At 65.0% G+C, this 100092-nt stretch carries 87 protein-coding genes, 1 tRNA gene, 1 other RNA gene and 1 riboswitch; of the genes, 38 read left to right on the top strand and 51 right to left on the bottom strand.

The features are described 5' to 3' along the window. Positions 1 to 131: 131 nt before the first annotated feature. Positions 132 to 1124 (bottom strand): DUF4062 domain-containing protein, encoded by a 993-nt coding sequence (locus EV674_RS08395; protein WP_119013094.1) that lies wholly within the window; start codon positions 1122 to 1124, stop codon positions 132 to 134. Positions 1125 to 1663: 539 nt separating this feature from the next. Beyond that, positions 1664 to 2758 carry a redox-regulated ATPase YchF gene (ychF, locus tag EV674_RS08390; protein WP_119013093.1) on the bottom strand — a complete coding sequence of 365 codons (1095 nt, stop codon included), beginning with the start codon at positions 2756 to 2758 and terminating at the stop codon, positions 1664 to 1666. Positions 2759 to 2822: 64 nt separating this feature from the next. Between ychF and EV674_RS08385 the strand changes: the two genes are divergently transcribed. The 7 genes from EV674_RS08385 to miaB all read left to right on the top strand — a co-directional run bounded on the left by EV674_RS08385 (position 2823) and on the right by miaB (position 9693). Next, positions 2823 to 3950 carry an FAD-dependent monooxygenase gene (locus EV674_RS08385; RefSeq protein WP_119013092.1) on the top strand — a complete coding sequence of 376 codons (1128 nt, stop codon included), beginning with the start codon at positions 2823 to 2825 and terminating at the stop codon, positions 3948 to 3950. 38 nt (positions 3951 to 3988) lie between these two features. Continuing rightward, positions 3989 to 4714 carry a DsbC family protein gene (locus EV674_RS08380; protein WP_119013091.1) on the top strand — a complete coding sequence of 242 codons (726 nt, stop codon included), beginning with the start codon at positions 3989 to 3991 and terminating at the stop codon, positions 4712 to 4714. Between the two features lie 158 nt (positions 4715 to 4872). Then, positions 4873 to 6699 (top strand): M61 family metallopeptidase, encoded by a 1827-nt coding sequence (locus tag EV674_RS08375; protein ID WP_119013090.1) that lies wholly within the window; start codon positions 4873 to 4875, stop codon positions 6697 to 6699. Positions 6700 to 6784: 85 nt separating this feature from the next. Further along, positions 6785 to 7564, top strand: a complete 780-nt coding sequence (locus tag EV674_RS08370; RefSeq protein WP_119013105.1) for an enoyl-CoA hydratase — start codon at positions 6785 to 6787, stop codon at positions 7562 to 7564. 26 nt (positions 7565 to 7590) lie between these two features. Beyond that, positions 7591 to 7667 (top strand) — tRNA-Met (locus EV674_RS08365). Between the two features lie 70 nt (positions 7668 to 7737). Next, positions 7738 to 8202 carry a hypothetical protein gene (locus tag EV674_RS08360; RefSeq protein WP_165887080.1) on the top strand — a complete coding sequence of 155 codons (465 nt, stop codon included), beginning with the start codon at positions 7738 to 7740 and terminating at the stop codon, positions 8200 to 8202. A 156-nt stretch (positions 8203 to 8358) separates the two neighbouring features. Next, the gene (gene miaB, locus EV674_RS08355; RefSeq protein ID WP_119013089.1) at positions 8359 to 9693 is read left to right on the top strand and encodes a tRNA (N6-isopentenyl adenosine(37)-C2)-methylthiotransferase MiaB; all 1335 of its coding nucleotides are present in this window, start codon (positions 8359 to 8361) and stop codon (positions 9691 to 9693) included. Between the two features lie 141 nt (positions 9694 to 9834). Here miaB and EV674_RS08350 read toward each other — a convergent pair whose 3' ends face one another. Next, positions 9835 to 10197: a PepSY domain-containing protein gene (locus tag EV674_RS08350; RefSeq protein WP_119013088.1), complete on the bottom strand. Its 363-nt coding sequence runs from the start codon at positions 10195 to 10197 to the stop codon at positions 9835 to 9837. 200 nt (positions 10198 to 10397) lie between these two features. Beyond that, complete coding sequence (ffh, locus tag EV674_RS08345) at positions 10398 to 11774, bottom strand: signal recognition particle protein (RefSeq protein ID WP_119013103.1); 1377 nt, start codon at positions 11772 to 11774, stop codon at positions 10398 to 10400. 91 nt (positions 11775 to 11865) lie between these two features. Here ffh and EV674_RS08340 point away from each other — a divergent pair, with 91 nt between their 5' ends. The 8 genes from EV674_RS08340 (at position 11866) to EV674_RS08305 (ending at position 22089) form a co-directional block, all read left to right on the top strand. Then, positions 11866 to 12663, top strand: a complete 798-nt coding sequence (locus EV674_RS08340; protein WP_119013087.1) for a cytochrome C assembly family protein — start codon at positions 11866 to 11868, stop codon at positions 12661 to 12663. Next, positions 12660 to 12902, top strand: coding sequence for a PP0621 family protein (locus tag EV674_RS08335; protein WP_119013086.1), 243 nt, complete (start codon positions 12660 to 12662; stop codon positions 12900 to 12902). The genes EV674_RS08340 and EV674_RS08335 overlap by 4 nt, the downstream gene beginning before the upstream one ends. Continuing rightward, the gene (locus EV674_RS08330; protein ID WP_119013085.1) at positions 12892 to 14610 is read left to right on the top strand and encodes a sensor histidine kinase; all 1719 of its coding nucleotides are present in this window, start codon (positions 12892 to 12894) and stop codon (positions 14608 to 14610) included. Before EV674_RS08335 ends, EV674_RS08330 begins: the two co-directional genes overlap by 11 nt. 14 nt (positions 14611 to 14624) lie before the next feature. Further along, positions 14625 to 16121, top strand: coding sequence for a sigma-54-dependent transcriptional regulator (locus EV674_RS08325; protein WP_119013084.1), 1497 nt, complete (start codon positions 14625 to 14627; stop codon positions 16119 to 16121). Then, the gene (ampD, locus tag EV674_RS08320) at positions 16081 to 16713 is read left to right on the top strand and encodes a 1,6-anhydro-N-acetylmuramyl-L-alanine amidase AmpD (RefSeq protein ID WP_119013083.1); all 633 of its coding nucleotides are present in this window, start codon (positions 16081 to 16083) and stop codon (positions 16711 to 16713) included. Before EV674_RS08325 ends, ampD begins: the two co-directional genes overlap by 41 nt. Before the next feature lie 240 nt (positions 16714 to 16953). Next, entirely contained in the window at positions 16954 to 19890 is a 2937-nt protein-coding gene (locus EV674_RS08315) for a ribonucleoside-diphosphate reductase subunit alpha (protein WP_119013082.1), read from the top strand. 127 nt (positions 19891 to 20017) lie between these two features. Next, a complete protein-coding gene (locus EV674_RS08310) occupies positions 20018 to 21217 on the top strand; it encodes a ribonucleotide-diphosphate reductase subunit beta (RefSeq protein WP_119013081.1) in 1200 nt (399 codons plus the stop codon). Positions 21218 to 21402: 185 nt separating this feature from the next. Then, positions 21403 to 22089 carry a histone gene (locus EV674_RS08305; protein WP_119013102.1) on the top strand — a complete coding sequence of 229 codons (687 nt, stop codon included), beginning with the start codon at positions 21403 to 21405 and terminating at the stop codon, positions 22087 to 22089. A gap of 73 nt (positions 22090 to 22162) precedes the next feature. On the opposite strand, the gene EV674_RS08300 is transcribed toward EV674_RS08305, so the two are convergent. The 7 genes from EV674_RS08300 to EV674_RS08270 form a co-directional block, all read right to left on the bottom strand. Then, positions 22163 to 23065 (bottom strand): carbohydrate kinase family protein, encoded by a 903-nt coding sequence (locus tag EV674_RS08300; RefSeq protein WP_119013080.1) that lies wholly within the window; start codon positions 23063 to 23065, stop codon positions 22163 to 22165. 30 nt (positions 23066 to 23095) lie between these two features. Further along, complete coding sequence (locus EV674_RS08295) at positions 23096 to 24694, bottom strand: DUF3426 domain-containing protein (protein WP_119013079.1); 1599 nt, start codon at positions 24692 to 24694, stop codon at positions 23096 to 23098. 58 nt (positions 24695 to 24752) lie between these two features. Further along, a complete protein-coding gene (gene prmA, locus EV674_RS08290; protein ID WP_119013078.1) occupies positions 24753 to 25655 on the bottom strand; it encodes a 50S ribosomal protein L11 methyltransferase in 903 nt (300 codons plus the stop codon). Between the two features lie 90 nt (positions 25656 to 25745). Further along, positions 25746 to 27101, bottom strand: a complete 1356-nt coding sequence (accC, locus tag EV674_RS08285; protein ID WP_119013077.1) for an acetyl-CoA carboxylase biotin carboxylase subunit — start codon at positions 27099 to 27101, stop codon at positions 25746 to 25748. Positions 27102 to 27178: 77 nt separating this feature from the next. Beyond that, entirely contained in the window at positions 27179 to 27631 is a 453-nt protein-coding gene (gene accB / locus EV674_RS08280; RefSeq protein ID WP_119013076.1) for an acetyl-CoA carboxylase biotin carboxyl carrier protein, read from the bottom strand. A 148-nt stretch (positions 27632 to 27779) separates the two neighbouring features. Beyond that, the gene (locus EV674_RS08275; RefSeq protein WP_119013075.1) at positions 27780 to 28397 is read right to left on the bottom strand and encodes a TlpA family protein disulfide reductase; all 618 of its coding nucleotides are present in this window, start codon (positions 28395 to 28397) and stop codon (positions 27780 to 27782) included. Further along, positions 28394 to 28981, bottom strand: coding sequence for a hypothetical protein (locus EV674_RS08270; protein ID WP_119013074.1), 588 nt, complete (start codon positions 28979 to 28981; stop codon positions 28394 to 28396). The genes EV674_RS08275 and EV674_RS08270 overlap by 4 nt, the downstream gene beginning before the upstream one ends. 179 nt (positions 28982 to 29160) lie before the next feature. On the opposite strand from EV674_RS08270, the gene mpl reads away from it, so the two are divergent. Next, on the top strand, positions 29161 to 30594 hold the full coding sequence (gene mpl, locus EV674_RS08265; protein ID WP_119013073.1) for a UDP-N-acetylmuramate:L-alanyl-gamma-D-glutamyl-meso-diaminopimelate ligase: 1434 nt from the start codon (positions 29161 to 29163) through the stop codon (positions 30592 to 30594). A 112-nt stretch (positions 30595 to 30706) separates the two neighbouring features. On the opposite strand, the gene EV674_RS08260 is transcribed toward mpl, so the two are convergent. The 5 genes from EV674_RS08260 to rodA form a co-directional block, all read right to left on the bottom strand. Next, a complete protein-coding gene (locus EV674_RS08260; protein ID WP_119013072.1) occupies positions 30707 to 31018 on the bottom strand; it encodes a hypothetical protein in 312 nt (103 codons plus the stop codon). A 95-nt stretch (positions 31019 to 31113) separates the two neighbouring features. Next, entirely contained in the window at positions 31114 to 32235 is a 1122-nt protein-coding gene (locus EV674_RS08255; protein WP_119013071.1) for a 3-deoxy-7-phosphoheptulonate synthase, read from the bottom strand. Between the two features lie 228 nt (positions 32236 to 32463). Further along, the gene (locus EV674_RS08250) at positions 32464 to 32997 is read right to left on the bottom strand and encodes a hypothetical protein (protein WP_119013070.1); all 534 of its coding nucleotides are present in this window, start codon (positions 32995 to 32997) and stop codon (positions 32464 to 32466) included. 55 nt (positions 32998 to 33052) lie between these two features. Next, complete coding sequence (gene tldD, locus EV674_RS08245) at positions 33053 to 34537, bottom strand: metalloprotease TldD (RefSeq protein ID WP_119013069.1); 1485 nt, start codon at positions 34535 to 34537, stop codon at positions 33053 to 33055. A 22-nt stretch (positions 34538 to 34559) separates the two neighbouring features. Beyond that, entirely contained in the window at positions 34560 to 35741 is a 1182-nt protein-coding gene (gene rodA, locus EV674_RS08240; protein ID WP_119013101.1) for a rod shape-determining protein RodA, read from the bottom strand. Between the two features lie 163 nt (positions 35742 to 35904). On the opposite strand from rodA, the gene EV674_RS08235 reads away from it, so the two are divergent. From EV674_RS08235 to EV674_RS08200, 8 genes are all read left to right on the top strand, one after another. Further along, positions 35905 to 36489 carry a YqiA/YcfP family alpha/beta fold hydrolase gene (locus tag EV674_RS08235; RefSeq protein WP_119013100.1) on the top strand — a complete coding sequence of 195 codons (585 nt, stop codon included), beginning with the start codon at positions 35905 to 35907 and terminating at the stop codon, positions 36487 to 36489. A gap of 54 nt (positions 36490 to 36543) precedes the next feature. Next, positions 36544 to 38721, top strand: coding sequence for a ribonuclease catalytic domain-containing protein (locus EV674_RS08230; RefSeq protein WP_119013068.1), 2178 nt, complete (start codon positions 36544 to 36546; stop codon positions 38719 to 38721). After that, positions 38718 to 39578: an energy transducer TonB gene (locus EV674_RS08225; RefSeq protein WP_119013067.1), complete on the top strand. Its 861-nt coding sequence runs from the start codon at positions 38718 to 38720 to the stop codon at positions 39576 to 39578. The genes EV674_RS08230 and EV674_RS08225 overlap by 4 nt, the downstream gene beginning before the upstream one ends. Beyond that, entirely contained in the window at positions 39575 to 40471 is an 897-nt protein-coding gene (gene aroE, locus EV674_RS08220; RefSeq protein ID WP_119013066.1) for a shikimate dehydrogenase, read from the top strand. The genes EV674_RS08225 and aroE overlap by 4 nt, the downstream gene beginning before the upstream one ends. A 17-nt stretch (positions 40472 to 40488) precedes the next feature. Continuing rightward, positions 40489 to 41256 carry a transglycosylase domain-containing protein gene (locus EV674_RS08215; RefSeq protein ID WP_119013065.1) on the top strand — a complete coding sequence of 256 codons (768 nt, stop codon included), beginning with the start codon at positions 40489 to 40491 and terminating at the stop codon, positions 41254 to 41256. A 51-nt stretch (positions 41257 to 41307) separates the two neighbouring features. Continuing rightward, positions 41308 to 41856: a crossover junction endodeoxyribonuclease RuvC gene (gene ruvC, locus EV674_RS08210; RefSeq protein WP_119013064.1), complete on the top strand. Its 549-nt coding sequence runs from the start codon at positions 41308 to 41310 to the stop codon at positions 41854 to 41856. 119 nt (positions 41857 to 41975) lie between these two features. Continuing rightward, positions 41976 to 43673: a methyl-accepting chemotaxis protein gene (locus EV674_RS08205; protein ID WP_119013063.1), complete on the top strand. Its 1698-nt coding sequence runs from the start codon at positions 41976 to 41978 to the stop codon at positions 43671 to 43673. 212 nt (positions 43674 to 43885) lie between these two features. Continuing rightward, entirely contained in the window at positions 43886 to 45133 is a 1248-nt protein-coding gene (locus tag EV674_RS08200) for an MFS transporter (protein WP_241524922.1), read from the top strand. Positions 45134 to 45275: 142 nt separating this feature from the next. Here the strand turns inward: EV674_RS08200 and thiC are convergent, their stop codons facing one another. From thiC to EV674_RS08095, 22 genes are all read right to left on the bottom strand, one after another. Beyond that, positions 45276 to 47168 (bottom strand): phosphomethylpyrimidine synthase ThiC, encoded by a 1893-nt coding sequence (gene thiC, locus EV674_RS08195; protein WP_119013062.1) that lies wholly within the window; start codon positions 47166 to 47168, stop codon positions 45276 to 45278. A gap of 118 nt (positions 47169 to 47286) precedes the next feature. Further along, a riboswitch (TPP riboswitch) is annotated at positions 47287 to 47410 on the bottom strand. Between the two features lie 40 nt (positions 47411 to 47450). Continuing rightward, positions 47451 to 47627 (bottom strand): hypothetical protein, encoded by a 177-nt coding sequence (locus tag EV674_RS17365; RefSeq protein ID WP_165887079.1) that lies wholly within the window; start codon positions 47625 to 47627, stop codon positions 47451 to 47453. Between the two features lie 17 nt (positions 47628 to 47644). Next, positions 47645 to 48568, bottom strand: coding sequence for a UDP-3-O-acyl-N-acetylglucosamine deacetylase (lpxC, locus tag EV674_RS08190; RefSeq protein WP_119013061.1), 924 nt, complete (start codon positions 48566 to 48568; stop codon positions 47645 to 47647). A 153-nt stretch (positions 48569 to 48721) separates the two neighbouring features. Continuing rightward, complete coding sequence (gene ftsZ / locus EV674_RS08185; protein WP_119013060.1) at positions 48722 to 49963, bottom strand: cell division protein FtsZ; 1242 nt, start codon at positions 49961 to 49963, stop codon at positions 48722 to 48724. A gap of 154 nt (positions 49964 to 50117) precedes the next feature. After that, entirely contained in the window at positions 50118 to 51347 is a 1230-nt protein-coding gene (ftsA, locus tag EV674_RS08180) for a cell division protein FtsA (protein WP_119013059.1), read from the bottom strand. 31 nt (positions 51348 to 51378) lie between these two features. Continuing rightward, positions 51379 to 52170, bottom strand: a complete 792-nt coding sequence (locus EV674_RS08175; protein WP_119013098.1) for a cell division protein FtsQ/DivIB — start codon at positions 52168 to 52170, stop codon at positions 51379 to 51381. Next, positions 52167 to 53165 carry a D-alanine--D-alanine ligase gene (locus tag EV674_RS08170; protein ID WP_119013058.1) on the bottom strand — a complete coding sequence of 333 codons (999 nt, stop codon included), beginning with the start codon at positions 53163 to 53165 and terminating at the stop codon, positions 52167 to 52169. The genes EV674_RS08175 and EV674_RS08170 overlap by 4 nt, the downstream gene beginning before the upstream one ends. After that, a complete protein-coding gene (gene murC / locus EV674_RS08165) occupies positions 53162 to 54595 on the bottom strand; it encodes a UDP-N-acetylmuramate--L-alanine ligase (protein ID WP_119013057.1) in 1434 nt (477 codons plus the stop codon). Before murC ends, EV674_RS08170 begins: the two co-directional genes overlap by 4 nt. Further along, a complete protein-coding gene (gene murG / locus EV674_RS08160) occupies positions 54592 to 55656 on the bottom strand; it encodes an undecaprenyldiphospho-muramoylpentapeptide beta-N-acetylglucosaminyltransferase (protein WP_119013056.1) in 1065 nt (354 codons plus the stop codon). The genes murC and murG overlap by 4 nt, the downstream gene beginning before the upstream one ends. Positions 55657 to 55735: 79 nt before the next feature. Further along, positions 55736 to 56983 carry a putative lipid II flippase FtsW gene (gene ftsW, locus EV674_RS08155; RefSeq protein ID WP_241524923.1) on the bottom strand — a complete coding sequence of 416 codons (1248 nt, stop codon included), beginning with the start codon at positions 56981 to 56983 and terminating at the stop codon, positions 55736 to 55738. Positions 56984 to 56997: 14 nt separating this feature from the next. Continuing rightward, a complete protein-coding gene (murD, locus tag EV674_RS08150) occupies positions 56998 to 58557 on the bottom strand; it encodes a UDP-N-acetylmuramoyl-L-alanine--D-glutamate ligase (protein ID WP_119013055.1) in 1560 nt (519 codons plus the stop codon). Beyond that, positions 58554 to 59732, bottom strand: coding sequence for a phospho-N-acetylmuramoyl-pentapeptide-transferase (gene mraY, locus EV674_RS08145; protein WP_119013054.1), 1179 nt, complete (start codon positions 59730 to 59732; stop codon positions 58554 to 58556). The genes murD and mraY overlap by 4 nt, the downstream gene beginning before the upstream one ends. Continuing rightward, positions 59726 to 61168: a UDP-N-acetylmuramoyl-tripeptide--D-alanyl-D-alanine ligase gene (locus EV674_RS08140; RefSeq protein WP_241524921.1), complete on the bottom strand. Its 1443-nt coding sequence runs from the start codon at positions 61166 to 61168 to the stop codon at positions 59726 to 59728. The genes mraY and EV674_RS08140 overlap by 7 nt, the downstream gene beginning before the upstream one ends. After that, the gene (locus tag EV674_RS08135; protein ID WP_119013053.1) at positions 61165 to 62718 is read right to left on the bottom strand and encodes a UDP-N-acetylmuramoyl-L-alanyl-D-glutamate--2,6-diaminopimelate ligase; all 1554 of its coding nucleotides are present in this window, start codon (positions 62716 to 62718) and stop codon (positions 61165 to 61167) included. The genes EV674_RS08140 and EV674_RS08135 overlap by 4 nt, the downstream gene beginning before the upstream one ends. Further along, positions 62709 to 64454: a peptidoglycan D,D-transpeptidase FtsI family protein gene (locus EV674_RS08130; RefSeq protein ID WP_119013052.1), complete on the bottom strand. Its 1746-nt coding sequence runs from the start codon at positions 64452 to 64454 to the stop codon at positions 62709 to 62711. Before EV674_RS08130 ends, EV674_RS08135 begins: the two co-directional genes overlap by 10 nt. Beyond that, a complete protein-coding gene (gene ftsL / locus EV674_RS08125; RefSeq protein ID WP_119013051.1) occupies positions 64451 to 64771 on the bottom strand; it encodes a cell division protein FtsL in 321 nt (106 codons plus the stop codon). The genes EV674_RS08130 and ftsL overlap by 4 nt, the downstream gene beginning before the upstream one ends. Before the next feature lie 79 nt (positions 64772 to 64850). Next, positions 64851 to 65783 carry a 16S rRNA (cytosine(1402)-N(4))-methyltransferase RsmH gene (rsmH, locus tag EV674_RS08120; RefSeq protein WP_119013050.1) on the bottom strand — a complete coding sequence of 311 codons (933 nt, stop codon included), beginning with the start codon at positions 65781 to 65783 and terminating at the stop codon, positions 64851 to 64853. A 153-nt stretch (positions 65784 to 65936) separates the two neighbouring features. Next, positions 65937 to 67259 carry an ATP-dependent protease ATPase subunit HslU gene (gene hslU / locus EV674_RS08115; RefSeq protein WP_119013049.1) on the bottom strand — a complete coding sequence of 441 codons (1323 nt, stop codon included), beginning with the start codon at positions 67257 to 67259 and terminating at the stop codon, positions 65937 to 65939. 137 nt (positions 67260 to 67396) lie between these two features. After that, positions 67397 to 67960, bottom strand: coding sequence for an ATP-dependent protease subunit HslV (hslV, locus tag EV674_RS08110; RefSeq protein WP_119013048.1), 564 nt, complete (start codon positions 67958 to 67960; stop codon positions 67397 to 67399). Positions 67961 to 68020: 60 nt separating this feature from the next. Further along, positions 68021 to 69739, bottom strand: a complete 1719-nt coding sequence (locus tag EV674_RS08105; RefSeq protein ID WP_119013047.1) for an STAS domain-containing protein — start codon at positions 69737 to 69739, stop codon at positions 68021 to 68023. Positions 69740 to 69777: 38 nt separating this feature from the next. Then, positions 69778 to 70275, bottom strand: coding sequence for an RNA polymerase-binding protein DksA (gene dksA / locus EV674_RS17740; protein WP_241524920.1), 498 nt, complete (start codon positions 70273 to 70275; stop codon positions 69778 to 69780). A 449-nt stretch (positions 70276 to 70724) separates the two neighbouring features. Next, entirely contained in the window at positions 70725 to 71819 is a 1095-nt protein-coding gene (locus EV674_RS08095) for a CobW family GTP-binding protein (protein WP_119013045.1), read from the bottom strand. 180 nt (positions 71820 to 71999) lie between these two features. Here EV674_RS08095 and EV674_RS08090 point away from each other — a divergent pair, with 180 nt between their 5' ends. Together EV674_RS08090 and EV674_RS17905 are read left to right on the top strand one after the other, a co-directional pair. Beyond that, the gene (locus EV674_RS08090; protein WP_119013044.1) at positions 72000 to 72539 is read left to right on the top strand and encodes a DUF2799 domain-containing protein; all 540 of its coding nucleotides are present in this window, start codon (positions 72000 to 72002) and stop codon (positions 72537 to 72539) included. A gap of 572 nt (positions 72540 to 73111) precedes the next feature. Further along, entirely contained in the window at positions 73112 to 74659 is a 1548-nt protein-coding gene (locus EV674_RS17905; RefSeq protein WP_119013043.1) for a methyl-accepting chemotaxis protein, read from the top strand. 44 nt (positions 74660 to 74703) lie between these two features. Here EV674_RS17905 and EV674_RS08080 read toward each other — a convergent pair whose 3' ends face one another. Together EV674_RS08080 and EV674_RS08075 are read right to left on the bottom strand one after the other, a co-directional pair. After that, a complete protein-coding gene (locus tag EV674_RS08080) occupies positions 74704 to 75438 on the bottom strand; it encodes a response regulator (protein WP_132750394.1) in 735 nt (244 codons plus the stop codon). Positions 75439 to 75449: 11 nt separating this feature from the next. After that, on the bottom strand, positions 75450 to 76136 hold the full coding sequence (locus EV674_RS08075) for a response regulator (RefSeq protein WP_241524919.1): 687 nt from the start codon (positions 76134 to 76136) through the stop codon (positions 75450 to 75452). A gap of 95 nt (positions 76137 to 76231) precedes the next feature. Between EV674_RS08075 and EV674_RS08070 the strand changes: the two genes are divergently transcribed. Genes EV674_RS08070 through EV674_RS08050 form a run of 5 tightly spaced genes read left to right on the top strand, consistent with a single transcriptional unit; the run spans position 76232 to position 82461 of the window. Beyond that, on the top strand, positions 76232 to 76618 hold the full coding sequence (locus tag EV674_RS08070; protein WP_119013040.1) for a response regulator transcription factor: 387 nt from the start codon (positions 76232 to 76234) through the stop codon (positions 76616 to 76618). Continuing rightward, complete coding sequence (locus EV674_RS08065) at positions 76615 to 77376, top strand: HD-GYP domain-containing protein (RefSeq protein ID WP_119013039.1); 762 nt, start codon at positions 76615 to 76617, stop codon at positions 77374 to 77376. Before EV674_RS08070 ends, EV674_RS08065 begins: the two co-directional genes overlap by 4 nt. Then, on the top strand, positions 77373 to 78179 hold the full coding sequence (locus tag EV674_RS08060; RefSeq protein ID WP_119013038.1) for an ABC transporter substrate-binding protein: 807 nt from the start codon (positions 77373 to 77375) through the stop codon (positions 78177 to 78179). Before EV674_RS08065 ends, EV674_RS08060 begins: the two co-directional genes overlap by 4 nt. Positions 78180 to 78193: 14 nt before the next feature. Continuing rightward, the gene (locus EV674_RS08055) at positions 78194 to 80683 is read left to right on the top strand and encodes a sensor histidine kinase (RefSeq protein WP_165887078.1); all 2490 of its coding nucleotides are present in this window, start codon (positions 78194 to 78196) and stop codon (positions 80681 to 80683) included. After that, positions 80680 to 82461 (top strand): sensor histidine kinase, encoded by a 1782-nt coding sequence (locus EV674_RS08050; protein WP_119013036.1) that lies wholly within the window; start codon positions 80680 to 80682, stop codon positions 82459 to 82461. The genes EV674_RS08055 and EV674_RS08050 overlap by 4 nt, the downstream gene beginning before the upstream one ends. 18 nt (positions 82462 to 82479) lie before the next feature. Here the strand turns inward: EV674_RS08050 and EV674_RS08045 are convergent, their stop codons facing one another. The 3 genes from EV674_RS08045 to EV674_RS08035 form a co-directional block, all read right to left on the bottom strand. Further along, entirely contained in the window at positions 82480 to 83202 is a 723-nt protein-coding gene (locus tag EV674_RS08045; protein ID WP_119013035.1) for a DUF484 family protein, read from the bottom strand. Continuing rightward, positions 83199 to 84077, bottom strand: a complete 879-nt coding sequence (gene dapF / locus EV674_RS08040; protein WP_119013034.1) for a diaminopimelate epimerase — start codon at positions 84075 to 84077, stop codon at positions 83199 to 83201. Before dapF ends, EV674_RS08045 begins: the two co-directional genes overlap by 4 nt. A gap of 159 nt (positions 84078 to 84236) precedes the next feature. Continuing rightward, a complete protein-coding gene (locus tag EV674_RS08035) occupies positions 84237 to 85331 on the bottom strand; it encodes an RNA-guided endonuclease InsQ/TnpB family protein (RefSeq protein ID WP_119013033.1) in 1095 nt (364 codons plus the stop codon). A 102-nt stretch (positions 85332 to 85433) separates the two neighbouring features. On the opposite strand from EV674_RS08035, the gene EV674_RS08030 reads away from it, so the two are divergent. Together EV674_RS08030 and EV674_RS08025 are read left to right on the top strand one after the other, a co-directional pair. Further along, positions 85434 to 87116: an MBL fold metallo-hydrolase gene (locus EV674_RS08030; RefSeq protein ID WP_119013032.1), complete on the top strand. Its 1683-nt coding sequence runs from the start codon at positions 85434 to 85436 to the stop codon at positions 87114 to 87116. 130 nt (positions 87117 to 87246) lie between these two features. Continuing rightward, on the top strand, positions 87247 to 88035 hold the full coding sequence (locus EV674_RS08025; RefSeq protein ID WP_119013031.1) for an rRNA pseudouridine synthase: 789 nt from the start codon (positions 87247 to 87249) through the stop codon (positions 88033 to 88035). Between the two features lie 62 nt (positions 88036 to 88097). On the opposite strand, the gene rnpB is transcribed toward EV674_RS08025, so the two are convergent. After that, positions 88098 to 88534: RNase P RNA component class A (rnpB, locus tag EV674_RS08020), an RNA gene on the bottom strand. A 79-nt stretch (positions 88535 to 88613) separates the two neighbouring features. Between rnpB and EV674_RS08015 the strand changes: the two genes are divergently transcribed. The 4 genes from EV674_RS08015 (at position 88614) to EV674_RS08000 (ending at position 93645) form a co-directional block, all read left to right on the top strand. Beyond that, positions 88614 to 89873 carry an HD-GYP domain-containing protein gene (locus EV674_RS08015; RefSeq protein WP_119013030.1) on the top strand — a complete coding sequence of 420 codons (1260 nt, stop codon included), beginning with the start codon at positions 88614 to 88616 and terminating at the stop codon, positions 89871 to 89873. An 18-nt stretch (positions 89874 to 89891) separates the two neighbouring features. Next, a complete protein-coding gene (locus EV674_RS08010; RefSeq protein ID WP_119013029.1) occupies positions 89892 to 90524 on the top strand; it encodes a class I SAM-dependent methyltransferase in 633 nt (210 codons plus the stop codon). Between the two features lie 180 nt (positions 90525 to 90704). Further along, positions 90705 to 91622, top strand: coding sequence for a cysteine synthase A (gene cysK / locus EV674_RS08005; RefSeq protein ID WP_119013028.1), 918 nt, complete (start codon positions 90705 to 90707; stop codon positions 91620 to 91622). Between the two features lie 244 nt (positions 91623 to 91866). Next, positions 91867 to 93645, top strand: a complete 1779-nt coding sequence (locus tag EV674_RS08000; RefSeq protein WP_119013027.1) for an NAD(P)/FAD-dependent oxidoreductase — start codon at positions 91867 to 91869, stop codon at positions 93643 to 93645. Between the two features lie 79 nt (positions 93646 to 93724). Here the strand turns inward: EV674_RS08000 and htpX are convergent, their stop codons facing one another. From htpX to EV674_RS07965, 7 genes are all read right to left on the bottom strand, one after another. Then, on the bottom strand, positions 93725 to 94594 hold the full coding sequence (gene htpX / locus EV674_RS07995; protein WP_119013095.1) for a protease HtpX: 870 nt from the start codon (positions 94592 to 94594) through the stop codon (positions 93725 to 93727). A gap of 69 nt (positions 94595 to 94663) precedes the next feature. Beyond that, positions 94664 to 95455, bottom strand: a complete 792-nt coding sequence (locus tag EV674_RS07990) for a DUF3025 domain-containing protein (protein WP_119013026.1) — start codon at positions 95453 to 95455, stop codon at positions 94664 to 94666. Further along, positions 95452 to 96921, bottom strand: a complete 1470-nt coding sequence (locus tag EV674_RS07985; RefSeq protein WP_119013025.1) for an NYN domain-containing protein — start codon at positions 96919 to 96921, stop codon at positions 95452 to 95454. Before EV674_RS07985 ends, EV674_RS07990 begins: the two co-directional genes overlap by 4 nt. A gap of 14 nt (positions 96922 to 96935) precedes the next feature. Continuing rightward, complete coding sequence (gene pyrC, locus EV674_RS07980) at positions 96936 to 97985, bottom strand: dihydroorotase (protein WP_119013024.1); 1050 nt, start codon at positions 97983 to 97985, stop codon at positions 96936 to 96938. Between the two features lie 36 nt (positions 97986 to 98021). Beyond that, positions 98022 to 98462 carry a YchJ family protein gene (locus EV674_RS07975; RefSeq protein WP_119013023.1) on the bottom strand — a complete coding sequence of 147 codons (441 nt, stop codon included), beginning with the start codon at positions 98460 to 98462 and terminating at the stop codon, positions 98022 to 98024. Next, on the bottom strand, positions 98462 to 99166 hold the full coding sequence (locus EV674_RS07970; protein ID WP_119013022.1) for a DUF4197 domain-containing protein: 705 nt from the start codon (positions 99164 to 99166) through the stop codon (positions 98462 to 98464). Before EV674_RS07970 ends, EV674_RS07975 begins: the two co-directional genes overlap by 1 nt. A gap of 51 nt (positions 99167 to 99217) precedes the next feature. Then, the gene (locus EV674_RS07965; RefSeq protein ID WP_119013021.1) at positions 99218 to 99814 is read right to left on the bottom strand and encodes a tetratricopeptide repeat protein; all 597 of its coding nucleotides are present in this window, start codon (positions 99812 to 99814) and stop codon (positions 99218 to 99220) included. On the opposite strand from EV674_RS07965, the gene EV674_RS17555 reads away from it, so the two are divergent. Further along, positions 99813 to 100092: hypothetical protein (locus EV674_RS17555; RefSeq protein ID WP_207902188.1), on the top strand; the 280-nt coding region annotated here is incomplete at its 3' end. The genes EV674_RS07965 and EV674_RS17555 overlap by 2 nt on opposite strands.

Genomic DNA, 100092 nt, shown 5'->3' with positions numbered 1-100092 from the left:
TTTGCAGAAATCGCCCAAAAAGGTGCAGCAGTTTTTTGGGAAGGATTCTGTCAAATATGCCGCTTGATTCAAGTTGTTTTATTTCTAGTCAATAAGCCACGCCGCGAAGCGGAGTAGGCTTGAATGAATTATTAGACATTTTTTGTGCTGCGTACTGCTCGCAATTCATAAGTAAATTTTTCCCCTACCTGAGTTGCAGACCAAAACAATCCCATACCTCCTTGGACGGTTTTCGAATAGCTAAGCTTGATAAGATCAAGAGCTTTCAATTGAACAGCAACTGTTTGAAATTCTTGGTCATCTAGGATCGCATTTGTCCCATAGCTGCCAGACTTAGCAAAAAGAGCATCTTTTAGGATCCCCTTAACGGTAGCGTCGTTCGGGTGTTTTATCAAGTAGGGAGCGATAAAACCAAATAACTCACTCCACGTCGCTTGCGCTTTCCACGTACGCCTGCCGCCATCACGGTAATACGCGCCATGGAGCTCGATTACCTCATCAAGCCCCGCAAGGTTAGGTATGGGCGCAGGTCTAGATTTCGGTAATTCTGCTAAAGCGCTTTGCAGTTGCGAGTTTTGCTTCCTGAGATCATTGATTTCCGAAAGTAGCTCTTCGCTTGAAGCACGATCTGCGCGCACCCATCCAATTGCTGGAAACATTTTAATTGTCTTGGAAAGACTTAACGCAACGATTCCAGGCAATTGGTCTGCGGACCTCCAAAATCTGACTAGGCGATCTGTAGCTACCCGATCACGAAATGCCTGTAAAAGGTTGCGAAGCTCCGGATGCTGTTCGGACTTTCCGAATGGAATCTCATCAGGCTTCTCGTGAATTAAGGCCACAACCTTGAGCCCTCGGTTCAAGGCATATTCATATTCCTGTTCTGTGTAACTTATTCCTTGTGCCGTTAATGAACCGTATCGTCCGCCAACGATAAGCAAATAGTAGTCGCAATCATCAATCACACGCTTAATGAACTCAAACTGCTCTTCATCGGCGGCTGGGAATAGCTCCATACCTGCAGGTATGCAATCCAATTCCATCAAAGCTTGAATTACCTTCTGTCGTTCTTCCTTGAGGTCGGCGTAAGTTGAACTGACGAAAACTTGATATCTCTTCTCCACTACGCAATCCTTTGAAAAAAGTCAACTAGGTTTAGGTTAAATATAACGGGCATGCCCAGTTCGCCTAACAATGTACGAACTTGTGGTTCGATGGGAAAAATAGTTTTTGCAGTGTTTAGATAAGCCAAAGAATTTTTATCTCAGTTTTGTTGAGTGCAGCAGACTAATGATCAAGAGACTGCTTCTGGCTAATCTACGAATGTCGCTGTTCAAACCAACGGAGAAATTTTTCAGCACCTTCTAAAGCAATCGATTTTCATACTTCCAACGCTGCAGCATCAGCACGCGAGATGCGACGACTTTGTCGATTTTGTTATGCCTGTGCGTTCATTGAATACTCTTGGTTACCCACCAACCAAAGCAGCCATCAAGAACCATACCCACATCCATACCCGATTTTTTTCGTGAAAAGAAATGAAAAACGGCGCACCGTGCTGCAACACGAAGCGCCGCCCAATAACACCTAAACCGTTGATTTCAAATGATTTATCGAACCATCATGAAACAACGTGAACAGATGCGAAACATCACAAGATCGGTCAGACGTTGAACAGGAAGTTCAGCACGTCGCCGTCTTTCACGACGTATTCCTTGCCTTCGGCGCGCATCTTGCCCGCGTCCTTGGCTCCCTGCTCGCCCTTGTACTGGATGAAGTCGTCGAAGGCGATGGTCTGCGCGCGGATGAAGCCGCGCTCGAAGTCGCCGTGGATCACGCCAGCGGCCTGCGGGGCGGTGTCGCCCACGCGGATCGTCCAGGCGCGCACTTCCTTGACGCCCGCCGTGAAGTAGGTTTGCAGGCCCAGCAGCTTGAAGCCCGCGCGGATCAGGCGGTTCAGGCCGGGCTCGGTCTGGCCCATTTCGGCCAGGAACATGTCGCGGTCTTCGTCGCTCATCTCGGCCATTTCGGCTTCCATCTTGGCGCAGATGGCCACCACAGGGGCGTTCTGGCTGGCGGCGTACTCTTGCAGGCGATCGAGGTAAGGGTTGTTCTCGAACCCGTCTTCGCTGACGTTGCCGACAAACATGGCGGGCTTGGCCGTGATCAGGCACAGCGACTTGAGCAGGGGCTGCTCTTCCTTGCTGACCTCGACCGAGCGCGCGGGCTTGCCCTGATCGAGGGCCGCCTGGATGCGTGTCAGCAGCGCCACCAGCTTGGCCGCATCCTTGTCGTTGCCCGACTTGGCGGCCTTGCTGTAGCGGTTCAGGGCTTTCTCCACGGTGCCCAGGTCGGCCAGGCACAGCTCGGTCTGGATGACTTCGATGTCGGCAATCGGATCGACGCGGTTGGCCACGTGGATCACGTTGTCGTCGTCAAAGCAGCGCACCACGTTGACGATGGCGTCGGTTTCACGGATGTGTGCCAGAAACTGGTTGCCCAGGCCTTCGCCCTGGCTGGCACCGGCCACCAGGCCAGCAATATCGACAAACTCGACGATGGCCGGAACGATGCGCTCGGGGTGGATGATTTCGGCCAGCTTGTGCAGGCGCGGGTCGGGCACCTCGACCACGCCAGTATTTGGCTCGATGGTGCAGAAGGGGTAGTTTTCGGCGGCGATGCCGGCCTTGGTCAGGGCGTTGAAGAGGGTGGACTTGCCCACGTTGGGCAGGCCCACGATGCCGCATTGGAGGCTCATGGCAGGGCTTTCTGGTAATCAGGGGGACAAACGGGCCATTTTAGGGGCCTCCTACAATCGCCCCATGCCGCAAACCTTTGATGTCTGTATCCGTGGGGCTGGCGTTGTCGGCCATACCCTGGCGCTTTTGCTGGCGCGCGAGAAGCTGCGCGTGGCGCTGGTGACCAGCCCGCCGCCGCGCCATGCGGACGTGCGCGCCTATGCCCTGAGTGGCGCCTCGCGCCAGCTGCTGCAAGCCCTGCGCTGCTGGCCCGACCCCATCCACGCCACCGCCGTGACCCGCATGCACGTGTGCGGCGACCAGGACGGCGAAGTGCTGTTCGACGCCGCCAGCCAGGGCGTCGATGCGCTGGCCTGGATTGTCGATGTGCCCGCCCTCGAAAATCGCCTGGCCGAGGCCGTGCGCTACCAGCCGCAGGTCGAGCGCGTGGACGCGCCGGTGCCCGCAGCCCTCACCGCCATCTGCGAGGGCCGTGCCAGCAGCACGCGCGCGCAGCTGGGCGCGGGGTTCGACGTCACACCGTATGCCCAGCACGCCATTGCCACGCGCCTGGAGTGCGAACTGCCGCACGGCCAGACGGCGCGGCAGTGGTTCTCGCAGGGCAGCATCCTGGCCTTTTTGCCGCTGGAGGGCGAGCAGGGGAACTCTGTCGCCGTGGTGTGGTCAGTCCCTGCGCAGCAAGTGCCGGCGCTGTTGGCGCTGGACGATGAAGACTTTGCCCAGCACCTGCACGCAGCCAGCGGCGGCGCCCTGGGGGCGCTGCGCCTGACCAGTGAGCGTGCCGCTTGGCCGCTGCAACTGGCACAGGCCCAGCGCTGGTGCGGCGCCATGGCGCACGACGGCCAAGACGGCCAGGGCAGTTGGGTGCTGGCCGGGGATGCCGCACACAACGTCCACCCCCTGGCCGGCCAAGGGCTGAACCTGGGGCTGGGCGATGTGCAGGCGCTGGCCCGCGTGCTCGGTGAGCGCGCTGACTGGCGCGGCCTGGACGATCTGCGCTTGCTGCGCCGCTACGAGCGCCAGCGCAAGGCCGACATCTTGCCGCTGGGGCTGGTGATGGATGGATTGCAGCAACTGTTCTCGCGCCCTGAGGCGCCTTTGCAGGCGCTGCGCAACTGGGGCATGAACAATTTTGAGCGCAGCGGCCCCCTGAAAGACTGGATCACCCAGCGCGCCATGGGCACGCACTGACGGCAACCACCAACCTGACACCACGGAACGCAATTTTGATGAAACTGATCCCCTCCCTGCTGGCTGCGGCCAGCCTGGGCCTGGCCCTCACTGCCACGGCACAAGAACCCGCCATTCGCAAAACCCTGGCCGAGCGCATTCCGCAGCTGGAAAAAATCGACGAAGTGCGCGCCACCCCCATGGGCGGCCTGTACGAGGTGCGCGTAGGCACCGACCTGTTCTACACCGACGCCAAGGGCAACTTCCTGATCCAGGGCGAGCTCATCGACACCAAAGCGCGGCGCAACCTGACCGAAGACCGCATCAACAAGCTCACCGCCGTAGACTTCAACGCCCTGCCGCTGCAAGACGCTTTTGCCACCGTGCGCGGCAACGGCAAGCGCAAGCTGGTGGTGTTTGCCGACCCCAACTGCGGCTACTGCAAGCGCTTTGAACGCGACCTGCAAAACGTCGATAACGTCACCATCTACACCTTTCTCTACCCCATCCTGAGCCCCGATTCGGCAGAGAAGTCGCGCAACATCTGGTGCGCCAAAGACCGCAACAACGCCTGGAACGACTGGATGCTGCGCGAGAAAACGCCCGCCGCTGCCAGCTGCGACACCGCCGCCCTGCAACGCAACCTGGCTTTTGGCAAAAAGCACAAGATCACCGGCACGCCCACGCTGCTGTTTGCCAACGGCGCGCGCGTACCCGGTGCCATCGGCGCCGCCGACATCGAAAAACGCCTGGCCGAAGCCAGCGAGACGGCCAGCGCCAACTGATGGCGGCACGGGGCCATCGCGCCCCGCTGCCCCTCGCGCCCGGCGCTGCCACCGGGCCTTCTTGCACGGCCAGGCAGCGCCCCTTCGGTGCCGGGGCACTTCTCTGTACCCACCTTGCCCTGCCGCACTCCCCTGCTGCCACTTTCTGCCGCACCGCCATGCCTGACACCCACGACACCGTCTCTGCCCTGCACTACCGCGTAGAAATCGCCGACCTGCACGCCCACCTGTTTCGCGTCACGCTGACCATTGCGCAGCCCCAGGCGCTGCAAACTGTGACGCTGCCGGTGTGGATTCCGGGCAGCTACCTGGTGCGCGAATTTGCCAAAAACCTGCAACACCTGCGCGCCCGGCAAGGCCGCCGCACACTGGCCGTGGTGCAGCAAGACAAGCAGCGCTGGCAAATCGCCTGCAAAACCGGCCAGCCGCTGGTGCTGGACTACGAGGTCTATGCCAACGACCCCTCCGTGCGCACCGCCTGCCTGGACGCGGCGCGGGGCTTTTTCAACGGCACCAGCCTGTGCCTGCGCGTCGAAGGCCAGGCCGAGCAGCCCTGCACGCTGGAAGTCGTGGCCCCCGAAGCGCCGGAGAACACTCCTGATTTGATAGCTGCTAGCGCCCACTGGCAGTGCGCCACAGGCCTTTTTCCCTTAAAAATTGATGCCAACGGCTTTGGCACCTACCAGGCAGCCGACTACGACGAACTGGTGGACTGCCCGGTGGAGATGGGCCCCTTCTGGAGCGCCACCTTCACCGCCGCCGGTGTGCCGCACCGCCTGGTGGTGGCGGGCGCGGCGCCCTCGTTCGATGCCCAGCGCCTGCTGGCTGACACGCAAAAAATCTGCGAAACCGCCATGCGCTTCTGGCACGGCAAGGGCAAGCCGCCGTTCAAGAACTACCTGTTCCTGCTGCACGCCACGCACGACGGCTACGGCGGCCTGGAGCACCGCAACAGCACCGCGCTGATCTGCACCCGCGCCGACCTGCCCCGCCTGGGCAGCGCCCGCGCCAGCGAGGGCTACACCACCTTGCTGGGCCTGATCAGCCACGAATACTTCCACACCTGGAACGTCAAACGCCTGCGCCCGGCAGAATTTGCCCGCTACGACTACGCCCAGGAAAACTACACCCAGCTGCTGTGGTTTTTTGAAGGCTTCACCAGCTACTACGACGACCTGCTGCTGCGCCGCGCCGGCCTGATCGACGACACCACCTACCTGCAACTGCTGACCAAAACGCTGCACCAGGTGCTGCAAGCACCGGGGCGCCAGGTGCAAACCGTGGCCCAGGCCAGCTTTGATGCCTGGGTCAAGTTCTACCGCCAGGACGAAAACACCCCCAACGCCACCATCAGCTACTACACCAAAGGCGCGCTGGTGGCCCTGTGCCTCGATTTGGCCCTGCGCCGCGAAGGCCAGACCACGCTGGACGACGTGATGCGCGCCCTGTGGCAGCACTGCGCCGGTGGCCCCATGCAAGAGGCCGACCTGCGCGCCGTGCTGCAAGCCTGCGCGGGCCGCGCGTTCGACGCCGAGCTGCAAGCCTGGGTTCACAGCACCGCCGAACTGCCCGTGGCCGAATTGCTGGCCGCGCACGGCATCACGCTGCAAGCCGACACACCGCAGCCCGCCCAGCGCCTGGGCCTGCGCGTGACCGAAAACGGCGCCATCCGCATCAAAACCGTGCTGCGCGGCGGCCTGGCCGAGCGCGCCGGCATGGCCGCAGGCGATGAATGGCTGGGCATCGATGTGCAAGGCCAGGGCTGGCGCCTGGGCAAGCTGGCCGACCTGGCCCTGTACGCGGGCAACGCCAGCCACGTCACGGCCCTCATCGCCCGGGGCGACCGGCTGCTGCGCCTGCCGCTGGCGCTGACGCCGCCCGCCACCAAACCGCGCAAAAGTGCCGCGCCAGCGGCGCACAGCGACACGGTTTCCCTGCGCATCACCGACGCGGCGCGGGCCGGGCGCTGGCTGTACAGCACCTGAAGGCACGCAGCGCCAGCCAGCACCACCTGCGCCACAGAGCTTGGTTATAGTGGTCGGCTTGACACAACAACCACTGGAGATCACCTTGGCCTACGAAGTTATTGAAGTGCGCACCGAAGCCGACAAAGTTGGCGTCATCACACTCAACCGCCCCAAGCAACTCAACGCCCTGAACAGCCAGCTCATGGACGAACTGGGCGATGCGCTCAAGGCCTTTGATGCCGACGAAAAAATCGGCTGCATCATCATCACCGGCAGCGAAAAGGCCTTTGCCGCAGGCGCCGACATCACCGCCATGGCGAAGTTCAGCTTTGCCGATGCCTACAAGGGCGACTTCATCACCCGCAACTGGGAAACCATCCGCACCATCCGCAAACCCGTGATCGCCGCCGTGAGCGGCTTTGCGCTGGGCGGCGGCTGCGAGCTGGCCATGATGTGCGACTTCATCATCGCCGCCGACAACGCCAAGTTCGGCCAGCCTGAAATCAAGCTGGGCGTGATCCCCGGCGCCGGTGGCACGCAGCGCCTGCCCCGCGCCGTGGGCAAGGCCAAGGCCATGGACCTGGCCCTGACGGGCCGCATGATGGACGCCCAGGAAGCCGAGCGCTCGGGCCTGGTCAGCCGCGTGGTGCCGCTGGACAAGCTCATGGAAGAAACCCTGGGCGCAGCCCTGCAAATCAGCGACTTCTCGCAAATCGCCGTGATGGCGGCCAAGGAATCGGTCAACCGCGCCTTTGAAGGCACGCTGGCCGACGGCGTGATGTTCGAGCGCCGCCTGTTCCATTCGCTGTTTGCCACCAGCGACCAAAAAGAAGGCATGGACGCTTTCGTCAACAAACGCAAAGCAGTTTTCACACACCAGTAAAAATTGCACTATAATCTCGTGCTATCGGTGATATAGCTCAGTTGGTTAGAGCGCAGCATTCATAATGCTGATGTCGGTGGTTCAAATCCACCTATCACCACCAAACTCAAAAACCCGCACCGTGCAAACGCTGCGGGTTTTTTCATCACAGGCCCAGCCACTGGATACACACCATGCAACGCTGTACCTCTTCCCACGCACCCCTGCCACGCCACCGCACCACCCACACGCTGCACCTGCTGGCCCTGCTGCTGGCCACCACCGTGGGCGCGCTGGCCAGCGGCCCTGTGCTCGCCCAGGCCCAGGCGCCTGCATTGCCCGCCCCCGGTGCCATGCGCAACTTCCCTGAAGCGGCCCTGCGTGGCACGCTGCACATCGACGCCTCGGGCCAGGCGCATATCAACGACAAAGCCATCCAGATGGCACCGGGCCTGCGCATCTTCAATCCGCAAAACGCCCTGGTGATGCGCCACAACGTGCTGGGACAAACGTTCACGGTGAATTACCTGATCGAAAAAAGCACCGGCTGGCTGATTACCGCCTGGATCTTGAGCAAGGCCGAAGTGGCCCAGCCGCGCCCCGGCAGCACCGACGTGCAGCGCAACTACCAGTTCGAATCAGACGCCACCGCGCGCTGACACCGCACCCACCCCCGCGCTGGCGCACTGCGGCGCACCACCCCCTTGGCCCCGCGTGCGCCAGCGCCGCAGTGGCGGGTGCTGCCAGCCACGCCACCCGCCGCGCACCCTGCGCCACACCGGCGCCCCCTCTTCCGTTGTTTTTGCCCTTACGCCATGTCCAAAAAAGTCTTTATCAAAACCTTCGGCTGCCAGATGAACGAGTACGACTCGGACAAGATGGCCGACGTGCTGGGCGCCGCCCAGGGCTACGAGCCCACGCAGAACGTGGATGAAGCCGACCTGATCCTGTTCAACACCTGCTCGGTGCGCGAAAAAGCGCAAGAAAAAGTCTTCTCTGACCTGGGCCGCATCAAGCACCTGAAAGAAAAAGGCGTGCTCATCGGCGTGGGCGGCTGCGTGGCCAGCCAGGAGGGCGAGGAAATCATCAAGCGCGCGCCCTACGTGGATGTGGTGTTTGGCCCGCAAACGCTGCACCGCCTGCCCGAGCTGCTCAACGCACGCGCGGCCAAGGCCCGCCCGCAGGTGGACATCAGCTTTCCCGAGATTGAAAAGTTTGACCACCTGCCGCCCGCGCGCGTCGAGGGGGCCAGCGCCTTTGTCTCGATCATGGAAGGCTGCTCCAAATATTGCAGCTACTGCGTGGTGCCCTACACGCGCGGCGAAGAGGTCAGCCGCCCGTTTGACGACGTGCTGGTCGAAGTGGCCGGCCTGGCCGACCAGGGCGTGAAAGAAGTCACGCTGCTGGGCCAGAACGTCAACGCCTACCGGGGCAAGATGGGCGACACGGCAGAGATTGCCGACTTTGCCCTGCTGCTGGAATACGTGTCCGAGATTCCGGGCATTGAGCGCATCCGCTACACCACCAGCCACCCCAATGAATTCACGCCGCGCCTGATTGAAGCCTACGCCCAGTTGCCCAAACTGGTCAGCCACCTGCACCTGCCGGTGCAGCACGGCTCCGACCGCATCCTGATGGCCATGAAGCGCGGCTACACCGCCATGGAATACAAAAGCACGGTGAAAAAGCTGCGCGCCATCCGCCCCGACCTGGCCATGAGCTCAGACTTCATCGTGGGCTTTCCGGGCGAGACCGAAGAAGACTTTGCCAAGATGATGAAGCTGATCGACGACATCCACTTTGACAACAGCTTCAGCTTCATCTTCAGCGCCCGCCCTGGCACGCCCGCCGCCAACCTGCCCGACGACACGCCCTACGACGTGAAGCTGCGCCGCCTGCAAACGCTGCAAGCGGTCATCAACGGCAACATCAAGCAGATCAGCGAAAGCCGCGTGGGCACAGTGCAGCGCATTCTGGTGGAAGGCGCCTCCAAGCGCGACGCCACCGAGCTGATGGGCCGCACCGAGTGCAACCGCGTGGTCAACTTTGTCGGCCAGCCGCGCCTGGTAGGCCAGCTGGTGGACGTGACCATCACCGAAGCCAAGGCCTACACCCTGCGCGGCGAGGTGCTGACGCGCGCTGCGGACTGACGCGCGCCATAGACTGAGACAGCTGCATCAAAAAAGTGAGCTGCTTGCGCGCACGGGGCAAAGGTTTCGACGTGTTTTATACCGCAAAGCCTTGCACAGTGCGCGCGAGCAGCTCCTGAAAAAAGAGCACCTGCAACAGCCTCAGTGCTTCGCAGGCGCCGATGGCAGGGGCGGCATCCGGGTGCTGCGCACCGTCTCGCCGGTGATCGGGTGCAAGTAGCTCTCGACCACGGTGCCCTGGGCATCGACCGCATAAAACTCGTGGCAGTTGCCGCTGGAGACTTTGTACTTGACCAGCACGTAGTCTTGGGCGCGAAAGCGCTCGCGCGCCTGCGCCTCCGAGATCCACTGCGCGCGCGGCGCATCGGTGCAGACCACTTTCTCGGTAGCGGAACTGGCCTGGGCCGGCGCCGCAGCCAGGAGGGCGCCGCAGCACAGCAGCGCCGCGCCCGCCAGGCCGCGCAGGCCGGAGAAGGACAAAGGGGTGAAAAAAAGATGCGTCATGGCGCGCCACTGTAGGCTGGGCGTCTGAACGCAGGCTTAAAAAACAGCCACTGCCACCGTGCCAACCCCCCCGCCTGGGCGGCTGATTCTGACCACCAAGCGCCAATGAAAAAACCGGCTGTTCGCCGGTTTTTGCTTTTGTTTTGATAGCTGCTAGCGCCCACTACATAAGGGCTAGAGGCACAAAATGCCTCAAACCATCAGAACGGCATCTTGGGCATGCCCGCACCCATGCCTTTCATGCCGCCGAGCTTTTTCATCATCTTCATCAGGCCGCCGCCCTTCATCTTTTTCATCATGGCCTGCATCTGCTCGAACTCTTTGAGCAGGCGGTTGACCTCCTGCACCTGCACGCCCGCGCCGCTGGCAATGCGCTTTTTGCGCGTGGCCTTGATGAGTTCGGGCTTGCGCCGCTCCAGCGCCGTCATGCTGCAAATGATGCCTTCCTTGCGCTTGATTTCGCGCTCGGCCTTGTCCATGTCCATGGCACCGGCCTGGGCCGTGAGCTGCGTGGGCAACTTGTCCATCAGGCTGGAAAGCCCGCCCATTTGCTTCATCTGCTGCAACTGGCCCAAAAAGTCGTTCAGGTCGAAACCATCGCCGCTTTTGACCTTGGCGGCCAGCTTTTGCGCCGCCTCCATATCGACGCCCGCAGCCACCTGCTCGACCAGCGCCACGATGTCGCCCATGCCCAGCACGCGCCCGGCGTGGCGCTCGGCGTCAAACACTTCCAGGCCGTCGATTTTTTCGGACACACCCGCAAACTTGATAGGCGCGCCGGTGATTTGCCGCACCGACAGCGCCGCACCGCCGCGCGAGTCACCGTCGAGCTTGGTCAGCACGATGCCCGTGAGCGGCAGCGCCTCTTTGAATGCTTTGGCGGTGTTGATGGCGTCCTGGCCCTGCATGGCATCGACCACGAACAGGGTTTCGACCGGGTTCAGCGCGGCGTGCAGCTGCTGGATTTCCAGCATCAACGCCTCGTCAATGGCCAGGCGCCCGGCGGTATCGACCAGCAGCACATCGAAATGGTGCTTTTTGGCGTAATCGAGCGCGGCGTGGGCAATGTCCAGGGGCTTTTGATCGGGTGTGCTGGGGAACCACTCGGCACCGGCCTGTTTGGTGACGGTTTTGAGCTGCTCGATGGCAGCGGGGCGGTACACGTCCCCCGACACCGTGAGCACCTTTTTCTTGCGCTTTTCGATCAGGTGCTTGGCCAATTTGGCCGTGGTGGTGGTTTTGCCGGCGCCTTGCAGACCGGCCATCAGGATGACGGCGGGTGGCTGGGCGGCCAGGTTGATGTCACTCACCCCCTCGCCCATGGTGGCGGCCAGCTCGCGGTTGACGATGCCCACCAGCGCCTGTCCGGGCTTGAGGCTGCCCAGCACCTCCTGGCCCAGGGCTTTTTCCTTCACGCGGGCGATGAAGTCGCGCACCACGGGCAGGGCCACGTCGGCTTCGAGCAGGGCCATGCGCACTTCGCGCAGCATGTCCTGCACGTTGGATTCGGTGATGCGGGCCTGGCCACGCATCTCCTTGACGAGGCGCGAGAGTTTGTCGGTAAGGGCGGAGGCCATAGAGCGGTGTTCCGGGTAGCCCCGCGGCCAGAGGCGGCGGCGGGTGGTGGGCCAGGGCTGCGTGCAGCGGGCGAAAGGTAAACTGTGCAGCATGATTTTACCCAGTGCATCCCTGCTCAGTTGGCTGCTTGGACTGGCCGCCGCAGCGGCCTATGCCGTGCCAGCGCTGGCCGCATCGCGGCTACAGGCAGCGGGCGCGCGCAACGCGCTGTGGGCAGCCTGGGTGCTGCATGCGGGGGTGTTGGCGTGGGGCATGCTCGGCGCTACGCCGCGCTTTGGTTTTGCCCCGGCGCTGTCGATCACGGCCTGGCTGGTGCTCACGGTGTACGCCGTAGAGCGCCAGTGGTTTCCGCAATTGCAGGCGCGCTGGGCATTGGCCGCGCTGGGCGCGGCAGCGGTGCTGCTGGCGCTGGTGTTTCCGGGCAAGCCGCTGCATGTGTCGGCTTCGGCCTGGCTGCCCTTGCACCTGGCGCTGGGCGTGGCCAGTTACGGCCTGCTGGCGGCCGCCGTGGTGCATGCCCTGCTGATGGCGCGGGCCGAGCGGCGCATTCGCCTGGCCGTCGATACGCACAGCGGTATGCCGCTGCTGACGCTGGAGCGGCTGACATTTCGCTTCATCACCGCCGGGTTTGTGCTGCTCACGGCCACGCTGCTGGCGGGCATGCTGTTCACCGAAGTGCTGTATGGCCGCGCTTGGCGCTGGGACCACAAGGCGGTGTTCTCGGTGCTGTCGTGGCTGACGCTGGCGGCGCTGCTGCTGGGGCGCTCGCGGTTTGGCTGGCGGGGCCGCAGCGCCGGGCGGTTGCTGTATGCGGGCGCGGCGCTGCTGCTGCTGGCCTATGTGGGATCGCGCTTTGTGCTGGAAGTGGTGCTGGGGCGCAGCGCATGAAATACCTCGTATTGCTGGTGGTTCTGGTGCTGGCCTATGGCTGGTGGCGCAGCCAGCGCCGCGCGCAAATGCGCAGCCACACGGATGCGGCCCGCCAAGGGGCCACGCGCCCCCTGGCGGCACCGCAGGATATGGTGGCCTGCGCGCACTGCGGCCTGCATGTGCCCCGCACTGAAGCACTGGCACACGGCGCCAACCACTATTGCTGCACCGAGCACCGGCCCCCCCATGCCGGCTAACACCGCCCCAGACACCCGCCCCCCGTTCTCGCCCAACCTGGAGGAGACACCGTTTCTGCGGCTGTGGCATGGTTTTTTGACGGGGCGCGTGATGGTGGCACTGGCCCTGCTGCTGCTGCAAGCGCTGGGGCAACTGATCAACCAGAACGCCGATCCCTGGCCGCTGGCGGTGTCAGCGGCCTATCTGGCGGCCACGCTGGCCGTGCGCATTCTGGGGCGCCATGCACCGCCTGAACCGCAGGCAGGGCCGCAGTGGCTGCCCTCGATCGGTGTGGACCTGGCTGCGGTGTGCGTGCTGCAATGGCTACACACCGGGGGCATGAATTTCACGGCCTTGCTCGGCCTGCCCATTCTGATGGCCGCCGTGCTCGGCACCCTCACCCTGGCCCTGGGCACCACCGCCTGCGCCACGCTGCTGCTGCTGGCCTGGGCCTGGTGGCTGGGCGAAACCACAGGCGGCGATGCCTCGCAGCGCTACCTGCAAGCAGCGCTCACCGGAACGGGCTATTTCATCGTGGCCTTTTTGGTGCACCAGCTCTCGATCCGGCTGGTGCGCGAACGGCAAGTAGCCCTGCACAACCGCCGTGCAGCGCTGGTGCAGCGCCAGGTCAGTGCGCTGGTCATACAGAACCTGACCGATGGCGTGCTGGTGGTGGACGAGGACAACACCGTGCGCATGGCCAACCCGGCCGCGCGGGAGTTGCTGGGCGACACTGCGGCTTTGCTGCCGCCGTTTTCGTTGGAGCAAACTGCGGCCTGGCACCCCCTGCGTGCCTTGGCGCACCGCACCTTCCAGCAAGATGCCGCACAGGTGGCTGATGTCACCCTGCTCTCGCCCGGTCAAAGCCCGGTGGGACTGCATGTGCGTGCCTGGCTCACGCCCACGCGCCAGGCGGGGACAGATGTGTCCAGCGAACGCCTGTGCGTGATGTTCCTGCACGATCTGCGCGCCCTGGAGGCGCGGCTGCGCACCGAAAAACTCGCCGCCATGGGCCGCATGTCCGCCGCCGTGGCCCATGAAATCCGCAACCCACTGGCCGCCATCACCCAGGCCAATGCGCTGCTGGACGAAGACCTGCACGACCCCGCACAAAAGCGCCTGGCACAGATGGTGCGGCAAAACGCCGAGCGCCTGGCCCGCATTGCCGAAGACATTCTGGACATTGCCCGTGTGCAGCACCAGATCAGCCATGCCCCTGCCAGCACACTGGCACTGGACGAAACGGTGGCACACATCTGGCACGACTGGCAAAGCCACGACCCGGCACGGCGCCAGGCGCTGGTGGCGCTGCAAGCCGACAACGCGCCCGTGGAGTTCGATGCCGAACACCTGCGCCGCGTGCTGGTCAACCTGCTGGACAATGCCCTGCGCTACAAGAGCGACGCTCCCGATGCGCTGCAACTGCACACCCAGGTCAGCGCCTCGGGCCAGGTCAGCTTGCAAGTCTGGAGCGATGGCACGCCCATGGACCAATCGGTGCAAAAGCACCTGTTCGAGCCTTTCTTTTCGTCCGAAAGCCGCTCCAGCGGGCTGGGCCTGTACATCTGCCGCGAGTTGTGCGAGCGCCATGGCGCCTCCATCAGCTACCAGCGCCTGGACCGCACCACCGGACGCGGCCCCACCGGCGGCAATGCCTTTACCGTGGGCTTTCGCAAAGCGGGGCGCCTGAAGGGCTCCGCCTCCCTGTTCGACACCATCGTCGTTTAACGAGCCACCTTGCCATGAATGCCCCTGCCGCCTCCATCCTGGTTGTTGACGATGAGCCCGACCTGCGCACCCTCTACGAGCTGACCTTGCTGCGCGAGGGCTACCGCGTGGAAACCGCGGCCACCTTGCAAGAGGCCCGCCAGCAACTGCAAACCCTGCGCTTTGACGTGGTGATCAGCGACATGCGCCTGCCCGACGGCTTTGGCATGGAACTGCTGCAAGACCTGCGCGACCAGCAGCGGCGCGAACGCTGCGTGGTCATGACGGCCTACGGCTCCGCCGAAAACGCTGTCGAGGCGCTGCGCTGCGGCGCCTTCGATTACCTGACCAAGCCGGTCGATCTGAAGCAGTTCCGGTTGGTGGTGGCGTCCGCCGTGCAGGGCAGCGGTGGCGTGCCGCCACCGCGCAGCAGCCCACGCGCACCAGACATGCGCAGCGCCAGTGCCGCGCCAGCTCCCCTGGCAGAGACCGGCACCGCCAACACCGCCCTGGAACGCCTGGTGGGCGATTCCGAGGCCATGCGCAACGTCAAACAACGGGTACTCAAAGTGGCCCGGGGCATGGCGCCGGTGCTGGTGCATGGCGAATCGGGCACGGGCAAAGAGCTGGTGGCCCAGGCCCTGCATGCCAGCAGCCAGCGCGCCAGCGGCCCGCTGGTGGCCGTGAACTGCGGCGCCATCCCTGAAAACCTGCTGGAGGCCGAGTTCTTTGGCGCCCGCAAAGGCTCTTACACCGGCGCCACGCAAGACCGGCTGGGCTACTTTCAGGCGGCCCAGGGCGGCACGTTGTTCCTGGACGAAATCGGTGATCTGCCACTGGCCATGCAGTCCAAGCTGTTGCGCGCCATCCAGGAGCGCAGCGTACGTCCCCTGGGCTCCACACAGGAAGAAACGGTGGATGTGCGCATCGTCAGCGCCACCCACCGCGACCTGGCAGCCGATGTGCAAGCAGGGCGCTTTCGGCAAGACCTGTACTACCGCCTGAACGTCATCGAAATCGTCATCCCACCCCTGCGCGAGCGCCGCGAAGACCTGCCAGCGCTGTGCCAGGCCCTGCTGGCACGCATAGCCAGCGAATCTGGCATCACCCCGCCCGCCTTGACGCCTGCGGCGCTCAGCGCCATCGCCAGCCACCCGCTGACGGGCAACGTGCGCGAGCTGGAGAACCTGCTGCACCGCGCCGTGGCCCTCAGCGATGGCGACAAGCTGCACCTTGATGGCATTCCCGGCACGCCTGGCACAGCGCCACCACCGCACACGCCCCCCCCCGTACCGGCACCATCCCCCACGCTGCCCGCCGATGCCGATCTGCCCGACGACCTGCAAGCCTGGCTGGATCAGCAAGAGCGCGACATCCTGGTGCGCGCACTGCACGCCATGGGGTTCAACCGCACGGCCACGGCAGCGCGCCTGGGCATCAGCCTGCGCCAAATCCGCTACCGCATTGCCCGCCTGAACATCGTCGCTCCCCATGACCCCGAACCCTGCGCAGACCAAGACGATGCCCCCTGACACCCCTGCGGTGTGGCACGCAGGCTGGCATGCGGCTGCCACACACCAGCCATCGCCCAACTACGGCCCGCGGCCCGCGCACGCCCAGGTCGATCTGATCGTGGTGCATTCCATCAGCCTGCCGCCGGGCCAATACGGTGGGCCCGGTGTGCCTGCCCTGTTCACGAACACGCTGGACTGGGATGCACACCCCTACTACCAAGGCATTCGCGGCCTGGAGGTGTCGGCCCATTTTTTCATCCGCCGGGATGGCGCGCTCTGGCAATTCGTCGATTGCGACCAGCGCGCCTGGCATGCCGGTGCCTCCAGCTACCGGGGCCGCCAGCAGTGCAACGACGACTCCATCGGCATAGAGCTGGAAGGGCTGGAGGGCGAGTGCTTTGAGCCCGCGCAGTACGCCGCCCTGGCGCGGCTGTGCAACGATCTGGCAGCGCGCTACCCAATTGCCCACATCGCCGGTCATGAGCACATCGCACCCGGCCGCAAACACGACCCCGGCGCGGGGTTTGACTGGCAGCACCTGCAACGCCTGCTGCCCTGGGATGCAGCCTGCTTTCCTACAGCCACGCACACCCCCACCCAACACCCCTGAGTGCCCGGGCATACGCCCACGCCCGCCTCCCCTGTAGCACCGCAGCCGTCCCACGCCGGGTGGCTGGGCTGCGCCATGGACAGGCACATCGGCGCAGTGCAATACCCGTTCGAGACGCAGAGGCCAGCAGTTGCGACTACACTACCGGTAGTGTTTAAAAAAAATTCAAACACTATAGGTAGTGAAATTTGTCATTTACTGCCTTATAGCCAATCCCTGCCTTCTACCCCCCCAAAAACCATGCAAGCTGTCTTGAACACCCCTTCTACGCCTGCCGCTGGCAGCCCTGCCATCGCCAGTGCACCACAGGCGCCACAAGCTACGGATGCCAGTCTGGCCCACTACCAGATCATCCGGCGCAACGGCGCCGTCGTGCCGTTTGAGCCGCAGAAGATTGCCGTGGCCATGATGAAAGCGTTTCTGGCTGTGCGGGGCACGCAAGGCGCGGCATCGGCCAGCGTGCGCGAAGTGGTGGACGTCCTGACACACAACGTCGTGCGGGCCTTGGTGCGTTCACGCCCCGGCGGCGGCACCTTCCACATTGAAGACGTGCAAGACCAGGTCGAACTGGGCCTGATGCGCAGCGACCACCACGAAATCGCCCGTGCCTACGTGCTCTACCGCGAACGCCGGGCCCAAGAGCGCGCGCGCCAGGCAGAGCAACAGGCGCCGCAAACCCACACGCTGCACGTGCTCTATGGCAACGATCGTGTGCCGCTGGACATGGCGCAACTGCGCGGTCTGATCGAGTCTGCCTGTGCGGGCCTGGGTGCCGACGTCCATGCCGAACCCATCGTGCAAGAGACGCTGCGCAACCTCTACGACGGCGTGCCGATCGACGAGGTACACAAAGCCTCCATCCTGGCCGCGCGCACCCTGATCGAAAAAGACCCCGACTACACCTACGCCACCGCACGGCTGCTGCTGCACACCATCGCCCGCGAAGTGCTGGGGCGCGAAGTGGCCCCCTCGGAGATGGCGCAAAGCTATGTGGATTACTTTCCGGGCTTCATCAAGAAAGGCGTAGACCACCAGCTACTGGACGAGCGGCTGCTGCAATTTGACCTGCCCCGCCTGGCCAGTGCCCTGAAAGCCGAGCGCGATCTGCAATTTGACTACCTCGGCCTGCAAACGCTCTATGACCGCTACTTCATGCACGTGCGCAAAAGCCGCATTGAGCTGCCGCAAGCGTTTTTCATGCGCGTAGCCATGGGTTTGTCGCTCAATGAAATCGACCGCGAAGCACGCGCCATCGAGTTTTACGAAGTGCTGTCGAGCTTCGACTTCATGAGCAGCACACCCACCCTGTTCAACAGCGGCACGTTGCGCTCGCAGTTGTCGAGCTGCTACCTGACCACCGTGCCTGACGAGCTGGACGGCATCTACGAATCCATCAAAGAAAACGCCCTGCTGAGCAAGTTTGCCGGTGGCCTGGGCAACGACTGGACACGCGTGCGCGCCCTGGGCAGCCACATCAAAGGCACCAACGGTGAATCGCAAGGCGTGGTGCCGTTCCTGAAGGTGGTCAACGATACAGCGGTAGCGGTGAACCAGGGTGGAAAACGCAAGGGCGCCGTCTGCACTTACCTGGAAACGTGGCACCTCGATATTGAAGAATTTCTGGAGCTGCGCAAAAACACCGGCGACGACCGCCGCCGCACCCACGACATGAACACGGCCAACTGGATTCCCGACCTGTTCATGCGCCGCGTGCTGGAAAAAGGCCACTGGACGCTGTTCTCACCCTCGGATGTGCCCGACCTGCATGACCTGTTCGGCAGCGCTTTCGAGGCTGCTTACGTGGCGTACGAAGCCAAGGTGGCGCGCGGCGAAATCACCCACACGCGCACGGTGCAGGCCACCGACCTGTGGCGCAAGATGCTGACCATGCTGTTCGAGACCGGCCACCCTTGGGTCACGTTCAAGGACGCCTGCAACGTGCGCTCGCCGCAGCAGCATGCGGGCGTGGTGCATTCGTCCAACCTCTGCACCGAAATCACCCTGAACACCAGCGACACCGAAACGGCGGTGTGCAACCTCGGCTCCATCAACTTGCCGCGCCACCTCACCACCGGCGCCGATGGCCAACCCACGCTGGATCTGGTCAAGCTACGCAAGACCATCACCACGGCCATGCGCATGCTCGATAACGTCATCGACATCAACTACTACGCCGTCAAAAAGGCGCGCGACTCCAACCTGCGCCATCGGCCCGTGGGCCTGGGGCTGATGGGGTTTCAGGATGCGCTGTACGAGCTGCGCATTCCCTACGCATCGCCCGAAGCGGTGGAGTTTGCCGACCGCAGCATGGAAGCCATTTGCTACCACGCCTACTGGGCCAGCACCGAGCTGGCCGCCGAGCGCGGGCGCTACTCCAGCTACCAAGGCTCGCTGTGGAGCCAAGGGGTGTTGCCCCTGGACACCCTGGACATGCTGGCACAGGCGCGCGGCGGCCACGTCGAAGTAGACCGCTCCAGCACCCTGGACTGGGATGCCCTGCGCCAAAAAATCGCCCGGGACGGCATGCGCAACTCCAACTGCGTGGCGATTGCCCCCACAGCCACCATCTCCAACATCGTCGGGGTGGATGCGTCCATTGAACCGTGCTTTGGCAACCTGTCGGTCAAGTCCAACCTGTCGGGCGAGTTCACCGTGATCAACCAGCGTCTGGTGCGCGACCTCAAGCGCCTGGGCCTGTGGGATGACGTGATGGTGATGGATCTGAAGCACTTCAAGGGCTCGCTGCACCCGATCGACCGCGTGCCGCCAGACATCAAGGCGCTGTATTCGACGGCTTTTGAAGTAGCGCCGCAGTGGCTGGTCGAGGCCGCCTCGCGCCGCCAGAAGTGGATCGACCAGGCGCAAAGCCTGAACATCTACATGGCCGGTGCATCGGGCAAAAAACTCGACGACACCTACAAACTGGCCTGGCTGCGCGGCCTCAAAACCACCTACTACCTGCGCACGCAAAGCGCCACCCACGTCGAAATGAGCACCGTACACACGCGCCAGCTCAATGCCGTGTCGTCGGGCGGCAATGCAGGCACCAGCCCCGCGCGTGCGCCCGAAAGTGCTACAGAAAAAGCCGCCATGGACGCACCGGCCAGCGCCGCGCTGCCAGCCACCGACATCCAGTTCTGCGCCATCGACGACCCGACCTGCGAAGCCTGCCAGTAACCACGCTCGTGTGCGCCGCCATCCCCCGGCGGCGCACCGCCCACACCACAAAAAATCATGGCAGCGCGGCGCTTGGGCGCTTTTCATTTGCATGCGCTGCTCTCATAATCTGAGCACTGGAATATTTATGCTGACCTGGGACGAAGAAGTCACTCCCCCATCGCCAAATTCACTGGACAGCGGTCTGCACCACACCCGCCTGCAGGCACAGGCGAGCCCGCTTTACACCGCATCCGATTTATCGTCAAACAGGGCTCCAGCGCCCAACCAGAGCGCGCAACCAGCTATCAATTCAGGAGCGAATCAGCACCACCGGGTGAATGCAGCCGACAAGCGCATCATCAACGGCCAGACCGATGTGAACCAGCTGGTGCCCTTCAAATACAAATGGGCCTGGGAAAAGTACCTGGCCACCTGCGCCAACCACTGGATGCCGCAGGAAGTGAACATGACGCGCGACATCGCGCTCTGGAAAGACCCCAACGGCCTGACCGACGATGAGCGGCGCATCATCAAACGCAATCTGGGCTTCTTTGTCACAGCCGATTCGCTGGCGGCCAACAACATCGTGCTGGGCACCTACCGCCACATCACGGCCCCCGAGTGCCGCCAGTTTTTGTTGCGCCAGGCGTTTGAAGAGGCCATCCACACCCACGCCTACCAGTACATCGTCGAATCATTGGGGCTGGACGAGAGCGAGATTTTCAACGCCTACAACGAGGTGCAGTCCATCCGTGACAAGGACGAGTTCCTGATCCCCTTCATCGAGGCGATCATGGATCCGGCCTTCAAAACCGGCACGCCCGAGGCCGATCAAACGCTGCTCAAAAGCCTGATCGTGTTTGCCTGCCTGATGGAAGGGCTTTTCTTCTACGTGGGCTTTACGCAAATTCTGGCGCTGGGCCGCCAGAACAAAATGACCGGCGCCGCCGAGCAGTACCAGTACATCCTGCGCGACGAGTCCATGCACTGCAACTTCGGCATCGACCTGATCAACCAGCTCAAACTGGAGAATCCGCACCTCTGGACGCCCGCGTTCAAAGAAGAAATCCAGGCGCTGTTCATGAAAGCGGTGGAGCTGGAATACAAATACGCCGAAGACACCATGCCGCGCGGCGTGCTGGGCATGAACGCCTCCATGTTCAAAGGCTACCTGCGCTACATCGCCAACCGCCGCGCCACGCAAATCGGTCTGGAAACGCTGTTCCCGAACGAGGAAAACCCATTTCCCTGGATGAGCGAAATGATCGACCTCAAAAAGGAGCGCAACTTCTTTGAAACCCGCGTCATCGAATACCAGTCGGGCGGTGCCCTGTCCTGGGATTGACGCGCGCACATTGGCACCCCGACCATGGCTTTTTACCCCCCGCTTCGCAACCGCTGCACGCTTTGTGGCAGCGCTGCGAGGCGTTTCCTCGTTCATGGAGATGGATTGTTTTCCAACCCCATGAAACTCTCCGGGCCCACAGAAGGCCAGGAGTGCTCTGTGCTCATCGACCCAAGGAGAACATGATGGCAACTGCAAAAAAACCGGCCGCCCCCAAGGCCGAGCCCCTGAAAAAACCCGCTGCGGCAAAAAAAGCCGCGCCGACAAAGACAGAGGCTGCGGCCAAGGTAGTGAGTGCCGCCAAAGCCCCCGCCCCAGCCAAGGCTGCGGCGCCTGAGAAAGCTGCGGCGCCTGCCAAAAAGGCAGCGCCTGTGAAAGCCACGGTTGCCAAAAAAGCGGCACCTGCCAAGAAGGCAGCAGCCCCCAAGGTGGCCACTGTCGCTGCGGACATCACGCCTGCGGCTCCCGCTGTAGCGGCCAAAAAAGCAGCCCCCGCCACCAAGGCAGTCACCGCTAAAAAGGCTGCGCCCGCCAAAAAGGCCGTGGCTGCAGCCCCCAAGGCAGCGCCCGCCCCCAAAGCAGCTCCTGCCAAGACAGCGCCTGCCAAAGAAGCAGCCGTAGTGGCCAAGAAAGCCGCTGCAGCCCCGAAAAAGGCCACGGCCAAGGTTGCCACTGCGGTAGAAAAAAAGGCCGCGCCTGCGAAGGCTGAACCCAAAGCCAGTGCCCCCAAGGCCAGCCCAGCGGCTGCCCCCAAAAGCGCCCCAGCCAAAGCCCCGGCAGCCAAGAAAGCCGTGAAAGCCACGGCCCCCGTCGCGCAAACCACGCTGAACCCCAAAGCGGCCTGGCCCTTCCCTACAGGCACCAAGCCCTGAACGGGCACTGCGCCATCAAAAAAGCCCGGCCAATGTGCCGGGCTTTTTTATGGTGCTGCGGGTGCTGGCCGCGTCAATCCACGTCTGGCACAAAGTCCAGCACGTAGTTTTGCGGCCCACGCTGCGCGATCTTGAGTGCGCCCATGCGGTTGCCCAATTGCGCGCAGCGCACCAGCGGCCAGCCGCGCTCCAGCCCCAACAACAAAGCGCCGCGCCAGGCATCACCGCAGCCGGTGGGATCCACCACCTGGGCCGGGGTGCAAGGGGCCACCCGCGTGACCACACCGGCCTCCCAGACGTCGCAGCCTTCAGCGCCCAGCGTGACCACCAGGCCGCGCACTTTGCGCGAAATGTCTGCCAGGCTCCAGCCAGTGCGCTCGCACAGCATCTTGCCCTCGTAGTCGTTGACGGTGACCCAGCTGGCCTGCTCGACAAACGCGGCAAGTTCCTCGCCCGAGAACATGGGCAGGCCCTGGCCTGGATCAAAAACGAAGGGGATACCGGCGGCCTTGAACTCGGCGGCATGCTGCAACATGGCATCGCGACCATCGGGGGCAATGATGCCCAGCGCCACGCCCGGCGCAGCCTCGACGTGGTTGACATGGGCCTGCACCATGGCGCCGGGGTGGAAGGCCGTGATCTGGTTGTTGTCACGGTCGGTCATGATCATGGCCTGCGCCGTGTAGGTGTCAGGCACCTGGGTGATGTGGCGCGTGCTGATGCCTTGGGACTGCAGGCGCTGCACATACTCGGCGCCATCGTTGCCCACCGTGGCCATGGGCAAGGGCGTGCCACCGAGCAGTTGCAGCGCGTAGGCGATGTTGCCCGCACAGCCGCCAAAGTCCCGGCGCAGGGAAGGCACCAGAAAAGACACGTTCAGGATGTGGAGCTGGTCGGGCAGTATCTGCTCGGCAAAGCGGCCCTCGAAATTCATGATGGTGTCAAACGCCAAGGAACCGCAAATCAGGACTGCCATGTCAAAAGTTTATTCTGGCCAAAGGCCGTTTCAGGGGTAAAAAGCCAGCACCCGGTAGCCCGCCACGGTGGTGTTTCCCAGGGCAAGCCGGGCCAGCAACGAGGCGCTCCATTCACCCTGGGCGGGCAATTGGTCGGGGGCGCGAAAGTCCTGCGGCAAGAACACGCGGCGCAAGACAGGCTGATCGCTCACATCGGTCAGGGTCAGCTCTACCGCCGGCGCCTCCAGGGGCACATCGGCGCGGCTCTTGAGCGTGACAGCGAACTGGTACACATCGCCCTGCACCCGGTTGAACGAGGAGCTCTCGACCACCACGGCAGCCATGTCGCGGTGCGGCCCCACCACGCACTCCAGCGGTGCGCACAGCGCCTGCAACAACGGGCGCCACTGGGGCTGCGCTGCGGCAATGTAGTGGCGCTGGTGCACCACCATTTGCAAAGCCCAGGTGCAGCACAGCAGGACACCCACCAATGCCAAAGCACCCCGCACGGCGGGTTTGCGCCAAAAGGCTTTGCGGCGGGCGGCACGAACGAAAGAAGGTTCATCCTCGCCCTGCGCGGCCTGCGGTGCAGGGGCACCAGAGGCAGTTGCAGCCGAGGCCGTATCGGCGGCTGGCACGCTCTCGCGCGCGGCTTTGGGCCGGGCGATGCGATGCGCTGCCAACGCTTGCCCTGGCAACAAGGGGGTCAGGGCCGCAGCGTCAGGCAGGTCGGTGTCGGTGGTCTCGCGCACTGCACCCGGGTGTGGCCCTGGTTCTAGATCGGGTTCCGAGCGGGGCGCAGGCTCAGGCTCCAGGTCGAGTTTCAGACCCAGTTCCAGGTCTGGTGCGGGGTCAGGCTCAGGTTCTGGCGCCTGCTCAGGCTCGGGAAATTCCAGCCACTCCAGACTCAACTCTGGCGGGGCTGCACTGGGCAATTCGTAACCTGGCAGCTCGGCAGGTGCTTGCTCGGGTGTCTCTGCCTGCACGGACACGGGCGCAGGAGGGAAATCTATGGCCTCGACCACACCGATCGCCGGGGTATCGGCAACCACAGGAACCTCGGGGGCAACAGGCACCTCCAGGGCGGCGATGGCCACATCGACACCTGGCACATCCGGCACCACCACCGGCACGGGCGGCAGCGGCGCAGGCTCCACGGATGGCTCTGGTGTGCTGTCTGGTGGCGCATCCGGCACCGGGGTCGGCACTGGCACTGCGGACAGCGGCGCAGGCACTACTGTGGCGTCACACGCCTCGTCGGATGGCAGTGGCGCCGCCCCATACAAAGCGGGGGCCACAGGCGCCGGGGATGGCGACACAGCCAAAAAGGCAGGAATAACCACCTCGGGCACCTGAAGCACCGCCGCAGGCACAGGTGCGGGCACTGGTGGCTGAGGCTGCATGGGCGCCGCAGCACCCCAGGTCTGGGGAACCTCAGGGGTGCGGGGCACCAGCGCCACGGGTGAACGCAGGCTGTCGAACGCCATGTCCGGTAGCAGCGGGGGCTGCGGCACAGGTTGCAAGTGCTCGGCAGCGTCAAAAATCTGCTCGCATTGCCCACAGCGCACCCAGCCGTCCGAAATACGGAGTTGGTCTGGGACGACCTTGAATATCGTCGTGCAAGACGGGCAGCGGGTGGTCTGGCTCATCGGTGGGGGATTGTAGGCAGGGGCTTGGCGCTACGGTGGCGGGGGGGGGGACGCGGCCTCAGCGCTGTGCAGTCATGAGAATCCAGCCATCTTCCTGATCGGCCACACGCAGTTGCAGCCAGGGCGCGTAGGCCTGCTGCAGCAGCTCCGCCTGGCGCTCCAAAATACCTGCCAGCACCAAATGGCCACCAGGCGCCACATGCGCGCACAGCAAGGGCGCCAGCACCTGCAAGGGCGAGGCCAGGATGTTGGCCAGCACCGTCTGGTACAGCCCTTGGGCGGCATCGGGCAAGGCGGCGTGCAGCGCGGCGTTGTTGGCCTGCGCATTGCGCACGGTGGACTCCACAGCCGCCGGATCAATATCCACGGCGTCAATCTCGGTGGCGTCATGTTTGGCAGCGGCAATGGCCAGAATGCCCGAGCCACAGCCGTAGTCCAGCACCCGGCCCAAGGCCGCTGCGGCGTCCGGCGACGTGGCCGCCTGGCGGGCAATCCAGCGCAGGCACATGCGGGTGGTGGGGTGGGTGCCGGTGCCAAACGCCAGCCCGGGATCAAGGCGGATCACGCGCCGGGCCTGGGCGGGCGGCTCGTGCCAGGTGGGCACGATCCAGAACTCCGGCGTGATTTCTACTGGCGCAAACTGCGACTGCGTCAGGCGCACCCAGTCTTGCTCCACCACCGGGGCGAGCGATAACAGCTTGCAGCCCTCAAAAAAATCCTGGGCTTGCAGCAAATCGGCCGCTTCTTTGGCGGCGGCTTCCGTCTCGAACAGTGCCACCACGCGGCTGCGCTGCCAGCCCTCTTGGGGCGGGGGCATGCCGGGCTCGCCAAACAGTGCCTGTTCGGCATCGGTCTGGGCGTCGGCGTCTTCCACCGACACGCTCAGCGCGTCCAGCGCGTCCAGCGCATCGCTCACGGGCTCCACCCGGTCTTGCGGGCTCATCAGGCTCAATTCGTACATGGTTGGGTGCCTTTCGCACAGCAAAAACAAAAAGCGGGCCCGCGCACCAGGTTCGGTGTGGGCCCGCAGTTGGCAGGTGTCAGACCGCGATCAACGCTGGCGCTGCGACAGCCACTCTTCCAGATAGTGGATGTTGGTGCCACCGTCCATGAACTTGGCGTCCACCATCAGCTCGCGGTGCAGCGCGATGTTGGTGTTGATGCCCTCGATCACCGTCTCGGACAAGGCCGTGCGCATGCGCGCCAGCGCCTGTTCGCGCGTGTCGCCATGGACGATGATTTTGCCAATCATCGAGTCGTAGTTCGGCGGCACGTAGTAGTTGGTGTAAACGTGCGAATCCACGCGCACGCCCGGCCCGCCCGGCGCATGCCAGGTGGTGATGCGCCCCGGCGAAGGGATGAACTTGTACGGGTCTTCGGCGTTGATGCGGCACTCGATGGCGTGGCCGCGCAGCTGCGCGTTGATCTGGCGCTGCGTGAATGGCAGTTTCTCGCCCGCCGCCACCATGATCTGCGTGCGCACGATGTCCACGCCGGTGATCCACTCGGTCACCGGGTGCTCGACCTGCACGCGCGTGTTCATCTCGATGAAGTAGAACTCGCCGTCTTCGTACAGGAACTCGAACGTACCCGCGCCGCGGTAGCCCATCTTTTTGCAGGCGGCCACGCAGCGGTCGCCAATGCGGTCGATCAGTCGGCGCGCAATGCCGGGCGCGGGCGCTTCCTCGATCACCTTCTGGTGGCGCCGTTGCATGGAGCAGTCGCGTTCACCCAGATAGACCGCGTTGCGGTGCTTGTCGGCAATGACCTGGATTTCGATATGGCGCGGGTTCTGCAAGAACTTTTCCATATAGACCGCCGGATTGCCAAACGCGGCACCGGCCTCGGCCTTGGTCATCTGCACAGCGTTGACCAGCGCGGCCTCGGTGTGTACCACGCGCATGCCGCGCCCGCCGCCGCCACCGGCCGCCTTGATGATGACCGGGTAGCCCACGGCCTTGGCAATGCGGCGAATCTGCACCGGATCGTCAGGCAGCTCGCCGTCCGAGCCGGGCACGCAGGGCACGCCAGCACGGATCATGGCCTGCTTGGCCGACACCTTGTCGCCCATCATGCGGATGTTCTCGGGCGTGGGGCCAATGAACTGGAAGCCGCTTTTCTCGACACGCTCGGCAAAATCGGCGTTCTCGGACAAAAAGCCGTAGCCGGGGTGGATGGCCTCGGCATCGGTCACTTCGGCGGCCGAAATGATGGCGGGCATGTTCAGGTAGCTCAGGGGCGAAGGCGCAGGGCCTATGCACACCGCTTCTTCGGCCAGCTTGACGTACTTGGCGTCGCGGTCGGCCTCCGAATACACCATCACCGCCTTGATGCCCAGCTCATGGCAGGCACGCTGAATGCGCAGGGCGATTTCGCCGCGATTGGCGACCAGGATCTTTTTAAACATGGGTTACCTCGCGGCTCATCGCCCGCACGCTGGCACGCGCCAGGACGATTTGCTAATGAAATGGGGCATCGGCGCGGTCACTCGATCACAAACAGCGGCTGGCCGTATTCCACGGCCTGACCGTTTTCACCCAGGATGCGGGTGACGGTGCCGGTCTTGTCGGCTTCAATTTCATTGAGGATCTTCATGGCCTCGATGATGCAGATGGTCTCGCCTTCTTTGACCTGGCTGCCCACCTCGACAAACGGTTTGGCGCCAGGGCTGGAGGCGCGGTAAAAAGTACCCACCATGGGCGACTTGACCGTGTGTCCGGCAGGCGCTGCGGCCACGGGCGCGGGCAACTCGGCCACGGGCACCACCACCGGGGCCTGCGCGGCGGCAGCCTGTACGGGCGCGGCCACAAACTGCTGCACCACGGCGCCACCGCTCTTGACGATGCGCACCTTGCCCTCGGCTTCGGTGATTTCCAGCTCCGACACATTCGACTCGGAAACAAGGTCAATCAGGGTTTTGAGTTTTCGCAAATCCATGGAAGCTCCAACGGCTAAAAGCTGAACAGGGCGCGAATTTACTCCAATTTCGGCCTACTACAGTCTTTGCCATGCATTTTTCATTAAACCGCCCCATCTACCAAACGATGGCAATGGCCAGATGGCGAACCATGGGGATGGCAACGCATCAGCGCAGGGCCATCCAGTCCTGCAAGTTCTGGGGGGTGATCTGGCCCATTTTACGGTGGCGCACCTGCCCATCGGCACCGAAGACCACGGTAAACGGCAGCCCACCGGCCAGATTCCCCAAGGAGCGCGACAGGGCAATGCCCCCTTGCGGTGCCAGCGCCACCGGAAAAGCCACCGGCACCCGATCCAGAAAGGTGCGCACCGCAGCGGCCTGATCCACCGCAATACCCAGCACTTGCCAGCCGTTGGCGGCGTTTTCACGAGAAAAGCTGCTCAACAAGGGCAACTCAGCCACACACGGCGGACACCAGGTGGCCCAGAAATTCAGCACCAGGGGCTGACCGCGCAAAGCCTGCAAATCCAGTACACCCCCTTCGGGCGTGGGAAACGACTGCTGCCACAGCCCGGCAGGCACCGCCGCCGCACTGGTCTGCCCTTGGCGCCAGGCCAGCGCAGCCCACCCGGCGCCACCGGCCGCCACCACCGCGGCGGCAGCACCGTACAGCCAGCGGCGGCGTGGCGGCACGGCGCCAGCACGTTCACCAGCGGCAGCGCCGCTGGCCGGGTGGTTCGCATGGTCCTCGGGGCCGACCGGCGCAGCAGGTGGCCGGGTCATGCGGCCGACTCCAGCAGGCGGCGCACCGCCGCTGTATCACCGCGCGGCGTACGCCCGCGCGCGTCCGGGCGCAGGGCACCGCGCAAATCGTCCAGATCGTAGATCAGCAGGTGCACGCCCACCACCGTGCCCAGCTCGGGCGCAGCCTGGCCCAGCGTCAAGGCCTCTACCGGCTGGCCGTGAAAACCCTGCACCGTACTCGGGTCGTAGCTGACCTGGCGGTCAATCAGCAATATTTCTGCCGATTTGGGGTCATCACAAAACAATTGCAGGTAAATATCCGACAGCCGCGTGGCCGTGCCATGCCACACCGCCCCAGCCAGGTGCGGGCGGAAATCGGCCATCCGCTCCATCCACGTCAGCGCCACGCGGCGCAGGGCGCGCAGTTCGGCGGGCTGGGTGTCGGCACAGAACAGGGCGATGTACTCGGCCACGGCAGCTTCAAGCTGGTCGTTGTCAGGCAAGGGGGTACGGGCAGGCAGCCCCAGTTGCTGTAGCGCATGCCGCTTGGCCGGGCCGTATTCCAGCCCGTCTTCCACCACCAGGCGGGCAGCGGTGTCGGCAATTTCAGCGGCAAGGGACATGGGACTTCTCAGCAAGGTGGCGGGTGGTGCGGCATTGTCGCCTCGGCCACTGCGCAGACACCGGCCATGCCCGCAACAACCCCACAGCGGGCCCCTGCAACACTTCACTTTTGATAGCTGCTCACGCCCACTGCCAAAGCGCTGGAGGCCGATTTGGCTTGCACCGTAGAATCGCGGCCATGCATATACACATCTTGGGCATTTGTGGCACTTTCATGGGCGGCCTGGCCGCTTTGGCACGTGAGGCCGGGCACCGCGTCACTGGCTGCGACGCGGGCGTTTACCCCCCCATGAGCGACCAGTTGCGCGCACTGGGCATCGACCTGATTGAGGGTTTTGGCGCCGACCAGCTGGCCCTGCAACCGGACATGTTCGTCATCGGCAACGTGGTCAGCCGCGCGCGCTTGCAGGACGGCAGCCCGAAGTTTCCGCTGATGGAAGCCATCCTGGACGCCGGTCTGCCCTACACCAGCGGCCCGCAGTGGCTGGCCGAGCATGTACTGCAAGGCCGCCATGTGCTGGCCGTGGCGGGCACGCATGGCAAAACCACCACCACCTCGATGCTGGCGTGGATTCTGGAGTGCGCGGGTTTGCAGCCGGGCTTTCTGGTGGGCGGGGTGCCGCTGAACTTTGGCGTCTCGGCCCGGCTGGGCGCCAGCGTGCGGCCCCGCCCTGGCACCGGCCCGGTGGCCAGCGCGCCGCTCTTTGTGATTGAGGCCGATGAGTACGACACCGCTTTTTTCGACAAACGCAGCAAGTTCGTGCATTACCGCCCGCGCACGGCCATTCTGAACAACCTGGAGTTCGATCACGCCGACATTTTTGATGATCTGGCTGCTATCGAGCGACAATTTCACCACCTGGTGCGCACCGTGCCACCCTCGGGGCAGGTGGTATTCAATGGGCTGGAAGAAAGCCTGGCGCGGGTGCTGCACAGCGGCTGCTGGAGCAGCGTGTGCAGCTTTGGCGCCGCCGTGAGCGATTTTGGCGCCGACGGTGAGCCCGGCGCATTCGATGTGCTGAACCGCGGCCAGCGCGTGGCCCGCCTGGAATGGGCGCTCAGCGGCGTCCACAACCAGCTCAACGCCCTGGCCGCGATTGCCGCCGCCGCGCATGTGGGCGTGGCGCCCGCCGATGCCGTGGCCGCACTGGCCAGTTTTCAAAACGTGCGCCGGCGCATGGAGTTGCGCGGCACGGTGCATGGCATCACGGTGTACGACGACTTTGCCCACCACCCCACGGCCATGCGCACCACGCTGGACGGGCTGCGCCGCAGCATCGGCAGCCAGCACCGCATCCTGGCCGCCTTCGAGCCGCGCAGCAACACCATGAAAATCGGCACGATGAAAGCGCAGCTGCCCTGGGCGCTGGAGGCCGCCGACCTGGCCTTTTGCCACACCGCCGGGCTGGACTGGGACGCCAGCGCCGCCCTGGCACCGCTGGGCGTGGGGCCGGGCCAGCGCGCCCAGACCGCCCCCGACATCGCGCAGCTGGTGGCGCAAATCACCCAGGCCGCGCAGCCGGGCGACCACATCGTCTGCATGAGCAACGGCGCCTTTGGCGGCATCCACAGCCTGCTGCTGCAAGCGCTGGCCGCCAAAGCGCAGCCATAACCGATCGCGCCAACGCCCAGCAAAAAGCCCCGCGCGCCAGAGGCGCCGGGGCTTTGCTATTGAATACATAGCTGCTTGCGCCCGCCAGACGGGCGCAAGAGGCCGATTTGGTTCAATAACTGATGGTCATGGACGGCACATCAATGCGCACGATGGGCTTGGCCAGCACCGCGTGCGTGGCGCGCGCAAACTGCGCCAACCAGTCGGGGTCCGACAGCAAAGGCCGCGCTGCGGCAGCTGCCACGGTCAACACCTTGTCGGCCAGAAGCACCTTGCCGCTGGCGCGCAGGGGTTCGCACTCCAGGCGGGTGAACTCGTCATCCAACCACCGGCGCGCGTCCTCGTTGGCCATGGGCTGGGCGTGTTCAAGATCAAAACGGAATTCTTCGTTCAGGGCGAGGGTGACCGTGACTTCTCTGTGCATGGATGGGCCTTTTTCGTGGAAATAAAGGGGCGGTGTCTCCGCCGCCCCGGCGCAGGAAACTGCTGGCGTGAGCTTACACCGGCGCTGCGGTTTTTTTACAACGCACGGCGGGCCTTGACCGCAGCGGCCAGCCCTTCCAGGGTGGACAGCGAGTCATCCCAGCCCAGGCAGGCGTCGGTGATGCTTTTGCCGTATTCCAGGGCAGAGGGCTGGTCTTTGCCGGGCGTGAACTTCTGCGCACCAGCACACAGATGGCTCTCGATCATCAGGCCGAACACGCTGCGCGAGCCGCCCGCAATCTGCCCGGCAATATCGCGGGCCACGTCTTTTTGCTTTTCGTGCTGCTTGCTGCTGTTGGCGTGGCTGCAATCGACCATCAGCGTGGCGGGCAGCTTGGCTGCTTCCAGGTCTTTGCAGGCGGCAGCGACGCTGGCCGCATCGTAATTGGGCGCCTTGCCACCGCGCAGGATGACGTGGCAGTCGGGGTTGCCCGCCGTATCGACAATGGCCACCTGGCCGTTTTTGTGTACCGACAGGAAGTGGTGGCCCCGGCTGGCCGACTGGATGGCATCGGTGGCGATGCGGATGTTGCCATCGGTGCCATTCTTGAAGCCAATGGGCGCCGACAGGCCCGAGGCCAGTTCGCGGTGAACCTGGCTCTCGGTGGTGCGCGCGCCGATGGCGCCCCAGCTGATGAGGTCGCCAATGTACTGGGGCGAGATCACGTCCAAGAATTCGCTGCCCGCAGGCACGCCCAGGCGGTTGATGTCGATCAGCAGCTGGCGTGCGATGCGCAGGCCTTCGTCGATGCGGTAGCTCTCATCGAGGTAGGGGTCGTTGATCAGGCCCTTCCAGCCCACGGTGGTGCGGGGTTTTTCGAAGTACACGCGCATCACGATCTCCAGCGTGTCGGCGTACTGGGCGCGCACGGCTTGCAGGCGGCGGGCGTAGTCCAGGGCAGCGGCCGGGTCGTGGATGGAGCACGGCCCGATGACCACGAGCAGGCGGTCGTCCGTGCCAGCCATGATGTTGTGGATGCTGGTGCGCGTTTGCGTGATCAGCGCTTCAACCGCTGTGCCCCGGATGGGGAAGAAGCGGATCAGGTGTTCGGGAGGAGGCAACACGGTGATGTCCTTGATACGTTCGTCGTCGGTCTGGCTGGTTTTATCGACGTTGTGATACCAGGTATCGCTGGCGGGGGTGGCAGGGGCAGTCATGGTTGTCGTCCTCTCGATGGATAAAAAAACAGGGCTGAAAACAAAAAAACCGCCGGGCTTTGCAGCATCGGCGGTGTCTGGGAAGGGTTCAGGTGCTTGCGCGCTGTGGCCTCTCATCCGCCAGGGACAGAGAAGTAAAACCAAAAATAAAAAGCGCTGTGCTGTGACATGGCGGTCAATGTAGCACAGTCTGCCGCACTGCAACATGGCGGCGCCTGGGCCGTGGTATCAGCGCAACCGGCGCAACCAACTGCGCGCGCGGCGCCAGATTGACCCCAAGCCGGGGGACGCCTCGGGCAGCTCGTTCAGGTCGCGCACGCCCTGGCGGTACATATCGACGAGCAGCAGCCCCTCGCCCAGGGTGCGCCAGGCCAGCAACTCGACTTGGTCAAAGTTGGCGCCTTCCAAGGCGCTGCGCTGCTCCAAGGCCTGCTGCCAGCGCGTGGCCGCAGCGGCCAGCTCGCGCAGCGCCCGGTAGTAGGCACCAAACTCGTACAGCAGCTTCCAGCCCGTGCCCATGCGTGAGAGAAACAATTGGTGCTCCAGCACGCCCAAGGCCAGGGCGTCGGCGCTGCGGGCAATGGCTTCGGCGTGGCTGCGTCGGCGCCGGGCGCGCACGGCAGCATCAATGTGCAGCGCCAGTGCACCGATGCTGTCGCGCAGTTCACGCGACTCCTCATCGGCCACACCCTGGCGCAAAAAACAGCTGATGTCAGCAAACGACTGGGCCGTTTGCATGACGCTGGAGAGCGGGGCCAGCATGTGCAGACCTTTGGACAGGTAAAGCGCTGTACCCCGGGGCGGGCGGGCAGTGCCCTCAGGCGGTACCACCCACCGTCAGGCCGTCGATGCGCAGGGTGGGCTGGCCCACACCCACGGGCACGCTCTGGCCCTCTTTGCCGCAGGTGCCCACGCCGCTATCGAGGCGCATGTCGTTGCCGATCATGCTGATCTTTTTCAGCGACTCGGGGCCACTGCCCACAATGGTGGCGCCCTTGACGGGGTACAAAATCTTGCCGTTTTCCACCCAGTACGCCTCGCTGGCGCTGAAAACGAACTTGCCCGAGGTGATGTCCACCTGGCCGCCGCCAAAGTTGGTGGCGTACAAGCCTTTTTTGATGCTGGCCACGATTTCTTGCGGGTCTTTGTCGCCGCCCAGCATGTAGGTGTTGGTCATGCGCGGCATGGGGATGTGGGCGTAGCTCTCGCGCCGGCCATTGCCGGTGGGCGCCACGCCCATCAAGCGGGCGTTGAGCGAATCCTGGATGTAGCCCTTGAGGATGCCATCCTCGATCAGCACGTTGCGCTGGCTGGCGTGGCCTTCATCGTCCACGTTGAGCGAGCCGCGCCGGTCGGCAATGGTGCCGTCGTCCAGCACCGTCACGCCCTTGGCGGCCACGCGCTGGCCGATGCGGCCACTGAAGGCGCTGGAGCCCTTGCGGTTGAAGTCACCCTCCAAACCGTGGCCCACCGCCTCATGGAACAGCACGCCCGGCCAGCCTGGGCCCAGCACCACGGTCATCTCGCCCGCCGGAGCGGGGCGCGATTCGAGGTTGACCAGCGCGGCATTGACGGCCTCGTCCACATACTGGTTGATTTGCGCATCGTCGAAATACGCCAGGCCAAAACGGCCACCACCACCGGCCGAGCCGACCTCGCGGCGCCCGCCTTGCTCGGCAATCACCGTGACCGACAGGCGCACCAGCGGGCGCACATCGGCGGCCAGGGTGCCGTCGGCGCGCGCCACCAGCACCACGTCGTACTCGCTCGCCATGCCGGCCATGACCTGGGCCACGCGCGGGTCTTTGGCGCGGGCCAGTTGCTCGACTTTTTCCAGCAACTGCACTTTGGCCGTGCTGTCCAGGGTGGCAATGGGGTCAATGCCGGGGTACAGGCTGCGGCTGGTAGCTATCTTTTTAGGAGCTACTCGCGCGCGCCCTGTCTGGGTTGCAGCCGAAATTGACCTGACAGTGCGGGCCGCATCCAGCAGCGACGCTTCGGAGATGTCGTCCGAGTAGGCAAACGCGGTTTTCTCGCCGCTGACGGCGCGCACGCCCACGCCCTGGTCGATGCTGAACGAGCCGGTTTTGACGATGCCCTCTTCCAGGCTCCAGCCCTCGCTGCGGGTGTATTGGAAATACAGGTCGGCATCATCGACCTGGTGGGTGCGGATTTCGGCCAGCGCACGCGCCAGATGGCTTTCATCGAGGCCAAACGGGGTCAAGAGCAGCTCGCGCGCAATGTCGATGCGCTGGACGGTCGGGGCGCGCTGGGGCGTGCGGGAAGAAGTGCGGGAGGTCATCGGGGCATTTTAGGGGTGTGCCTCAGCCAGACACGTCCACAGGTGTGTCGGTGGCAATGGGCATGCGCTGCGCCCGCGCCACCGACATCAAAATGCCCAGCGCCAGCCCCAGCGTGACCATGGCTGTGCCACCGTAGCTGATGAAGGGCAGCGGCACCCCCACCACGGGCAGCATGCCGCTGACCATGCCCATGTTGACGAATGCGTAAGTGAAAAAAATCATCGACACAGCCCCCGCCATCAGGCGGCCAAACAGCGTGGTGGCCTGCATGGCAATGGCCAGTCCGCGCCAGACCAGAAAGATGAAGCACACCACCAGGAACAGGTTGCCCAGCAGCCCGAACTCTTCGGAAAACGCGGCAAAAATAAAGTCGGTGGTGCGCTCGGGGATGAACTCCAGGTGCGTCTGCGTACCCGCCATGAAGCCTTTGCCCCACACCCCGCCCGAGCCAATGGCGATCATGCCCTGGATGATGTGAAAGCCCTTGCCCAGCGGATCGCGCGTGGGGTCCAGCAGGGTGCAGATGCGCTGCTGCTGGTAATCGTGCAGCACCGGCCAGCGCTGGCCAGGCGCGCACAGGTCATCGCCAAACCAGACGATCAGCGCAATACCCACCAAGCCCAACATGACCGGTGGCACCACCAGCTTCCAGGGCAGCCCGGCAAAAAAGATCACCGACAGCCCTGCCGCCAGCACCAGCAGCGAGGTGCCCAAATCGGGCTGTTTCATGATCAGCCCCACCGGCACCACGAGCAAGGCGGCGGCCACGGCAAAGTCCAGCGGGCGCAGCTGCCCTTCGCGCTTCTGGAACCACCAGGCCAGCATCAGCGGCATGGCAATCTTGAGCAGCTCACTGGGCTGGATGACCACGCCCAAATTGATCCAACGCTGGGCGCCTTTTTTGGTGATACCAAACAAGGCCACACCCACCAACAGCGCCACGCCCAGCGCATACAGCGGCACCGCCGCCCAGAGCAGGCGCTGCGGCGGCACCTGGGCCACAACAAACAGCAGCGCCCCGGCAATCAGCATGTTGCGGGCGTGGTCGGCAAAGCGCGTTCCGTGGTCGTAGCCCGACGAATACATGGCCACCAAACCAGCCGATGCCAGCAGCAGCACCGCCAGCAACAGCCAGCCGTCAAAACCCCGAAACAACGGCAGCAGGCGCTGCCCTATCGAAGGCTTGTCAAAAGTGTTTCCCATGGCGCAATTATCGGGCGCGGCCACGCAGGCCATGGGCGCGCCACCCTCCCGACCCCACGGACAATGCCAGGCTGCGCGGCACAATCCGCACCACCCCATCCGCCTGTCCACCCGCCTGTTGGCCCCTCCCATGTCCACGCCTGCACTGCCTGCCTCCTCCCGCCTGCCCACCACCCACTTGCTGTACCTGCACGGGTTTCGCTCCTCACCGCAATCGGCCAAAGCGCGCATGGTGGCCGAGCAGGTGGCGCGCCAGCACCCGCAGGTGCAGCTGTGGTGCCCGCAGCTGCCGCCCTCGCCGCGCACGGCCATGGCCCTGGTGGCGGGCGGCATCGCCCACTGGCCGCGCGAGCGCATGGCGGTGGTCGGCTCCTCGCTGGGCGGGTTTTATGCCAGCTGGGTGGCGCAGCAGATGCGCTGCCCGCTGGTGGTGCTCAACCCCGCCGTGAACCCGGCGCGCGACCTGGCACGCCACATCGGCAACCAGACCGCCTGGCACGATCCCGCCGAGCACTTTTACTTCGACCCCGCCTTTATCGACGAGCTGCGCGCCCTGGACGTGAGCGCGCAAGGCGCCGCTGCCGCGCAACTGGCCATCGTGGCCCAGGGCGATGAGCTGCTGGACTGGCGCGAAATGGCGGCCCGCTACCCCCAGGCGCAGCTGCACCTGCTGGAAGGCAGCGACCACGCCCTGAGCGACTTTGCCGACCACCTGCCGCGCGTGTTGCAGTTTTTGCACCTGGCCTGAACGCCCGCGCGCGGCAGCCAGCGCCCCCGCGCGCCCATGGGAGAATGCCACCCCATGCACGCACTGTTTGAAGAATCCGGCAAATTCCTGGCCGGCCGCATCCTCTCCGAGGCCGACACCTCCGCCCAGATCGAGCTTGACTCGGGCAAGCGGGTCAAGGTCAAAGCCGCCCACATCCTGCTGAAATTTGACAAGCCCGCTCCCGCCGAGCTGATGGCCCAGGCCCAGGCCGTGGCACAAACCATCGAGCTGGAGCTGGCCTGGGAATTTGCCAGCGAAGAAGAATTCGGCTTTGCCGACCTGGCGCGCGATTACTTCTCGGACAACGCCACGCTGGCCCAGCAAGCGGGCGCGCTGTTTGCACTCTACGAGGCGCCGCACTACTTCCGCCGCGCAGGCAAAGGCCGCTTCAAAAAAGCCCCCGCAGAAATCCTGCAACAAGCCCTGGCCGCCATCGAGAAAAAGAAGGCCGTGCTGCAACAGATTGCCGACTGGGCGCAGCAACTGGGCCAGGGCCAATGCCCGGCGCCCATCCGCGATCAGCTCTACAAAATCCTGTTCCGCCCCGACAAGAACGCGCCCGAGTACAAGGCCGTGGTCGAGGCCAGCCGTGCCACGCACCTGGCGCCACTGCACCTGCTGCAGCAAGCCGGCGCCATTGATTCGAGCTACCAGTTCCACTGGCAGCGCTTCTTGTTCGACAACTTTCCCAAGGGCACGGGTTTTCCGGCACTGCAAGCGCCCCAGCCGCCCGCCGATTTGCCGCTGGCCAACGTGCAGGCCTACTCCATCGACGACTCGCAGACCACCGAAATCGACGATGCACTGTCGGTGCAGGGCCTGGGCACGGGCACCGTCACGCTGGGCATCCACATTGCCGCGCCGGGCCTGGCCATCGTGCCCGGCACGCCGCTGGACCAGCTGGGCCGCAACCGGCTGTCCACCGTGTACATGCCGGGCTACAAAATCACCATGCTGCCCGACGAAGTGGTGCAGATCTACACCCTGGACGCAGGCCGCGCCAACCCGGCGGTGTCGCTGTACGTGACGATTGACGAGGCCACGCTGGCCATCACCGCCACCGAAACGCGCCTGGAGCGCGTGCCCGTCAGCGTGAACCTGCGCCACGACCAGCTCGACCACATCGTCACCGAAGCCTGGCTGGCCGACCCGTCGATTCAGACCGAAAACACGCCCCAAGACTTGCTGGACTTGCGTGAGCAGCTATCATTTTTGTACCGCCTGGCCCAAAGCCTGAAAGCCCAGCGCGAGGTGGTGCGCGGCAAACCCGAGAACTTCAACCGGCCTGACTACAACTTCCGCCTAAGCGCCGCCCGGCCGCCCGAAGGCGCGAACGCCCCCTTGGGGGGCAGCGCCGCCAACGAAGTGGCAAGCGTGGGGGCCAACACGCCCCGCAACCACAAAGCCGAGCCCAACGGCACCGAGACCGTGCAGATCACCACGCGCCAGCGCGGCGCGCCACTGGACTTGATCGTGGCCGAGGCGGCCATCGTGGCCAACAGCACCTGGGGCAACTGGATGGCCGAGCTGGGCGTGCCCGGCATCTACCGCAGCCAGGCCAGCATGGCACCGGGCGTGAAGGTGCGCATGGGCACCAAGGCGCTGCCGCACGCGGGCATTGGCGTCAAAAGCTACGCCTGGGCCACCTCGCCGCTGCGCCGTTACGTCGATCTGGTCAACCAGTGGCAAATCATTGCCTGCGCCCGCCACGGTAAAACCGCCGCGCTGGCCGCGCCTTTCAAACCCAAAGACGCCGAGCTGTTCTCCATCATCAGCAGCTTTGACGCCGCCTACAGCGCCTACAACGGCTACCAGGCGGGCATGGAGCGCTTCTGGACGCTGCAATACCTGGCGCAAAACGGCATCACCGAACTCGAAGCCACGGTGTTCAAAGAAGGCCCCGGCGGCAGCTTTCTGGTGCGCGCCGACACGCTGCCGCTGGTGTTCCCGGTGCTGGGCGCGCAAAACCTGCCGCGCGGCGCACGGTTGCGCGTCAAGCTGGGCGAGGTCGATGACATCACGCTGGACTTGCACGGCACGCTCATCGAGCGCCTGGACGACCCGCAAGATGCCAGCGACGACGGCCCGGTCGATGACGCCGAGGACGACGAGGCCGTGGCCGGCCCCATCGCCATTGCGGTGGATGTGAGCGATGCGGGCGCAGAAAACGCCGCCCCCGGTGCGGCCAGCGCCGATAATCTGGCCCCGTGAAACTCCCCGCCTTCCTCCGCTCGTTCAGCGCCCTGCAATGGGCGCTGGCTGTTTCCGTGGCACTGCACGCCGTGGTGCTGACCGTGCGCTTTGTGAACCCCGAGGGTTTCCAGCGCGTGTTCCAAGACACGCCGCTGGAGGTCATCCTGGTCAACGCCCAGACCCCCGAGCGCCCCGACAAGGCCCAGGCCATTGCCCAGCATGCGCTGGCGGGCGGCGGCGATGCGGCCCAGGGCCGGGCCACCAGCCCCTTGCCCTATTCGGCCCTGACCAAGGTGGGCGACGACTACGAAGAAGCCCAGCGCAAGATGGACGCCCTGCAAGCGCAGCAGATGCAGCTGCTGGCCCAGTTGCGCCGACAAATAGCCGCCCTGCCCGCACCCGAGCAGCGCAAACCCAGCCAGAGTGCCGACCAAAGTGCGCAGGAAGAAAAGCGCCGCCAGCTCATCAAGCTGCTGGCCGAAATCGAAAAACGCATCAACGACGAAAACGCCCGGCCCAAGAAGCGCTACATCAGCCCGGCCACGCGCGATGAGGTCTATGCCGTCTATTACGACGCCATGCGCCGCAAGGTCGAGGACAAAGGCACCGAGAACTTCCCCGAGCAAGGTGGCAAGAAGATATATGGCGAGCTGACCATGATCGTCACCGTCAACCACGATGGGCGCGTGCTGGCCACCGAGATCGTGCAGGGCTCGGGCAACCGCCTGCTGGACAACCGCGCCGAGGCCATCGCCCAGGCCGCCGGGCCGTTTGGCGCCTTTGGCCCGGCCATGCGCGCCAAGGCCGACCAGATTGCCGTGGTGTCGCGCTTCAAGTTCACGCGCGACCAAACCCTGGAGACCAGCGTCCAATGAACACCGGCGTCGATCTGTACTGCGTCATGGGCAACCCGGTGGAGCACAGCCGCTCGCCCTGGATACACGCCCGTTTTGCCGAGCTGACCGGCGAGCGCCTGTGCTACGAGCGCCGCCTGGTGCCGCTGGGCGGCTTTGCCGACGCGCTGCACCACTTTGCGGCCACGGGCGGGCGCGGCTGCAACGTCACCGTGCCCTTCAAGCTGGACGCCGCGCACATCGCCACGCACCGCAGCGAGCGGGTGCTGCTGGCGGGCGCAGCCAACACGCTCACCCTGGCCGACGGCGCCATCGTGGCCGACAACACCGACGGACTGGGCCTGGTGGCCGACCTGACGCGCAACGCCGGTATCGAGCTGGCCGGGCGCGATGTGCTGCTGATCGGCGCGGGCGGCGCTGCCGCCGGGGCGCTGGGGCCGCTGCTGCAAGCGGGGCCGCGCCGCATCGTGGTGGCCAACCGCACGCTGGCGCGGGCGCAGGCGCTGGTGCAGGCCCACGCCGCCCTGGCCGCGCTACAAAAAACAGAGCTGCTTGCGCTTGCTACGCAAGGGCTGGAGGCCGATTTGGCTCCAAACCACCGCTTTGACCTCGTCATCAACGCCAGCGCCAGCAGCCTGGCAGGCGATGCCGTGCCCGTGCCCGCCAGCGTGCTGCGCCCCGGCAGCCTGGCCTACGACATGATGTACGGCGCAGCCGCCCAGGGCTTTCTGGACTGGGCCAGCGCCCACGGCGCCCACGCCCGCGACGGCCTGGGCATGCTGGTAGAGCAGGCCGCCGAGGCCTTTGCCATCTGGCGCGGCGTGCACCCGCCCGGCGCGCCCGTGCTGGCCGAACTGCGCGCGCTGATGGCGGCGCCGCCCGCTGCGGCGGCCCCAGCCAGCGCCGCCCCCTGATCGCCCTGCCCGCGCCCATGCAAGCCCTGCTGCGTTGGCTGGCGCTGGTGGCCTGTGCCACGCTGGCGCTGCAACTGTTTTTTGTGGCGCGCATTGCCGCCATGGCCTGGATCAACCCCACCTCCACCACCTTCCAGCGCTCCGAAGCCTGGGCGCAGCTGGCGGACAGCGGCCGGCTGCACTGGCGCCAGCAGTGGGTGCCCTACGCGCAAATCTCTGACCACCTCAAGCGCGCCGTGATCGCCTCGGAGGACGATGGCTTCGTCAACCACGACGGCGTGGAGTGGAACGCCATCGAAAAAGCCTGGGAGAAAAACGCCCGCGCCGAAGCCCTGGCCGCACAAAAAGAAGCCGCCCTGCCCCCCGCCCAGCGCGCCAAGGCCGCCGCAGCACCGCCAGCGCCAGCGCGCGCGCCCAAAGTGGTGGGCGGCTCCACCATCACCCAGCAGCTGGCCAAAAACCTGCTGCTCTCGGGCGAGCGCACCCTGCTGCGCAAAGGCCAGGAGTTTGTGCTGACGCTGGCGCTGGAGCAGCTCTTGAGCAAGCAGCGCATCCTGGAGATTTACCTCAACAACGTAGAGTGGGGCGACGGCGTGTTCGGCGCCGAAGCCACCGCCCAGCACTACTTTGGCAAAAGCGCTGCCCGCCTGTCTGCCGCCGAAGCGGCGCGCCTGGCGGTGATGCTGCCCGCGCCCAAGCGCTTCGAGAAATTGCCCCAGTCCGCCTACCTGCTGGGCCGCGCCCGCACCATCCTGCGGCGCATGGGCAGTGCGAGTTTGCCCTGAAACCGCTGTAACGCCCGCCAAAAGGGCGCCTATAGCTCCATTTTTAATAGCATGCGAATCCTTGGCATAGACCCCGGCCTGCAAACCACCGGCTTTGGCGTGATCGACGTGCAAGGGCACGCCCTGAGCTACGTGGCCAGCGGCACCATCCGCACCACGCAGCTGGCGCTGGGCGATTTGCCCGGGCGCCTGAAGGTGCTGTTTGACGGCATCAGCGAGGTGGCTGCGCGCTACCAGCCCGATGTGGCCACGGTGGAGATCGTCTTCGTCAACGTCAACCCGCAGTCCACGCTGCTGCTGGGGCAGGCGCGCGGCGCGGCCATTACGGCGCTGGTGGCCAGCGGCCTGCCGGTGGCCGAATACACCGCGCTGCAAATGAAAAAAGCCGTGGTCGGCCATGGCCGCGCCGCCAAAAGCCAGGTGCAGGAGATGGTGCGCCGCCTGCTGCAACTGCCCGGCCTGCCCGGCACCGATGCCGCCGACGCCCTGGGCATGGCCATCACCCACGCGCACGCGGGCGCGGCCATGGCGCGGCTGGGCGAATCGGCCACCTTGCAGCGGCGCCAGCACGCCATGTTCAAGGGCGGGCGCAGCTACTGAGGGCGGGCGCGGCCCTGTGCGCTCTGGGGCCTTGACAAAAAAGCGTCACGGGGGGGCGCCATAGTGGGCACATCAGCGCCCTTGCCCTTGTCGGGCACCACCCAGCTCCCCCTCGCCCCATGCCCGCCTTACACACCGCCACCCCCTCGCCGCGCAACACTTTGGGCCGACGCCTGCTGTTTGCGTTTTTTGTGGTGCTTTTGCTGGGCCTGACCGGCTCGGCCACCGGCATCTGGTCGCTGGGCCGCATCCACACGGCCACCACACACATGGTGCAGCACAGCATTGCCGCAGAAAGGCTGATCGCCGATGCCTACCGTGCCCAGGCCATCAACGCCGAGCGCTACAAGGCCGTGGCCCTGAGTTCCGAGCCCGAGGTGGCCGACATTCTGGGCGCCGACATCGCCAGCACCGAGAAAGCCTACGGCCAGCTCATGGCCCAGGTGGCCGCCTTGCTGAAAAGCCCACAGGAGCAGCAGTTGCTGCTGCAAGTGCAGAACGCCGAAAAAGACTTCACCGCAGCGCGCGCCGAGCTGATGGCGGCCAGCATGTCCAACTTCACCGAGCGCATCCGCAAGGTGTATGCCGAGCGCTTTTTGCCCGCCTCCGGGGCCTTGCTGTCGAGTTTGGGCACGCTGAGCCAATCGCAGCGCAGCGACATCGACGCCAGCGACCGCGCCATCGCCCAGTGGAGCGACCGGGCGCGCCTGGTGCTGCTGGCCTTTACCACGCTGGCTCTGGTGCTGGGCAGCTTGCTGGCGCTGTGGCTGCGCCGCAGCATCACGCAGCCGATTGCCGCCGCCAGCGCCACCGCCAACCGGGTGGCCCAGCTTGATCTGCGCCACGACATTGCCGGCCACGGGCGCGATGAGGCCGGGCGCATGCTGCACTCGCTGGCGGTGATGCAAGATGCCCTGCGGCAGCTGGTGATGCAGGTGCGTGCCTCGGCGCAAAACGTGCGCGCGGCCTCGTCCGAGATCGCCAACGGCAACGTCCACCTGTCCACGCGCACCGAGGAGACGGCCTCCAGCCTGCAAGAGACTGCCGCATCGCTGGAGCAGCTGACCCTGCGGGTCACGCAGTCGGCGGCTGCCGCCAGCCGCGCCGAAACGCTGGCCGCCACCGCCGCCACGGTGGCGGGCCAGGGCGGCGCCGTGATGGCGCGGGTGGAAGCCACCATGCAGGGCATCCACCAGTCCTCGACCAAGATCGTGGACATCATTGGAGTGATCGACAGCATTGCCTTCCAGACCAACATCCTGGCGCTGAATGCCGCCGTAGAGGCCGCGCGCGCCGGTGAGCAAGGCCGGGGCTTTGCCGTGGTGGCCAGCGAGGTGCGCTCGCTGGCCACGCGCTCGGCGCAGGCGGCGCAAGAAATCAAGGGCCTGATTGGCACCTCGGTCGAGCAGGTGCAGGCGGGCTCCAGCCTGGTGAGCGATGCGGGCCACACCATGGCCCGCATCATGGCGGCCATCCGGGAAGCGGCCCAGACCATGACCGAAATCACCAGCGCCACGCAGGCGCAGAACGAAGACATTGGCCAGATCAGCAGCGCTGTCTCCCGGCTCGACCAGATGACGCAGCAGAACTCGGCGCTGGTGGAGGAGTCGGCGGCGGCCTCCGAGAGCCTCAAGCACCAGGCCCAGGAGCTGGCACAGCTCATCAGCCAGTTTGTGCTGCCCAGCCCTGCGGCGCCGGAGCCAGCCCATGCCGCAGCCCGCGCACCCACGCAGGCGCAGCACCCGACGCACCTGGCCCCGCCAGCCCCGGCCATCCATGTCACGCAGCAGCGGCTGGCCTTGCTGGAAGTGCGCTGACCCCGCAGCACGGGGCACAGCAAAAATAAAGCCAAAAACGGCTTCAAGGCCCGCGCACAGGGCGCTAGCAGCTACATATTCAATAGCTAGATAAATCCCCCCAAGACCGGCAGCGCCTGCGACCCAGGCGCCCGGCAGCGCCCCCAACCGGCGCCCCATGCACGACAATCGCCGCGCACGGGCCGCATCGAGCCCGGTTCGGAGACTTTGGCGTGCCCCCTTCCCTGTCTGTTGCTGCACCGCAGCGCCGCCTTGGTGCGGTGTCCGTTCCCCCGGCGTGGATCATCGTGCTGTCGGGCATCGTCATTGCCATGCACGTGGGCAAGATGCCGCCCGCCATTCCGGTGTTGCAACAGGCGCTGGGCGTGGGGCTGGTGCAGGCGGGCTTTTTGCTGTCGGCGGTGCAACTGGCCGGTATGGGCGTGGGGGCGCTGGCAGGCATGGCCGCCGACCGCCTGGGCCTGCGCCGCAGCCTGCTGACCGGGCAAATCATTTTGGCGCTGGCCAGTCTGGCGGGCATGGCCGTGACCAGCCCCACGGGCCTGCTGGTGCTGCGGGCGCTGGAGGGACTGGGCTTTTTGCTGGCCGCCCTGCCCGCACCCAGCCTGATCCGCCAGCTGGTACGGCCCTCGCAGCTGCCGCTGTACCTGGGCTGGTGGAGCGCCTACATGGGCACGGGCATTGCCCTGGCGCTGCTGGGCGGCCCGCTGGCCATGCAATGGCTGGGCTGGCAAGGCTGGTGGGGGCTGCTGGGGCTGCTGTCTGCGGTGATGGTGCTGTGGGTGCTGCGGCGCATCCCTGCCGATGCCGTGCGCGCAGCGGGCATGCCGGGCACGCCAGGCGCACCGGGCGACAGCGGCGCGCCCTGGTGGGCACCGCTGCGCCTGACGCTGGGCCACAGCGGCCCCTGGCAGGTGGCGCTGCTGTTTGCCATGTATTCCAGCCAGTGGCTGGCGGTGATTGGCTTTTTGCCTGCGGTGTATGCCCAGGCAGGGCTGGGGGCGGCGCAGGCCGGGGCGCTGACCGCCCTGGCTTCGTGGATCAACGTGACGGGCAACATCGCCTCGGGCCGCCTGCTGCAAAAGGGCTGGTGCGCACGCCACCTGCTCTACACCGGCTTTGCCAGTATGGGGCTGGGCGCGGTGCTGGTGTTTGGCACCTGGACGGAGGGGCTGCCGGTCCTGCGCTACCTGGCGGTGCTGGTGTTCTCGGCGGTGGGCGGGCTGATTCCGGGCGTGTTGTTCTCGCTGGCGGTGCGCGTGGCGCCCAGCGAGCGCACGGTGTCCACCACCGTGGGCTGGATGCAGCAGTGCTCGTCGGCAGGCCAGTTTCTGGGGCCACCGCTGATCGCCTGGGTGGCAGGCAGCGTGGGCGGCTGGCACTGGACTTGGGCGCTGACCGGCACCGCCGCCTGCATCGGCCTGCTGGCGGCGCGGCGGGTGCGCTTTCAAACCGCCTGAGCGCCACGGTCGGCACGTAAAAATCCCCCGGCACCTGCCCAGAGGCGCCGGGGGATTTTTTAAGCCAAATCGATCTCCAGCCCTTACAGGGTGGGCGCAATCAGCTCTTATTTCAATAGCAAATCAAGCCATGCCTGCGGCGTCACACCGGCTTGATCGGCACGTACAGGCTGCCGCCGCCCTTCTGGAACTCCTCGGCCTTGGTTTCCATGCCGGCGGCCAGCGCCTGCGCCTCGGCCAAGCCCTTCTGCGCGGCAAAGTCGCGCACTTCCTGCGTGATCTTCATGGAGCAGAACTTGGGGCCGCACATGGAGCAGAAATGCGCCACCTTGGCACTGTCCTTGGGCAGGGTTTCGTCGTGGTATTCCTTGGCGGTTTCGGGGTCCAGGCCCAGGTTGAACTGGTCTTGCCAGCGGAAGTCGAAGCGCGCCTGGCTGAGCGCATCGTCACGCGAGCGGGCGCCCGGGTGGCCCTTGGCCACATCGGCGGCGTGGGCGGCAATCTTGTAGGCAATGATGCCCTGCTTGACATCGTCGCGGTCGGGCAGGCCCAGGTGCTCTTTGGGCGTGACGTAGCACAGCATGGCCGTGCCCATCCAACCGATCATGGCCGCGCCAATGGCGCTGGCGATGTGGTCGTAGCCCGGGGCGATGTCGATGGTCAGCGGGCCCAGGGTGTAGAACGGCGCCTCGTGGCAGGTCTTGAGCTGCTCGGTCATGTTGGCCTGGATCATGTGCATGGGCACATGGCCGGGGCCTTCGATCATGGTCTGCACGTCGTGCTTCCAGGCGATTTGCGTCAGCTCGCCCAGGGTGTGCAGTTCGGCAAACTGGGCTTCGTCGTTGGCGTCGCTGGCGCAGCCGGGCCGCAGGCCATCGCCCAGGCTGAACGACACGTCGTACGCCTTCATGATGTCGCAGATGTCTTCGAAATGCTCGTACAGGAAGCTCTCGCGGTGGTGCGCCATGCACCACTTGGCCATGATGGAGCCGCCGCGCGAGACGATGCCGGTGCGGCGGTTGGCCGTCAAGTGGATGTAGGCCAGGCGCACACCGGCGTGGATGGTGAAGTAGTCCACGCCCTGCTCGGCCTGCTCGATCAGCGTGTCGCGGAAGATGGCCCAAGTCAGGTCTTCGGCCACGCCGCCCACTTTTTCCAGCGCCTGGTAGATCGGCACCGTGCCGATGGGCACGGGCGAGTTGCGCACGATCCAGTCGCGCGTGGTGTGGATGGCCTTGCCGGTGGACAAGTCCATCACGTTGTCGGCGCCCCAGCGGATGGCCCACACGAGTTTTTCGACTTCTTCTTCAATGCTCGACGTCACGGCAGAGTTGCCGATGTTGGCGTTGATCTTGACCAGGAAGTTGCGGCCAATGGCCATCGGCTCGACTTCAGGGTGGTTGATGTTGGCGGGAATGATGGCGCGGCCCCGGGCCACTTCGTCGCGCACGAATTCGGGGGTGATGATTTTGGGAATCATCGCGCCCATCGGGTTGCCCATCAGGCGCTGCTCGCGGGCCTGGTCTTGCTGGTACTGGGCCATCCATTCGCGCTTGCCGTTTTCGCGGATGGCCACGTATTCCATCTCGGGGGTGATGATGCCTTTCTTCGCGTAGTGCATCTGCGTGACGTTGGCACCGCTCTTGGCGCGCAGGGGCTGGCGTTGCAGGGCCGCGGCCTCCTGGCGCAGGGCGGCCAGGCGGGCAGCGTCATCGCTTTTCTGGCCGTCGTCCAGGGCCACGGGCGGGCGGCCCTGGTAGCGCTCCACATCGCCCCGGCCTTCAATCCAGCCGCCGCGCACGCTGGCCAGACCTTGGCGCACGTCAATCACGGCGCTGGGGTCGGTGTAGGGGCCGGAGGTGTCGTACACGCTCACGGTTTCGCCATTGGTCAGCGCGATGTCGCGCACGGGCACGCGCAGTTCAGGGTGCAATTGGCCGGGGATATAGGCTTTGCGCGAGGCGGGAAAGGGCTCGCGCGTCAGGGCCAGCAGATCGGCAAACTTTTCGCGGGCAAGGGAGTCGGGGGCATTCATGGCAGGTCTCCGGTAAGGGTGCGGTGGGGTGCGCGCTCCGGAGTGACCTGTGCCCTGCCCACCCCGGCACGGTGGTGTGCTGCGGGGCGTACCACCACGTCCAGGAGGGCGCAGTGGTACAGGGGAGATCGGCTCTTCTTCCGCCGGTATGAACCGGATCAAGTTCGTCGGGTTCGCAGGCCAGTCTGACTTGCATCAGACCGCCCGCATCTCAGTGCATCAGCACACCCCGGAGCAGGCGCGAGTATAGGCCGCTGGCGCCGTTCAGGTGTAACGGCGCTGCTAGAGCACGCGCTCGGCAATCAGCACAGCAAAGAAAACAAAGGCGGCAATCATCGTCCACTTGAGCACCACAAAACCCAGTCGCTTGTAACGCGCCCGCCCGGTGCCGGCATAGAACGCAAAACACACTGCCGCCGTGAGCAGCAGCAACATGACAATCCAGCGAAACAACAGCATGGTGTGTGGGGCGTGCGCTACCAGGCACGTGCAGGCTGCGCAAAGCCTGTGGGGGCCAGGCGCTCGTTGTCGAACGTCACCAGCTCCCAGGCATCGGGCTGTGCCAGCAGCTCACGCAGCAGCAGGTTATTGAGGGCGTGGCCCGAGCGAAACGCGCTGTAGGCGGCCAGCAGCGGCTTGCCCACCAGGTACAGGTCGCCCATGGCATCGAGGATTTTGTGCTTGGCGAACTCGTCGTCGTAGCGCAGGCCGTCGGCGTTGAGCACTTTGTAGTCGTCCATGACGATGGCGTTGTCCAGCCCGCCGCCCAGGGCCAGGCCGTTGGCGCGCATCATTTCCACGTCTTTGGTGAAGCCAAAAGTGCGGGCGCGGGCAATATCGCGGCTGTAGCTGCCGCTGCCCAGATCGAACTCCACGCACTGGCCGGTGGAATCGACCGCCGGGTGGGCAAAATCGATCTCAAAGCGCAGCTTGAAGCCGTGGTAGGGCTCCAGCCGTGCCCACTTGGCGCCAGCGCCCTCGCCCTGGCTGACCTGCACCGGGCGTTTGAGCCGGATGAATCGCCGGGGCGCCTTCTGCAAGGCGATACCCGCGCTTTGCAGCAAAAACACGAACGAAGCCGATGAGCCATCCAGGATGGGCACCTCTTCGGCGGTGATATCCACATACAGGTTGTCTATGCCCAGCCCGGCGCAGGCCGACATCAAATGCTCCACGGTGTGGACTTTGGCATCGCCCACGGAGATGGTGGAGGCCATGCGGGTGTCGGTCACCGCAGTGGCCGAGATGGGGATGTCCACCGGCTCGGGCAAATCAATGCGGCGAAACACAATGCCGGTGTCGGGCTGTGCGGGGCGCAGCGTGAGCTCCACGCGCTGGCCGCTGTGCAGGCCCACGCCCACTGCGCGGGTGAGCGTTTTGAGGGTACGTTGCTGAAGCATGCGGCAATTTTAGTTTTGCAGACCGCACCCTGGGATGTGTGGGGTCGGGGGATTTTCTATGGCCGCCATAGACAAAAAGCGGTGCGCACAATGCAAAGCCCCGTGCATTGCGGCCAGCAGCCAGCAAAACGCACGGGGCCCAGAAACGGCGAATCAGTCGGCTTGCTTGCGCAGGAAGGCGGGGATTTCCAGATCGTCCATGCCGCCCGACGACAGCGCATCCACCTTGGCGGCCGCGCGGTTGCGGTTGCTGGTCCAGACGCTGGGCACGGCCATGCTGCCGTAATCGGCACCGGCACCACCACCGGCGGCGAGACCGGCGGCCACACCCATGCTGCCCGCACCCGGGCCCGCCACGGGCACTTGGTAGGCCACGTTGTCGGTGCCAGTGCGCAAGCCGCCCTGCACCACCTGCATGGACTGGCGGCGCGCGTTCTGGCGCGACAGACCTGTGGCCACCACCGTGACGCGGATGTCTTCACCCAAACTGTCGTCGTAGGCAGCGCCATAAATGACGTGGGCATCGGGCGAGGCGTAGGCATTGATGGTGCTCATGGCCAAACGCGACTCGGCCAGCTTGAGGCTGCCCTTGGCCGCCGTGACCAGCACCAGCACGCCCTTGGCGCCCGACAGATCGATCCCTTCCAGCAACGGGCAAGCCACGGCATGCTCCGCAGCGATGCGGGCGCGATCCGGGCCACTGGCCGTGGCCGTACCCATCATGGCCTTGCCGGGCTCACCCATCACCGTGCGCACGTCTTCAAAGTCGACATTCACATGGCCGTATTCGTTGATGATTTCGGCAATACCGCCCACTGCGTTGCGCAACACATCGTTGGCATGCGCGAAAGCTTCGTCTTGGGAAATATCGTCACCCAGCACGTCGAGCAATTTTTCGTTGAGCACGACGATCAGCGAATCGACATTGGCCTCCAGCTCGGCCAGACCTGCGTCGGCATTCTGCATGCGGCGACCGCCTTCCCATTCGAAGGGCTTGGTCACCACGCCCACCGTGAGAATGCCCATTTCCTTGGCCACGCGGGCAATCACGGGGGCAGCGCCGGTGCCGGTGCCGCCGCCCATGCCAGCGGTAATGAACAGCATGTGCGCGCCCTGAATGGCCGCGCGGATATCTTCCACGGCAGCCTCTGCGGCTTCGCGGCCTTTGTCGGGCTTGCTGCCAGCGCCCAGACCACTCAGACCCAGCTGGATCACGCGGTGTGCCGAGCTGCGCGTCAGTGCCTGCGCATCGGTGTTCGCACTGACGAACTCCACGCCTTGTACGCTGCGGGCAATCATGTGCTCCACTGCGTTGCTGCCGCCGCCACCCACACCAATCACCTTGATCTGTGTGCCCTGGTTGAATTCCTCAACGTCGATGATTTCAATTGGCATGTTGGTGCTCCTGTCGCTGAATAGTATGCTTTGGCAAAAGAAAAGAGGGAAAGAAACTGTAATTTTTTGCCGCGCAGTGTACGTCCACGCAGGCTGTCAGCCTCTATGCGAGGCGGCTCATGTGTGCAAATTTGCAACGCAAACGCTGCAATAGTCAGAAATTCCCCACAATGAAATCCTTGAAGCGGCCAAAAGCGGTCTGCACGGAGCCACTTTTCTGCGACACCTTGAAGCCGCGCAGGCGTGCCATACGCGCTTCTTCGAGCAAGCCCATGACCGTAGCGGCACGCGGCTGGGCCACCATGTCGGCCAGCGCGCTGGAGTATTTGGGAATGCCACGGCGCACGGGCTTCAGGAAAATGTCCTCGCCCAGTTCCACCATGCCGGGCATGACCGAGCTGCCGCCGGTCAGCACGATGCCCGAAGACAGCACCTCCTCGTAGCCCGACTCGCGAATCACCTGCTGCACCAGCGAGAAGATTTCTTCCACGCGCGGCTCGATCACCCCGGCCAGCACCTGGCGGCTGAGCATGCGCGGGCCGCGGTCGCCCAGGCCAGGCACTTCGACCTGCGCGTCCGGGTCGGCCAGCAGTTGCTTGGCGTAGCCGCTCTCGACCTTGATGTCCTCGGCGTCCTTGGTGGGGGTGCGCAACGCCATGGCGATGTCACTGGTGATGAGGTCTCCCGCAGCCGGGATGACCGCCGTGTGGCGAATGGCGCCCCCCGTGAAGATGGCCACATCGGTGGTGCCCGCGCCGATATCGACCACGGCCACGCCCAGCTCGCGCTCGTCATCCGTCAGCACGGCCTGGCTGCTGGCCAGCGGGTTCAGCAACAGCTGCTCCACCTCCAGGCCGCAGCGGCGCACGCACTTGATGATGTTCTCGGCGGCACTTTGGGCGCCCGTGACGATGTGGATCTTGGCCTCCAGGCGGATGCCGCTCATGCCGATGGGCTCTTTCACATCCTGGCCGTCGATGACGAACTCTTGCGGCTCCACCAGCAACAGGCGCTGGTCGCTGGAGATGTTGATGGCCTTGGCCGTCTCGACCACGCGGGCCACGTCAGCGGGTGTGACCTCTTTGTCTTTCACGGCCACCATGCCGCTGGAGTTCATGCCCCGGATGTGGCTGCCGGTGATGCCCGTGTACACGCGCTGGATCTTGCAATCGGCCATCAGCTCGGCCTCTTTGAGCGCCTGCTGGATGCTTTGCACCGTGGCGTCGATGTTCACCACCACGCCGCGCTTCAAGCCGTGGCTGGGCGCCACGCCCAGGCCAGCGAGCTTGAGCTGGCCATTGGGCAGCACCTCGGCCACCACCGCCATGATCTTGGCGGTGCCGATGTCCAGACCTACCACCACATCTTTGTATTCTCTTGCCATATCCGTGTCTGCCTTTTATTGTCTGTGCCGCTCAGCGGCGCACTGCCGCAGCGCCCGGCGCCACCGTCGTCACGCCACGCAGGCGCACCGCATAACCACCCGCGTGGCGCAAATCGGCCGATTCCAGCGCGTCGGGTTTGCGCCCATACTGCGCGGCCACCTGCGTAAGCGTACCTACGAAACCCTTGGCGCGCCGCTCCACGTCGGAGACGGCCCCCCCGCCCAGTTCCACCACGGCACCGCCACCGAGCGTAGCGCGCCAACCACCCCGCCCCGACAACTCCAGCGCCTTCACGGGCATACCGAGCGTGCCAAAGGCCGATTGCAGCAGCCCGTACATCTGTAGCACCTGGGCCGACTGCCCTTGTGGCCCTTGCAAACGGGGCAGATCATCGTCCTCGGCGTCGTCGGCGCTGGCCTCGAACACCTCGCCATAGCTGTTGACCATGGCCAATCCGGTGTCGGGGCCCCAGTGCGCCACGGCGTTGTGTTCTTGCAACACCACATGCAGCGTGCGGGGGTATTGGCGGCGCACCTGGGCGCTGCGCACCCAGGGTGCCTGCTCAAAAGCCTCGCGCGCGGTGCGCAGGTCGATGGTGAAAAAGTTGCCCACCAGCTGCGGCGCCACGTTGGCGCGCAACGTCACGGCGTTGTTGTGTACCAGGTCGCCCTCGACCACGATGCGCCCAATGGCAAACGCCGGGTGGCGCAGCGCCCACCAGACGCTGGCTGCCAGCACCAGCACGACACAGGCCATGAACAAGACCGAAGCGGTCTGGTTCATGAGCCGCACGTCCAGTGGCGCGGGCAGCGTGTCCGTCATGCGGCGCATCCGGGGGCGGCGCCCGTGCAGGCACCGGGCGGGGTATCCAGGGTGGCGCTGGCCAGCAGGCGCAGGCACAGGTCTTCATAGCTAATGCCCAGCGCGCGCGCCGACATCGGCACCAGCGAGTGCCCGGTCATGCCCGGCGAGGTGTTGATCTCCAGCAAGAACGGCTGGCGGTCAGAGGCGCGGATCATGATGTCGGCACGCGCCCAGCCCCGGCAGCCCAGCGTGCGAAAGGCCTGCACCACCAGCGCCTGGATGGCACGCTCCTCGGCCTCGGGCAGGCCGCTGGGGCAGTGGTACTGGGTGTCGTCGGTGAAGTATTTGTGCTCGTAGTCGTAGTTGCCCTGGGGGGCGACGATGCGGATCACCGGCAGGGCATGGGCGCTGGCGCCTTCGCCCAGGATGGGGCAGGTGGTCTCATCGCCTTCGATGAACTGCTCGCACAGCACCTCGGGGTCGTAGCGCGAGGCCAGTTCGTAGGCCTGGGCGCACTGCGCGGCGTCCGTCACCTTGGTCAGGCCGATGGTCGAGCCCTCGCGCGCAGGCTTGACGATCATGGGCGCGCCCAGGGCGGCCAAGGCAGCCACCGTGTCGTCGGCACTGGAGACCAGGCGCCAGTCGGGCGTGGGCAGCCCTTCAAAGCGCCAGATGCGCTTGGTCATGATTTTGTCCATGGCGATGCTGGACGCCATCACGCCCGGGCCGGTGTAGGGAATGCCCAGCAATTCGAGCGCGCCCTGCACCGTGCCGTCTTCGCCGTGGCGGCCATGCAGCGCGATAAAGCAGCGGGCAAAGCCCTGGCGGCGCAGCTCGCCCAAGTCCTGCTGGGCGGGGTCGAAAGCGTGGGCATCGACGCCGCGCGAGCGCAGCGCCTGCAACACGCCCGCGCCCGACATCAGCGAGACCTCGCGCTCGGCAGAACTGCCGCCCATCAACACGGCCACTTTACCCAGGGCCTGCACATCTATTTTTGAATCAAATTGGCTCATAACGCCCGTCCATCCTGCGCAACCAGCTCACTATTTTGTAGCAAATCAACCACCTTGCCTGCCACCGCCCCGATGGTGCCCGCGCCCATGCACAGCACCACATCGCCGTCCTGCACCAGGTCGGCCACCGCCTGCGGCAGCGCGGCCACCTCATCGACAAACACCGGCTCGACCCGGCCCGCCACGCGCAGGCTGCGCGCCAGGGCGCGACCATCGGCAGCGACGATGGGCGCCTCACCGGCGGCATAGACCTCGGTGAGCAGCACGGCGTCGGCACCGCCAATGACCTTGACGAAATCTTCGAAGCAGTCGCGTGTGCGGGTGTAGCGGTGCGGCTGGAAGGCCAGCACCAGGCGCCGCCCCGGAAATGCGCCGCGCGCTGCCGCCAGCGTAGCGGCCATCTCCACGGGGTGGTGGCCGTAATCGTCAATCAGGGTGAACTGGCCACCGTCTTTGGCAGGCAATTCGCCGTAGCGCTGAAAACGCCGCCCCACGCCTTTGAAGTGGGCCAGGGCGCGCAGCACGGCCTCGTCGGGGATGTTCAGCTCGACGGCAATGGCGATGGCGGCCAGGGCGTTGAGCACGTTGTGCTCGCCCGCCAGATTGAGCACCACCTCCAGGTCGGGCAAGGTGACGCCGTTGCGCCGCTGCACCGTGAAGTGCATCTGGCCAGCCTGCGCGCGCACGTCAATGGCGCGCACCTGGGCGTCTTCGGCAAAGCCGTAGCTGGTGATGGGGCAGGTGACCTCGGGCACGATGTCGCGCACGGCCGGGCTGTCCAGGCACAGCACCGCCGTGCCATAGAACGGCATGCGGTGCAGAAAATCGACAAAGGCTTTCTTCAGGCGACCAAAGTCATGGCCGTAGGTTTCCATGTGGTCGGCGTCGATGTTGGTGACCACGGCCATCACGGGCAGCAGGTTCAGGAACGACGCATCCGATTCATCGGCCTCGACCACGATGTACTCGCCCTGGCCCAGCTTGGCATTGGCCCCGGCGCTGTTGAGCTTGCCGCCAATGACGAAGGTGGGGTCCAGCCCGGCCTCGGCCAGCACACTGGTGACCAGGCTGGTGGTGGTGGTCTTGCCGTGCGCGCCCGCAATGGCAATGCCCTGCTTCATGCGCATCAGCTCGGCCAGCATCAGGGCGCGCGGCACCACGGGGATTTTTTGCGCGCGCGCAGCCAGCACTTCGGGGTTGTCGGGCTGCACGGCGGTGGACGTGACCACGGCATTGGCCCCGGCGATGTGCGCCGCTGCGTGGCCCAGGTGGGTGGCAATGCCCAGTGCCTGCAAGCGGCGCAGCGTGGCGCTGTCGGCCAGATCAGAGCCCGAAATGGTGTAGCCCAGGTTGTGCAGCACCTCGGCGATGCCGCTCATGCCCGCACCGCCGATGCCGACGAAATGGATGTGGTGGATGGCGTGTTTCATGCGCTCAGTTCTTCGCAGGCAGCAACCACCGCATCGGTGGCGTGTATTTTTTGCATGTTTTTGGCCTTCAGCGCCCGCTGCAAAAGCGCAGGCCGCTCCATATTTTGTAGCATTTTTGCCAACCCTTCGGAGGTGAGATCACGCTGTTGCACCAGCCAGCCGCCCCCGGCCTGCACCAGAAACTGGGCGTTGGCGGTTTGGTGGTCGTCCACCGCCGCCGGGAACGGCACAAAGACGGCGGCAGCACCCACGGCGGCCAGTTCGGTCACGGTGCTGGCGCCAGCGCGGCACACCACCACGTCGGCCTGGGCAAAGGCGCTGGCCGTGTCGTCAATGAAGGGCGTGAGTTCGGCCTGCACACCGGCGGCGTGGTAATGGGCACGCAGCGCCTCGATTTGCGCCGCGCCGCTTTGGTGCGTGACCAGCGGGCGCTGGTCGGCAGGAACCAAGGCCAGCGCCTGGGGCACGATTTCGTTCAGCGCACGCGCGCCCAGGCTGCCGCCTACCACCAGCAGGCGCAAGGGGCCTGTGCGCCCGGCAAAACGCTGCTCTGGGGCGGCTTGCTGCAAGAAGGCCGCGCGCAAGGGGTTGCCCACCCACTGGCCTTGGGGCAGCGCGCCCGGAAACGCCGTAAACACCCGGCTGGCGATGCGCGCCAGCAGCTTGTTGGCCATGCCAGCGACCGAGTTTTGCTCGTGCAGCACCAGGGGCACGCCCGCCAGCCGGGCCATGGCGCCGCCCGGAAAGCTGATGTAGCCGCCCAGGCCCACCACCACGTCGGGCCGCACCCGGCGCACCACCTGGCGCGCCTGCCAGAAAGCGCGCGCCAAACGCCAGGGCAGCAAGGCCAGGGTTTTCAGGCCCTTGCCACGCACGCCGGAGAAATCAATGGTTTCCAGCGCAAAGCCCTGCGCAGGCACGATGCGCGACTCCATGCTGCCCGGCGCACCCAGCCAGTGCACGCGCCAGCCGCGTTCGCGCAGCGCCTGGGCCACGGCCAGCCCCGGGAAGATATGCCCGCCGGTGCCGCCCGCCATGATGAGCGCGGTTTTTTGCTTCATGCGTGGCCTCCTCTCATCAGGCGCTGCGCGCCTGGCATTGCTGGCGCAATGCGGCATTTGTTTTGCTGAAACAAGCTGCTCATGCGTGGCCTCCACGCATGAGCAGCTTGTTTTCATAATCCACGCGCAGCACCACCGCAATCGCCACCAGGTTCATCAAAATGGCCGAGCCGCCAAAGCTCATCAGCGGCAGCGTCAGCCCCTTGGTGGGCAAGGCCCCCAGGTTCACGCCCATGTTGATAAAGGCCTGGAACCCCATCCACATGGCCACGCCCTGCGCCACCAGACCGGCAAAAACGCGGTCCAGCGCAATCGCCTGGCGGCCAATGTGCATGATGCGCCGCACCATCCAGAAGAACAGCACGATCAGCGCGATCACGCCCACCAGACCGAACTCCTCACCGATCACGGCCAACAGAAAGTCGGTGTGCGCCTCGGGCAGCCAGTGCAGCTTTTCGACGCTGCCGCCCAGGCCCACGCCAAAAATCTCGCCCCGGCCAATGGCAATCAGCGAGTGCGAGAGCTGGTAGCCCTTGCCCAGCGCGTGCTTTTCGCTCCAGGGGTCGAGGTAGGCAAAAATGCGCTCGCGCCGCCAGTCAGAGAACCACACCATGGCGGCAAAGGCCAGCACCAGGATGAAGGCAATCAAAAAGAACATGCGTGCGTTGACGCCGCCCAGAAACAAAATGCCCATGGCGATCACGGCAATCACCATGAAAGCGCCCATGTCAGGCTCGGCCAGCAGCAGCGCCCCGACCACGGCCACGGCGGCGCCCATGGGCAGCACGGCGCGGAAAAAGCGCTCTTTGACCTCCATCTTGCGCACCATGTAGTCAGCGGCATAGATCAGCACGGCAAACTTGGCCAGCTCGGAGGGCTGGAAATTCATGACGCCCAGGCTGAGCCAGCGCCGCGCGCCATTGACCACCGTGCCCACGTGCGGCACCAGCACCAAGATCAGCAAAAACAGCGACAGCAAAAACAGCCCCCGGGCATGGCGCTCCCACAGCGCCATGGGCACCTGGAACGCCAGCAGCGCCGCCACAAACGCCATCACCAGGGCAAAGATGTGGCGCACCAGAAAATGCGTGGGCGCAATCTTGCCAAAGCGCGGGTTGTCGGGCAGGGCGATGGAGGCGGAATAGACCATCACCGTGCCCCAGGCCAGCAGCGCCACCACGACCCAGACCAGGGCCTGGTCAAAACCCAGCACGCTGGCGGGGGTGGAGGCGGTGCGGCGGTATTCCATGCCGCCAGCGCGCACCGGCAGGCCGTCGCCGCCAGCACTGGACAGGCCCGCCCACCAATCGCCCAGGCGCTGCGCCACACCAGCGCGCCCGCTCACGACTGCCCCTCCAGCGCCTGACCGGCGTCGTCGGCCAGGGCCTGCACAGCGGCGCAAAACACCTGCGCCCGGTGCTCGTAGCCGGTGAACATGTCAAAACTGGCGCAGGCGGGCGACATCAGCACAGCGTCGCCCGCGTGGGCGCGCGCGGTGGCCAGCTGCACGGCGTCGGGCAGGCTGGGCGCGTCCAGCAGGGGCACACCGGTGCCTTGCAGCGCGGCGCGGATCAGCGGCGCATCGCGGCCCATGAGCACGACGGCGCGCACATGGCGGGCCACGGGCGCGGCCAGCGGGGCAAAGTCCTGGCCCTTGCCATCGCCGCCCAGGATCAGCACCAGGCGGCGTTCGACGCCCAGGCCGGTGAGCGCGGCCACGGTGGCGCCCACGTTGGTGCCTTTGCTGTCGTCAAAGTATTCGATGTCGTTGACGCGGCCCACGGGCTCGACGCGGTGGGGTTCGCCCCGGTATTCGCGCAAACCGTAAAGCATGGGCGCCAGCGGGCAGCCCGCCGCCTGGGCCAGCGCCAGCGCGGCCAGGGCGTTGATGGCGTTGTGGCGGCCCCGGATGCGCAGCGCATCGGCGGGCATCAGGCGCTGGATGTGCAGTTCTTCCTCGGCTTCAGCGCCGCGCACGCGCTTGCGGGTTTCATCGGCTTCGAGGGCGCGCACCAGCCAGGCCATGCCGCCGACGGTGTCGATACCGAAGTCGCCGGGGCGCCGGGGCATGTCACCGCCAAAGGTGATGTGCGCTCGCTGCTGCGGTTTTTGCAGCTTGACGCGGGCGGGTGGCGGCAGCATGGCCATCACCTCGGGGTCTTCGCGGTTGAGCACCATCAGCCCTTGCGTGCCAAAAATGCGCGCTTTGGCCGCCGCGTAGGCGGCCATGCTGCCGTGCCAGTCGAGGTGGTCTTGCGTGACGTTGAGCACCGTGGCCGCCGTGGGCTCAAAGCCCGCGATGCCGTCGAGCTGGAAGCTGGACAGCTCCAGCACCCACACCTCGGGCAGATCGCCGGCATCGAGCCGTTGGGCCAGGGTATCAAGCAGCGTCGGGCCGATGTTGCCCGCCACGGCCACGGTTTTGCCCGCGCGCTCGACGAGCTGGCCCGTGAGCGACGTGACGGTGGTTTTGCCATTGGTGCCGGTGATGGCCAGCACCTTGGGCGCATAGGCGGGCGCCGGGGCAGCCTCTGCGCTGGCGTCCGCGCTGTGCGCCGCGCCCAGCGCCTGCAAGGCGCCAAAAAACAAGCTTAATTCGCCTCCAACGCTGATGTGGTGGGCGCTAGCAGCTATCAATACAGGAGCAATTGCCTCGGGACTCAATCCCGGCGAGCGGTACACCGCGTGCAGCGGCTGGCCCTGGACCAGGCTGGCATCGAAGGCACCGGGCACAAAGCGCACCTGCGGCAGCTCTTGCTGCAATACGGCCAGCTGCGGCGGTTGGGCACGCGTATCGGCCACCGTGACCTGCGCGCCGCAGCGCACGCACCAGCGCGCCATGGCCAGGCCCGAAGCGCCCAGCCCCAGAATCAGGACAGATTGGTCTTGCAAGGAGTTCATCGCAGCTTCAGGGTCGACAGGCCCACCAGGCACAGCAGCATGGTGATGATCCAGAAACGCACCACCACCTGCGTCTCTTTCCAGCCGCTCTTTTCAAAGTGGTGGTGCAGCGGTGCCATTTTCAGCAGACGGCGGCCTTCGCCGTAGCGGCGCTTGGTGTATTTGAACCAGGCCACCTGCGCCATCACCGACAGCGCTTCGACCACAAAAATGCCGCCCATGATGGCCAGCACGATCTCCTGGCGCACGATCACGGCGATGGTGCCCAGCGCGCCGCCCAGCGCCAGCGCGCCCACGTCGCCCATGAACACCTGCGCGGGGTAGGTGTTGAACCACAAAAACGCCAGCCCGGCACCGGCCATGGCCGAGCAGAAAATCAGCAGCTCGCCCGCGCCCGGAATGTGCGGCAAAAACAGGTATTTGGCATACACCACGTTGCCCGTGACATAGGCAAACACCCCCAGCGCCGAGCCCACCATGACCACCGGCATGATGGCCAGGCCATCAAGCCCATCGGTCAGGTTGACGGCGTTGCTGGCACCCACAATCACCAGGTAGGTCATGATGACAAAGCCCAGCACGCCCAGCGGGTAGCTCACTTCCTTGAAGAACGGCAGCAGCAGGCCCGCCTGGGTGGGCAGGTTCACATCAAAGCCCGAGCGCACCCACGACACAAACAGCTCCAGCACCTTGTAGTTGTTGCTCTCGGAGATGCTGAACACCAGGTACAGCGCCGCCAGCAGCCCGATGAGGGACTGCCACATGTATTTCTCGCGCGAGCGCATGCCGTTGGGGTCTTTGTTGACCACCTTGCGCCAGTCATCGGCCCAGCCGATGGCGCCAAAGCCCAGCGTGACCACCAGCACAATCCAGACAAAGCGGTTGGACAGGTCAAACCACAGCAGCGTGGAAATCGACAGCGCAGCCAGGATGAGCACGCCGCCCATGGTGGGCGTGCCGCTTTTGACGTGGTGCGTTTCCATGCCATCGGTGCGGATGGGCTGGCCGATTTTCAGCTCGGTCAGGCGCCGGATGACTCGCGGCCCCGCCACCAGGCCGATGAGCAGCGCCGTCAATGCGGCCATCACGGCGCGGAACGTCAAATACTGGAAGACGCGGAAAAAACCGAACTCGGGCGACAGGCTTTGCAGCCACTGGGCCAGCCAGATCAGCATGGCGCACGCAAGGCGCCGGTGGCGGCCTCCTGCACGGGGGTGTTACCGGGGGTGGGCGTGGCAGGCACGATGGCCTCCAGCACTTGCTCCATCTTCATGAACCGCGATCCTTTTACCAGCACGCTGCCCACCGTGGGCAGCGCCTCGCGCACTGCCGCTTGCAGCTGCGCCATGTTGTCAAAATGCCGCGCGCCCGCAAAAGCGGCGGCGGCGTGGGCACACTGCGCGCCCAGCGCAAACAGGTGCTCAATGCCGCAGGCCTGGGCGTGCTGCCCGGCTTCGGCATGGAACTGCGGCCCCTGCGCGCCGACCTCGCCCATGTCGCCCAGCACCAGCAGGCGCGGGCCGGGCAGAGCGGCCAGCACGTCGATGGCGGCGCGCACCGAGTCGGGGTTGGCGTTGTAGCTGTCGTCCACCACGGTGATCTGGCGGGTGCCCTGCGCCACAGCCAGCGCCCGCGAGCGCCCTTTGACCGGCACAAAGGCGCTCAGGCCCTGGGCGATGGCGTCCAGGGGCACCCCGGCGGCCAGCGCGCAGGCCGTGGCCGCCAGCGCGTTGCGCACGTTGTGCTGGCCGGCAATGTGCAGCGCACAGGCCAGATCGCCCTGGGGCGTGTGCATGCGCACCTGCCAGGCATCGCCCTGCCAGTGCGCCTGGGTGGCCTGCACATCGGCACCGGCGCTGCCAAAGCTCAAGCAGCGGCGCGCACCGGCCAGGCGGCGCCACAGCGGGGTGTAGGCATCGTCGTGCGGGAACACGGCCACGCCATCGGCAGGCAAAGCCGCCAGCACGGCGCCGTTTTCTTCGGCCACGGCCTGCACGGTGTGCATGAATTCGAGGTGCTCACGCTGGGCGTTGTTCACCAACGCCACGGTGGGCCGGGCCATGTCGGCCAGCTGGGCGATTTCGCCGGGGTGGTTCATGCCCAGCTCGACCACGGCGATGCGGTGCGCGCTGCGCAGGCCCAGCAGCGTGTGTGGCACGCCGATGGCGTTGTTCAGGTTGCCCTGCGTGGCCCACGCGGCCTCGCCCGCGTGGGCGCGCAGGATGGACGCGATCATCTGCGTCACCGTGGTTTTGCCGTTGCTGCCAGTCACGCCGATCAGCGGCAGGCTGAACTGGCTGCGCCAACCAGCGGCCAAGGCGCCCAGCGCGGCCAGGGTGTCGGGCACGGTGACGCCGGGCAAGCCCGCATCCAGCAGACCACGGTGGGCGATGGCGGCCACGGCGCCCGCCTCGCGCGCCTGCGACAAAAAGGCATTGGCATCAAAGCGCTCGCCTTTCAGGGCGACAAACAAATCGCCGGGCGCCAGCGTGCGGGTGTCGGTGTGAACGCGCACCATCGGCAGCGCACCGGCATCGGCACCCACCAGTTGCGCCTGCGGAATGCGTGCGCTGATCCAGCCAAAGGCCTGGGCCAGGGTCATCATGGTCATGTGCGGGCCTCCCGGCGTTGCAGCGCGGCCTGGGCCTGCGCCATGTCGGAGAACGGGCGGCGCACACCGGCCATTTCCTGGTAATCCTCGTGGCCTTTGCCAGCAATCAGCACCACATCGGCGCTGTCGGCCTGGGCCAGTGCCTGGCCGATGGCGGCGGCGCGGTCGGGTTCCACCCACACGGTATCGCCTGCGATGGTGCCTTGCAGAATCTGGTGAATGATGTGCTCGGGTGCCTCGCTGCGGGGGTTGTCGCTGGTCACGACCACGCAGTCGGCGCGGTGCTGCGCAGCGGCGCCCATTTGCGGGCGCTTGCCCGCGTCGCGGTCGCCGCCGCAGCCAAATACGCACCACAGCCGACCACCGCGCGCCTGTGCCATCGGGCGCAAGGCGCGCAGGGCTTGGTCCAGGGCGTCGGGGGTGTGGGCGTAATCCACGGCCACCAGCGGCTGGCCCGGCGTGGCAATGCGCTGCATGCGACCGGGCACGGGCTCCAGCGCAGCGCAGGCGGCCACGGCGCTGGCCAGCGGGATGCCCAGGGCGCGCATGGCTGCCAGCACGCCCAGCAAATTCGAGACGTTGTAGTCGCCAATCACCGCCGTTTGGAGCCGGTGTTGTTCAGCGCCTTCGACCACCGTGAAGCACAGGCCCGCGTCGGCAAACACCACATCCTGCGCGCGCAGACGGGCGCTTTGGTGCATGGAGATGCTCCACAAGTCCAGCGGCGGCGTGGGCTGTGCCTGTTGCGCCAGGGCCAGCGCGCTGTGCAGCTGCGCGCCGTGCGGGTCGTCGATGTTCAGCACCGCCGCCTGCAAGCCGGGCCAGGAAAACAGCGCAGCCTTGGCCTGCCAGTAAGCCTCCATGCTGCCGTGGTAGTCGAGGTGGTCTTGCGTGAAGTTGGTCAACACGGCCACGCGGATGCGCGTGCCCGTGAGGCGGTGCTCGGCCAGGCCAATCGAGGACGCCTCAATGGCGCAGGTGCGCACGCCCGCATCGGCGAACTGCCGGAACGCCCGTTGCAGCCGCACCGGGTCGGGCGTGGTCATGCCAGTGGTTTCCAGGTGGGGGACAATTCCCATGCCCAAAGTACCCACCAGGGCGCATGGAGCGTGCGCTTGCAGCTCCCTTTTTAATAGCACACCAGCACCACCCGCATCGGCCTGTACCGACAAGGCCCCGGCCAGCCACCAGGCGCTGCTGGTCTTGCCGTTGGTGCCGGTAAAGGCCACCACATCCAGCACCTGGGTGGGGCTGCCAAACCACTGCGCGGCGATGTCGGCGGTGGCGGATTTCAGGCCAGGCAGCGCGGCCAGGTGTTCTCCGGCCAGGCCAAAGGGCTCGACCCCCTCGCGCTCCACCAGGCAGGCCACGGCGCCGCGCGCCAGGGCATCTGGCACATGGGCGCGGCCATCGGTGGCGGCGCCGGGCCAGGCGATGAAGCCATCGCCCGGTTGTATCTGGCGGCTGTCGGTGTGCAGCGTGCCGGTGACGCGCGCGCGCAGCCACTGCACGGCTTCGGCACTGTGGGCCAGCGTGTGTATCACAGCGATTCCTCCACGGGATTGGCCACGATTTGCGGCTTGACATCGATATCGGGCTGCACGCCCATCATGCGCAGCGTTTGCTGCACCACCTCGCTGAACACGGGCGCGGCCACCAAACCGCCGTACACACCGCCCACGGTGGGCTCATCGACCATCACGGCCACGATGATGCGCGGCTTGTCGATGGGTGCCATGCCGGTGAACCAGGCGCGGTATTTGCCCGCCGCGTAGCTTTTGCCCACCTGCTTGCGCGCCGTGCCCGACTTGCCGCCCACCGAGTAGCCCTGCGTTTGCGCGCGCTGGCCGGTGCCGCCGGGGCCTGCGGCCATCTCCAACATCTTGCGCACCTGATCGGCGGTGCGCTGCGAAAACACCGGCACGCCCACCGCAGGCTGCGTGCTTTTGAGCATGGTGGCCGGGATGATGCTGCCGTCGTGCGCAAACACGGTGTACGAGCGCGCCATCTGGAACAGGCTGGCCGAGAGGCCGTAGCCATACGACATGGTGGCCTGCTCCACCGGGCGCCAGGTTTTGTAGGGGCGCAGGCGCCCGCTGACCGCACCGGGAAAGGCGATCTGCGGCTTTTGCCCAAAGCCCGCCGCCGAGAAGGTTTCCCACATCTCACGCGAAGACATCTGCATGGCCAGCTTGGTGGTGCCCACGTTGCTGGACTTCTGGATCACGCCCGCCACAGTCAACAAGCCGTAGTTGTGTGTGTCCGAGATGGTGTAGCCGCCCATGGACAGGCGCCCGGGCGAGGTATCCATGGGCGTTTCGGGCTTCACACGGCCGCTCTCCAGGGCAATGCCAATGGTGAACGGCTTCATGGTCGAGCCGGGCTCGAAGGTGTCGGTGATGGCGCGGTTACGCAGTTGCTCGCCAGTCAGGTTTTTGCGCTTGTCGGGCACGTAGCTGGGGTAATTGGCCAGCGCCAGCACCTCGCCGGTGATGGCGTCCAGCACCACCACGCTGCCCGCCTTGGCTTGGCTCTTGGCCACCTGGTCGCGCAGCTTCTGGTAGGCAAAAAACTGCACCTTGCTGTCGATGGACAGCTGCATGTCGCGGCCATCCAGAGGCGGCACATCCTCGCCCACGCCCTCGACCACGCGGCCCAGCCGGTCTTTGATGACGCGGCGCGAGCCGGCCTTGCCTGCCAGCAGGTCGTTGAACGCCAGCTCCATGCCCTCCTGGCCCCGGTCTTCGACGTTGGTGAAGCCGACCACGTGGGCAGCTGCCTCGCCCTCGGGGTACTGGCGCTTGTATTCTTTGCGCTGGTAGATGCCCTTGATACCCAGCGCAGCAATTTTCTGGCCCACGTCCCAGTCGAGCTGGCGCTTGACCCAGACGAAGGTCTTGTCCTCATCGGCCAGCTTGGCGGTCAATTCGGGCAACGGCATGTCCATGAGCCGTGCCAGCTCGCGCAGCTTGGCGCGCACCTCGGGGTCTTCCTGCTCTACGTCTTCCGGAATGGCCCAGATGCTGGCCGCGGGCACGCTGGAGGCCAGAATCAGCCCGTTGCGGTCCAAAATCTTGCCCCGGTTGGCGGGCAGCTCCAACGTGCGGGCAAAGCGCACCTCGCCCTGGCGCTGAAAGAAGGCGTTGTCCAGCACCTGCACATAGGCGGCGCGCGCGCCCAGCCCGACAAAACCCAGCGCAATCAGCGCCACGATGAACTTGCTGCGCCACACGGGCGTTTTGCTCGCCAGCAGCGGGCTGGACGTGTAGAGCACGCTGCGGCTCATGGCTGCTTCCTGGCGGGGGCATCGCCCTGCGTCGTGGGCAGGGCCACGATGGGTGCGGGGTCTTGCACGTATTGCGTGATGGGTGGGGTGGCGGTGCGCATGTGCAGCTGGTCACGGGCCATGGCTTCCACGCGCGAGGGCGTGGCCTGGGCACGTTTTTCCACTTGCAGGCGCTCGTGCTCGGTTTCCAGGCGCCGCGCCTCGGCATCGGCGCGGTGCAGCGCGGTATAGAGCACGCGCGACTCATACTGCGTGCGCACCACGAACATCGCGCTGACCAGCACCAGCAGCAGCAAGAAAATGTTCACCCGGGTCATGCGCGCGCCTTGCTCCCGGTGCAGACCATGCAGCGCAACGCAGCGGGCGTTCTGTAGCCCCAACCACTGGCACCAGCACTCATGCGGGCACCTGGGTACGCTCGGCCACGCGCATCACGGCACTGCGCGCGCGCGGGTTGGCAGCCACTTCCGCCGCACCGGGCTTGGTACGCTCCAGGGCCTGTAGCCGCATGGCCTGCGGCGGCGCAAACGGCGCGCGCCGGTCATAGGTTTCTTTGGAATGCTGGGCAATGAACTGCTTGACGATGCGGTCTTCCAGCGAGTGAAAACTGATCACCACCAACCGCCCGCCCGGACGCAGCACCGACAGGCAAGCTTGCAGCGCTTGCTGCAACTCGTCCAGTTCGCCGTTGATGAAGATGCGCAAAGCCTGGAACGTGCGCGTCGCGGGGTTCTGCCCGGCCTCGCGCGTCTTGACCACGCTGGCCACCAGATCGGCCAGCTCTGCCGTGGTGCTCAGGGGGCCGCGCTCCTGGCGGCGCGCCACAATGGCCCGGGCAATGGGGCCGGCAAAGCGTTCTTCACCGTAGTCGCGCACCACCTGGGCAATCTGCCCCACATCGGCATGGGCCAGCCACTGCGCCACGCTCTGGCCCCGGGTGGTGTCCATGCGCATGTCCAGCGGGCCGTCAAAACGGAAGCTGAAGCCGCGCTCGGGGCTGTCAATCTGTGGTGAGCTCACGCCCAAGTCCATCAGCACCCCAGCCGCACTGCCTGCGGGCAAATCGGCCAGGTGGCGAAAACCTTCGTGGCGAATCGAAAAACGCGCATCAAGGATGCGCGCTGCTTCGGTGATGGCTTCGGGGTCTTTGTCGAACGCCAGCAAACGATGGCCTGGCGGCATCTGCGAGAGTATTCGCCGCGAATGCCCGCCCCGGCCAAAGGTGGCATCAATCCAGGTGCTGCCCGGCGCCGCCTCGCAGGCGTTGCCCAGCAGGGCATCAACCGCTTCATCGAGCAGCACGGTGGTATGGGGGAGGATGTCAGTCACTGCAAGTCTCGGAAAGAGAAGCACTGTAGCAGCAATTGCTGTCGGCAGACCCGTACGCGCAAGCGCTTATACCAATGGAATCAAACAGTTAGCGGTGCAAACGAGAGATAAAAAAACAATAAAAAACCTTTTGTCGCACCGCCACCCCGGCACTCAGAGAATGTAGCGCGACAAGTCCTCGTCCTGGCTGAGGGCTTTGAGGCGCTCATCGACGTAGGCCGCATCCACCACCAGCGTCTGGCCGGCGCGGTGGGCAGCGTCAAAGCTGACCTCATCGAGCAGGCGCTCCATCACCGTGGACAGGCGCCGGGCGCCAATGTTTTCGGTGCGCTCATTCACCTCAAAAGCGATGTGCGCCAGGCGCGTGATGCCCTCGGGCACAAACTCCAGCGCCACGCCCTCGGTGGCCAGCAGCGCCTGGTACTGCTTGACCAGCGAGGCGTGCGTTTGCGTGAGGATGCCCTCAAAGTCCTGCACCGACAGCGATTCCAGCTCCACGCGGATGGGAAAACGCCCCTGCAACTCGGGGATCAAATCGCTGGGCTTGGAGAGGTGGAAAGCGCCCGAGGCAATGAACAAAATGTGGTCGGTCTTGACCATGCCGTATTTGGTGGACACCGTGGTGCCCTCCACCAACGGCAGCAAATCGCGCTGCACGCCCTGGCGCGAGACGTCGGCGCCGCTGGTTTCCTGGCGTGCCGCCACTTTGTCGATCTCGTCGATGAAGACGATGCCGTTTTGCTCGGCGTTCTGGATGGCGCGGGTTTTGATGTCTTCTTCGTTGACCAGCTTGACCGCTTCTTCGTCAATCAGCAGCTTGCGCGCCTCGGCAATGTTGAGTTTGCGCGTGCGCCGCTTGTCCTGGCCCATCTGGCTGAACACGCTGCGCAGCTGTTCGGCCATTTCTTCCATGCCCTGGGGGCCCATGATCTCGACCTGCGGGCGGGCGTCGGCCACGTCAATCTCGATCTCTTTGTCGTCGAGCTGGCCTTCGCGCAGCTTTTTGCGGAACACCTGGCGCGCGGTGCTGTCGGCAGGCGGCTCGCTGCCGGGCGTGCGTGCCAGCGGAATCAGCACATCGAGAATGCGCTCTTCCGCCGCGTCCTCGGCACGCACACGCACCTGCTGCACCTGCGCCTGGCGCTCTTGCTTGACGGCAATCTCGGCCAGGTCGCGGATGATGGCGTCCACGTCTTTGCCCACATAGCCCACCTCGGTGAACTTGGTGGCCTCGATCTTGATGAAGGGCGCGTCGGCCAAGCGTGCCAGGCGCCGGGCGATTTCGGTCTTGCCCACGCCGGTGGGGCCGATCATGAGGATGTTTTTGGGCGTGATCTCGTGGCGCAGCGGCTCGGCCACCTGCTGGCGGCGCCAGCGGTTGCGCAGCGCAATGGCCACGGCACGTTTGGCACTGGCCTGGCCCACGATGTGCTTGTCCAGCTCGGAAACAATTTCCTGGGGGGTCATCGACGACATGGCAAACCTTTTATAGGATCAAAAACGGCTCCAGCCCTTTGCTGATGGGCGCGAGAAGCTATTTATTCAGTAGCAAAAAAAACCGGCAGAACTGGCCCTGGCGGCACCCCTTGCCCTGCCGGACAGCGCACGCGGCGTTACAGCGTCTCGATGGTGTGGTGCATGTTGGTGTAAATGCACAGCTCACCGGCAATTTCGAGCGACTTTTTCACGATCTCCTGGGCGCTCAGGTCGGTATTGGTCAAGAGCGCCTTGGCCGCCGAGTGCGCATAGGCACCGCCCGAACCAATGGCCACAATGCCCTGCTCGGGCTCCAGCACATCGCCGTTGCCGGTGATGATGAGGCTGGCGCTGTGGTCGGCCACGGCCAACATGGCCTCCAAGCGGCGCAGCACGCGGTCGGTGCGCCAGTCTTTGGTCAGTTCAATGGCAGCGCGCGTGAGGTGGCCCTGGTGTTTGTCGAGCTTGGCTTCGAAGCGCTCGAACAGCGTGAAGGCGTCGGCGGTGGCACCGGCAAAACCGGCCAGCACTTTGCCGTGGTGCAGTTTGCGCACTTTGCGCGCCGTGCCTTTGACCACGATGTGGCCCAGGGTGACTTGGCCATCGCCGCCAATGGCCACCTGCACGCCGTCGGGCGTCTGGCGGCGCACGCTCAAGATGGTGGTGCCGTGAAAAACAGGGGTATCGCTGGTGGATTGCATAACGGCAGAAGGTAGGGGTGGCGGCAGTGCTTTACAAGCAGCCACCGGGGCCAGGCGGCATCAGTTTTTGCGCGGAATCACCCAGGCATGCTCATTGATGCCGACCACATTGAAAAACACGGCAACCACGCGGTGCAGGTTTTGGAAATGCACTTCGCGCTTTTGCGCCTGCTGGGCTGCCGCCCAATTGAGCACCGAACCGGCGGCAGAAAAATCAATGCGAATCAGCCGGTCGCATGGCACCACCAGGGGCTGACCGGGCTTGGCCAGCGACTCCAGGTTTTGCAAGAGCGCATCGGCATCGCCTTCAATGTGGCCCGACAACCCGACGGCGGCAGGGGCAGGCGCAGCGTCCGGAGCGGCTGGCGGGTGCGCGGCCAACAAATCGGCCGATACGCCATCGCCCTCTGCGGCATCCAGATAACCGCAGCGCGGCACCTGCCAGGCTGGCGGCGACACCTCATAGGTAACGCAATAGTCCAGCGCCACCAACTCGAACTCATCACCCAGCCCCATGCAGCGCAGCAGCGCCATGCGCAGCCGCCACCACTCGGGGCTGCCGCCACGATCGCCCGACTGGGTGTGTGCCTGCAACAGCGCCTGCAAGCGCTCAGCCCCCACAAACACCAGTTGTACTTGTTGATCGGCCCAGCGGTTGAACTCTTGCGCCAGCGCGGGCAGCGCGGCTTCTTCAATCACCGTCAGGCGACTCCAGACCAGCATCCAGGGCGAAGCGGCACGGGCCAGCGAGGCCTGCAACGCGGCCACCGACTGCACGCCAATGGTGGAGGGCGCATTCCAGCTGAAATCGCGGCGCACCGCAGCTGCCTCTGCGGCCGGGGTGCTGCTGGCCAGGCCCAGTTGCTCGGGGATGGAAAACCACAGCGGCGCCGAACGCCCGAAGCAGGCAGCAAATTCAATGGCCAAGGTGTCAAAACCTTCTTGCTGACCGGTGGCGCGGTACAGGTCAAACAGCGTCATCCAGATTTCCAGGGGCGACTCCCCCTGGCTGTTGCGGTGCTGCGCCACCACATCCAGCAGGCAGGCACTGGCACCCGCGTAATCTGCGTTGGCAAACAGGATGGCAGCTTCTTCCAGGTCGGGTTCGTGCACAAATGCCTCCATTTCGACGGCAACCACCGATCGTGCAGCGGGCGACGCCAGCGCAGAAGCGTCGGCATGTGCCTCGACTTCGGCAGGCGCCAGCATGGGTGATGTTGCGCCACCAAAGCCCGCGATGACCATGCTGTCATTGGCAAACAAGGGTTCCGCCGCCGCTTGCGGCTCCAGCGACAACGGCATGGAGGCGGGCGCGGTGGGAGCAAAGGCAGTCGAGAGGGCGGCCATGCCCGTGTTGCGCGGCGACAGGCCCGCTGGCAACGTAGGCACCAGGGGCGCGGTGTCGCCCCCCTGTTTGCCACGCCACCACTGCATGGACATCTGGGCCTCGATCTCGTCGATCTTTTTGATGGTGACCGCCCGGTCATCGGGTGAGGTCAGACTGCTTTGAAAGAAAGAGGCGCGACCCACGGGGTCTTCCACGCGCTGCCCGACCAGGGCGTCGCGCTGGCGCAGTTTGCGCAACTGATCGAACTCCCGCTTGCGCACAAAATCGTTGCGGCGCTTGCGCTCGATCATCTCCTTGAGCATCTGCTTGCTGTACTGGCTCTCACGGTCACTCTCCAACGTGTCCAGCTCAGTCCAGTTGACGGTGGGGTTGCGCACAAAGCGCACCACCTTGGAGAGCAGGCCACCAGGGGATGATTCTTCTTTGCTCATGGCAATGAACCAGAAAGTGCGCCGCTTTCAGCCGCGCGTCAGTCGCCAAACATTTTTTGCTTCAACTCACGGCGCTGCTGCGCCTCCAGCGACAGGGTGGCTGTAGGCCGCGCCAGCAGACGCCCCACGCCGATGGGTTCGCCGGTTTCATCGCAGTAGCCGTAGTCGCCAGCGTCAATGCGGGCAATGGATTGCTCGATTTTTTTCAGCAGCTTGCGCTCGCGGTCGCGGGTGCGCAGCTCCAGGGCGTGCTCTTCTTCAATGGTGGCGCGGTCGGCGGGGTCGGGCACTACCACGGTGTCTTCGCGCAGGTGCTCGGTGGTTTCACCGGCGTTGTTGTGCATGTCCTGCTTGAGCGATACCAGCTTGTGGCGGAAGAAAGCCATTTGCGTGTCGTTCATGTACTCGCTGTCTGGCATGGCCAGCACTTCAGCGTCGGTCAGCTCTTCAACGGACTTGGTTTTCCAGTTGCCAGACAGTTTGGCGTCTTTCTTTGCGGCCCCGGCGGGGGGCGACACTTGCATGGTAGAGGGCATGGTGTTGGTATAGCTCGCTTTGGCTCCAGTAGAAGCCACTGATTGCGCCATGGATGGTACGGTCAATTGGGCCAGGCGGGAGGAAGGCCGGGTACTGCGCACAGGCTCCTGTCCTGGCGCAGGCACCGTGCTGACAGACGGTGTGGCCACCGCCTTCGGCTCGGCCTTGGAGGCCGCTCTCACAGCTGGCGCAGCTGGCACCTTGGATGCCACAGCCTTGGCTGTGCTCGCGGGGGCCTTGGCGGCTGCCTGGGATTTGCTGGGTTCGGCTTTCACTTCCTGTCTCCTCACAGTACGGGCGGGCCCGCAGCCACGCGGATGGCTGGCTGACGGGCGATGGGGTGGTAAGCCCGTGTGTTTACCGGGGCGCGATTGTATCGGCACCCAATGGCTGTAATCCGCTGCGTGGCGCAATACCCACAGACCGGATTACACCCCCCTGCACACGCTCAGGCAAGGCACTGCTCCAATCCCTGCAACAGGATGTCCTGGGGCAGGTCGATGCCGATGAACACCATCTTGCTGGTGCGCGCCTCACCTTCAGCCCACTGCGGCCCCAGGTCGCTGCCCATGAGCTGGTGCACGCCCTGGAAGATCACCTTGCGCTCGGTACCCACCATGTGCAGCACGCCCTTGTAGCGCAGCATGCGCGGGCCATAAATATTGACGATGGCGCCCAGAAAGTCTTCCAGCTTGGCCGGATCGAAAGGACGCTCGGCACGGTAGACAAAGCTCTTCACATCGTCATCGTGGTGATGGTGGTGGCCCTGGCCGTGCTGGTGCGAGGGGTGGTTGCAGTGCTCGCCATGCGCGTGGTCGTGGTGGTCATGCCCGTGCTCGCAATGGCCGTGGTTATGGTCATGGTCGCAGTGGCTGTGGTCGTCCTCGTCTTTCAGGAAGTCGGGGTCGATATCAAGCTTGGCGTTCAGGTTGAAACCGCGCAAGTCCAGCACCTCGTTCAGTGGCACCTCGCCAAAATGCACCGCCTTGATGGGTGCGCGCGGGTTCATGTGCTTCAAGCGGTGGATGAGGGCGTCGGTTTCCTCGGCGCTGACCAGGTCGGTCTTGGACAGAAAAATCTGGTCGGCAAAACCCACCTGGCGGCGCGCTTCCTGGCGATCGTTGAGCTGCTGGGGGGCGTGCTTGGCGTCCACCAGCGTGATGATGGAGTCGATGAGGTAGGTCTCGGCGATTTCCTCATCCATGAAAAAGGTTTGCGCCACCGGGCCGGGGTCGGCCAGGCCGGTGGTTTCGATGACGATGCGGTCAAAGTCCAGCAGACCTTTGCGGCGTTTGGCAGCCAGCAGTTGCAGCGTCTCGCGCAGGTCTTCGCGGATGGTGCAGCAGATGCAGCCATTGCTCATCTGCACGATCTGCTCTTTGGATTCGGTCACCAAAATATCGTTGTCGATGTTTTCTTCGCCAAACTCGTTTTCGATCACGGCAATCTTCTGGCCGTGGGCCTCGCTCAACAGGCGCTTGAGCAGCGTCGTTTTGCCCGAGCCCAAAAAGCCGGTGAGGATGGTGGCGGGGATAAGAGACATGGGAGAGACACCTGCACGAAAAGGCGCTTGCCGCAGGGCATGAACGCCAGAAAAGGGAAAAAGCGAGGTCGCAGTTTAGCGGTGGCACCATATATCTGGCGCTGGCGCAAAGAAATGGCTACATTGCTGCGCCAAAGCAGCACACCCTGATTGGCCCACCCCTAGAGCACTTCTTTGCCCATGAAAAAACCCACCCTTGCCGCTGCCGTGGCGCTTCTTTTGCTGTCGGGCTGCGCCAGCATGACCCCTGATCAATGCCGTGTTGCCGACTGGTACCAGGTCGGCGTGGAAGACGGCAGCGCCGGCCATGGCGCGCAACAAAAGCTGGGGGAATACGCCCAGGACTGCGCCGAAGTGGGCGTGCGCCCCGATACGGCACGCTTCCAGCAAGGCTGGGAGACAGGCATCCTGCGCTACTGCACGCCCTACACCGGCTGGAGCGAAGGCACCCGGGGCCGCAGCCAGCAGCTGGACATGTGCCGGGGCCGCCCGCAGGAAGGGGGCTTTCAGTTTGCCCTGCGCGCGGGTCTGGAGGTGTACCGCACCCGGCAAAGCATGGACAGCAACGAGCGCGAAATCCGCCGCCAGGAGCAGCGCCTGCAAGACAAGAACACCACCGAAAGCCAGCGCCGCGAGGCCCGCGACCGCATCCGTTACCTGGACTTTGAGCAATCGCGCCTGCGCCGCACGCTGCAAGACCAAGAGCGCCTGGCCCCCTGAGCAGGCACACCACAGGCCACGGCGCCCCGTGCGCCAGCCTGGCACCTGGCAGAGGTATTTCTGCAATCAAATTGGCTTCTAACGCCCTGGGGACGGGCGCTAGCAGCTATCAAAAAAGAAGCGATTCCACCGCACACGCCCCACACAGTGCGCTGCAACATGCACTGGGGCGAAGCACCGCTCCCACAGAGCGCACCACGCGCACTGCCACGCCCACCCTTGCGTCACCGTTTTTCTCGGCCTTGAGCCAGTTCCAACCACCGAAAACTGCGCGGTAGCGCACGCTTGTTTGCGCTGGCCTTCTGCGCAGCCACGCACATCCCCCTGCGGCGCAGGCGCTGCGCGAACGCATTTTCTGGTGTGGTGGGTATTTTTTGAAATTGATTAAATTGATAGAATCATAAAAATTCACACATTTAATACTTTTGTCGTCTGTCTTTCTCCAGGCAGCACAACCACTGCCCCTGGCGCCCCAAGGAACAGATCTTCGCCACCGGATTGGCACTGATCCGCCTCATGCTCGACTTCACCCCGCAGCAACAGATTCATTTATCGCCAGACAGGAAACCACCATGAGCATCGAACTCACCCACCACAGTACGGCGCAGCACACGGCGGCCAACAGCCAAGCCCTGCTGGGCGACAACATCTTGCTGGCCTCTATCGTCTTGAGCGCCGTCGCTGCGGTGGCGCTGGGCACAAATTTCGTCGAATCGCAGCTCGCATGGGGAGCATCGGGCGTACTGCTGGCTCTCACCGGGCTGATTTACCTCACCCGGCGCGGAACACTCACTTCCAGCCTGGTGCTGGCATTTGTGCTGTCATCGTTTGTAGAGCTGCACATTCAGCTGGCCCAAGGCATGACCGAATTCCACTTCGGGGTCTTCGTCACTCTGGCGTTGCTGCTGGTGTACCTCGACTGGCGGCCCATCGTACTGTCGGCAGTCACCTTCGCCGTACACCACGTGCTTTTTGATCGCCTACAGGCCGCAGGCTACGGCTTCTATTGCCTGACCCAGCCAAACCTCCCGCTTGTCTTGCTGCATGCGGTCTATCTGGTCATCCAGACCACACTGGAAGTGGTGCTGGCCATACGCATGGGCCGCACGGCACGCCAGGGTCGTGAACTGAGCCATCTGGTCAGCGCTGTAAACCAACCGGACGGCATCGCATTGGACGTACAGAGTTTTCCAGTGACCACTCCGGGGGCCCTTGCATTGCAAGAAACCCTTCAGCGCATGGCGCAGGCGGTATTGGCTGTACGCTCATCGGCTGGCGGCATGGAGGTGGCATCGACCGAGATCGCACAGGGCAACCAGGATCTTTCTGCCCGCACCGAAAACCAGGCCAGCGCGCTGCAACAAACTGCGGCCTCCATGGAGCAGCTCAACTCCACCGTGCGCCAGAACACCGACAACGCGCGCCAGGCCAACCAACTGGCACAAAGCGCCTCCAACGTCGCAACGCAAGGCGGCGAGGTTGTGGCCGACGTGGTGCGCACCATGAAAGAGATCAACGACAGCTCTGCCAAGATCGCCGACATCATCAGCGTGATTGACTCGATTGCCTTTCAGACCAACATCCTGGCGCTCAACGCCGCTGTGGAAGCGGCCCGCGCAGGCGAACAGGGCCGGGGTTTTTCCGTCGTGGCCGCGGAAGTGCGCAACCTGGCAGGTCGCTCCGCCGAGGCAGCCCGAGAGATCAAGAGCCTGATAGGCGCCAGCGTTGAGCGCGTGGAAGTCGGCAGTGCCCTGGCAGACCGCGCGGGCAAGACCATGGCCAAAGTGGTGGGCGCAATCCAGCGCGTGACGGACATCATGGGAGAAATCAGCGCCGCCAGCACCGAGCAAAGCCAAGGCGTGGCCCAGGTGGGCGAGTCGATGGCCCAGATGGACCAGGTGACGCAGCAAAACGCCGCACTGGTAGAAGAAATGGCAGCAGCTGCCACCAGCCTGAATATGCAGGCCCAGGAGCTGGTGGGCACAGTGTCGGTGTTCCAGCTCGGCAATGTCGATGGCCGCACACAACCCGTTGCAGCCACTGCGCCCCAAGCCAAGGCCAAGCCAGTCCCTACGTACATGCCTGCGGCCACCGTGGCGGTGGCCTACAGGGCGGGCTGAGCAAGCCCCTGGCGTTTTGTGCGCGCTGCACAAAGCCGCCAGGCTCAAGCGCTGTCGTGTGACAACACCAGGTGCTGCACTTGCTCACGCAACTGCCGCCAGCCTTGCTGCATGGACTCCAGCGCCCCCTGGGCGGCGCATTCCTCGGTGCTGCGCGCCGATTGCGCTGCCGAAGCCTCCCCCAGCATGGTCAGTACCGACTTGAGGTTGTGGGCCACACGCTGCAGCGCTTGCACATCACCGGCCTGCACAGCGCTGTCTCCGGCACGCACATCCTGCGCAAACTGGGCCAGGCAGGCTGCCCGGTAGGTGCGGTAGAGCGCATGGTTGCCAGCAAAAAATTCGGTCACGGGATCGGAGGCCGTGGTGGCACCGGCAGGCGGCGTGGCCGCCGACTCGGCCAGACTGTCCAGCGCCTGCTCCACACACTCCATCAGCGCCCCCACCGATGCGGGCTTGTGCAAGATGCGCCAGACCTGCAATGCCTGCAACTGGCGCTCCATGGCGGGGTCAATGCCCCCACTGAACACCACGGTGCGACAGGCCAGACCCGGTGCCGGCACACGGGCGTGCAGCCATTGCAGCCAATCCAGGCCAGAGCCGTCGGGCAGCGTCAGGTCGGTCAGTACCAGTTGCACGGCGGCAGCCTCAATGGCTTGGCGCGCCTGGGCCAGGGTGGCGCACTGCACCAGATCAAGACCCAAAGGCTCCAGCACCATCTGCACAAAGCGGCGGACTGCCGGGTCGTCCTCCAGAAGCAGTACGCGCGGCGGTGTCACAAGGCGCCCCTTCAAGCCACCAAACGCAGGCACTCTGACAGTAGACCGGGCAACTCTTGCACCAGGCGGGGCTTGTGTACCACGGGCAGGCCAGCGAGCGCAAAAGCGTAAGGAGCGCGCTGCTCGGGCTCCAGGGACGTCACCACGATCAGGCGGCTGCGTTGGAACTGGGGATGGGAGCGCAGCCGGGCAATCAGCGTGGCGCCGTCAATGCCGGGCAACAAAATATCGACGATGAGCACATCGGGCTGCAATTCGCCTGCCATGGCCAGACCGACGATACCGTCATCGGCCACGTGCAGATCGACCTCGGGAAAGCTGTGCGCCATCAGCAGCTTGACCAGGGTCTGGAAATGCGTGGAGTCCTCTATCAGCAGCACACGCTGGCGCTGTGGGTGTGCCGGTGCCGCGCGGTTGCCGCTGTGGGCAACACGCTGGCCCAGGTCTTTTTCCGGGGGGGGGGCGGCACCCGGCACCAGTGCGGCGTCAGGCAACGGTGACCCGCCAGGCACCACCACAGCGCCTGCCTGGCGCTGGGCCAGCCAACGCTCGACCGACGCCCGCGCAATGCGCCGGTGGCCACCGGGTGTTTTCCAAGCCTCCAGCTCGCCCCGGTCCACCATGAGCTGTACAGAGCGCACCGCCAAGCCCAGCACCTGTGCGACATCGCGCGTGCTGCAATCGTCTGGCAGGGTCATGGCCAAGCTTGTTTTCATTGGATCGGATTCTATCACTTCAAACAATGGTAATTATGATATATTTGATAAATTCAAATTAACCCATGCCATCCACCATGACCCAGCGCATTTTGATCGTCGAAGACCATGCGGACATCCGTCGGCTAATCCGCATGACCCTGGAATTTGAAAACCACGAAATCCACGAGGCCGTCAACGCCGACGAAGGCCTGGAAGCAGTGCGGCAGTTGCGTCCGCAGTTGTTGCTGCTGGACATCATGATGCCGGGCCAGCTGGACGGCCTGGACTTGTGCCGCCTCGTCAAAAGCGACCCCTCCCTGGGCATGCCGCAGGTGATACTGCTCACGGCACGCGGACAAAGCCAGGACATTGAAGCGGGCATGAATGCGGGGGCCGATGCCTATCTGCTCAAACCCTTCAGCCCCCTCAAGTTGATCGAGACCATTGACAACCTGGGCACCACTCCCTCCGAGGCAGCATGAACCTGACCGCCCCAGAGGCCACCCAATTTGACCAGGCTGCAGCCGACCAGATGGAGAAAATCATCTCCGACCTGGGCCGCATGTACCACGAGCGCAACGAGGCCTTGCAAGAGGTGGCGCGGGCACACCACGAGGCTTTGTTTCTGCTGGCCATGGCGGCGGAATACAAGGATGACGACACAGGCGTACACATCGTGCGCATTGGCTTTCTGGCAGAGGCGCTGGCCTCCTTTCTGGGTCAACCCAAGGCGTACGCCCGCTTGTTGCGCAAGGCGGCGCCCATGCACGATATCGGCAAGATTGGCATCCCTGACAACGTCCTCAAGAAACCCGGCCCTTTGACGCCAGAAGAGCGCCTGATCATGAACCAGCACCCGGCCATTGGTGCGGACATTTTGGGTAAATCCCGGATCGCGTTGTTCAGGATGGCCGCCGAGATTGCGCTGACGCACCATGAACGCTGGGACGGCCAAGGCTACCCCCACCAGCTGGCAGGCCAGGCCATCCCACTGTCGGGGCGTATCGTGGCAGTTGCAGATTTCTACGACGCTTTGACGATGGACCGCGTCTACCGCCCTGCTTTCAGCCAAGAAAAAGCCCTCGCAATGTTGCAAGCCGAGAGGGGCAAGGCATTCGACCCGGCGGTCGTGGATTGCTTCATGCAGCACAGTGCCGACCTGCTGGCACTGCGCGAGCGCGTCACCGCCCAGCGCACGACGTTTGCTGATCTGGAACTGGGCGGGCAGGAGGTTTTATGAGCAGGCGCCAAGGGGATCGATTCTGGGCCGTGTGGCTGCTGTGCCTGGCCAGCGCCTTGGGCTGCACGGGAGCTGCAGCAGGCGAAGTGCTGGAGCGGGTACAAGCCCGGGGGGCCCTCAAGGTCTGTATCTGGCCCGACTACCAGCGCATCTCGTTTCGCGACCCGCGCTCTGGTCAACTCAGCGGCCTGGACATTGACCTGGCCACGGCGCTGGCCGCCGATCTGAATGTGAAGCTCGAATTTGTCGATTCATCGTTCCCCACCCTGGTTCAAGACCTGCACACCAACCGCTGTGACGTGGCCATGTTTGGCATCGCCATGCTGCCCAAACGCATGGAGCAGCTCCAGTTCTCCACGCCCTACCTGCAAAGCGACATCCATGCGGTTACTACGCGCACCAGCCGCACGGTGCGCCAGTGGAGCGATATCGACCAGCCCGGCGTACTGGTCGGTGTACAGGCTGGCACCTTCATGGAGCCCGTGATGCGCCAGCGCCTGCGCTATGCCGGCCTGGTATCCATCCAGCTGCCGCAAACGCGCGAGCGCGAACTCGCCGCAGGCCGTGTGGATGTCTTCATGACCGACTACCCCTATGGCCGCGCCCTCGTCGACAGCACAGAATGGGCTGCCCTTTTGGTTCCGCCAACCCCCATCCATCCGCTGCCCTACGCCCACGCCAGTAAACCCGGGGATGCCCAATGGCGCGCCACGCTGAGCAGTTTCATCGCCCGCATCCGGCAGGATGGTCGCCTGGACAGCGCTGCCCGCCGCCATGGCCTTGAGAGCATTCTTCTGCCCTGATGCAGCCCTTTGCCATGAAACGCTTTTTTTCTACCGCCCAGCCCGCTTTTCTGGGCCAGCCCAGCCGCAAAGTGCTGGCCACCGGCTTGCTGCTCATTCTGGCGGTGCTGGTCGGCACAGCAGGCCTGATGTGGCTGGAGTTTGGCCGCACCAAAGCACGGGATCAACGGCATCTGGAGCTGCTGGTCAGCGCGATGGAGGCACATGCCAGCCACACCTTCGACAACGCCAGGCTGGCCCTGGACAGCCTGGCCAAAAGCCTGGTGCAAGAGAACAGCACCCCCGAACAGCTGCAAGCACAACTGTCCTACCGGCTCCAAAGCCTGCCGTTTCTGCGCAGCATCGCTATCGTCAACGCCCAGGGGCTGGTGCTGACTTCCAGCACGGCCTCTGACCGGGGCGGCAAGGTGGATCTGCAACGCCTGACGCCGGCCCCCATCACCGATGAGCGGGTGGCCATAGGCCCTTGGGTCAAGGGCCGCACCCTGACCGACCATGCGCGTGCCGGGGCCATGCCTGCCAACCTGGGCTTCATACCCATGGTGCGCCGGATTCCGCTGCCAACCCCCCTTTTCCTCGTAGCCCAGATCAATCCCGACACCCTGGCCAGCTACCAAATGCAGTTGACGGACGCTGGCACTGCGGGCACGCAGGTGCTGCTGGTGCTGGACAACGGCACCTTGCTGACACAAGTGGGCAACGACACCCTGAGGCTGGGCAGCAGCCTGCGTACACACCCGATGTTCCAGGACATGCAGCAGGCACGCAAGGGCACCTATGGGCCCGTCCAGTCGTTCCAGTCACGCAACCTGGGAGCCTGGCGCGCCTCCAGCACCCAGCCGCTGCTGACCATCGTCGAACAGCCCTATCAGGCCACCAGGCAGCAATGGCTGGCATCGCTGCGCGGGCCGCTGCTGTTCATGGCCGTGGCCACGATCTTGATCGGGTTCATGACCCTGATCTCCTGGCGCAGCGCCCGCGCCCGTGAAACCGCCCAGCGCGAACGCGATGAAGCCCAGCGCGAAATCATCCGGCGCGAGCAGGAGCTTTCGGTGTTGTTCAAAAGCGTACAGACGCTGATCTTCCGCACCGACGCCCAAGGCGTGATCCGCTTTGTCAATGCACGCTGGCATGCCATCGCCAACCAACCCACGGAAATGGCCCGGGGCAAACGCCTGCGAGACATGGTGCATGCCGAGTCCCGCGAGCGCATTGATGCACTGTTCGACGCCACCGAGCCCGCTGGCGTGCGCCTGGCCCAGGTTCGCCTCACGGGCCTCAGTGGCGAGACACGCGCCCTCGACATCTCGGTGGTGCCGCTGCACGACCGGTCGGGGCAGTTGCGTGGCTTTGCTGGCAGTGCCGTGGATGTGACCGCACTGCTGGCAGCGCAGGACAACCTGCAAGAGCAATTGGCCTTTACCAACCTGGTGCTCGAATGCAACCCGCTCCCCATCTGCATGACCGATTTGCAGGGGCGCTTTCTCTCCGTCAACCCGGCCTGGGAAAACTTCATGGGGCTGCCGCGCCACAAGGTTCTGGGCCTGAGCAACAGCGATCTGCTGCCACCGCAAGAGGCCCACGCCTACAACGCCTATAACGAGCAACTGCTGCGCGAAGGGGGCCAGATGCGCTATGAAGAGCGCATGCGCCGCCCCGATGGCAGCTACCGCGACGTGCAGGTCACCAAGGTACTGGTCACCTCCCACCAAAACCTGCCCGTAGGCATCCTGAGCGTCAAGATGGACATCACCGAATTTCTGGCTGCACGCGACCTGGCAGAAGAAGCATCGCGCTCGAAATCGGAATTTGTGGCCAACATCAGCCACGAGCTGCGCACGCCGCTGCAATCGATATTGGGCTTTTCCGAGCTGGGTGTGGTGCGGGGCCGCCAGCATGAAAAACTCGCCGCCATGTTCAGCGACATCCACGATGCGGGCCAGCGCATGCTGGTACTGGTCAATGACCTGCTGGACATCGCCAAAATCGAAAGCACCGTGGGCGCTTTCCACTTCGAGCGCAACGACGTGCGCGAACTCATCGAAGACGTGGCCGCCGAGCTGGAGCTGCTGCTGGAGCGCAAGCGCCTGCGCCTGGAACTGCAATTGGGCCGTATCCCGCTGGTGGTCAAGGTCGATCCATCGCGGTTCCAGCAGGTGGTGCGCAACGTGCTGGCCAATGCGGTGAAGTTTTCCCCCGAGGACCGCTCCATCCAGATCACCGCAGGCGTCTCTGGCGAGGACAGTATCCACATCCAGGTGCGCGACCAAGGCCCTGGCATCCCCCCGGCAGAACTGGAGACCATTTTTCAGGCCTTTGTGCAGTCCAGCCAGACGCGCGACGGCTCGGGCGGCACCGGCCTGGGCCTGGCTATCTGCCGCAAAATCATCACGGCGCACGGCGGGCATATCCATGCCACCAACGCGCCTGGTGGCGGCACTGTTTTCCACATCGTCTTGCCCACTGCGGGTTACACAGACACCATGCCGGCAGCCTTGTCATGACCAGCTACCTCCACCCAGCACGCTGGCGCAATCACCCAGCACTCACCTACTCCGTGGTGGCCTGCGTGTTCAGTGCCGTCGTGCTGCTGGGCGCATGGGCCACCATGGCCACCATGCTGCGCTGGCAGTGGCAGGAAACCCTCAGCGCCGAAATGCGCCAGAACACCAACACCGCCGTGGCCCTGAAAGAGCACACGCTGCGGGTGCTCGATACCGTCGATCAGGCCATGTGGCGGGTGCAGGCCAGCATCGAAGAAGGCAAGCTCAACGGCGAGGCGCTGATCAGCATCGCCAACGAAACCGGCATGGTGCCCCACATCCTGACGCAGTTGTCCTTTGTGGGCCCCGATGGGCGCTTTCAGGGCAGCAACCTCGACCCCGACGGCTCGCGCAGCAAAAATGTGAACCTGATGGACCGCGACCACATCCGGGTTCACCTGCTGCCAGCAGACGCAGCGGCGCCGCCACCGGGCATGCTGTACAACGGCCTGTTCATCAGCAAAACGCTGCTGGGCAAGGTGTCGGGAATCCGCACCATCCAGCTCTCACGCAAGCTCATTGCGCAAGATGGCAGCACGCTGGGCGTGGTGGTGGTGTCACTCAACCAAAGCCATTTCGCCGATGTATACAGCGGCGTGCAACTGGGCAGCGATGGCGCCGCAGCGCTGACGGGGTTGGACGGCGTGATCCGCGTGCGCGTGATGGGCGGCACCAGCACCGATATCGGAATGCACATCGACCCGACTCTGGCCCAGGCCCTGCATTCACAGCGCGATGGCGCCATCCAATCGCAGTCCTCCGACAACGTGGCACGCATCGTCGGCTTCAGCCAGGTGGGCAAGTACCCGCTGGTGGTGCTCAGCGGCACCTCCGAGGCGCAGGCCTTTGCGCCCTGGCGCACCACGCGCAACATCGTGCTGGGGCTGCTGATGCTGCTGAGCCTGTCGGTGGTGGCCTTTGTCACCCTGTTTCTGGGCAGCGTGCGCCGACTGGCCCGCAGCCACGCGGCCCTGGTGCAAAGCGAGGCCAACGCCCGCCGCGCCAACCAGGCCAAGAGCGAGTTCCTGGCCGCCATGTCGCACGAGTTGCGCACACCGCTGACCAGCATCCGGGGTTTTTCCGAACTGATGGAGCTGCGCAGCCAAGACCCACTGGTGCGCGAGCAGGCAGGCCTGATCCGCCAGGGCGCGCAGCACCTCAGCGCCTTGCTCACCGAAATCCTGGACCTGGCCAAGATAGAGGCGGGCGCCATGCCCGCGCACTCCGATGCCGTGGAGCTGCACCGCCTGGTGCATGAAGTAGCAGAGTTTTTTCGCGTGAGCGCTGTGGCCAAATCCCTGGAGCTACAGGCGCACATCGCCGCCCAAACGCCGCACACACTGGTCACCGACCGGCTCAAGCTCAAGCAAATCCTGCACAACCTGCTCTCCAACGCCATCAAGTTCACGGCAACGGGCAGCGTGGAGCTGCGCGTGGAGCCCAGTGCGCAGAGCGACCATGTGCTGTTCCATGTCAAAGACACCGGCCCGGGCATTCCGCCAGAGCAGTACGAGCGCATTTTTGAAAAGTTCAGCCAAGGCCACGCCCGCATCAGCTACGAGCACGGCGGTACGGGGCTGGGGCTGTCGCTGTCGCGGGCGCTGGCCGAGTTGCTGGGCGGCACGCTGACCATGCAGTCGCACGTGGGCGAGGGCTCGGTGTTCACCCTGTGCCTGCCGGTGCAGCCACCCGCTGCGCTGCTGGAGCTGCCCCCAGGCCAGGCAACGGCAGCGCACTGAAGGCGCGCAGAGGCCCGATCAGCGCAGGCGTGCCAGCGCCGCGCTGGCCATTTCAGCGATGAGGGTGAGAAAGTCGGTGCCCATGGTGGCTTCAAAGCGGTGCGGGTCGTGCGATGCCAGCACCAGCATGCCAAAGGCCGGGGTGGCGCGGTCCATGGGGCCATCGCGCAGCGGCAACAGGGCCAGCGAGTGCACCTCGTTGCTCTCGCTACCGTCCGAGGAGGCGGCGCCGCGCAGCCAGCCCACAGGCTCAAAACCCAGGTTGGGGCCGCAAAACGGCATCGTCAGCGAGGTGGCAAAAGCGCGCACATCGTCGCTGGCGCCCCAGGTGACGGGGGCATTGGCATAGGCGGGCGCCACGCTCCAGACGCGCACAGCCGCCTGCGGCACATCAAACAGCGTGCGAATACCGCGCACCACGGCATCGGGCAAATCGGTGGGCACCTTGATGCGTTGCAGGTCGCAGCCCCACTGGTGGACTTTTTCTGCGATGGCGGCGTTCTCGTGGGCGTTGCGCACCATGTCCATGACGCGCTGCTCCAGGCCCTTGATCTTGTCGCGCAGCATCTCGGCCTGGCGCTCTTGCAGGCTGACGGCACGGTGGCCGTGGGGGCTGACCATTTGCACGCTGGTGAGCAGCTCGGCATGGCGCTCAAAAAAACCCGGCGTCTGCGCCAGGTACTCCACGATGTCTTCTTCGGTGATGGGGGCGATCTGGGGGAGTGGGGAATGTGGGCTCATGGGGTGTCAGGCAGCGTGATCTGGCCTTCAAAAACGGTGGTGGCAGGGCCGGTCAGGAAAACCGGGTCGGCAGGGCCGCCAGCCCAGCCAATGCTCAGGCGGCCACCCCGGGTGTCCACATCGACGTGCGCGTCCAGCAGGCCCAGCCGTATGCCCGCCACAGCAGCGGCGCAGGCGCCCGTGCCGCAGGCCAGCGTCTCGCCCGCGCCACGCTCGTACACGCGCAGGCGCACCTGCTGTCGGTTCACGATTTGCATGAATCCGGCATTCACGCGCTGCACGAAGCGGGCGTGGTTTTCAATCAATGGGCCGGTTTGCAGCACGGGGGCAGTGTCCACGTCCTCCACCAACTGCACGGCGTGCGGGTTGCCCATGGACACCGGCACTATCAAAACAGTAGCTGCTTGCGCTTGCCCTGCAAGGGCCAGAGGCCATTTTTGCCCCAAACCCTGGGCCACGGGCTGCAAGCCCTCGGTGTCAAAGGGCACGCGGGCGGGGTCGAACACGGGCAGGCCCATGTCCACGGTGACGCGGCCATCGGGCGTGAGCTGCGGCGCAATCACGCCCGAGAGCGTTTGCACGCGGATGGTGTCTTTGCGGCTCAAGCCCTTGTCGCGCACAAAGCGGGCAAAGCAGCGGGCGCCGTTGCCGCACTGCTCCACCTCGCCGCCATCGGCATTGTGGATGGCGTACTCAAAATCAATGCCCGGCCCGGGCGATGGCCGCACGCTCAGAATTTGGTCGGCGCCGACGCCAAAGTGGCGGTCGGCCAGAAAGCGGTAGTGCGCGGGCGTCAGGCCCAGGCGGCCCTGGGTTTCATCGAGCACCACAAAGTCGTTGCCCGCGCCCTGCATTTTGGTAAAGCGAATCTGCATGGCAGGAATTATCGTTGCTGAACCATGCCGCCGCTGGCCTGGCCACCGGCCCGTAGCGCGCGAACCCGCAGCAGCGGCTGGCCCAGGCCCAACGCCCGCCCCAGGCACCGCAGGCATCGCCTGCCCGGTGGCTGGGGAGAATTTGACATCCTCCCCGCCCTAAAGGACGGGGACTCCTTCTGCAAGACGGCGATGTCCCGCCGCGAGAATGTTTTTAGCTGCGTTGACATCACGGTCGTGTGCCGCGCCGCAATCGCTGCAAACCCATTCTCTTATTCCAAGGCCTGCTCTACCTTTCGGACTGCTGGCAGGGATGGCCCCGCAGCACGAACAAGTCTGGGTGGTGTAGCTCTCATTGACTACTTCAAAGACGACACCGGCCTGATGGCTCTTGTATTCCAACATCGTCTTGAGCATTGACCAGCCCGCGTCCAGCGTGCTCTTGGCCATTTTGGTTTTGACCAGCTGGCCGCTGGCCACGTCGCCCACGAAGATGGCGGCGTTTTCTTGCACCAGCTTGCTGCTGAACTGGTGCAGTGCGTCTTTGCGCTGGTTTTTGATCTTGGCGTGGATGGCGCGCACGCGCTTTTTCTTGTTGGCCCGCTGCGCAATGCCCAGCGCCTGCTCATGGCTGCGATACCAACGGCCTTCGATCTTGTCGCCCGTGGATGCGGTGGCGCATTCCTTCAGGCCCAGGTCGATGCCCACAGCGGCTGTGCCGGGCGATGGCTTGCGCTGCACCTCAACTGCCACGTTGAAATACCAGCGGCCCCGGCTATCTTCGCTGAAACTGCCCGCGCGCAATTCGTAGTCGGCCAGGCCGTAGCTGTCCCAGAGGCTGAGCTTCTGGCCAGCAAAGTGGATTTGCCCAGCTTTGTATTTGGCGTGGCCACCCTTGAACGGAATCCAGCCCAGCGAATACTTGGCGGATTGGGGATTGCTGACGCGCCAGTTCAGCCGCGTTTTCTTGAACTGCTTGCGCCGCGTGGCGTACTCGGTGCAAACCACCTGCACGGTGCCGCTGCCCACGCTCACGCCCTCACATTGGCTGAACCCCGCCGTGAACTTTTGCAGGTCGTAGCCCGAGAGGTATTGGGGTTTGCCGTGAAAAGGCCGTGCCGCTTTGGCCGAGATGGCGTTGATGTGGTTCCACACCTGATTGACCTCGCGCGCCATCTGGCGCAGCACGCGAGCGTGCTTGTCTTTGAGGCGCAGTTGCAAGGTTTTGGTGGTGGTGCTCACAGTAAAGATCATAGGCATGTGCCATGCGAAAAACCACAGGCCGTACCGGCCTGATCGCTCCAACCTCGGGCTGAACCCCGAGGCTTGCCGCTCATTTCGGGTCAAAATGGCCCAATGCCCCGCACCACCCAACAACTGCATCCGCGCCGCGAACCCGCGCGCACCCTCTCTGCCGCCACCGTGCTGCTGCTGCGCGACGCACCCGGCCCCGACGGCACCCCCCGCCTGCAAGTGCTGATGACGCGCCGCTCGGACAAAGCCAGCTTTGCCCCCGGCGCCTACGTCTTTCCGGGCGGCGGTATTGATGCGCTGGACGCCGACCCGGCCACGCACGCCGCTGCCGCACGCCGCCCCACACAAAGCGACTTGCACCTGACGCAGGCCATGGCCGCCATCCGCGAGAGCTTTGAAGAACTGGGCATCTTGCTGGCGCGCCACCCCGATGGCCGCATGGCGGGCGCCGCCGACATCGCCGCCATCGACCGCCACCAGCCCTTTGCCGCCCAATGCCAGGCGCACGGCCTGACGCTGGCCGCCGACAGCGTGTACCTGCTGGCGCACTGGACGGCCGACCGCGACCTGCCCAAGCGCTTTGACGTGCCCTTTCTGGTGGCGCACATGCCCGAGGGCCAAACCCCCGTGGCCGACGAGCAAGAGCAGTTCGAACCCGTCTGGGTACACCCGCAGGACGCGCTGGAGCGCCACGCCGCAGGCAGCTTCTTCATGATTTACCCCACCATCCGCACGCTGGAGCGGCTGGCCAAATTTGCCAGCGCCGATGCCGTGCTGGCCGCCGTGGCCAACGAACAGCCCCTGTGGGTGAGCTGCCCGCGCGCGGGCCTGCTGCACGGCAAAGAATCGCGCCACATGGAAGACGAGGCCCCCTTTGGCGAGCTGGCCCTGGTCTGCCCCGACGGCCAGATCGTTCACCCGCTGGAGTGGCAAAGCGAGCGCGCCGTGCCGCTCTTGAAAAACGTGCAGCGCCTCACCGCCCCCAACCCCGGCGTGATGACCGGCCCCGGCACCAACAGCTATTTGGTGGGCGAACCCGCCACCGGCTATATCGCCATCGATCCCGGCCCCGCCGACGCCGAGCACCTGGACAAACTCTGGCGCGCTGCGGGCGGCGACATCCGCATGATCGTCTGCACCCACTCGCACCCCGACCACTCGCCGGGCGCCGCGCCGCTGCAGCAGCTGTGCGTGCAGGCGGGCCGTGCCAAGCCGCCGATTCTGGGTCTGCCCTCGGCCCCCACCGCGCGGGCCGACAGCCACTTCACGCCCGACCGCGCGCTACAAAATCATGAGCTGCTCGCGCTCACTGGCAAAGGGCCAGAGGGCGAAATCACCCATACCTTGCAGGCCATCCACACCCCCGGCCACGCCGCCAACCACCTGTGCCTGCTGCTGCTGGAAGACGGCCTGCTGTTTTCCGGCGACCACATCCTGAACGGCAGCACCACCGTCATCAACCCACCCGACGGCAACATGGCCGACTACCTCGATGCGCTGGATGCGCTGGACGCGCTGTGCGCGCAGCACGGCGCAGACTTCATCCTGCCCGCGCACGGCTACGTGCTGGGCCAGGCACGCAGCGCCATCGCCCAGCTCAAAGCGCACCGGCTGGCACGCGAGGCCAAGGTCATCGCCGCCATGCAGGCGCTGCCCGACGGCACGCTGCAAGACTGGGTGGCCCACGCCTACACCGACGTGCCCGAGCGCATGTGGCCGCTGGCCCAGCGCTCGCTGATCGCCCACGTCGAGCGCATCCGCGCCCAAGGCCCGGGCAATAACTGAAAAAATGGCTTTCCCCCGCGCCGCTTCGCGCCATCCCCCAGGGGACGGTCGCTCGTGCGGCGGGGCGGCCCTTGCACGGCGACCGCTGGCCTGGGCCGCCGGGGCGCATAGCGCAATGAACCACTGATATATGAAGAACTTTTCTACCTCCCCCGACAACGCGGTGCGCCTGGCCAAACGCGTGGCCGAGCTGCTGGCCTGCTCGCGCAGCACCGCCGAGCAGTACATCGAAGGCGGCTGGGTCAGCGTCGATGGCCAAGTCATCGAGCTGCCCGGCGCGCGCGTGGCGCCGCAGCAGGCCATCACCGTCTCGCCGGAAGCCAGCCTGTTGGGCCTGGCGCCGGTCACGCTGCTGCTGCACAAGCCGCCCGGCTTTGAGGCCGGGCTGGGCATGGAGGCCGCCCACGCTGCCCACGCCAGCCGCAGCCAGGGCGCACGCCCGGCGCTGTCGCTGCTGGGCGCGCCATCGCACATGGCCGAAGACGCCGCCAGCACGCGCGTGCTGCTGCGCCACTTCAAGGGGCTCGAATGCTTTACGCCGCTGCCCACACCCGCCAGCGGGCTGGTGGTCTACACGCAGGACAAGCGCATCGCGCGCAAACTGCAAGAGGACATCGAATCGCTGGAGCAGGAGTGCATCGTCGAAGTGGCTGGCCAGATTGCCGAAGGGGGCCTCAAGCGCCTGTGCCACGGATTGAGCTTCAATGGCCGACCACTGCCCCCGATCAAAGTGAGCTGGCAAAACGAAACGCGCCTGCGCTTTGCGCTGCAAGGCATACGCCCCGGCCAAATTCCGGCCATGTGCGAGGCCGTGGGCCTGCGCGTGATGGCCATCAAGCGCATCCGCATAGGCCGCGTGCCGCTGGCCAAAGTGCCCGAGGGGCAATGGCGCTATTTGCAGGATTGGGAAAAGTTCTGACTATCAAAATGATAGCTGCTCGCGCTTATATGGCGGGCGTTAGCGCCTGATTGGGCGCAAAAGTGTGAAGCGCGCCGATAAGCCGGATTCTGTGCACCCGGTTGCCCGGGCGTGACCGCCATTACTCTGGGCCGGGTGTCGCCACCACGGCTCGGTGCTACCTACCCGCCAACTCTGCGGAACCACATCAACGTTGGCCTACTTGGTATTGCTGCGCGTAGAGATTGCCCGTTTCACCCAAGTCGCGTTCCGCGCCTTGGGCGGCTATGGGGCTTCAGACTTTCGCCTGAGCGTCTGGCTTGCGCCAGCCGGTGCCAGCTTGCGCTGGCCCCCCCATAGAACACCCTTGGTGGCTGAGAAAACGACCTGACTCGTCTCTGTTGCTCTGATCCTCACCTCACGGTGGGCAGCCGTTAGCTGCTACGCTGTCCTGTGCAGTCCGGACGTTCCTCCAGTGCCTGGTTTCCCAGATTGCACCAGCGGCGGTCTGGCGCGCTTCACGGGGCGCATTATTGCATTGCCTCAGAAAGCATTCATCGCCAGCGGGCATAGTGGCGGCTTCTCCCAAGGAAGCATGGATGCAAACTTTTCAACGCAAAACCGCAGGGCGCATCGCCGCCGTCACGCTGGTGATGGCCGCCTGCGCCAGTCCGCTGGCCTGGCTGGTCTCGCGCGAGAACGCCGAGCAGGAGGTGGTGGCCTTTGCCCAGGAAGAATCGCGCCGCGTACTGGCCGGGCAAGGCAGCGTGCGGCTGGATGGCCCCCAGGCCGCCGCCCAGGCGCAGCAGGCGGCGCAGCTGCTCACGGGCGGCCTGTTTGATATTGCCGAAATCTACGGTGCCGATGGCCGCAAGCTGGCCGAATCGGTCACGCCCGCAGGCCATGCGCTGGAGCAGCGGCTGCCCAAGCACGGCACGCCACGCTATGTGCAGTCGTCTTACGAGAGCCTGCCGCTGCCCGGGGGCGAATGGGCACTGCGCGTGTTTGTGCCGCTGCGCGAGGCGCCCTCTGGCCCCATCACCGGCTACTTCGAGGGCGTGCGCACCATTCCGCAGTGGCAGCACCAGCAGATTTTGTCGGACGCCTTCATCGTCAGCCTGATGGTGTGCCTGGCCTCGCTGGTGTGCGGCGGCGTGATTTACCCGGTGGTGGTGCATCTGGTCAAAGAGAACGAGCACAAGGCGCAGCTGGTGCTCGAATCGCACATTGCCATGATGGAGGCGCTGGGCCGGGCCATTGCCAAGCGCGACTCCGACACCGGCGCGCACAACTACCGCGTGGCCTGGCTGGCCGCCAGCACCGCCGCCGCACTGGGCTTGCAGGGCGCGGCCATGCAGTCGCTGATTGCGGGCAGCTTTTTGCACGACGCGGGCAAGATCGGCATCCCCGATGGCATCTTGCTCAAGCCCGGGCGCCTGGACGATGCCGAAATGGCCACCATGCGCACCCATGTGGCGCTGGGCGAGGACATCGTGACGGGCGCAGGCTGGCTCGATGGCGCCCGCGATGTGGTCGGCAGCCACCACGAAAAATGGGATGGCAGCGGCTACCCGCGCGGTCTGGCGGGTGAGGCCATCCCGTTGTCGGCGCGCATTTTTGCCGTGGCCGATGTGTTTGACGCGCTCAGTTCGCGCCGCCCGTACAAAGAGCCGCTGCCGTTTGACAAGGTGATGGCCATCCTTCAAGAAGGCCGGGGCAGCCACTTCGACCCCGCCGTGCTCGACACCTTCACCCGGCTGGCGCCCGACCTGCACCGCCAATTGCAAGGGCTGGACGAGGCCGCCACCCGCACGCTGATGACCGACATGGTGCAGCGGCACTTCGATATTCTGGTTTGAGTACCGCACTGGAGCACCATGACCGCCATGAACACGACGCCCCCCACCCCTTCCCCCGCCAGCCATTTCGACGCCGCCGCCCGCGACTGGGACCAGCGCCCCACATCACAGCAACTGGCCGCCGTGGCGCCGCGCCTGCTGGCGCAGCTGCCCCTCTCGCCCACCGACCAGGTGCTGGACTTTGGCGCTGGCACCGGCCTGCTGGCCACACAAATAGCGCCGCTGGTGGCGCAGGTCACGGCGCTGGACACCTCGGCGGCCATGCTGGAAGTGCTGCAAGCCAAAGGCCACGCCAACATCACCACGCACTGCGGCGATGTGTTTGCCGGACTGCCTGGGCGCTACCACGCCATCGTCAGCTGCATGGCGCTGCACCATGTGGCCGACACCGCTGCGCTCTTGCGCGCGTTTGCCGACGCGCTGCACCCGGGTGGGCGCATTGCGCTGGTGGACTTGTACTTGGAGGATGGCAGCTTCCACGGCGACAACGCCGCCAAGGGCGTGCAGCACCTGGGCTTTGCGCCCGAGGCACTGGGCGCGCTGGCCCAACAAGCCGGGCTGGCCGACATCCACTTCAGCCACATCGTGCAACTACAGCAACGCAATGGCCGCAGCTACCCGCTGTTCCTGATGACGGGGCGCAAGTCGTAACTATTGATTTGATAGCTGCTTGCGCCCACAGCACAAGGGCCAGAGCCATAAAACACCATTATTTTTGTGCCCCACGGGCGCCGCCGCCTGCCCGGCGCTGTGCATATGGATATGGCTTCAGCACAGAACAACTGGGCCAGAATGTGCAGGTTTCTTCCCCCAACACCGGAGACCTGCACCATGGCATTCGACAACGTTCTGCAAACCATTGGCAACACGCCGCACATCCGCATCAACCGCCTGTTTGGCGCGGGTGCCAACGTCTGGGTCAAGTCCGAGCGCGGCAACCCCGGCGGCTCCATCAAAGACCGCATTGCGCTGGCCATGATCGAAGATGCCGAGAAATCGGGCGCGCTGCAACCGGGCGGCACCATCATCGAGCCCACCAGCGGCAACACCGGCGTGGGCCTGGCCATGGTGGCCGCCGTCAAGGGCTACAAGCTGATTCTGGTGATGCCCGACAGCATGAGCATCGAGCGCCGGCGCCTGATGCTGGCCTACGGCGCCAGCTTTGACCTGACGCCGCGCGAAAAAGGCATGAAAGGCGCCATCGCCCGCGCCGAAGAGCTGCACGCGCAAACGCCGGGTTCGTGGATTCCGCAGCAGTTCGAGAACCCCGCCAACATCGACATCCACGTGCGCACCACGGCGCAGGAAATCCTGGCCGACTTCCCCGGCGGGCTGGACGTGCTCATCACCGGTGTGGGCACGGGCGGGCACCTGACGGGCGTGGCGCGGGTGCTCAAGGCGCAATTTCCGAATCTGAAGGTGTTTGCCGTGGAGCCCACGCAGTCGCCCGTCATCAGCGGCGGCGCGCCTGCACCGCACCCCATCCAGGGCATTGGCGCGGGCTTCATCCCCAAGAACCTGGACACCAGCGTGCTCGACGGCGTGATCCAGGTCGATGCCGAACCCGCGCGCGAGTACGCCCGCCGCAGCGCCCGCGAAGAAGGGCTGCTGGTGGGCATCTCCTCGGGCGCCACGCTGGCCGCGATTGCGCAAAAACTGCCTGAGCTGCCCGCTGGCAGCCGCGTGCTGGGCTTCAACTACGACACGGGCGAGCGCTATTTGTCGGTGGAAGGCTTCTTGCCCGCGTAATAGCAAGTCCACAGCCCCTCAAAAAAGACCCAATTTTGGGTCTTTTTTGCTTTTTACCCTTATGCAGCGTGCGCGAACAGCTATCAAAATAATAGTGATAACTGCTGCCGCAGTGCGCGTGCAGCCAACGCCACCGGCCAGCGCGTGGCGGGCGCGGGCCACCCGACCAGGGCCTGCTCGGTAAAATCCGCGTCCCCCCCTGAGACTTTGCCCTTTGCCCGATCACCACGGGCCTGCCACTGCCATGATCCGCCTGTCTGAACTGAAGCTGCCGCTGTCGGCACTGCCCGTCACCCCTTTGCGCGCCGCCGATACCGGCTTTGAGACCGACGCCGACCGCACCCCGCCACCCCACCCCATTGCCGCACTGCGCCAGTTGGCTGCGCAGGCGCTGGGTTTGCAGGACGACAGCGCCATCGCCCAGCTGCACGTCTTCAAGCGCAGTTTTGATGCGCGCAAGGCCCACCTGCTGGCCGTCTATATCGTTGATGTGGCCCTGGCCGACCCCAGCCAAGAACCCGCCCTGCTGGCGCGGCACAGCGGTAATGCGCACATCCAGCCCACGCCCGACATGGCATGGCACCCCGTGGGCCATGCACCTGCTGATGTGGCCGTGCGCCCGGTGGTGGTGGGGTTTGGCCCGTGCGGGATTTTTGCCGCACTGGTGCTGGCGCAGATGGGCTTCAAGCCCATCGTGCTGGAGCGCGGCAAAACGGTGCGCGAGCGCACCAAAGACACCTGGGGCCTGTGGCGCAAACGCACCCTCGACCCCGAAAGCAACGTGCAGTTTGGTGAAGGCGGCGCCGGGACGTTTTCCGACGGCAAGCTCTACAGCCAGATCAAAGACCCGCGCCACCTGGGCCGCAAGGTGATGGAAGAGTTCGTGCAGGCCGGTGCCCCGCCCGAGATTTTGTACGCCGCCCACCCGCACATCGGCACCTTCAAGCTGGTGAAGGTGGTGGAAGCTCTGCGCGCACAAATCACAGCCCTGGGCGGCGAGGTGCGGTTCCAGCAGCGCGTGACCGATGTGCTGATCGAGGAAAACGCCCAGGGCCAGCGCCACGTGCGCGGCCTGCAAGTGCAAGACCTGGCCAGCGGCACCACGCACGAGCTGCGCACCGACCACGTCGTGATGGCGCTGGGCCACAGTGCGCGCGACACCTTTGCCATGCTCTACCAGCGCGGCGTACACATGGAGGCCAAGCCGTTCTCGGTGGGTTTTCGGATTGAGCACCCGCAGGGCGTGATCGACCGTGCCCGCTGGGGCCGCCACGCCGGGCACCCGCTCTTGGGCGCCGCCGATTACAAGCTGGTTCACCACGCCAGCAATGGCCGCACCGCCTACAGCTTTTGCATGTGCCCCGGCGGCACCGTGGTGGCCGCCACCAGCGAGGCGGGCCGCGTCGTCACCAATGGCATGAGCCAGTATTCGCGCAACGAGCGCAACGCCAACGCCGGGATGGTGGTCGGCATCGACCCGCAAGACTACCCGCGTGACCCTGCCGCCTTCGCGGCCCAACTGGGCGCCACCCACGGCGTGGAAACGCTGGGCGCTGACCAGCACCACCCGCTGGCGGGCATCGTGCTGCAACGCCAGCTCGAATCCAACGCGTACGTGCTGGGCGGCAGCAACTACAGCGCCCCCGCGCAACTGGTGGGCGACTTCATCGCCGGGCGCGCCTCCCAGGCCCTGGGCGGCGTGGAGCCCTCGTACCAGCCCGGCGTGGCACTGGTCGATTTGCGCGCCGCGCTGCCCGGCTACGCCACCGAGGCCCTGCGCGAGGCCCTGCCCGCCTTTGGCCGCAAGATCAAAGGCTTTGACATGCACGACGCCGTGCTCACCGGGGTGGAAACACGTACCTCCTCGCCCCTGAAAATCTCCCGCGGCGAGCACTTCCAGAGCCTGAACACGGCGGGCCTGTACCCGGCGGGCGAAGGCGCCAGCTACGCGGGCGGCATTTTGTCGGCGGGCGTCGATGGCATCAAGGTGGCCGAAGCCGTAGCGCGCAGCCTGCTGGGATAAAAAAACCGCCAGGGGCTGTAGCAGCCCGCTGGCGGTGTGTGGGGGTGCCGGTGCATGGCACCGACTGACCAACCGACGATCAGCCTTGCTGCAAACGCGCAATGCGCTCTTCAATCGGTGGGTGGGTGGAAAACAGCTGGCCAATGCCACCAGCAATGCCCATGGCGGCCATGCTCTTGGGCAGCTCGGCGGTGTGGACGCCGCCCAGGCGGGCCAGCGCGTTGATCATCGGCTGCTTGCGGCCCATGAGCTGGGCAGCGCCCGCATCGGCACGGAACTCGCGCTGGCGCGAGAACCAAGCCACGATGATGGCAGCGACAAAACCCAGCAAGATATCGAGCACCACGGTGGTAATCATGTAGCCGATGCCGGGGCCGGTGTTTTCGGAATCGTTCTTGCGCAAAAAGCTGTCCACCGCATAACCAATCACGCGCGACAGGAACACCACAAAGGTGTTCATCACACCCTGGATCAGCGTCATGGTGACCATGTCACCGTTGGCGATGTGCGCCACCTCGTGGCCAATCACGGCCTCGATTTCTTCGTGCGTCATGCTCTCGAGCAGTCCGGTGGACACCGCCACCAGGGCCGAGTTCTTGAAGGCACCGGTGGCAAAAGCGTTGGGGTCGCCCTCAAAAATACCCACCTCGGGCATGCCGATGCCCGCCTTGTCGGCAAACTTGCGCACCGTCTCGACGATCCAGGCCTCATCCTGGTTGCGCGGCTGGTCGATGACCTGCACGCCCGAACTCCACTTGGCCATGGGCTTGCTGATGAGCAGCGAGATGATGGCGCCGCCAAAGCCCATCACCAGCGCATAGCCCAGCAGGGCGCCCAGGTTCAGGCCATTGCTGGTGAGGTAGCGGTTGACGCCCAGCAGGCTGGCCACGATGCCCAGCACCGCCACCACGGCCACGTTGGTCAGGACAAACAAAAGAATGCGTTTCATGGTTTTTTTCTCCACAGGGATGGGGCACAAGCCCCTCGGGGTGGCAAATGGGGTGAGGGCACCGCGCTTTCAAGCTGCGGGCACTGACGGGCCGGGGGTCAGCGCCTGCAGCGGGCGCGGGCCGCGAAAAACGAACGGGTCATCATAAAAGCAAGCGTTTTCGTTCTCGGGCCACCAGCCGGGCATTCCCAGTACGGGCAGCGGGGTAAAGGGTTTGGCCGACAGGTGCGGGGCTTGCAAGTCGGTGGCCAGCCAGGCGTCTGTCACTGCTCCTGAATCCATAGCTGCTTGCGCAATATAGACGTGGGCCGTGATGGGTTTTCGGGGGAAAACCAGTTGCTCCATCAGGGCGTGGCCCAGCAGCTCCAGCCGTGCCTCTCGCCACAGCGGGCGCAGGTCGGTGAACAGCGCGCGCCAATCGCGCGCACGCAGTGCCTGCCACAGCGGCGCGGGCGCATGGAGCACGGCGCCGTTTTCATCGAGCAGCGTGATCGCATCGCGCAGCGGGCCGCGCACGCCGCCCACCCCGTGGGCGGCGATGGCCTGGGCCTGCAAGCGGTTCAGGCGCTGCTTGGCCTGCGGGTAGTGCAGCCAGACCAGGCCATTGAAAAAGTCGTGCAGGTTGCAGCGCGTGGGCACGCGGCCCGTGGCGAAAATGTGGCTTTCATAGGCCATGCCCACGGGCAAATCGGTCTGGGGCACAAAGCGCACCGGGCAGGCGGCGCCCGCAGCTGCTGCATTGAGCGCATCGGCCACCGTGCTGCCCATCAACACGCGCTGCTGCACCACCTGGCCCACAGTACGCAACGGGGCGAGCCAAGGGGCTTGCCAGGCGATGGCGTTGAGTGAAGATGTGCTCATCGGAGATAAATCACCGCTTGGGGTGTGGAGCCCAACTCCACGGCAAAAGAGCCTGGATGGCGCTCCAGAATCCGCAAGGCCGAATCACCAGAGCGCAGCCATCCACGCTCGCGCAAGCGCCCTGCCACGGCACTCAAGGCACAGGGCTGACCGCGCAACAGCTCAGGCACCGCCAGCAGCACATCAGCCACCGTGACACGGCGCAGCGCAAGCTGCACCAAAACGGAGCGTAGGCCGTGCAGTTCCAGCAGTAATGGTGGCGCGGGTCGGCGCGGTGCCGCTACAGGCCATGACAAAACAGCGGGTAGAACAGATTGCGGCACCCGTGGCGGCAGGCTCACATCGACCGAATGCGTCGGCTGCGCTGGTAGAGGTTTCACGGGCACGAAGGCAAGTTGCGTTGGCTGGTGCGCGGGGCTGAGCTTGAAATGCGCCGCGTGGCGGGCAAAAAATGTGATGGACTTGGTCGTCTTGCCCAAAATGGTTTTTTGGCGCAGCACCGGTACCACTTGGGACAACAGTTGCGGCGCCTGACGCAAGGCAGGCACAGCTTGCAGGATGCGCTCCACCTCTTCGGGCAAGGCAGGGGCCAGCCCAGCAAATTCTGGGACTTTGGGGGGCACCGCACTGTGCGATCGCCTGTAACGAATCTGGTTCGGTACCGGCTGCGGTAGCAACTCAAACTCTACGGCACAGCATGCAAACCATGTTTTGAATTTGGCGCCAGGAGCCAAAATGCCACGCTGTCGCAGCGCAGCAACGACTGGCCCCAGATGCTGCGGCTCGCCACTGCGCAAAGCCGGAAAAGCCTGTAGCACCTGCTGTACCGTGCCCACGTTTGGAGGGGCGGGACTTGGCGCAGGCGGCAATGACGGCACCGGGGACGCGGGGGCGACTACCGGTGCAGGCGTGAACGAGGGTTTGGTTGGAATCTCAGGTAGTACAGCAGGCAGCGGCGCTGGTGCCGGGACTGGCGCCGGAACTAGCACTGGAGGTGCAGACGGCACTGGCGCAGCCGGAGGCTCGGGCTTTTGCACCACCTCCAGCATCACCACCTCGTCATAAAAACTCTCCGGGTTGGCAAACAAAGTGTTGTTCAGGCTGAAACACAGCACAAAACAGCCCTGTTCACGCAACCAGGTGGCCAGCGGTACAAAGTCTGCATCGCCCGAGCAGATCACCACCGCATCAAAACCCCGGCGGCACACCGCCTCCACCGCGTCGATGGTCAGCGCAATGTCGGTTGTCACCTTGTTGGTGACCAGGTTGTTCACCGGGCGCACACCGTGGCGCCACAGCACCGCCTCGATGGTTTTCAGACTTTCGGGGCGGCCATAGGCGCGGCGGTAAGAAATGCGTTCGGCCCGCGATTGCAAGTCGGCAAACACATGGTCCAGGGCCGTTGCATTACTCAAATTGTCGGCATCAATGAAAACGGCCATGTTTTTGGCCGTGAAACCAGACATGGCAGCGGTACAGGTTACGGGGCCACCCGCCACGCCAGCGCTTCACCGGCGCGCAGGGGCTTGAGTTCGGCTTCGCCAAAGGCAAAGCTGTCGGGCGGGGTCCAGCTTTCGCGGCGCAGGGTGAGGGTGCCCTGGTTGCGCGGCAGGTTGTAAAAGGCCGGGCCGTTGAAGCTGGCAAAGGCTTCCAACTGATCGAGCGCCCCTGCGTTGTCGAAGGCCTCGGCGTACAGCTCCATGGCGGCGTGGGCGGTGTAGCAACCGGCGCAGCCGCTGGCGTGCTCTTTCAGGTGCGCGGGGTGCGGGGCGCTGTCGGTGCCCAGGAAAAATTTGCTGCTGCCACTGGTGGCCGCTTGCACCAGCGCCAGGCGGTGGGTTTCGCGCTTGAGCACCGGCAGGCAGTAGTAGTGCGGACGGATGCCGCCGGTGAAGATGGCGTTGCGGTTGTACAGCAGGTGGTGGGCGGTGATGGTGGCGGCGGTATAGGCGTCGCTGCTGGCCACGTACTCGGCGGCTTCTTTGGTGGTGATGTGCTCGAAGACGATCTTGAGTTCGGGGAAGTCGCGGCGCAGCGGGATGAGCTGCTGGTCGATGAACACGGCTTCACGGTCGAACAGGTCGATGTCGGCACTGGTCACTTCGCCATGCACCAGCAGCGGCATACCGGCCTTTTGCATGGCCTCCAGCGTGGGGTAGATGTTGCGCAGGTCGGTCACGCCAGCGTCGCTGTTGGTGGTGGCGCCAGCCGGGTAGAGCTTGGCAGCCACCACGCCCGCCTCTTTGGCGCGGACGATTTCTTCGGGCGGCAGGCGGTCGGTGAGGTACAGCGTCATCAGCGGCTCAAACTGCACACCGGCGGGCACGGCGGCCAGGATGCGTTGTTTGTATTCCAGCGCCTGCTGCGCGGTGGTCACGGGCGGGCGCAGGTTGGGCATGATGATGGCGCGGCCAAACTGGGCGGCGGTGTGCGGCACCACGGTGTGCAGGGGCTCGCCGTCGCGCACGTGCAGGTGCCAGTCGTCGGGGCGGGTGATGGTCAGGGTGTGGGTGGGGGCAGAGGTGGTCATGCCGGGCATTTTCCCATCGCCCGGGGGCTGCGGTGCTTACTGCCCGGCGGCGTCCAGGTAATACCAGCGGCCAGCCTCGCGCACAAAGCGGCTGTTTTCCTGCAAGCGCACGGCGCGGCCCGCCACGCGGTAGCGGGCCACAAAGGCCACCTGGGCGTGGTCGGCATCCAGCACGCGGTGTTGGCGCACTTCCAGGCCCAGCCACTGGGCGTGGGGTTCCAACTCGAGCGTGTCGGGGCGCTGGCTGGGGTGCCAGGTGGCCAGCAGGTAATCGACCTGGCCGCGCACAAAGGCGCTGTAGCGCGAGCGCATCAGGTGCTCGGCGTCGGGCGCGGGGGTGGTGTCAAAGTGATCGATATAGCGGCCACAGCAGTCGGCAAAGGCCAGCGGCTGGCGCTGGGCCGACAGCTGGCCGCAGGGGCAGGCATCTGGCACGGGGGCGGCAGACCGGGCAGCGCGGGCGGGGTTGGCAGCCATCAGCGCAGCGCACCAAACACTTTTTGCACGATGGCGCTGGCACTGCCCATGGGGTTTTGGCGGATTTTCTTTTCTTCCTCGCCAATCACCAGGTACAGGCCGTCCAGCGTTTTGCCGGTGACGTACTGGCCCAGGTCGGCATCTTCTTTTCTCAACAGGCCAAAGCTGGCGGCCTTGCCGGCAAAGGCGTTGTAGGACTGGGCGAGGTTGACTTTTTCCGTGGCCTGGTTGACCACGGGCAAAAAGCGCTGGCCCAGCGGAGCGCGGGTTTTGTCGGCAAAAAACTGCGTGACCGAGGTATCGCCGCCGGTCAGGATGTTTTTGGCATCGGTGACGGTCATGCTTTGCACGGCGCCCACCAGCAAGTCCTGGCCCATGGGCACGGCGGTTTCGGCGGCGCGGTTGATGGCGGTCAGCAGCTCGTCAATGCGCTGGCCCTGGCCAAAGGTTTTGAGCAGCTTGGCAGCGTCGTCCAGCGAACCCGGCAGGCCGATGCGCACCTTGGGGTTGCCCAAAAAACCATCGGGGCGGCCCAGCAAGGCCACTGCGGCCTGCGCGCCCTGGCCCAGCGCGGCCTTGAGGCCGCTGCTGGCGTCGGCGTTGGTCATGTCGCCCAGCGACAGCGCCTGCGCCTGCCGGGTGGCGGCCAGCAGCAGGGCCGTGAGCGCCGCAGCGCCCGCATGGTGAAAGTGACGACGCAACATGGGGAAATCCTCGGTCTGAAAAATGGAGCAGGGGCGCGGGGCGGCGCCAGATCAGCGCGGGCGCCAGTAAAACGCCGCCGAGCGGGCAGATGCGCGCTGCACGTTGGTGAGCAGCGCGCCCAGGCGGTCGCGCGCCTGCACGGCTTCGTGGTTGCCCCACACGCCCTCGCTGGCCAGGCAGTACCAGAAATAGGCTTCCGTCTGGTCTTTGGCCACGCCCAGGCCGTGCTCGTACATGGTGCCTACGTGCAGTTGGGCGCGCTGAAAACCGCTCTCGGCGGCCTGGCGCATCCAGTGGGCGGCCATCCGTTCGCTGCGCTGCACGCCCTCGCCGCGCAGGTGCATCAGCGCCAGCTCCAGTTGCGAGCGCGGCTCGCCCGAATCGGCAGCGCGGCGAAACCACAGCGCCGCTTGCGGCACGTCGCGCATCACGCCCTGGCCTTGCAGGTAGCGCTGCGCCAGCCGGTACTGTGCAGACACATAGCCCAGTTCGGCATAGGCGCGCAGCTCGGACAGGGCTACGCCGCCTTCTTGGAAGCGCTCGGTGGTTCCGGGCACGGGCAGCGGCGTTGGGTCGGGCTGCGCCTGGGCCACCCCCGCCATGGCGATGGCCAGTGTCAACCAGCAGGCTGGGGCCTTTTTGTGCATGCGTGCATCTCCCGTTGAAGGCGCGGTTCCGGCGCAAGCCCCGGAACATGGGTTGGTAAATCACAGAAGTGACCAGTTTACCCACGCGCCCCACAGCGCAGCAGCGGGAAAAGACGGGGCATTGGGGATGAAATCTGGCCAGCAGCCTCCACCACCCGCCCCCGAAAAAAATCAAGCCAAATCGGGGATTGCGAAAAAGGTATTTTTATGCAATCTTTCCGCATTTGTGCGAGGTTCAACAGATGAGTCTGATCTGCCCCCAGTGCCAAAGCAGCCAC

Origin of the sequence: Simplicispira metamorpha (genome assembly GCF_004341365.1) — a bacterium.
Classification (GTDB): domain Bacteria; phylum Pseudomonadota; class Gammaproteobacteria; order Burkholderiales; family Burkholderiaceae_C; genus Simplicispira; species Simplicispira metamorpha.
The sequence above is the reverse complement of the archived record's forward strand: the minus strand, read 5'-3'. Positions and strand labels throughout refer to the sequence as shown.

Bases quoted from the DNA above. Each gene is read 5' to 3' on its own strand.
- ychF (WP_119013093.1), bottom strand. From the start codon at position 2,758: ATGAGCCTCCAATGCGGCATCGTGGGCCTGCCCAACGTGGGCAAGTCC.
- EV674_RS08385 (WP_119013092.1), top strand. From the start codon at position 2,823: ATGCCGCAAACCTTTGATGTCTGTATCCGTGGGGCTGGCGTTGTCGGC.
- EV674_RS08380 (WP_119013091.1), top strand. From the start codon at position 3,989: ATGAAACTGATCCCCTCCCTGCTGGCTGCGGCCAGCCTGGGCCTGGCC.
- EV674_RS08375 (WP_119013090.1), top strand. From the start codon at position 4,873: ATGCCTGACACCCACGACACCGTCTCTGCCCTGCACTACCGCGTAGAA.
- EV674_RS08360 (WP_165887080.1), top strand. From the start codon at position 7,738: ATGCAACGCTGTACCTCTTCCCACGCACCCCTGCCACGCCACCGCACC.
- miaB (WP_119013089.1), top strand. From the start codon at position 8,359: ATGTCCAAAAAAGTCTTTATCAAAACCTTCGGCTGCCAGATGAACGAG.
- EV674_RS08350 (WP_119013088.1), bottom strand. From the start codon at position 10,197: ATGACGCATCTTTTTTTCACCCCTTTGTCCTTCTCCGGCCTGCGCGGC.
- ffh (WP_119013103.1), bottom strand. From the start codon at position 11,774: ATGGCCTCCGCCCTTACCGACAAACTCTCGCGCCTCGTCAAGGAGATG.
- EV674_RS08340 (WP_119013087.1), top strand. From the start codon at position 11,866: ATGATTTTACCCAGTGCATCCCTGCTCAGTTGGCTGCTTGGACTGGCC.
- EV674_RS08335 (WP_119013086.1), top strand. From the start codon at position 12,660: ATGAAATACCTCGTATTGCTGGTGGTTCTGGTGCTGGCCTATGGCTGG.
- EV674_RS08330 (WP_119013085.1), top strand. From the start codon at position 12,892: ATGCCGGCTAACACCGCCCCAGACACCCGCCCCCCGTTCTCGCCCAAC.
- EV674_RS08325 (WP_119013084.1), top strand. From the start codon at position 14,625: ATGAATGCCCCTGCCGCCTCCATCCTGGTTGTTGACGATGAGCCCGAC.
- ampD (WP_119013083.1), top strand. From the start codon at position 16,081: ATGACCCCGAACCCTGCGCAGACCAAGACGATGCCCCCTGACACCCCT.
- EV674_RS08315 (WP_119013082.1), top strand. From the start codon at position 16,954: ATGCAAGCTGTCTTGAACACCCCTTCTACGCCTGCCGCTGGCAGCCCT.
- EV674_RS08310 (WP_119013081.1), top strand. From the start codon at position 20,018: ATGCTGACCTGGGACGAAGAAGTCACTCCCCCATCGCCAAATTCACTG.
- EV674_RS08305 (WP_119013102.1), top strand. From the start codon at position 21,403: ATGGCAACTGCAAAAAAACCGGCCGCCCCCAAGGCCGAGCCCCTGAAA.
- EV674_RS08300 (WP_119013080.1), bottom strand. From the start codon at position 23,065: ATGGCAGTCCTGATTTGCGGTTCCTTGGCGTTTGACACCATCATGAAT.
- EV674_RS08295 (WP_119013079.1), bottom strand. From the start codon at position 24,694: ATGAGCCAGACCACCCGCTGCCCGTCTTGCACGACGATATTCAAGGTC.
- prmA (WP_119013078.1), bottom strand. From the start codon at position 25,655: ATGTACGAATTGAGCCTGATGAGCCCGCAAGACCGGGTGGAGCCCGTG.
- accC (WP_119013077.1), bottom strand. From the start codon at position 27,101: ATGTTTAAAAAGATCCTGGTCGCCAATCGCGGCGAAATCGCCCTGCGC.
- accB (WP_119013076.1), bottom strand. From the start codon at position 27,631: ATGGATTTGCGAAAACTCAAAACCCTGATTGACCTTGTTTCCGAGTCG.
- EV674_RS08275 (WP_119013075.1), bottom strand. From the start codon at position 28,397: ATGACCCGGCCACCTGCTGCGCCGGTCGGCCCCGAGGACCATGCGAAC.
- EV674_RS08270 (WP_119013074.1), bottom strand. From the start codon at position 28,981: ATGTCCCTTGCCGCTGAAATTGCCGACACCGCTGCCCGCCTGGTGGTG.
- mpl (WP_119013073.1), top strand. From the start codon at position 29,161: ATGCATATACACATCTTGGGCATTTGTGGCACTTTCATGGGCGGCCTG.
- EV674_RS08260 (WP_119013072.1), bottom strand. From the start codon at position 31,018: ATGCACAGAGAAGTCACGGTCACCCTCGCCCTGAACGAAGAATTCCGT.
- EV674_RS08255 (WP_119013071.1), bottom strand. From the start codon at position 32,235: ATGACTGCCCCTGCCACCCCCGCCAGCGATACCTGGTATCACAACGTC.
- EV674_RS08250 (WP_119013070.1), bottom strand. From the start codon at position 32,997: ATGCTGGCCCCGCTCTCCAGCGTCATGCAAACGGCCCAGTCGTTTGCT.
- tldD (WP_119013069.1), bottom strand. From the start codon at position 34,537: ATGACCTCCCGCACTTCTTCCCGCACGCCCCAGCGCGCCCCGACCGTC.
- rodA (WP_119013101.1), bottom strand. From the start codon at position 35,741: ATGGGAAACACTTTTGACAAGCCTTCGATAGGGCAGCGCCTGCTGCCG.
- EV674_RS08230 (WP_119013068.1), top strand. From the start codon at position 36,544: ATGCACGCACTGTTTGAAGAATCCGGCAAATTCCTGGCCGGCCGCATC.
- aroE (WP_119013066.1), top strand. From the start codon at position 39,575: ATGAACACCGGCGTCGATCTGTACTGCGTCATGGGCAACCCGGTGGAG.
- EV674_RS08215 (WP_119013065.1), top strand. From the start codon at position 40,489: ATGCAAGCCCTGCTGCGTTGGCTGGCGCTGGTGGCCTGTGCCACGCTG.
- ruvC (WP_119013064.1), top strand. From the start codon at position 41,308: ATGCGAATCCTTGGCATAGACCCCGGCCTGCAAACCACCGGCTTTGGC.
- EV674_RS08205 (WP_119013063.1), top strand. From the start codon at position 41,976: ATGCCCGCCTTACACACCGCCACCCCCTCGCCGCGCAACACTTTGGGC.
- thiC (WP_119013062.1), bottom strand. From the start codon at position 47,168: ATGAATGCCCCCGACTCCCTTGCCCGCGAAAAGTTTGCCGATCTGCTG.
- EV674_RS17365 (WP_165887079.1), bottom strand. From the start codon at position 47,627: ATGCTGTTGTTTCGCTGGATTGTCATGTTGCTGCTGCTCACGGCGGCA.
- lpxC (WP_119013061.1), bottom strand. From the start codon at position 48,568: ATGCTTCAGCAACGTACCCTCAAAACGCTCACCCGCGCAGTGGGCGTG.
- ftsZ (WP_119013060.1), bottom strand. From the start codon at position 49,963: ATGCCAATTGAAATCATCGACGTTGAGGAATTCAACCAGGGCACACAG.
- ftsA (WP_119013059.1), bottom strand. From the start codon at position 51,347: ATGGCAAGAGAATACAAAGATGTGGTGGTAGGTCTGGACATCGGCACC.
- EV674_RS08175 (WP_119013098.1), bottom strand. From the start codon at position 52,170: ATGACGGACACGCTGCCCGCGCCACTGGACGTGCGGCTCATGAACCAG.
- EV674_RS08170 (WP_119013058.1), bottom strand. From the start codon at position 53,165: ATGAGCCAATTTGATTCAAAAATAGATGTGCAGGCCCTGGGTAAAGTG.
- murC (WP_119013057.1), bottom strand. From the start codon at position 54,595: ATGAAACACGCCATCCACCACATCCATTTCGTCGGCATCGGCGGTGCG.
- murG (WP_119013056.1), bottom strand. From the start codon at position 55,656: ATGAAGCAAAAAACCGCGCTCATCATGGCGGGCGGCACCGGCGGGCAT.
- murD (WP_119013055.1), bottom strand. From the start codon at position 58,557: ATGAACTCCTTGCAAGACCAATCTGTCCTGATTCTGGGGCTGGGCGCT.
- mraY (WP_119013054.1), bottom strand. From the start codon at position 59,732: ATGCTGATCTGGCTGGCCCAGTGGCTGCAAAGCCTGTCGCCCGAGTTC.
- EV674_RS08140 (WP_241524921.1), bottom strand. From the start codon at position 61,168: ATGACCATGATGACCCTGGCCCAGGCCTTTGGCTGGATCAGCGCACGC.
- EV674_RS08130 (WP_119013052.1), bottom strand. From the start codon at position 64,454: ATGAGCCGCAGCGTGCTCTACACGTCCAGCCCGCTGCTGGCGAGCAAA.
- ftsL (WP_119013051.1), bottom strand. From the start codon at position 64,771: ATGACCCGGGTGAACATTTTCTTGCTGCTGCTGGTGCTGGTCAGCGCG.
- hslU (WP_119013049.1), bottom strand. From the start codon at position 67,259: ATGTCGTCGATGACCCCCCAGGAAATTGTTTCCGAGCTGGACAAGCAC.
- hslV (WP_119013048.1), bottom strand. From the start codon at position 67,960: ATGCAATCCACCAGCGATACCCCTGTTTTTCACGGCACCACCATCTTG.
- EV674_RS08105 (WP_119013047.1), bottom strand. From the start codon at position 69,739: ATGAGCAAAGAAGAATCATCCCCTGGTGGCCTGCTCTCCAAGGTGGTG.
- dksA (WP_241524920.1), bottom strand. From the start codon at position 70,275: ATGCCCTCTACCATGCAAGTGTCGCCCCCCGCCGGGGCCGCAAAGAAA.
- EV674_RS08095 (WP_119013045.1), bottom strand. From the start codon at position 71,819: ATGTCTCTTATCCCCGCCACCATCCTCACCGGCTTTTTGGGCTCGGGC.
- EV674_RS08090 (WP_119013044.1), top strand. From the start codon at position 72,000: ATGAAAAAACCCACCCTTGCCGCTGCCGTGGCGCTTCTTTTGCTGTCG.
- EV674_RS17905 (WP_119013043.1), top strand. From the start codon at position 73,112: ATGAGCATCGAACTCACCCACCACAGTACGGCGCAGCACACGGCGGCC.
- EV674_RS08075 (WP_241524919.1), bottom strand. From the start codon at position 76,136: ATGACCCTGCCAGACGATTGCAGCACGCGCGATGTCGCACAGGTGCTG.
- EV674_RS08070 (WP_119013040.1), top strand. From the start codon at position 76,232: ATGACCCAGCGCATTTTGATCGTCGAAGACCATGCGGACATCCGTCGG.
- EV674_RS08065 (WP_119013039.1), top strand. From the start codon at position 76,615: ATGAACCTGACCGCCCCAGAGGCCACCCAATTTGACCAGGCTGCAGCC.
- EV674_RS08060 (WP_119013038.1), top strand. From the start codon at position 77,373: ATGAGCAGGCGCCAAGGGGATCGATTCTGGGCCGTGTGGCTGCTGTGC.
- EV674_RS08055 (WP_165887078.1), top strand. From the start codon at position 78,194: ATGAAACGCTTTTTTTCTACCGCCCAGCCCGCTTTTCTGGGCCAGCCC.
- EV674_RS08050 (WP_119013036.1), top strand. From the start codon at position 80,680: ATGACCAGCTACCTCCACCCAGCACGCTGGCGCAATCACCCAGCACTC.
- EV674_RS08045 (WP_119013035.1), bottom strand. From the start codon at position 83,202: ATGAGCCCACATTCCCCACTCCCCCAGATCGCCCCCATCACCGAAGAA.
- dapF (WP_119013034.1), bottom strand. From the start codon at position 84,077: ATGCAGATTCGCTTTACCAAAATGCAGGGCGCGGGCAACGACTTTGTG.
- EV674_RS08035 (WP_119013033.1), bottom strand. From the start codon at position 85,331: ATGATCTTTACTGTGAGCACCACCACCAAAACCTTGCAACTGCGCCTC.
- EV674_RS08030 (WP_119013032.1), top strand. From the start codon at position 85,434: ATGCCCCGCACCACCCAACAACTGCATCCGCGCCGCGAACCCGCGCGC.
- EV674_RS08025 (WP_119013031.1), top strand. From the start codon at position 87,247: ATGAAGAACTTTTCTACCTCCCCCGACAACGCGGTGCGCCTGGCCAAA.
- EV674_RS08015 (WP_119013030.1), top strand. From the start codon at position 88,614: ATGCAAACTTTTCAACGCAAAACCGCAGGGCGCATCGCCGCCGTCACG.
- EV674_RS08010 (WP_119013029.1), top strand. From the start codon at position 89,892: ATGACCGCCATGAACACGACGCCCCCCACCCCTTCCCCCGCCAGCCAT.
- cysK (WP_119013028.1), top strand. From the start codon at position 90,705: ATGGCATTCGACAACGTTCTGCAAACCATTGGCAACACGCCGCACATC.
- EV674_RS08000 (WP_119013027.1), top strand. From the start codon at position 91,867: ATGATCCGCCTGTCTGAACTGAAGCTGCCGCTGTCGGCACTGCCCGTC.
- htpX (WP_119013095.1), bottom strand. From the start codon at position 94,594: ATGAAACGCATTCTTTTGTTTGTCCTGACCAACGTGGCCGTGGTGGCG.
- EV674_RS07990 (WP_119013026.1), bottom strand. From the start codon at position 95,455: ATGAGCACATCTTCACTCAACGCCATCGCCTGGCAAGCCCCTTGGCTC.
- EV674_RS07985 (WP_119013025.1), bottom strand. From the start codon at position 96,921: ATGTCTGGTTTCACGGCCAAAAACATGGCCGTTTTCATTGATGCCGAC.
- pyrC (WP_119013024.1), bottom strand. From the start codon at position 97,985: ATGACCACCTCTGCCCCCACCCACACCCTGACCATCACCCGCCCCGAC.
- EV674_RS07975 (WP_119013023.1), bottom strand. From the start codon at position 98,462: ATGGCTGCCAACCCCGCCCGCGCTGCCCGGTCTGCCGCCCCCGTGCCA.
- EV674_RS07970 (WP_119013022.1), bottom strand. From the start codon at position 99,166: ATGTTGCGTCGTCACTTTCACCATGCGGGCGCTGCGGCGCTCACGGCC.
- EV674_RS07965 (WP_119013021.1), bottom strand. From the start codon at position 99,814: ATGCACAAAAAGGCCCCAGCCTGCTGGTTGACACTGGCCATCGCCATG.